Annotated in this window: 66 protein-coding genes and 7 pseudogenes (1 of these 73 cut by a window edge); 29 read left to right on the top strand and 44 right to left on the bottom strand. The window is 70.2% G+C overall.

The genetic code is table 11. The annotated features are described in order from the left end of the window. Positions 1 to 109 precede the first annotated feature (109 nt). Positions 110 to 3370 carry an AfsR/SARP family transcriptional regulator gene (locus ACZ5DS_RS02745; protein ID WP_468233217.1) on the top strand — a complete coding sequence of 1087 codons (3261 nt, stop codon included), beginning with the start codon at positions 110 to 112 and terminating at the stop codon, positions 3368 to 3370. A gap of 13 nt (positions 3371 to 3383) precedes the next feature. Here the strand turns inward: ACZ5DS_RS02745 and ACZ5DS_RS02740 are convergent, their stop codons facing one another. From ACZ5DS_RS02740 to panB, 3 genes are all read right to left on the bottom strand, one after another. After that, complete coding sequence (locus tag ACZ5DS_RS02740) at positions 3384 to 4211, bottom strand: ABC transporter permease (protein ID WP_468233216.1); 828 nt, start codon at positions 4209 to 4211, stop codon at positions 3384 to 3386. Then, positions 4208 to 5233: an ATP-binding cassette domain-containing protein gene (locus tag ACZ5DS_RS02735; RefSeq protein WP_468233214.1), complete on the bottom strand. Its 1026-nt coding sequence runs from the start codon at positions 5231 to 5233 to the stop codon at positions 4208 to 4210. The genes ACZ5DS_RS02740 and ACZ5DS_RS02735 overlap by 4 nt, the downstream gene beginning before the upstream one ends. 209 nt (positions 5234 to 5442) lie before the next feature. After that, positions 5443 to 6309: a 3-methyl-2-oxobutanoate hydroxymethyltransferase gene (panB, locus tag ACZ5DS_RS02730; RefSeq protein WP_450687033.1), complete on the bottom strand. Its 867-nt coding sequence runs from the start codon at positions 6307 to 6309 to the stop codon at positions 5443 to 5445. 216 nt (positions 6310 to 6525) lie between these two features. Between panB and ACZ5DS_RS02725 the strand changes: the two genes are divergently transcribed. The 5 genes and pseudogenes from ACZ5DS_RS02725 to ACZ5DS_RS02705 form a co-directional block, all read left to right on the top strand. Beyond that, complete coding sequence (locus tag ACZ5DS_RS02725; protein ID WP_468233211.1) at positions 6526 to 8112, top strand: MFS transporter; 1587 nt, start codon at positions 6526 to 6528, stop codon at positions 8110 to 8112. Positions 8113 to 8189: 77 nt separating this feature from the next. Continuing rightward, positions 8190 to 8819, top strand: a complete 630-nt coding sequence (locus ACZ5DS_RS02720) for a TetR/AcrR family transcriptional regulator (RefSeq protein WP_468233210.1) — start codon at positions 8190 to 8192, stop codon at positions 8817 to 8819. Between the two features lie 269 nt (positions 8820 to 9088). After that, positions 9089 to 10057, top strand: a complete 969-nt coding sequence (locus ACZ5DS_RS02715) for an endonuclease/exonuclease/phosphatase family protein (RefSeq protein WP_468233867.1) — start codon at positions 9089 to 9091, stop codon at positions 10055 to 10057. 118 nt (positions 10058 to 10175) lie between these two features. Then, positions 10176 to 11399, top strand: a complete 1224-nt coding sequence (locus ACZ5DS_RS02710) for an MFS transporter (RefSeq protein ID WP_468233209.1) — start codon at positions 10176 to 10178, stop codon at positions 11397 to 11399. A gap of 330 nt (positions 11400 to 11729) precedes the next feature. Continuing rightward, positions 11730 to 11951, top strand: a pseudogene (locus tag ACZ5DS_RS02705) (formylglycine-generating enzyme family protein); the annotation flags it as partial. Positions 11952 to 12103: 152 nt separating this feature from the next. Here ACZ5DS_RS02705 and ACZ5DS_RS02700 read toward each other — a convergent pair. The 4 genes from ACZ5DS_RS02700 to ACZ5DS_RS02685 all read right to left on the bottom strand — a co-directional run bounded on the left by ACZ5DS_RS02700 (position 12104) and on the right by ACZ5DS_RS02685 (position 18564). Next, positions 12104 to 12742, bottom strand: a complete 639-nt coding sequence (locus ACZ5DS_RS02700) for a hypothetical protein (RefSeq protein WP_468233207.1) — start codon at positions 12740 to 12742, stop codon at positions 12104 to 12106. Between the two features lie 14 nt (positions 12743 to 12756). Next, positions 12757 to 17595, bottom strand: coding sequence for a ricin-type beta-trefoil lectin domain protein (locus tag ACZ5DS_RS02695; RefSeq protein ID WP_468233205.1), 4839 nt, complete (start codon positions 17593 to 17595; stop codon positions 12757 to 12759). A 376-nt stretch (positions 17596 to 17971) separates the two neighbouring features. Continuing rightward, positions 17972 to 18343, bottom strand: a complete 372-nt coding sequence (locus tag ACZ5DS_RS02690; protein ID WP_468233204.1) for an ATP-binding protein — start codon at positions 18341 to 18343, stop codon at positions 17972 to 17974. Then, positions 18340 to 18564, bottom strand: a complete 225-nt coding sequence (locus ACZ5DS_RS02685; protein WP_468233203.1) for a hypothetical protein — start codon at positions 18562 to 18564, stop codon at positions 18340 to 18342. Before ACZ5DS_RS02685 ends, ACZ5DS_RS02690 begins: the two co-directional genes overlap by 4 nt. Positions 18565 to 18679: 115 nt before the next feature. Between ACZ5DS_RS02685 and ACZ5DS_RS02680 the strand changes: the two genes are divergently transcribed. Both ACZ5DS_RS02680 and ACZ5DS_RS02675 read left to right on the top strand, forming a co-directional pair. After that, the gene (locus tag ACZ5DS_RS02680) at positions 18680 to 19543 is read left to right on the top strand and encodes a helix-turn-helix domain-containing protein (RefSeq protein WP_468233202.1); all 864 of its coding nucleotides are present in this window, start codon (positions 18680 to 18682) and stop codon (positions 19541 to 19543) included. Then, complete coding sequence (locus tag ACZ5DS_RS02675) at positions 19515 to 19793, top strand: DUF397 domain-containing protein (protein WP_468233201.1); 279 nt, start codon at positions 19515 to 19517, stop codon at positions 19791 to 19793. Before ACZ5DS_RS02680 ends, ACZ5DS_RS02675 begins: the two co-directional genes overlap by 29 nt. Before the next feature lie 39 nt (positions 19794 to 19832). Here the strand turns inward: ACZ5DS_RS02675 and nadE are convergent. From nadE to ACZ5DS_RS02660, 3 genes and pseudogenes are all read right to left on the bottom strand, one after another. Continuing rightward, positions 19833 to 20171 (bottom strand): annotated as a pseudogene (gene nadE / locus ACZ5DS_RS02670) (NAD(+) synthase); the annotation flags it as partial. A gap of 1681 nt (positions 20172 to 21852) precedes the next feature. Continuing rightward, a complete protein-coding gene (locus ACZ5DS_RS02665; RefSeq protein WP_468233200.1) occupies positions 21853 to 22209 on the bottom strand; it encodes an ATP-binding protein in 357 nt (118 codons plus the stop codon). Beyond that, positions 22206 to 22430, bottom strand: a complete 225-nt coding sequence (locus ACZ5DS_RS02660; protein ID WP_468233198.1) for a hypothetical protein — start codon at positions 22428 to 22430, stop codon at positions 22206 to 22208. The genes ACZ5DS_RS02665 and ACZ5DS_RS02660 overlap by 4 nt, the downstream gene beginning before the upstream one ends. A 112-nt stretch (positions 22431 to 22542) precedes the next feature. On the opposite strand from ACZ5DS_RS02660, the gene ACZ5DS_RS02655 reads away from it, so the two are divergent. Together ACZ5DS_RS02655 and ACZ5DS_RS02650 are read left to right on the top strand one after the other, a co-directional pair. Then, positions 22543 to 23406, top strand: a complete 864-nt coding sequence (locus ACZ5DS_RS02655) for a helix-turn-helix domain-containing protein (protein ID WP_468233197.1) — start codon at positions 22543 to 22545, stop codon at positions 23404 to 23406. Further along, a complete protein-coding gene (locus ACZ5DS_RS02650) occupies positions 23378 to 23656 on the top strand; it encodes a DUF397 domain-containing protein (RefSeq protein WP_468233195.1) in 279 nt (92 codons plus the stop codon). Before ACZ5DS_RS02655 ends, ACZ5DS_RS02650 begins: the two co-directional genes overlap by 29 nt. A gap of 26 nt (positions 23657 to 23682) precedes the next feature. Here ACZ5DS_RS02650 and ACZ5DS_RS02645 read toward each other — a convergent pair whose 3' ends face one another. The 4 genes from ACZ5DS_RS02645 to ACZ5DS_RS02630 all read right to left on the bottom strand — a co-directional run bounded on the left by ACZ5DS_RS02645 (position 23683) and on the right by ACZ5DS_RS02630 (position 29290). Then, positions 23683 to 25731 (bottom strand): NAD(+) synthase, encoded by a 2049-nt coding sequence (locus ACZ5DS_RS02645; RefSeq protein ID WP_468233193.1) that lies wholly within the window; start codon positions 25729 to 25731, stop codon positions 23683 to 23685. A gap of 89 nt (positions 25732 to 25820) precedes the next feature. After that, positions 25821 to 27764 (bottom strand): S53 family peptidase, encoded by a 1944-nt coding sequence (locus ACZ5DS_RS02640; protein WP_468233192.1) that lies wholly within the window; start codon positions 27762 to 27764, stop codon positions 25821 to 25823. A gap of 210 nt (positions 27765 to 27974) precedes the next feature. Next, positions 27975 to 28604, bottom strand: coding sequence for a DUF305 domain-containing protein (locus ACZ5DS_RS02635; RefSeq protein ID WP_468233191.1), 630 nt, complete (start codon positions 28602 to 28604; stop codon positions 27975 to 27977). After that, positions 28601 to 29290: a DUF3105 domain-containing protein gene (locus ACZ5DS_RS02630; RefSeq protein ID WP_468233189.1), complete on the bottom strand. Its 690-nt coding sequence runs from the start codon at positions 29288 to 29290 to the stop codon at positions 28601 to 28603. Before ACZ5DS_RS02630 ends, ACZ5DS_RS02635 begins: the two co-directional genes overlap by 4 nt. A gap of 298 nt (positions 29291 to 29588) precedes the next feature. On the opposite strand from ACZ5DS_RS02630, the gene ACZ5DS_RS02625 reads away from it, so the two are divergent. Further along, positions 29589 to 30629: an FAD-dependent monooxygenase gene (locus ACZ5DS_RS02625; protein ID WP_468233187.1), complete on the top strand. Its 1041-nt coding sequence runs from the start codon at positions 29589 to 29591 to the stop codon at positions 30627 to 30629. A gap of 59 nt (positions 30630 to 30688) precedes the next feature. Here ACZ5DS_RS02625 and ACZ5DS_RS02620 read toward each other — a convergent pair. Next, a pseudogene (locus ACZ5DS_RS02620) lies at positions 30689 to 31066 on the bottom strand (ferredoxin reductase domain-containing protein); the annotation flags it as partial. 254 nt (positions 31067 to 31320) lie between these two features. Between ACZ5DS_RS02620 and glnA the strand changes: the two are divergent. The 3 genes from glnA to ACZ5DS_RS02605 all read left to right on the top strand — a co-directional run bounded on the left by glnA (position 31321) and on the right by ACZ5DS_RS02605 (position 34445). After that, entirely contained in the window at positions 31321 to 32682 is a 1362-nt protein-coding gene (glnA, locus tag ACZ5DS_RS02615) for a type I glutamate--ammonia ligase (protein ID WP_468233186.1), read from the top strand. Between the two features lie 182 nt (positions 32683 to 32864). Then, entirely contained in the window at positions 32865 to 33098 is a 234-nt protein-coding gene (locus ACZ5DS_RS02610; protein ID WP_468233184.1) for a hypothetical protein, read from the top strand. A gap of 426 nt (positions 33099 to 33524) precedes the next feature. Further along, complete coding sequence (locus tag ACZ5DS_RS02605) at positions 33525 to 34445, top strand: right-handed parallel beta-helix repeat-containing protein (protein ID WP_468233183.1); 921 nt, start codon at positions 33525 to 33527, stop codon at positions 34443 to 34445. Positions 34446 to 34463: 18 nt separating this feature from the next. Here the strand turns inward: ACZ5DS_RS02605 and ACZ5DS_RS02600 are convergent, their stop codons facing one another. The 6 genes and pseudogenes from ACZ5DS_RS02600 to ACZ5DS_RS02575 all read right to left on the bottom strand — a co-directional run. Further along, complete coding sequence (locus ACZ5DS_RS02600) at positions 34464 to 34883, bottom strand: VOC family protein (RefSeq protein ID WP_468233181.1); 420 nt, start codon at positions 34881 to 34883, stop codon at positions 34464 to 34466. Between the two features lie 19 nt (positions 34884 to 34902). Next, positions 34903 to 35922 (bottom strand): TolB family protein, encoded by a 1020-nt coding sequence (locus ACZ5DS_RS02595; protein WP_468233179.1) that lies wholly within the window; start codon positions 35920 to 35922, stop codon positions 34903 to 34905. After that, positions 35919 to 37187 carry an MFS transporter gene (locus ACZ5DS_RS02590; RefSeq protein WP_468233178.1) on the bottom strand — a complete coding sequence of 423 codons (1269 nt, stop codon included), beginning with the start codon at positions 37185 to 37187 and terminating at the stop codon, positions 35919 to 35921. The genes ACZ5DS_RS02595 and ACZ5DS_RS02590 overlap by 4 nt, the downstream gene beginning before the upstream one ends. A gap of 1 nt (position 37188) precedes the next feature. Continuing rightward, positions 37189 to 38076 carry an alkaline phosphatase family protein gene (locus ACZ5DS_RS02585; RefSeq protein ID WP_468233177.1) on the bottom strand — a complete coding sequence of 296 codons (888 nt, stop codon included), beginning with the start codon at positions 38074 to 38076 and terminating at the stop codon, positions 37189 to 37191. A gap of 107 nt (positions 38077 to 38183) precedes the next feature. Further along, a complete protein-coding gene (locus ACZ5DS_RS02580) occupies positions 38184 to 38624 on the bottom strand; it encodes a VOC family protein (protein ID WP_468233175.1) in 441 nt (146 codons plus the stop codon). Positions 38625 to 38639: 15 nt separating this feature from the next. After that, positions 38640 to 38732, bottom strand: a pseudogene (locus ACZ5DS_RS02575) (pyridoxamine 5'-phosphate oxidase family protein); the annotation flags it as partial. A 473-nt stretch (positions 38733 to 39205) separates the two neighbouring features. On the opposite strand from ACZ5DS_RS02575, the gene ACZ5DS_RS02570 reads away from it, so the two are divergent. Continuing rightward, entirely contained in the window at positions 39206 to 42214 is a 3009-nt protein-coding gene (locus ACZ5DS_RS02570) for a bifunctional [glutamine synthetase] adenylyltransferase/[glutamine synthetase]-adenylyl-L-tyrosine phosphorylase (protein ID WP_468233174.1), read from the top strand. Here the strand turns inward: ACZ5DS_RS02570 and ACZ5DS_RS02565 are convergent. Beyond that, positions 42196 to 43089: a phosphatase PAP2 family protein gene (locus tag ACZ5DS_RS02565; protein WP_468233172.1), complete on the bottom strand. Its 894-nt coding sequence runs from the start codon at positions 43087 to 43089 to the stop codon at positions 42196 to 42198. The two genes, ACZ5DS_RS02570 and ACZ5DS_RS02565, sit on opposite strands and share 19 nt — an antisense overlap. Before the next feature lie 68 nt (positions 43090 to 43157). Beyond that, positions 43158 to 44192 (bottom strand): LacI family DNA-binding transcriptional regulator, encoded by a 1035-nt coding sequence (locus ACZ5DS_RS02560; protein ID WP_468233171.1) that lies wholly within the window; start codon positions 44190 to 44192, stop codon positions 43158 to 43160. A gap of 380 nt (positions 44193 to 44572) precedes the next feature. Here ACZ5DS_RS02560 and ACZ5DS_RS02555 point away from each other — a divergent pair, with 380 nt between their 5' ends. From ACZ5DS_RS02555 to ACZ5DS_RS02535, 5 genes are all read left to right on the top strand, one after another. Then, on the top strand, positions 44573 to 45844 hold the full coding sequence (locus tag ACZ5DS_RS02555; protein WP_468233169.1) for an extracellular solute-binding protein: 1272 nt from the start codon (positions 44573 to 44575) through the stop codon (positions 45842 to 45844). Positions 45845 to 45939: 95 nt separating this feature from the next. Then, positions 45940 to 46944: a carbohydrate ABC transporter permease gene (locus ACZ5DS_RS02550; RefSeq protein ID WP_468233168.1), complete on the top strand. Its 1005-nt coding sequence runs from the start codon at positions 45940 to 45942 to the stop codon at positions 46942 to 46944. 19 nt (positions 46945 to 46963) lie between these two features. Next, on the top strand, positions 46964 to 47869 hold the full coding sequence (locus ACZ5DS_RS02545) for a sugar ABC transporter permease (protein WP_468233166.1): 906 nt from the start codon (positions 46964 to 46966) through the stop codon (positions 47867 to 47869). A gap of 151 nt (positions 47870 to 48020) precedes the next feature. Further along, positions 48021 to 49706, top strand: a complete 1686-nt coding sequence (locus ACZ5DS_RS02540; protein WP_468233165.1) for a glycoside hydrolase family 13 protein — start codon at positions 48021 to 48023, stop codon at positions 49704 to 49706. Positions 49707 to 49840: 134 nt separating this feature from the next. After that, a complete protein-coding gene (locus ACZ5DS_RS02535) occupies positions 49841 to 51217 on the top strand; it encodes an alpha-amylase (RefSeq protein WP_468233163.1) in 1377 nt (458 codons plus the stop codon). A gap of 10 nt (positions 51218 to 51227) precedes the next feature. Here the strand turns inward: ACZ5DS_RS02535 and ACZ5DS_RS02530 are convergent, their stop codons facing one another. Then, positions 51228 to 51410 (bottom strand): carbohydrate-binding module family 20 domain-containing protein, encoded by a 183-nt coding sequence (locus ACZ5DS_RS02530; RefSeq protein WP_468233161.1) that lies wholly within the window; start codon positions 51408 to 51410, stop codon positions 51228 to 51230. 84 nt (positions 51411 to 51494) lie between these two features. Between ACZ5DS_RS02530 and pulA the strand changes: the two genes are divergently transcribed. Next, a complete protein-coding gene (pulA, locus tag ACZ5DS_RS02525) occupies positions 51495 to 56861 on the top strand; it encodes a pullulanase-type alpha-1,6-glucosidase (RefSeq protein ID WP_468233160.1) in 5367 nt (1788 codons plus the stop codon). A 32-nt stretch (positions 56862 to 56893) separates the two neighbouring features. Further along, positions 56894 to 57256, top strand: a complete 363-nt coding sequence (locus ACZ5DS_RS02520) for a 5-carboxymethyl-2-hydroxymuconate Delta-isomerase (protein WP_468233158.1) — start codon at positions 56894 to 56896, stop codon at positions 57254 to 57256. Between the two features lie 3 nt (positions 57257 to 57259). Here ACZ5DS_RS02520 and ACZ5DS_RS02515 read toward each other — a convergent pair whose 3' ends face one another. The 4 genes from ACZ5DS_RS02515 to ACZ5DS_RS02500 all read right to left on the bottom strand — a co-directional run bounded on the left by ACZ5DS_RS02515 (position 57260) and on the right by ACZ5DS_RS02500 (position 61984). Beyond that, the gene (locus ACZ5DS_RS02515; protein ID WP_468233157.1) at positions 57260 to 57949 is read right to left on the bottom strand and encodes a TetR/AcrR family transcriptional regulator; all 690 of its coding nucleotides are present in this window, start codon (positions 57947 to 57949) and stop codon (positions 57260 to 57262) included. A 68-nt stretch (positions 57950 to 58017) separates the two neighbouring features. Then, the gene (locus ACZ5DS_RS02510; protein WP_468233155.1) at positions 58018 to 59067 is read right to left on the bottom strand and encodes a PDR/VanB family oxidoreductase; all 1050 of its coding nucleotides are present in this window, start codon (positions 59065 to 59067) and stop codon (positions 58018 to 58020) included. Continuing rightward, a complete protein-coding gene (locus ACZ5DS_RS02505; protein WP_468233153.1) occupies positions 59067 to 59981 on the bottom strand; it encodes a metal-dependent hydrolase in 915 nt (304 codons plus the stop codon). Before ACZ5DS_RS02505 ends, ACZ5DS_RS02510 begins: the two co-directional genes overlap by 1 nt. Positions 59982 to 60061: 80 nt before the next feature. Continuing rightward, positions 60062 to 61984 (bottom strand): hypothetical protein, encoded by a 1923-nt coding sequence (locus ACZ5DS_RS02500; protein ID WP_468233152.1) that lies wholly within the window; start codon positions 61982 to 61984, stop codon positions 60062 to 60064. A gap of 167 nt (positions 61985 to 62151) precedes the next feature. Between ACZ5DS_RS02500 and ACZ5DS_RS02495 the strand changes: the two genes are divergently transcribed. Then, positions 62152 to 62544: a hypothetical protein gene (locus ACZ5DS_RS02495; RefSeq protein WP_468233151.1), complete on the top strand. Its 393-nt coding sequence runs from the start codon at positions 62152 to 62154 to the stop codon at positions 62542 to 62544. Between the two features lie 68 nt (positions 62545 to 62612). Here the strand turns inward: ACZ5DS_RS02495 and ACZ5DS_RS02490 are convergent, their stop codons facing one another. The 4 genes and pseudogenes from ACZ5DS_RS02490 to ACZ5DS_RS02475 form a co-directional block, all read right to left on the bottom strand. Then, complete coding sequence (locus ACZ5DS_RS02490) at positions 62613 to 64157, bottom strand: DUF1996 domain-containing protein (RefSeq protein ID WP_468233150.1); 1545 nt, start codon at positions 64155 to 64157, stop codon at positions 62613 to 62615. 175 nt (positions 64158 to 64332) lie between these two features. Further along, positions 64333 to 64986 carry a response regulator transcription factor gene (locus ACZ5DS_RS02485; protein ID WP_468233149.1) on the bottom strand — a complete coding sequence of 218 codons (654 nt, stop codon included), beginning with the start codon at positions 64984 to 64986 and terminating at the stop codon, positions 64333 to 64335. Beyond that, positions 64971 to 66242 carry a sensor histidine kinase gene (locus ACZ5DS_RS02480; protein WP_468233148.1) on the bottom strand — a complete coding sequence of 424 codons (1272 nt, stop codon included), beginning with the start codon at positions 66240 to 66242 and terminating at the stop codon, positions 64971 to 64973. Before ACZ5DS_RS02480 ends, ACZ5DS_RS02485 begins: the two co-directional genes overlap by 16 nt. Then, positions 66239 to 66616 (bottom strand): annotated as a pseudogene (locus ACZ5DS_RS02475) (IS200/IS605 family accessory protein TnpB-related protein); the annotation flags it as partial. The gene ACZ5DS_RS02480 and the pseudogene ACZ5DS_RS02475, both read right to left, overlap by 4 nt. Before the next feature lie 137 nt (positions 66617 to 66753). On the opposite strand from ACZ5DS_RS02475, the gene ACZ5DS_RS02470 reads away from it, so the two are divergent. Continuing rightward, positions 66754 to 67218 (top strand): hypothetical protein, encoded by a 465-nt coding sequence (locus tag ACZ5DS_RS02470; protein WP_468233147.1) that lies wholly within the window; start codon positions 66754 to 66756, stop codon positions 67216 to 67218. Between the two features lie 163 nt (positions 67219 to 67381). Then, positions 67382 to 68284, top strand: a complete 903-nt coding sequence (locus ACZ5DS_RS02465; protein ID WP_468233146.1) for an aminoglycoside phosphotransferase family protein — start codon at positions 67382 to 67384, stop codon at positions 68282 to 68284. Positions 68285 to 68338: 54 nt separating this feature from the next. On the opposite strand, the gene ACZ5DS_RS02460 is transcribed toward ACZ5DS_RS02465, so the two are convergent. The 4 genes from ACZ5DS_RS02460 to ACZ5DS_RS02445 form a co-directional block, all read right to left on the bottom strand. Further along, complete coding sequence (locus tag ACZ5DS_RS02460; protein ID WP_468233144.1) at positions 68339 to 69397, bottom strand: NAD-dependent epimerase/dehydratase family protein; 1059 nt, start codon at positions 69395 to 69397, stop codon at positions 68339 to 68341. A gap of 66 nt (positions 69398 to 69463) precedes the next feature. Beyond that, a complete protein-coding gene (locus ACZ5DS_RS02455) occupies positions 69464 to 70009 on the bottom strand; it encodes a winged helix-turn-helix domain-containing protein (RefSeq protein ID WP_468233142.1) in 546 nt (181 codons plus the stop codon). A gap of 351 nt (positions 70010 to 70360) precedes the next feature. After that, the gene (gene glnII / locus ACZ5DS_RS02450; RefSeq protein ID WP_468233140.1) at positions 70361 to 71392 is read right to left on the bottom strand and encodes a glutamine synthetase; all 1032 of its coding nucleotides are present in this window, start codon (positions 71390 to 71392) and stop codon (positions 70361 to 70363) included. A 157-nt stretch (positions 71393 to 71549) separates the two neighbouring features. After that, positions 71550 to 72014, bottom strand: coding sequence for a MarR family winged helix-turn-helix transcriptional regulator (locus tag ACZ5DS_RS02445; RefSeq protein WP_468233866.1), 465 nt, complete (start codon positions 72012 to 72014; stop codon positions 71550 to 71552). 81 nt (positions 72015 to 72095) lie between these two features. Here ACZ5DS_RS02445 and ACZ5DS_RS02440 point away from each other — a divergent pair, with 81 nt between their 5' ends. Then, a complete protein-coding gene (locus ACZ5DS_RS02440) occupies positions 72096 to 72956 on the top strand; it encodes an alpha/beta fold hydrolase (protein ID WP_468233139.1) in 861 nt (286 codons plus the stop codon). A gap of 3 nt (positions 72957 to 72959) precedes the next feature. Here ACZ5DS_RS02440 and ACZ5DS_RS02435 read toward each other — a convergent pair whose 3' ends face one another. The 3 genes from ACZ5DS_RS02435 to ACZ5DS_RS02425 all read right to left on the bottom strand — a co-directional run bounded on the left by ACZ5DS_RS02435 (position 72960) and on the right by ACZ5DS_RS02425 (position 74873). Then, a complete protein-coding gene (locus ACZ5DS_RS02435; protein ID WP_468233138.1) occupies positions 72960 to 73691 on the bottom strand; it encodes a hypothetical protein in 732 nt (243 codons plus the stop codon). Between the two features lie 120 nt (positions 73692 to 73811). Further along, positions 73812 to 74180, bottom strand: coding sequence for an arsenate reductase family protein (locus tag ACZ5DS_RS02430; protein WP_468233136.1), 369 nt, complete (start codon positions 74178 to 74180; stop codon positions 73812 to 73814). A 36-nt stretch (positions 74181 to 74216) separates the two neighbouring features. Next, positions 74217 to 74873 carry a maleylpyruvate isomerase N-terminal domain-containing protein gene (locus ACZ5DS_RS02425; protein WP_468233134.1) on the bottom strand — a complete coding sequence of 219 codons (657 nt, stop codon included), beginning with the start codon at positions 74871 to 74873 and terminating at the stop codon, positions 74217 to 74219. Positions 74874 to 75124: 251 nt separating this feature from the next. On the opposite strand from ACZ5DS_RS02425, the gene ACZ5DS_RS02420 reads away from it, so the two are divergent. Then, positions 75125 to 75439, top strand: a complete 315-nt coding sequence (locus ACZ5DS_RS02420; RefSeq protein WP_468233132.1) for a hypothetical protein — start codon at positions 75125 to 75127, stop codon at positions 75437 to 75439. Positions 75440 to 75481: 42 nt separating this feature from the next. On the opposite strand, the gene ACZ5DS_RS02415 is transcribed toward ACZ5DS_RS02420, so the two are convergent. Further along, positions 75482 to 76666 (bottom strand): winged helix DNA-binding domain-containing protein, encoded by a 1185-nt coding sequence (locus ACZ5DS_RS02415; protein WP_468233131.1) that lies wholly within the window; start codon positions 76664 to 76666, stop codon positions 75482 to 75484. A 170-nt stretch (positions 76667 to 76836) separates the two neighbouring features. Here ACZ5DS_RS02415 and ACZ5DS_RS02410 point away from each other — a divergent pair, with 170 nt between their 5' ends. Then, positions 76837 to 78204, top strand: a complete 1368-nt coding sequence (locus ACZ5DS_RS02410; RefSeq protein WP_468233129.1) for a DUF2252 domain-containing protein — start codon at positions 76837 to 76839, stop codon at positions 78202 to 78204. 8 nt (positions 78205 to 78212) lie between these two features. Here ACZ5DS_RS02410 and ACZ5DS_RS02405 read toward each other — a convergent pair. Together ACZ5DS_RS02405 and ACZ5DS_RS02400 are read right to left on the bottom strand one after the other, a co-directional pair. Beyond that, a pseudogene (locus ACZ5DS_RS02405) lies at positions 78213 to 78548 on the bottom strand (aminoglycoside phosphotransferase); the annotation flags it as partial. A 5-nt stretch (positions 78549 to 78553) separates the two neighbouring features. Continuing rightward, positions 78554 to 80251, bottom strand: coding sequence for an early set domain-containing protein (locus ACZ5DS_RS02400; RefSeq protein WP_468233127.1), 1698 nt, complete (start codon positions 80249 to 80251; stop codon positions 78554 to 78556). A 265-nt stretch (positions 80252 to 80516) separates the two neighbouring features. Here ACZ5DS_RS02400 and ACZ5DS_RS02395 point away from each other — a divergent pair. Beyond that, positions 80517 to 80788 (top strand): annotated as a pseudogene (locus tag ACZ5DS_RS02395) (hypothetical protein). Positions 80789 to 80804: 16 nt separating this feature from the next. On the opposite strand, the gene pspAB reads toward ACZ5DS_RS02395, so the two are convergent. Both pspAB and htpX read right to left on the bottom strand, forming a co-directional pair. Then, a complete protein-coding gene (gene pspAB, locus ACZ5DS_RS02390; RefSeq protein ID WP_468233126.1) occupies positions 80805 to 81389 on the bottom strand; it encodes a PspA-associated protein PspAB in 585 nt (194 codons plus the stop codon). Between the two features lie 2 nt (positions 81390 to 81391). Next, positions 81392 to 81941, bottom strand: partial view of a zinc metalloprotease HtpX gene (gene htpX, locus ACZ5DS_RS02385; RefSeq protein WP_468233124.1) — the 3' portion only. The gene runs 371 nt beyond the window's last position; the window shows 550 of its 921 coding nt (coding positions 372-921); the start codon falls outside the window, past its right edge; the stop codon is at positions 81392 to 81394.

Raw genomic sequence — 81941 nt, 5'->3', positions numbered from 1 at the left:
CGCCTTTCCCTCTGCCGCCCTCCCCACCAGGACACCCCCCCCCCCCCCCCCGCTCCCCCCCCCCCCCCCCCCCCGAACCCGGTGACCCGTACCGACCGCTCCGGAGACAATGGACCCCGTGCGTTACCGCCTCCTAGGCCCCACCCAGGCACTCCGCCCCGACGGCACGCCCGTCCCGGTCGGCGGAGCGCGGCTCCGTGCCCTGCTGAGCGTGCTCGCACTGCGGGCCGGCCGGACCGTGCCCACCGACCTGCTGGTGGACGAGGTGTGGGGTGCGGACCCGCCCGCCGACGCCACGGGCGCGCTGCAGGCGCTGGTCGGCCGGCTCCGCAGGGCGCTCGGCGCCGACGCGGTCGCCTCCGCCGAGGGCGGCTACCGGCTCGCCGCCGCCCCCGACGACATCGACCTCACCCGCTTCGACCGGCTGACCGGCGAGGGCCTCGCCGCCCTGGCCGACGGCGACCCGGCCAAGGCCGCCGTCGTCCTGGACGACGCGCTCGCCCTGTGGCGCGGCCCCGCCCTCGCCGACCTGCCCGACCACACCGCCGAGGCCGCCCGCTGGGAGACCCGCCGCCTGGACGCGCTGCGCGCCCGGCACACCGCCGCCCTCGCCCTCGGCCACGCCGAGCAGTCCCTGCCCGAGCTGGCCGCCCTGTGCGACAGCCACCCCCTCGACGAGCCGCTCCAGGCGCTGCGCCTGCGGGCCCTGCGCGACGCGGGCCGCCCGGCCCAGGCGCTGGCCGCCTACGAGGACGTACGACAGCTCCTCGCCGACCGGCTCGGCTCCGACCCGGGCCCCGACCTGCGCGCCCTGCACACCGAGCTGCTCACCGAGGCCCCGCCCGAGCCGCGGCCCGCACCGCCCGCCGCCCTCGGCAACCTGCGCGCCCGGCTCACCTCCTTCGTCGGCCGTGAGCCCGACATCGAGGCCATCGGCGCCGACCTCACGGCGGCCCGGCTGGTCACCCTGCTCGGGCCCGGCGGAGCCGGCAAGACCCGGCTGTCGCAGGAAGCCGCCGAGGCGGTACGGCACACCGCCCGGGACGGGGTGTGGCTGGCCGAGCTGGCACCCGTGGACGACCCGGACGCCGTACCGCAGGCCGTGCTGACCGCGATCGGCGCCCGCGAGACCGTGCTGCACGGCGCCGGCGCCGAGACCATGCGCGCGATCACCGACGCGCACGACCCCGTCGAACAGCTCGTGGAGCACTGCGCCCGCCGCCGGATGCTGCTGATCCTCGACAACTGCGAGCACGTCATCGAGGCCGCCGCCCAGCTGGCCGAACGGCTGCTGGCCCGCTGCCCGGAACTCACCGTCCTCGCCACCAGCCGCGAACCGCTCGGCGTGCCGGGAGAGTTGGTGCGCCCCGTGGAGCCGCTGCCCGAGCCGGTCGCGCTGCGGCTGCTCGCCGACCGGGGCGCGGCCGCCCGCCCCGGATTCCGTACCGAGGGCGACCCCGAGGCGTGTGCCGAGATCTGCCGGCGGCTCGACGGACTGCCGCTGGCGATCGAACTGGCCGCCGCCCGCCTGCGCATGCTGACGCCCCGCCAGATAGCCGACCGGCTGGACGACCGGTTCCGGCTGCTCACCAGCGGCAGCCGCACCGTGCTGCCCCGCCAGCAGACCCTGCGCGCCGTCGTGGACTGGTCCTGGGACCTGCTCGACGCGGACGAACGGGACGTCCTGTCCCGTCTGTCGGTCTTCGCCGGCGGCTGCGACCTGGCCGCCGCCGAAGCCGTGTGCGGCCCGGCCGCCCTGGACGCGCTCGGCTCCCTGGTCGACAAGTCCCTGGTGGTGGCCTCCCCGTCCACGGACGGCACGATGCGCTATCGGCTGCTGGAGACCGTCGCCGAGTACGCGGCCGAACGACTGGACGAGACCGGGCGCCGGACCGAGGCCGAGCGCGCCCACCTGACGTACTACCGCGAACTCGCCCGCACCACCGACCCGTTGCTGCGCGGCCCCGGACAACGCGCCGCCATCGACCGGCTCCAGCTGGAGTACGAGAACCTGCGCACCGCCCTGCGGCACGCCGTCGCCGTCGGAGACGAGCAGGAGGGGCTCGTCCTGGTGCTGTCCCTGGTCTGGTACTGGCAGATGCGCGACCTGCGCCTGGAGGCCCGCACCTGGTGCCAGGAGGTCATGGCCCTCGGCCCCGACCCCTTCACCGAGCCGGTCCGTCCCGCCCGCCCGGTCTGGCAGCGCTGCACCGACACCCCGCCCCCGCTCACCGGCGAACTCCTCGCCGAGGCCCGGCGCGGTGTCCACCTCGCCCATCTCGCCTGCATGGACACCGAGCTGGACGCGTGGCAGACCCCCGAGGCAAAGGCCAGGCTGCGCGTCATCACCCGGGTCTACGAGCCGGGCATGCCGCAGACCTGCCGGATCCCCGGCATGGTGTGGTACTTCGCCGAGATGCTGACCAACGGCGTGGAGCGGCTGCGCACGCTCATCGACTCCTCCATACGGACCTGCCGGGACACCCCCGGCTTCGAGTGGGAGCTGGCCGGCGCCCTGCAGATGCGCGCCAACCTCCTCGCCAACCGTGCCGACTGGGCGGGCGACGCCACCCGCGACGCCGAGGAGTCCCTGGCGATCTACCGCCGCCTCGGCGACGACTGGGGCGCCGCCGAGGCCCTCTCCGCCCGCGGCGAGGCCCATGAACGCACGGGTGCCTACCAGGAGGCCGCCGCCGACTACCGGGCGGCCGACGAGCGCGCCGAACGCCTCGGCGCCCGCGCCCAGATGGCCGTCCTGCGCGCCCGGCTCGGCAGCGTTCTCATCGAGGCGGGCGACACCGCGACCGGCGAGCGCCTGCTGCGGGACGTCATCGCCAGCCAGGACGGCTCCCACAACGAGGGCATGCCCGCAGCCCGGCTCTATCTCGCCGCCTGGCTCAGCCTGTCCGACCGCACCGCCGAGGCCCGCGACCAGCTCCGGCTGCTGCGCGAGGAGTTCAAGATCGCGCACTTCGTCGTCTTCGACGCCATGATCCTCGGCCAGGAGGCCTGGCTGGACGCCCTGGACCGCCGCTCGCAGGAAGCCCTGGACCGCGTCGGCAGGGCGCTCAGGCTCGCCGAGGACTCGCTGTCCAGAACGATCGTCCCGCAGCTGCCCTCCATCTGCCTCACCGTGGCGGCGACGGCGCTGGCCGGGCTCGACGGCGGCACCCGCGCCGCGGACGCCGCCCGCTGCCTCGGTGCCGCCCAGGCCCTGCTGCCGGACGGGCACGTCCACTCCCGTGTGGAGCGCAAGGTCCTCGCGCTCGCCGAGTCCCGGATCCGGGAGACGCTCGACGGTCCCGCGTACCGGACCGCGTACGCCGAGGGCGGTGGCCTCTCCCTCGCGGAGGCCACCGCCCTGGTCTGAGGCACGGCGAACGTCAGCTCTTCGTGCGGAACTTGTGGATCGAGACCGGTGCCATCACCGCGGTGAGGGCCGCCGACCAGATCAGGGTCACCCACAGGCTGTGTGCGACCGGTCCGCCGACCATCAGGCCGCGCGCGGTGTCCGCCAGGGCGGACAGCGGGTTGTAGTCGGTGAAGTTCTGCAGCCAGCCCGGCATCGAGGCGGTCGGCGCGAAGATCGACGAGCCGAACTGCAGCGGCATCAGCACCAAGAAGCCCATGGCCTGCACGGACTGCGCGCTCTTCATCACCACACCGAGGGTGAGGAACACCCACATCAGGGCCGAGCCGAACACCGCGGACAGGCCCACCGAGGCGAGCAGCCCCGCCCAGTTGGTGACGTCGAAGCCCACCAGCACGGCGACGATCATGAGCACGACCGTCGCGAACAGCATGCGCATCAGCTCGACCGCGATCTTGGCGAACAGCACCGAGCCGCGCCCGATCGGCAGGGACCGGAAGCGGTCCATGACACCGGAGTTGAAGTCCTGGTTGAAGCCGGTTCCCACGCCCTGGGCCATGTTCATGCCCATCATGGCCATCAGGCCGGGCACGACGTACTGCACGTACCGGTCCTGACCGCCGCCCAGGGACTGCCCGATGGAGCCGCCGAAGACGTACACGAACAGCAGGGTGAAGATGACCGGGAACAGGATGGCGTCGAACATCGACTCCGGGTCCTGCCGGATCCACAGCAGGTTGCGGCGGATGAGCGCGCCGGTGTGGCGCAGGTGGGCGCGCAGCGGGATGGGCGTGTCGCCCTTGGAAGCGGCGGCGGCTGGGGTGAGAGTGGCGGCGCTCATACGGCGACCTCCTCGCGGGTGTCGGCGGGCGTGGCGTCCTGCGGGGCACCGGCGCGGTGGCCGGTGAGGGACAGGAACACCTCGTCCAGGCTGGGCAGTTCGGTGGTGATGGAGGAGATCGTGATGCCGCGCGCGGTGACCGCGCCGACCACGGCGGTCAGCTGCTCGTCGCTGAGGATCGGCACCAGCAGCGCGCCGGTCTCCGGGTCCACGGTGGTGGTCGCGAGCCCGGTGATGCCCAGCTCGTCCAGCATGTCGGCGAGCGGCCGCAGCTGCAGCGGATCCACCGGCCGCACCCGCAGGGTGCGCCCGCCGACCTTGGCCTTCAGCTCCTCGATGCCGCCCTTGGCGATCACCTTGCCGCGGTCAACGACGGTCAGCTCGGAGGCGAGCTGCTCGGCCTCCTCCATGTACTGGGTGGTGAGCAGCACGGTGACCCCCTCCCCGACCATCGACTTGACCTCGTCCCACACCTCGTTGCGGGTCCGCGGGTCGAGTCCGGTGGTCGGCTCGTCGAGGTACAGGACCGCCGGCCGGCCGATCATCGAGGCGGCCAGGTCCAGCCGCCGGCGCATACCGCCGGAGTAGGTGCTCGCCGGGCGCCGGGCGGCCTCCGTCAGCGAGAACCGCTCCAGCAGCTCGTCGGCGCGGGCGCGGGCGTCCTTGCGGGAAAGGTCCAGCAGCCGCCCGATCATGTACAGGTTCTCCCAGCCGGGCAGCTTCTCGTCCACCGAGGCGTACTGCCCGGTCAGCCCGATCACCCGGCGCAGCTGCCGGGGCTGCCGTACGACGTCGTACCCGGCCACGGTGGCCTGTCCGGCGTCGGGGGCGATCAGAGTGGACAGGATCCGTACGAGGGTGGTCTTCCCGGCACCGTTGGGCCCGAGCACCCCCATGACGGTGCCCTCCCGTACATCCAGGTCGACCCCATCCAGCGCCTTGGTCTCGCCGTAGTGCTTGACCAGTCCCCGTACGGTCACGGCGGGGCGCCCGCCGGCGGGGTTGTCGTCGATTCGCGTCATGCCCATGAAGGTGCCAGGCCCCACCGACAAACCACCGACAGCCGACCGACAGCACCGACAAATCCCCGACGACCACCGCAATCATCAATTGAGCAACCACGACGGCGAGCGACCACCTCCGCGAGAGCGGCGCCGGTTTAGGCGCAAAAAGGGGGACAGCCCGCCGACGGGGGACGATCGGCGGGCTGTCCGTGGTGTTGCCGCAATGGCTAATGGACGGAGTGCTCCTCCAGCGGGAACGTTCCGCCGACGACGTCCTCCGCGAACTCCTTCACCGCGTTCCCCATGACCTCACGCAGGTTCGCGTACTTCTTGACGAACTTCGGCACGCGACCGGAGGTCAGCCCGAGCATGTCCGTCCAGACCAGCACCTGCGCATCCGTCTCGGGCCCGGCACCGATCCCGACCGTGGGAATGTGCAGCACGCGCGTCACCTCGGCCGCCAGTTCCGCCGGAACCAGCTCCAGCACGACCGCGAACGCGCCCGCGTCCTGGACCGCCTTCGCGTCGCGCAGCAGCTGCTGCGCCGCCTCCTCGCCCCGCCCCTGCACGCGATAGCCCATCGCGTTCACGGACTGCGGGGTCAGACCGATGTGTGCCATCACCGGGATGCCGGACTCCACCAGCAGCCGGATCTGCTCGTGCGAGCGCTCGCCGCCCTCCAGCTTGACCGCGCCGACCCCGGCCTCCTTCACCAGCCGGGTCGCCGAGCGCAGCGCCTGCACCGGGCCCTCCTGGTAGGAGCCGAAAGGGAGGTCGCCCACGATCAGGGAGCGCTGCGTGCCGCGGACCACGGCGGCCGAGAGCATGGTCATCTCGTCGAGCGTGACGGGGACGGTCGTCTCGTAGCCCAGGTGACAGTTGCCCGCCGAGTCGCCGACCAGGATCACCGGGATCCCGGCCTCGTCGAAGACGGACGCGGTCATCGCGTCGTAGGCGGTGAGCATGGGCCATTTCTCGCCCCGCTCCTTGGCGAGGGCGATGTCGCGGACGGTGATGCGGCGGGTGCCCTTCCCCCCGTACAGCGCCTTGCTGCCGTCGGAAGGCTTGTTCTGGGCAGCCGAAAGCTGCGTCATGGCAACGGCTCCTTCAGTCATCTCGAGGCGCCCTGACGGCGTCCCCGGATCGTCTCCATGGTGGCACCTCGTGCCGGCGAGGGCCAGGGGACCCCCGTGTGATCCCCTCGGCTCCCGAAGCCGGGCGCCGACTGTGTAAGGCCTTGGTAGTAAGGCCTTGGTAAAGGAATAAGATACGAGACCGTTCCGTATCGGAATGATCGTACGCTTGAACACATGACAAGTCCCGTCCCTGCCTCCCGGATACCGGAAACGGTGCACCGGCGCCGTTGGGCGATCCTCGGCGTGCTGATGCTGAGCCTGCTCATCGTGGTGCTCGACAACTCGATCCTGAACGTCGCCATCAAGACCATCTCCACCCCGGCGCCCACCGGCCTCGGCGCCACCCAGAGCGAGATCGAGTGGGCGATCAACGCCTACACCCTCGTCTTCGCCGGGCTGCTGTTCACCTCCGGCCTCGTCGGCGACCGCCTCGGCCGCAAGAAGGTCCTGCTCGGCGGTCTCCTGGTGTTCGGCATCGGCTCGGCCCTGGCCGCCGAGTCCGGCTCCCCGGACCAGCTGATCGCCTACCGCGCCCTGATGGCCCTCGGTGCCGCCTTCGTGATGCCCGCCACCCTCGCCGTGCTGATGAACGTCTTCGAGCGCGAGGAGCAGCCCAAGGCCATCGGCATCTGGGCCGGCGGCGTCGGCCTCGCCATCGCCATCGGCCCGATCACCGGCGGCGCGCTGCTCGACCACTTCTGGTGGGGCTCGGTCTTCCTCATCAACGTGCCGATCGTGATCATCGCGCTCGCCCTGATGGTGTGGCTCGTGCCGGACTCCCGCGACCCCAACCCCGGCCGCCTCGACCCGATCGGCGTGGTCCTGTCCGTCGTCGGCCTGGTCCTGCTGGTCTACGGCATCATCAAGGGCGGCGAACTGGCCGACTTCACCGACCCGAAGGTGCTGTCGACCATCGGCGCCGGTCTCGCCGTCCTCGCCGTCTTCGTCGTCTTCGAGAAGCGCAGCGACCACCCGTCGCTGGACGTGACCTACTTCAAGAACAAGGTCTTCTCGGCCGCCATGGCGGCCATCGCGCTGGTCTTCTTCGCGCTGATGGGCGTCACGTTCTTCTCCGTCTTCTACACCCAGAGCGTGCGCGGCTACTCCCCGCTGCAGTCCGGTCTGATGCTGCTGCCGCTGGCCGCCGCGCAGATGATCTTCGCGCCGCGTGCCCGGCTGGTGGTTCAGCGGTTCGGCAACAAGGCCACGACCACCGCGGGCCTGGTGCTCATCGCGGCCACGCTGGCCGCCTTCGCCACCTTCGAGGCCGACACGCCGATCTGGCTGCTGGAGATCGTCTTCTTCCTGATGGGCACCGGCATGGCGCACATCATGACGCCGACCTCCGTCGTCATCATGCAGGCCCTGCCCCGCGAGAAGGCCGGCTCCGCCTCCGCGCTCAGCAACACCTTCCGCCAGGTCGGCGGCGCCCTCGGCATCGCCGTCCTCGGCTCGGTGCTCTCCACCGCCTACCGCAACGGCATCGAGGGCAAGCTCGGACTGCTGCCGCCCGGCCTGCGCGGCACGGCCGGCGAGTCCATCGAGGCCACCCTCGGCGTCGCCGAGAAGCTCGGCCCGCAGGGCCGGGCCCTGGTCAGCCCCGCCAACGACGCCTTCCTGCACGCCATGCACGTCACCGCCCTGTGCGGTACCGGCGTCGCGCTCATCGGCGCCCTGGTGACGGTCCTGTTCCTGCCGGGCAAGCCGCCGGTCGGTCAGGAGGACAAGAAGGAACCCGAATTGGTCGCGGCGGCGGACTGACACTCGAGCGGGACTCCACGGGGGAGGGAGGCTGCTGCGGGACAATCCCCGCAGCACAGTGAAAGGACGGAAACGACGTGAGCCTTGCCGACAGCCGACCGCGAACGGACGGCCCCGCCCGGGGCCGGCCCCGCAGTGAGGCCGTGGAACGCGCCATCCTGGAAGGCGTGATGAAGCTCCTGGAGGAGGGCGTGCCCCTCGCCGAACTCTCCATCGAGCGCGTCGCGCGCACGGCCGGCGTCGGCAAGGCCACCATCTACCGCCGCTGGAGCGGCAAGGAGGAGCTCTTCGTCGACGTCATGCGCGCCGCGGAGCCCCCGGACCCCGATCTCCCCGGCACCTCCATGCGCGACGACCTCGTCGTCCTGCTCGAATCCCTGCGCCGGCGAGGCCTGCTCAGCCGCTCCTCGGTGATCATGCACAACGCGTACGCCCAGATGAAGAGCAGCCCCAAGATCTGGTCGGCGTACCACGCGAGCGTCATACAGCCCCGGCGCGAGCTGGGCCGCGAAGTGCTGCGCCGCGGACAGTTGAACGGCGAACTGCGGACCGACATCGACGTGGACCTGGCCAACGACATGTTCGTCGGCCCCATGCTCGTCCGCTCCGTCATGCGCCCCGACGCCGACCTGCCCGAAGGCCTGGCCGAGGAGATCGTCGACACGGTCCTGGCCGGGCTACGGCCCGTCAGCTCGACAGCCTCGTAGCGCTTATGTGCACGTTTCGTCACAGACCACGCGGGTTCCGGGGGTAACCGGAACTCCCGGCCCCGCCTCGTTCGTCCTCGTCTTCCGTACGGCCGTCATGGGACGGCGGGAACGGAGCCGATCATCCCCTAGGGTCGGATGAACACGGGGGAACGACGGTGTGCACGGCAGGCAGTGAGGCAGACGGTATGGCGCAGCAGGCGTACGTGACGGAGACGGACAACGGCGGCTCGGGGCCCGAGCGACCGGGATCCCGGCTTCGGCGCCTGATGCACCCCCTGCTCGGCGGCTGGCGCGGCGATCCACACATCTGGCGCCGGGGCATCGTCCTCGCCGTCCTCGGGCTGCTGCTCGCGCTGGTGATGCTGCTGCACTCGCACATTCCCAACCGGGTGGGCAACCTCGGCAGCCTCACGGAGACCTTCCTGCCCTGGCTGGGCCTGGCCATCCCGGTCCTGCTGGTCCTCGGCCTGCTCCGCAGGTCGGCGACCGCCCTGATCGCGATCCTCCTCCCGGCGATCGTCTGGCTGAACCTCTTCGGCGGACTGCTCACCGACAAGACCGCCGGCGGCGGGGACCTGATGGTGGCCACCCACAACGTGAACGCCGACAACCCCGACCCGGCCGCCACCGCCCGGGACGTCGCCTCCTCCGGCGCGGACGTGCTGGCCCTGGAGGAACTGCCCGCGTCCGCCGTCCCGGTGTACGAGAAGGCGCTCGCGTCGACGTACAAGTACCACGCGGTCGTCGGCACGGTCGGCCTGTGGAGCAGGTACCCGATGACCGGCGTGGAGGACGTCGACATCAAGCTCGGCTGGCAGCGCGCGATGCGCGCGACCGTGGCGACCCCCAAGGGCCCGCTCGCCGTCTACGTCGCCCATCTCCCCTCGGTGCGGGTGAAGATGGAGGCCGGGTTCACCGCCCGGCAGCGCGACAAGAGCGCCGACGCGCTCGGCGAGGCGATCGCCCACGAGACCCTGCAGCGGATCGTGCTGCTCGGCGATCTGAACGGCACGATGAACGACCGCTCGCTCAACGCCGTCACCTCGCAGCTGCGCTCCACGCAGGGCGCGGCCGGCAGCGGCTTCGGGTTCAGCTGGCCGGCGTCGTTCCCGATGGCGCGGATCGACCAGATCATGGTCAAGGGCGTCGAGCCGGAGAGCTCCTGGACCCTGCCGCGCACCAACAGCGACCACCTCCCGGTGGCTGCCCGTGTGAAGCTGGACACGTCCTCGTAACCGGCCGGAATACTGGGCCTGAGAGTTTGTTCCGTAGCTGAACATAAGCTGTACGGACTCCGCTCTCCTACTTCGAAGTCTTGCTTCGAACTCTTACTTCGAAAGGCACAGGCCCTTCATGCCCCTGGCCCTGCTCGCTCTGGCCGTCGGCGCTTTCGGTATCGGTACGACCGAGTTCGTGATGATGGGCCTGCTGCCCGACGTCGCGGACGACCTGCACATCTCGATCCCCACCGCCGGGCACCTGGTCTCGGCGTACGCGCTGGGCGTCGTCATCGGCGCCCCGCTGCTGGCCGCCGTGACCGCGCGGATGTCCCGCCGTACGGTCCTCATCGGCCTGATGGCCCTGTTCGTGGCGGGCAACGCGCTCTCCGCGCTCGCCCCCGGCTACGACTCGCTCCTGGCCGCCCGCTTCCTCAGCGGCCTGCCGCACGGCGCCTTCTTCGGCGTGGGCGCGGTGGTGGCCACGGCGATGGTCCCGCCGGAGCGCAAGGCGCGCTCCGTCTCCCTGATGTTCCTCGGCCTGACCGTCGCCAACGTCGCGGGCGTTCCCGTCGCCACGCTGATGGGTCAGCATCTGGGGTGGCGGGCGACGTTCCTCGGTGTGAGTGCGATCGGCGTAGCTGCGATAGCCGCGCTCGCGTTGCTGATCCCGCACGACCGGGTTGCGGCCCCTACGACGGGACTGCGCGGCGAACTGGCCGCGCTGAGGTCGGTGCCCGTATGGCTGGCTCTGGGTACGACGGTGGCGGGCTTCGGCGCGCTCTTCGCCGCGTACAGCTACGTCACCCCGATGCTGACGGACTCCGCCGGGTTCGCCGAGGGCAGCGTGACGGTGCTGCTGGCACTGTTCGGCGTGGGCGCGACGGCGGGCAACCTGCTGGGGGGCCGGCTGGCCGACCAGTCGATGCGGGGGACGCTGTTCGGCGGGCTGGCCTCGCTGGCGGGCGTACTGCTGCTGTTCCCTCTGCTGATGCGGGCCGAGTGGAGCGCGGCCCTCGCGGTGGCCCTACTCGGCATGGCGGCGTTCATCACCGGCTCCCCGCTCCAGCTGATGGTCATGGAGAAGGCCGCGGCCGCTCCCTCCCTCGCATCCTCGGCCAACCAGGCGGCCTTCAACCTGGCGAATGCCGGCGGCGCCTGGATCGGGGGACTCGCATTGGCGGCGGGCTTCGGGGTTACGTCGCCTGCGGTTGCCGGGGCGGGGCTGGCGGTGCTGGGGCTGGGTGTGGCTGGGGTGGCTTATCTGGTGGACCGGCGGCGGGAGAGCGTCCGGGGCGGGCGGGTCGGCCGGGTGGTTGCTGCCCATGTGCCTGAGCAGTCGGGGGCGTTGCGGGGTTGATTCTGTTTGCCTGCCTGCCCATTTGCCCACCCGCCCACCCGACTCGGTCGGCCGGTGGACGAGCGGTTCGGTCGGCGAAGAGGCCGCGATCAGGGCAAGGCATGGGGCTCGGGCAGGCATCCGGCCTCGCCCTGGCGCCAGGAGGAACCACATGCGCTACGACTGCTCGTCTCCATGAAGACCCGGCCCGGCTACCGGGACGACGTCGTCTGAGTTAACAAAGCAGGAACTGTCGGCCGTAGGCGGACTGGGTCTTTGAGTGAGGTCTGCTGTACGTCGGATCGTCCTCGTCCGACCACGTTCACGGCGGATTTCGTGAATGCGTGTTCCGACATGCTGGGCCATGCGTGGGGCTGGTGCTGGGACGGCTACGACCGCGAGGTGTACGGCACACATCGGGTGCTTCGTGGTGGTGGATGGGTCGACGAGCACTGGAGCTGCCGGGCATCAGCGAGGCGGCACAGCCCCCCGACCTTCCGGAATGACGAGGTGGGATTCCGCATCGCGCGCTCGGAGAATGGGAGGTGGATGTCGCGTACCTCGTCGACGTAGGGAGTCGCCTCCGGCCTGGGCCGGTGGGGGCTCCGGAGCATCGAGGAAACCGGTGAGATCGCAGTCCATTGTCAACGGAGTTTGAAAGGAGCGGGGGGTGGGGTGTGTCACGCCCACCCCCCTCTGAGATAGGGCGGAAAAAGGGCTTCCCGCTAACCGCCTTCGACCAGGTACCTCACATCGCTCACGACGAACTCACCGTAGTTGAATGCCGACCCGAGCCTGTTCAGCCTCGCGTACTGGTCCTCGGACAGCGACACGTGTCCCGGAGACCGCGACGCACTCCGTTCGACTAGGGCCCTCAGGAGGAGCCGGAATGCGAGATCGGGGGTGCAGGAGCGGGAGCATGCGCCGAGCGTCTCCGCCACCTCGGGAGCGAGGATGCTCCTGAACTCCTTCACCGAGGCCAGGACCTGGTCGGCCAGCTCTCTCCCCTCGTATGCGTCTGCGTCGGTGAGCGTCGGAGGGCCCGAGCGGTGGGAGAGCCACGCATCGCACACCTCGATCACCTGCCGCATCCACTCGGCGCCTTCAGTGACACGGCCGCGGCGGAAGAAGTACTCCCCTCCGTCGGCGCAGCCTTCCCACAGCACCTTGATCTGGTCCGAGCTGAGGTTGTCCAGGAGGAGCCGGGCGTCACGCCGCACCAGCAGCACCAACCCCGGCTCCAGCTCCTCCACGAACTGATTCGCCACTGCCTCAGTTTCGGTGGAGGCGTCCAGTGTCCAGTCCTGGTGGAAGAAACTCATGATCCACGGGATGCCGAACGTGAACTCCGTAGACCGATGCATCGGGCGTCTCCTCCTCAGACCGGATACCCGGTGTAGACGTAGTAGCCGAACCTATGCCCTGGGGCACGCTTAAGGATGATCACGTACTGGTTGCCCGCCTGCGTGATCGTCCTGCCGTCCGGGTGAGCGACAAAGCCGAGGGGATTCCTCGCCCCGAACGTCCCCCTCAGTGTCTTCTGCTGGTCGTTGCCGCGAAGCCACTTGGTGATTTCGCCCGCCTTGTTCGCCAAGGCGTAGTCGACGACCTGTTGAGCCGTTTGGAAGTCGACGAACACACTGTTCTTCTCACCCTTCCCCACAGCGAGCCTGAGCGCTTCCGACTGCGTCGGGTTCACGTGCTCATCGAGGATGTGAGCCTGTCCGGGGAACTTCTGCGCGTCGGCCACGAGGTCGTTGCAATTGTGGACCAGGACCGGGCTGCCGCCCGCCACCGCGTAGAAGGTGTGCAGGCCCGACACGGTCAGGTCGTACACCGCCTGGGGCGCGGAGTGGTCCCGCTCGCGCAGCCCGGCCACCGTGCGGAAGGTGCCGTCCGGGGTGTGCAGGGCGTCTCCGGGGACCAGGTCGGAGGCCAGGGTCCAGCCGCGGCCGGTGACGAAGAACCGGTGTCCGGGCGTGCTGGTGAGGCGTCCGCCGTCCGCCAGGGTGACGTCGACCAGGTCTACCGCGGTGTGGTAGAAGGTGCGCGTGACCGGCTCGCCCTGGGTGCGTCCGGTCGCCGGGTCGGCGGCCATCAGGCGGTCACCGGTTCGCACGTCGCTGATCGCCTTGCGGCTGCCGTCGGCCAGGACCACTTCGGTGGTGCCGGGGAAGCTGTTGACCGAGCACGCCGTCCGCAGCTCCTCGAATACCTCCACGGACCGCTCCATCTCGGCCATCGTCTGGGCGTCGACGTCCAGCGCCTTCAGCGCCTTCAGCGCGTCGCGGACCCCTTCACCGGACCGCATGGCGATGTCGAGGGCACGGATCGCCTCGGTGATCTTTGTGATCGCGCCGCCGATGGGCAGCCAGGTGGCGGCCCAAGCGCAGTCGCCGAAGCTTCCGCTGCCGTCACCGTTGAGCTTGTGGTAGCAGCCTGTGAAGTCGCCTTTGATCGACTTGGCGATCCCCTTCCACAGGTCCACGGTCACGTCCCACGCGGAGACCTTGATCTTCTTGGTCAGGTCCGGGACCGTCTGCGTCTTCAGGAAGACCGTGTCCTCGGCCGGGCAGCCGGCCTCGGTGGCGGGCACGTCCGGATTGGTGCACAGGTAGAAGCTGACCACCGCGTCAAAGTGCGCGATGAACACCAGCGTGTTGCAGTTGATGCCGTGGCACTCGTTGGGGAGGCGTTCCGGCTCGCCGCGCTGCTTGATCTCTTCGATGACGGAGAAGACCCCTCCGACACCGGTCGCCGCACCCGTCTGTACCTGCTTGTTGGCGTCCTCCCGCTCGGTGCGGTCGGCTGCATCCTGGGCTTCCTTGGCGTACTTGGCGGCGTCCTTGGCCGCCTGTTCGGCTTCGGTTGCGGCGGTGTCGGCGCGGTCGGCGGCGGCGCGGGCGTCCTTGGCGTCCTGTTCGGCCTGGGCGGCTGCGGAGCGGGCTGCTTCGGCGTCGAGTTCGGCGGCGTCGGCGGAGTCGCGGGCGTCCTTGGCGTAGCCCTCGGCGTTGCCGGCCGCCTTGTCGGCGGCTGCGGCGTCGTCGGCAGCCTGCTTGTCGTACTCGATGGTGCGGGCCAGTGATGCCGCGGCCGCGGATGCGGCCTTGGCCGCGTCTGCCGCGTAACCCAGGGCCTCCTTGGAGTAGGTGCGGGCGTCGGCGGCGTACTGGGCGGCGTTGGCCGCGTGCTGGTAGGCCTCCTTGGCGTCGCCCTTGGCCTGGTCGGCGAGGTTCTTGGCCGCCTGGGCCTCGGCGGCGGCGTTCTTGGCGTGCGCGTCGGCTACCGCCTGCTGCTGCTCGGCGATCGTCTTCGACGCCTGTCCGGTCAGCACGACCAGGCCGGCGGCCGAGTCGGTGTCGACATACGGTGAGCCGAGCTGGATCGCGTCGTTGGCCGGGTTGGCCACCTGCTCCGCCGCCTTGCCGGCGTCCACGGCCGCCTGCGCGGTGACATGGGCGTAGCCCGCGGCCTTCGCCGAGGCGGCGAGTGCCTTGGCGGCCTCCGCGTTGGCGGCGTTGGCCTGGGTCTTGGCGTCCTTGGCGTGTTGCTGAGCCTCGTCGGCCAGCTTGACGGCGGTCTTGGCCTCGGCTGATGCGTCCTGGGAGGCCTTGATGGCGTCGGCCACCGCGCTGGTCGCGGTCTTCACGGCCGCGTCCGCCTTCAGCTTGTCCGCCTGGGCGGCGTCCGCGTCGGAGCGTGCCCGCTTGGCGGCCGCCTCGGCGCGGGTGGCCGCGGCGTCGGCGTCGGCTGCCGCCTGGGTGGCGGCGTCGGCCTCGGAGCGTGCCTTCTTGGCGGCGGCTTCGGCGTCGCCAGCCGACTTGTCGGCGTCGTTCGCTGCGGCGCGGGCGGCGTCCGCCGCCGCACCGGAGTCCAGCTTGTCGGCGTAAGCGTCCTTGGCGTTGGCCTTCGCGCGGGCGGCATCCGCCTGCTGCTCTGCATCCCAGGCGTCGTTCCGCATGGCCTTGGCGTGGTCGCGTGCCTTGACCGCGTCGTCGCGCCGGTCTCCAGCGGTCTTTTCGGCGGCCTCCGCCTTGTCCTTGGCGTCCTTCGCCTTGGACGCCTGGGTCTCGGCGTTCTTCTTGTGTTCGGCGGCCTCGGCCCGCTTGGCGGCGGCGTTCTCCTTCTCGGCCTTGGCCGTCTTCTCCTCGGCCTCGGCGGCGAGCCGCTTGGCGTGCGCGTCGGCGGCGGCTGCCTTGGCGTCGCCCTCGGCCTTCAGCGCGTCGGCGAGCTTCGCCTCCGCGGTCTCCTTGTCCTTCTTGGCGTTGTCCCGGTGGATCTTCGCCGCGTCGGCGGCCGCCTTCGCCTGCCACTCGGCCGCCTTGGCGGCCTCTTTGCGGAACTCGGCCTTCGACTGGGCGGCTTGAGCCAGTGCACGCTGCGTGATGGTCTGGCTGTCGCCGGCGGAGGCGCGGGTGGCGGCCTCGGCGGTCTCGGCAGCCTTCACCATCGCCTGCAGTGCGGCAACCGAACCCTTGGCGACCTGGTCCTTCTGCTGACCGACCAGCAGACCACGCCCCCGCGGCGCGCCGTTAGTGTCGGCGATGCCATAGGCGGCCTGGATGGCTGCGTCCGACGTCACGGTGGCCTTCTGCGCCGTGGCGAGCTGTGCCTTGACGGCGGCGAGCTGCTTCTTCGCCTCCGACTGTGCACTGGTGACGTTCGCCTTGGCCTTGTCCACGTCGGCCTTCGACGGCGCGCTGCCGGTGTGGCCCTTGGGGACGATGCGGAGCTTCTGCGCGTTGGAGCCGTTGCACGTGTTCAGCTGGGCGTCTTTGCCGTTGTCGAACGTGGCCAGGTTCAGACACTTGTCCGTGGCGATGTTGCGCAGCTCGTCCGCGGCGCGGACGTTGAACGTCCACTGCTGTGCCTTGCTGCTGCCGCAGTCCCTGATCTGGATCTTCGTGCCGTTGGCATTGGCGCCGTTCAGTACCTCCAGGCACTTCTGCGCGTTGACGTTCAGGAGGGTGTAGTGGCCGTCGTAGATCCCCCACAGCTGCCACTTCTGGGCGCTGCTGCCGTTGCAGGTGTAGACCTGGACCGGGGTGCCGTTGGTCTTGCCGGCGCCCTGGACGTCGAGGCACTTGCCCTTGGCCGCCTCCACCTGGATCTCCAGCGGGGCGTCACCGATCCAGTTGATGCCGCCCTCGGTGTAGTGGTCCAGCCAGCGGGTGGAGTAGTCCGCGATCCACGACTGGCCGAGCAGCTTGCCCAGGGCGAAGGTGCCGTCCTGCAACGCCTTCGTGGCGGTGACGTTGGCGGCGAGGATCTGCTGTCGCTGCGTGGCCTGCGAAGCGATCTCCTGCTGCCATTCGGTGGACGCCTGGGCCACTTCCTTGCCGAGTACCCGGTCCGGGTCGATCGGGTCGTGCCACGCGCACGCGGCGAAGCGGGCCTTCAGGTCCTCGACCGCGACGCGGAACTCCGGGGTGTCCGGGGCCGGAGCGGTGCGGGGGAAGCCGCCTGAGGACAGGAAGATGCGGGCGTCATCGGCGAACACCCTAGGAACGAACAACTGGTTGGGTTCGATCTTCCCGGAGTTCTTCTTCCACAGCGCCCATGCCTGCTGCTCCTCCGGTGTCCCCCCAGAGGTGTACAGCTGGTCACCGATCGCGACCGCGGCAGCCTTCGTGCCGTCGTCAGCAGTGGGAGACGGCTCGTAGAAGGGCGAGAGCAAGTCGACTCGTTTGAGGTGTGACTGGTACAGCCACGGAAGCAGCCCGATCTGGTCGAAGATCTTGCTCGCTCCCTGCGGTGCACCAGGGTAGGGCTCCAGGCCGCTGACAGCACCGGACCACGCCTGCCACTGGTCACCGACCTTCTTGACCCACTGGTCGGTGCTCGCATCGTCCGCGTAGAACGCCTGGTGCAGGGGGGTGTTGTTGTCGTCGAGGTTGCGGTCGAGCTTCTGGTGGAGCTGATCGGGTGGCAGTCCGACAGCATTCTGGGCCAGGGCGAACAAGTTGGGTCCGCCCTTGCGCAAGGCATCAGCGGCCACGCACTGATCACCGCGCAGTTGTTCAGCCGCTTTGGTGTCGTAGCCGTCGTAGGAATCCCCTACGAGGCTTGCATCGTCCTGGTCCGAGAGGCCGGCGAGGTCGGGTCGCACAGCAAGGCCGACGACGACCGCGACTGCGGTCAGCAGAAGGATGATTCGGGCAAGTAGTCCTGAACGTCCTGGCGTTGGTATGAGCGATCTTCCTGGTCGGGAAGGCAACGGAGCATCACTTTCTTCAGAGTGTGTATGCGCCGGTTGATCGGCCGATGCAATGCTCCGCAGAGCAGTAAATGCAAGGACTCTCACGGAGACTCAGAAGCGCAGGTCCCTGGCCGGGTTCATGCACATGGATGGCCAGTGCGATGGCATGGCGATGCAACCCCTCCCCGTGAGCGACGGCGTTCCCCCGGTCGCTGACTGATGTGTGCGTACGGAGTGGTCAGGCTCCGCCGGTGCACGTCGACACTCTAGGCACACACAGGCGTACTCGTACAGGTGTTCACGTTCGTGTGAGAGCGTGATGGGGTTTGATCTGGAGCAGCCCTGGCACCGCCGTAGCCATCCTGCTGATCGCAAGCGTGAACTCGCCTCTCCTCTACGTGACCGACCGTTGCCCCGGTTCGGCCAGCTCGCACCAGACCGTCTTGCGGTCCGCTCCCTGATCCATTCCCCAACGCCGGGATAGCTGGTCGACCAGGGCCAGACCGCGGCCGGACTCGGCCGTGTCGGCGACGGGCAGAAGGACGGGCAGGGCGCGTGGATCGGGATCGGTGACCTCGATGCGGGTGTGGCCGCAGGTTGTGCCGGTGACGCGGACCGTCACCGGGGTGCCCTCGCCGAGGTGGTCGATGACGTTCGTCAGTAACTCCGTTGCGCACAGGCGGACTTCGAAGTCGTGAGCGCGGAGGTGGTGGCGGAGTTCTGGTACGGCCTTTGGCGTCGCGAGCAGGGTGAGTGCGAAGGTCATTGCCCGGGCGCCGCCTTCCGGAGGGCGGTCGCCAGGGCACGGGCTGTCGCGGTGTTGCAGTTCCCGAGCGCGACGAGGCCGGCGGGCGGTGCGTATCTGCCCGCGAAGCTCGGCAGGTCCACGCGGAGGGAGGGCAGCGTGATGTCGTGCAGGGCGAGGGCGGCGCGGAGGTCCTCCACGCAGAGGGTCGCGTCGTAGGCCGTGGGGGAGCGGTCGGGCATCGGTGGCGTCTTCCTCTTCCGGTGCGTTGTGTGACGAATGCCTCACAGCCTGTCGTCGCGCTCGCTACGGTGAAAGGCGTTTCGCGTTCGCGACCGGGGCAGCGGAAGGTGAGCGATGGCACGGCGCAAGGACATTGACGGCTCGATGAGCGTCCCGACCTTCTACGGCAAGGAGTTGCGGTGGAAGAGGGAGGCGGTGGGGCTGTCGTTGGAGGCGTTCCTTGAGGGCAGCTTCTACGGCAAGACGTACCTGAGCGACATCGAGCGCGGGGAGCGCAGGATGCCGATCGAACTGGCTCGGCATGCGGATCGGGTGCTCAACACCGACGGGTTCTTCGAGCGGCATTGCGAGGATGTGCGGAAGGCGCGGCGGGGACCGCATGCCGCGTACTTCGAGAAGGTCCTGGAGGCGGAGAAGTACGCGGAGTCCATTGAGGAGTGGTGCCCCATCACCTTTCCCGGGCTGCTCCAGACCGCCCCGTACGCTCGCGCGCTGGTCCGGTCGGCCCATCCGGCGGCCTCCGACGAGTGGGTCGAGGAGAAGGTGACGGCCCGACTCGCCCGCGCCCGCCTCTTCGAGGAGGATCACTCCACCCCGGAGTACTGGGCGATCCTGCACGAGTCGCTGATCGCGGATCCGATCCTTCCTCCGCTGGAGGTGGCCGAACAGTTGCACCGGGTCGTGGAGTTGGCCGAGCGGCGCCGGATCACTCCGCAGATCGTTCCGCGGACGTGCGGCCCGTATCCCCTGATGGCCGCCTCCATCAAAGTCATGACCTTCCCGGACGCGCCGTCGCTGCTCTACATCGAGGCGTCCTACAGCGGTGACACCATCGACGATCCGGCCCTCGTGAAGCAGTACCGCAAGGCATACGATCGGCTCAGGGCGGTCGCGCTGTCACCAGACACGTCCCTCGCCATGATCAAGGCAGCGGCAGAGGATTACCGAAATGGCAAGCAACCGGATCGACTTGAGTGACGCGCTCTGGTTCAAGAGCAGCTACAGCAACGGGGACGGCGGGGATTGCGTCGAAGTGGCCGGCGACTTCCCCGGCGCCGCCATCTGGCGCAAGTCGACCTACAGCAACGGTGACGGCGGCAACTGCGTCGAAGTCGCCGACAACATCCCCGGCCTCGTCCCCGTCCGCGACTCCAAGACCCCCCACGGCCCCGCCCTCATCCTCACCGCCGCCGCCTGGGCCCCCTTCGTCGCCTCACTCAAGGGCTGAACCGGGGCCCGGGGGCGGAGCCCCCGGTGCCTCAGCTGCTCACAAGTCGAAGCGGGCGAGGTCGCGCAGCCAGGTCCGTGCCGAGCTGTCGGACGGTGCGCGCCAGTCACCCCGCGGGGAGAGCGAACCGCCGGCCGAGACCTTCGGCCCGTTCGGCATGGCCGAGCGTTTGAACTGCGCGAACCCGAAGAAGCGGCGGCAGAAGACCTCCAGCCAGCGCCCGATCTCCGGCAGGTCGTACGCCACCCGCTTGGCCTCCGGGAAGTTCGGCGGCCAGGCGCCGCCCTCCGCGTCGTGCCAGGCGTGCCACGCCAGGAAGGCGATCTTCGACGGCCGGAAGCCGTAGCGCAGGACGTGGAAGAGCGTGAAGTCGTGTGCCTGAGCAGTCGGGGGCGTTGCGGGGTTGATTCTGTTTGCCTGCCTGCCCATTTGCCCACCCGCCCACCCGACTCGGTCGGCCGAGAGGCTCTGCGCTTTGCGGAGCCGGGACTGACCAGTTGCTGTCGGGCCGCCCGCTTCCTGGCCAGTGTCGTGCTTCCGCGAGCCGAGTAAAGGGCGCTCCCGTTCCGCTGCGCTCCACTCCCGCGTCGGCTCCGCCGATCGGCCTACGGCCGACCCTTGACTCGGCTCACTCCAGCACGGGGAGGAAGCGAGCGGGCGGCCGGGGGAAAGTGGCCGGCTTGAGTCCGTTGGGCCCTTGGGCGGACTGCGTTCTGGGGCGGGGTGGTGGGGCGCGGCTGCGGTTTGGGGGCACGCCGGGTGGGCTCGGCGGCTTGGGGCCGGTGGGGGGAGGAGGCGGGGCACACGGGCGGATGGAAGTGATGGAAGTGGTGGTTTCGGCCCATGGGTGAGGGGTCGGTTACGTTTCTGGCCTGCAGATTTCCCTCCGCGCCCTGGGACAGATGCACCACTTCCATCCAGCGTGGGATCAGTGAGGTCCGTGTGACTGGGGTCGGCCGTCCGTGTGCGTTTCCGCGTGGGTCATACCCGGGGGATGCAGTCGGGAGGGTCGTGGTGGGGACAGGGCTTCGGGGAGTCGTCCGGAGGGGGCAAGGGGCTGCAGGAGCAGACCTTGGGGCCCTGGTTGCCGCCCTCGCCGTGGCGGCCAGGGTGGTGATCGCCGCTGCCGCCGTGACCGTGGCCGTGATGACCGTCGTGGTGGGCTGCGATCGAGGTTGTGGTGCCGATGTGCGGCGTCGCCGAGGCGGCGAATGCGCTGGTGGGTAGAAGCACGCCTCCTGCAGCCAGAGCGGTTGAGGCCGCGAGCATCGCAAGATGCCGTGTCTGTGAGATGTGAGTCATGGGAATTCTCCTCCCGGTGAGAAGCAGTGAAGCGGTAGCCGTTCAGGGATTTCAGCGGGTTGCGGGCGGTCCTGGATGCGCCCGCAACCCGATCAGCGTCTCCGCGCCCGCCACCTCAGAAGCGAGAATTGAGGTGCTGATTGAAATGGTCGATCACCACGCTGCAATTACGCGGATTCGGATGGGGTCGGTCGCAGGGATCAGGCGGTCCACTGTCCGGGTCCCACGGATCAGGAAGTGGGATAGGACGAGGGTCAGGCCAAGAAGGAGGATCGGAGGGATCGTTCCCGGGACCTCCGCCGTCCCCACCGTCATCGGGTCCGATGGGGGGATCCCCCGGTCCTCCCCCACCCCCGAGGTGTCCTGGGCCAGACTCGCCGCCGCACCCGATGTTGACTGGTTGCGATCCAAATGAGCGGCAATAATCGTCGCCGGGGTCCTGGGCAGCTGACGCACTCCCGGAGACTGCCACGAACCCGAAGAAAGCCAGGCCCGCCATCAGTGCCACGCCTGTGGCCCTGTGTCGCCACTTCCGCCTTGCTGCTTTCTCTTCCGTCGATCGGTCTGTGACGTCCGGCGATATTGTGTCCCGCTTGCTGTTCGACATCGGAATGTTCCATCTCGTGAGGGTTTCCATCTGGCTCATCCAGTGGACGTCCAGGACACCTCCAGGTCACCTCACGAGAACTCGTCACTTGACATCCGGAAATGCTCGTGCTGCGCGGCAGCAACTCTCTCGGGCACCACCGGCGCCGCTTCAGCTTCTCAATTCGCACCAGACTGTCTTGCGGTCCGGGCCCTGTTCCACGCCCCACCGATCGGTCAGCGCGTCGACGAGAGCCATGCCCCGCCCTGACTCCTCCGTCGCTGCGGCAGACAGCAGGACGGGCGAGGTGCGCGGATGGGGGTCGGTCACCTCGATGCGCGTCTGGCCCTGCTCCGGCTTGCCGATGACCCGGACGGTCACGGGTGTGCCCTCGCCGACGTGGTCGATGACGTTCGTCAGCAACTCCGTTGCGCACAGACGGACGTCGAAGTCGTGGTCGCGGAGATGGTGGCGGAGTTCCGGTACTGCCTTCGGCGTGGCGAGCAGGCGGAGTTCGGGTGGCGTCATCGTTCGGCCGCCGTCTTCCGGAGCGCGGCGGCGAGGGCGCGTGCCGTACCCGTGTTGCAGTTCCCGAGCGCGACGAGGCCGGCGGGCGGTGTGTATGTGCTCGCGAAGCTCGGCAGGTCGACGCGGAGGGAGGGCAGCGTGATGTCGTGCAGGGCGAGGGCGGTGCGGAGTTCCTCGACGCAGAGGGTCACGTCGTAGGCCGTGGGGGAGCGGTCGGGCATGGGGGTCGGCAGCCTTCTGTGCGGTGTGTGATGAATGCCTCACAGACTGTCGTCGGGATCGGTACGGTGAAAGGCGTTTCGCGTTCGCGACCGGGGCAGCGGAAGGTGAGCGATGGCACGGCGCAAGGACATTGACGGCTCGATGAGCGTCCCGACCTTCTACGGCAAGGAGTTGCGGTGGAAGAGGGAGGCTGCGGGGATGTCGTTGGAGGCGTTCCTTGAGGGCAGCTTCTACGGCAAGACGTACCTCAGCGACATTGAGCACGGGGAGCGCCGGATGCCGCTCGATCTGGCTCGGCATGCGGATCGGGTGCTGGATACGGACGGGTTCTTCGAGCGGCGTTGCGAGGATGTGCGGAAGGCGCGCAGGGTCGGGCATGCCCAGTACTTCGAGCAGGTCCTGGAGGCGGAGAAGCACGCCAAGACCATCGAGGAGTGGTGCCCCAGCCTCTTCCCGGGATTGCTCCAAACCCCGGCCTACGCACGGGCGGTGGTCCTGGCGACTCACCCGCTGTCTCTCGACGACGAGGTGGGGGAGAAAGTTGGCGCCAGGATGGCGCGCGCCCAGCTCTTCGAGAGGGACCACCACACCCCGGAGTACTGGGCGATCCTGCACGAGTTGCTGATCACCGACCCGATCCTGCCGTCTCAGGATATGGCAGAACAGCTGGACCGGATCGTGGAGTTGGCCGAGCGCCGCCGGATCACTCCGCAGCTTGTCCTGCGGAAGTGCGGCACGCATCCCTTCATGACCGGCACAGCGAAAATCATGACTTTCCCTGATGCCCCGCCGCTGTTCTACACGGAGTCGCTGCACAGCGGTGACACCATCGACGATCCGGCCCTCGTGGAGGAGTACCGCAGGTCGTACGATCGGCTCAGGGCCGTCGCGCTGTCACCGGAGGCGTCCCTGGCCATGATCAAGGCAGCGGCAGAGGATTACCGAAATGGCAAGCAACCGGACCGACTTGAGTGACGCGCTCTGGCTCAAGAGCAGCTACAGCAACGGCAGCGGCGGAGATTGTGTGGAGGTAGCGAGCGACTTCCCCGGCGCCGCCCTCTGGCGCAAGTCGACCTACAGCAACGAAGACGGCGGCAACTGCGTCGAAGTCGCCGACAACATCCCTGGACTCGTCCCCGTCCGAGACTCCAAGGTCCCTCACGGTTCCGCCCTCATCCTCAGCGCCGCCGCCTGGGCCCCCTTCGTCGCCTCGCTCAAGAGGTGAACTAGGGGCCCAGGGGGCCGTCACCCTCACGCCTCCGGGATGTCGAACCGGGCCAGGTCCCGCAGCCAGGCCCGCGCCGAACTGTCCGACGGCGCCCGCCAGTCGCCCCGCGGCGACAGCGAACCCCCCGCCGAGACCTTCGGCCCGTTCGGCATGGCCGAGCGTTTGAACTGCGCGAACCCGAAGAAGCGGCGGCAGAAGACCTCCAGCCAGCGCCGGATCTCCGCCAGGTCGTACGCCACCCGCTTGGCCTCCGGGAAGTTCGGCGGCCAGGCGCCGCCCTCCGCGTCGTGCCAGGCGTGCCACGCCAGGAAGGCGATCTTCGACGGCCGGAAGCCGTAGCGCAGGACGTGGAAGAGCGTGAAGTCGTGCAGCGCGTACGGGCCGATCTTCGACTCCGTCGACTGCATCTCTTCGCCCGGCACCAGCTCCGGACTGATCTCCGTGTCGAGGATCGCGGCGAGCGTCTTGCCGGTCTCCTCGTCGAACTCGCCGCTGCTGATGACCCAGCGGATGAGGTGCTGGATCAGAGTCTTCGGCACCCCGCCGTTGACGTTGTAGTGGCTCATCTGGTCGCCCACGCCGTACGTGGACCAGCCGAGCGCCAGCTCCGACAGGTCACCGGTGCCGAGCACGATGCCGCCGCGCTGGTTGGCGAGGCGGAAGAGGTAGTCGGTGCGCAGGCCCGCCTGCACGTTCTCGAAGGTGACGTCGTACTCCGGCTCGCCGGAGGCGAACGGGTGGTTCATCTCCTGCAGCATCAGCCGTGCGGTCGGCGTGATGTCCAGCTCGGCCGCGGTGACGCCGAGCGAGTTCATCAGCTTGTGGGCGTTGTCCTTGGTGTGGTCGCTGGTGGCGAAGCCGGGCAGGGTCCAGGCCAGGATGTCGCTGCGCGGGCGGCCCGCGCGGTCCATCGCGCGGGCGGCGACGATCAGCGCGTGCGTGGAGTCCAGGCCGCCGGACACCCCGATGACCACCTTCGGGCCGCCGATCGCCGCGAGGCGCTGCTGGAGGCCCTCGACCTGGATGTTGTACGCCTCGTAGCAGTCCAGGGCGAGGCGGTCGGGGTCGGCCGGCACGAACGGGAAGCGCTCCAGGCGACGGCGCAACCCCAGGTCGGTGAGCGGCGGGTTGAGATCGAAGCCGACCGTGCGGAAGTCGCTGGTCCGCGCGCGGTGCGTACGGCGGTTGTCGTCGAACGTGCCCATCCGCTGCCGTTCCTGCCGCAGCAGGTCGAGGTCCACGTCGGCCACCGCGTACTCGTCGCCGAGCGGGAACCGTTCGGTCTCGGCCAGCAGCACGCCGTTCTCGTACACCATGGCCTGGCCGTCCCAGGACAGGTCGGTGGTCGACTCGCCGAGGCCGGCCGCCGCGTAGACGTACGCGGCGAGGCAGCGGGCGGACGCCGAGCGGCACAGCAGCTTGCGGTCCTCGGCCCGCCCGACCGTGATCGGGCTGCCGGAAAGGTTGACGAGGACGGTCGCACCGGCGAGGGCCGCCTCCGCGCTGGGCGGCACCGGTACCCACATGTCCTCGCAGATCTCCGCGTGGAGGACGAGACCGGGAAGGTCCTCGGCCGCGAACAGCAGGTCCACGCCGAAGGGGACTGCCTCGCCGTTGACGCGGATCGAGCCGCCGCGCTCGTCCGCGCCGTCGCCGATCTGCCGGCGCTCGTAGAACTCGCGGTAGTTCGGCGGGTATGACTTGGGGACCACACCGAGGATCCGGCCGCGGTGCACGATCACCGCGCAGTTGTAGACCCGGTTGCGGTGGCGCAGCGGGGCGCCGACGACCAGGACCGGCAGCAGCTCCGCCGACCCGGCCACCACCTCCTGGAGCGCCTCCTCGACCTGGTCGAGCAGCGCGTCCTGCAGCAGCAGGTCCTCGATCGAGTAGCCGCACAGCACCATCTCCGGGAAGACGGCGACGGCGACCCCCTCCCCGGCGCACCGGCGTGCGTGGCGCAGGACCGCTTCGGCGTTCGCGGGCGGATCCGCGATGACGGTGTGGCCCGTACATGCGGCGACGCGTGCGAAGCCATGCTGATAGATCGACCAGAAGTTCAACGGAGGCACCGGCCCAGTGTAATCGTCAGAGCGACGCGATGGGGGGCGTGGAGTGTTGAGTACCCCACGCCCCCTGCCGTGCCTACCGCGTCAGCGGATCAGTGACGACGGTACGACTGGACGTAGCCGTTCGCGGGCGAGCCCACGCCGGTGACGTCGTCGTAGCCCTTCACCGCGGACAGCGAGCTGTCCTTGCCGAGGCTGCGGACCGAGGTCGCGAGGCCGCCGGAGGCGTCGAGGCCGTTCACGAAGTCGATACGGGCCACCGCCAGGCCGGAGCCGGTCGGGTTGTCCGTGACGTCGTGGAAGACGCCCTTCTTGCCGTACTTGGCGTAGATCGCCGGGTTGGCGAAGCCGAGCGCCTTGCCGCCGTGCGCCTCCTGGGCCAGGGCCTGGACCGCGGCGATCACCGGGGCGGCCAGCGAGGTGCCGCCGATGCGGTACTCGCTGTACTGCTCGGTGCCGTCCGGGAAGGTCTGGGTCTGGCCGACCAGGAAGCCGGTGTTCGGGTCGGCGATGGCCGCGATGTCCGGGACGACGCGGTTGCCGGCGGCGTTGTTCGCCTTGGCGAGCGTGTCCGGGACGATGCCCTTCTGGTAGTACGGCTGCGCCACCGTCTTGCTGGTGCCGCCGCCCGCGCCCGAGGTGAACGTGCCGGGGAAGTTCGTCCAGCTCTTGCCGTCGGCCGACAGGGTCGCCTTCTCGGTGCCCCAGCCGGTCTCCCACTGGTACGTGTCGCCCTTGCCGACGGCCAGCGAGGTACCGCCGACCGCGGTCACCCACGCCGAGTTGGCCGGGGTGTCGACCTGCTTCGTGCCGGTGTTGGCGACCTCGTCGCCGTTGTCACCGGAGGAGAAGTAGAAGCCGATGCCCTGCACCGCGCCCAGCTGGAAGACCTGGTCGTAGGCGGCCGCGAGGTCCGGCGTCTGGTTGGCCTCGGTGTCGCCCCAGGAGTTGGAGACGATGTCGGCCAGGTGGTTGTCGACGATCTTGCTGAGCGAGTCGAGCAGGTCGTCGTCGTAGCAGGACGCGGCGCCCACGTAGGTGACGTCGGCGTCCGGCGCGACCGCGTGTACGGCCTCGACGTCGAGGGTCTCCTCGCCGTACCAGCCGGCCGCGCCGCACTCCTTGGTCTTGGTGTAGTTCTTCGGCAGCGCCTGGTGCAGCTGGCCGGTCTTCCAGGCCGCGTCACCGTTCTTCAGCGCGTACTTGCCCGCGTCGAAGGCGATGGTCGGCGAGGCGTACGCGTCGGTGATCGCGATGCGCACGTTCTTGCCGGTGTAGTCGCCCGCGCCGTAGGCGGCACGCAGCTGCTTGCCGGTGTAGCCCTTGATCGCGTACGGGATCTTCTGGCCGTACGCGTCGGGCAGCGTGGTCGCGATGTTCGAGCCGAAGTACGAGGAGAACGGCCCGGAGTTCTTGAACACGGCGTCCGGGGGCGGCAGCTGCTCGTCGTGGGTCGACTTGTGCGGCGCGTTGTCCAGGCCGGTGACGGTCAGGACGGCGCCCTTCAGACCGGCCGGCACCGAGGCGGTCTTCGCCGGGGCGCGGTAGGTCCTCGACCCCTTGGTGAAGTTGTGCAGCTGGGTGCCGAACGCCTTCTCGGCGGCGGCGACGTCACCGGAGACGGCGACGTAGTGCGAGGTGACCTCGGTGACCTGGAGCCCGGCCGACGTCAGCCAGGACTTGACCGCGGCCACCTGGGCCTTGGTGGCCCCGAAGCGGGCCTCGGTCTTCTTGGCGTTCAGGTACTTGCCGTACAGCGGCGAGCTGGGGTCGGACACGGCCTTGGCGTAGGCGGCGAGTCCGGCCCGGTCCCGGCCGGCCAGGTACACCCGGGCCTTGACCTGCGCGTTGTCGGCCGTGGCACCCTTGTCCGCCGTGGCCGTGGCCCAGGCGGGCTTGGTGCCCGCCAGCGCGTCACGGGCCGGGGTGTCCGCGGCGTGCGCCGCGGGTATGCCGAGCGCCAGAGCACCGGCGATCATGGGCAGTGTCGCTGCCATGCTCACACCGGCGCGCGCCTTGGCACGGTTGGATCTCATAGAACCCCCTGCGATGCGGTTCGCATGCATGTAGTGGTCGGTACGTCGTGGATCCCGGCGCGGGCCCGCGGCGGCGTAGGCCCGCGAATGGATCACACGATGGGGGCCACTCTTTCGATGAACCGTTCATGCCAGGGGAACGTGAAAGTCAAGAGAAGCTCAAGTAACCGTAAGGTGGGGCGATTTGTGCCTTTCATCCTTACAGCGGTGTTACGAACGGGGTTGCGCGCCCCGTTCCTTGAGCATGCCGGCCATCCGCTCGATCTCCGACTGCTGCGCGTCGACCATGCCCTGCGCGAGCCGCTTCTCCACCCCGACGGTGCACTTCGCCACACAGCCCTCGGCCATGTGGATACCGCCCTTGTGATGGTCCGTCATCAGCTGGAGATAGAGGATCTCCGCCTGCTTCCCGCTCAGCGACCGGAGCTTGTTCAGCTCGGTGTTCGTGGCCATGCCCGGCATCAGCGCGCCGTCCTTGCCGGAGGCCATGTCGCCCATGCCCATCCAGGTCATCGGCGACTCGGCCGACACCTTCGGCAGCTCCCACAGATCCAGCCAGCCCAGCAGCATCCCGCGCTGGTTGGCCTGCGTCTGCGCGATGTCGTAGGCGAGCAGCCGCACCTCTTCGTTCTTCGTACGGTCCCGCACGATGTACGACATCTCGACGGCCTGCTGGTGGTGGACGGCCATGTCCCGCGCGAACCCGGCGTCGGCCGACTCGGCCGCGGGCGTATTCGGGCCCGATCCGCCGTCCTCGGCGACCGCGTACGTGATCGCCCCGGCCGCGACGAGCACCGCCGCCGCGGCGCCCGCCACCCAGCCGATGTGCTGCCGCCTCACTTCATGACCCCGCCGGTGCAGGAGGCACCCGGCTCGGGCGTCTGCGGACCGTTCACATAGGCGGCGAAGAACTTGTCCACCTCGGGGTCGCTCGCGCTCTTCACCGTCACCTGGTGGCCCCAGGCCGACAGGATCAGCGGGGCGTCCTGGTTCTCGTACGGGCTCATCAGCGAGTACGGCGTCTTCTTCACCTTGGCCGTGAGCGCGTCCACGTCGGCCTTGCTCGCCTTGTCGGTGTACGTCACCCAGACCGCGCCGTGCTCCAGCGCGTGCACGGCGTTCTCGTCCTGCACCGGCTCGGTGTAGACGTCGCCGTTGCAGTTGAGCCACACCGGGTTGTGGTTGCCGCCGACCGGCGGGTGCATCGGGTACGACACCTTGGTCGTCACATGCGTCCGCGCCAGCTTGCCGGACCAGGTCTGCACCCCGTCCTTGCCGGTGGTGAAGTGCCCGGAGTCCCCGGAGGAGCCCTTGGCGTCGCTGCTCGCGGTCGAGTCGTTCTTGCCGGAGTTGTCCGACTGCGAGTGCACGAGCACCACACCGCCGACCACGAGGCCGACGACGACCACGGCACTCGCGGCGATGGTGAGCACCCGGTTGCGGCGCTCGCGGGCACGTTCGGCGCGCCGCATCTCCTCTATGCGCGCCTTGCGCGCCGCGTTGCTGCTGTTCTTGCCGGAACCCATGAGGCGTGTCCTTCTGGGGGAAAGAGACGGGGACGGTGAGGCTCGCTGATCGTAATCCGCGGGGTGCGCTCTTCCGCAGGGAGGGCACGACAAACGGAGAAGCTGAACCCGGAATGCGCATTACCTACCCTCGCGGTACCCGGCTGCCGCGCTCCACCGACCTGGCCCTGCGGATCCTCTGGGCGCTCGGCCGCGTGGCCGAAAGTTCGCTTGATCAACAACGTCGGCCTCATGAAAGCTGAGGCCTCCGCATGTCGACAAGTGGATCGACAAACGGATCGACAAACGGGGGAACGTGATGAAGATCCTGATCTCCGGCGCGAGCGTCGCCGGACCCGCCCTGGCCTGGTTCCTGCACCGCGACGGCCACGAGGTGACCGTCGTCGAGCGCGCCCCGGCCCTGCGCGACAGCGGCTACGCCGTCGACTTCCGGGGACCGGCCTTCGAGGTGCTCGAGGAGCTGGGCATCCTGGAGGAGGTCCGCGCGCACGCGACCGGGATGACCGGCACCGACCTGCTGGGCGCCGACGGCGACCGCGTCGGTGAGCTGCCGGCCGAGACCTTCGCCGGGGAGCTGGAGGTCCCCAAACGCGCGGTGACCCGCATTCTCCACGAGCACACGGCTCAGAGGGTGCGCTACGTCTTCGACGACTCGATCAACCGCCTCGAACAGGACGCGAACGGCGTCCGGGTCGGCTTCGAGCGGGCCGAGCCGGACACGTACGACCTGGTGGTCGGCGCCGACGGGATCTACTCCGTGGTGCGCCGCCTGGTCTTCGCCCCGCACTCCGAGGCGATCCGCCACCTCGGCCTCTCGGGCGCCGGCTTCAGCTCGCCCAACCATCTCGGCCTGGACCACCGGGGAGCGCTGTGGCAGTCCGACGGCCGGTCGGTCTACACGTTCAGCGCGGCCGACCCGGACCGGGCGGCCGTCAGCCTGTCCTTCGCCAGCGACTCCCCGGCACTGGACCTGCTGGACCGTGCGGAGCAGGAGCGCGTCATCCGTGACCGGATGGCCGGCGCCGGCTGGCTGGTGCCCCGCCTCCTGGAGGACATGTCCGCCGCGACCGACTTCTACTTCTCCTCGGCCTGCCAGGTGCACCTGGACCACTGGTCCGAGGGCCGCGTGGTCCTGGTGGGTGACGCAGGCTACTGCGCCGCACCGACCTCCGGCATGGGCACCTCCCAGGCCCTGATCGGCGCCCGGACCCTCGCCCGCCACCTCGCAGCCTGCGACGACCACGGCAAGGCCTTCGCCTCCTACGAGCAGGATCTGCGCCCGTACGTGACCAAGAACCAGGAGATCGGCCGCGAGGGGGCACGCCGCTTCGGCGCGTGACGGCCCTGTGCGGTTCTGGTTCTGTGCCGTTCTGGTTCTGTGCCGTTCCAGGCATGCGTGGCCGGCCACAGATCGGGCCCGAACACCTCGTAGTGGATGTCGGCCGAGGCCACGCCCTTGCCGATCAGCTGGGTCCGTACCGCGCGCATGAAGGGCAGCGGGCCGCACAGGTACGCGCGCGTGCCGGCCGCCACGGCGATGTCGGCCAGGTCGACCAGGCAGGCGCCCGGCCTGGCGTCACGCTCGTAGAAGAAGTGCGACGAGGTCGCCGTACGGCTCGGACAGCTCCAGGACGTCGCCCTCCCGCACGCGCGCGTGCGGGAGGTTTCGACACCTCGCCGTCGGGCGGTGCGCCGTCGTGCACGCGCTTTGACGCCGAACTGCCGGACCGCCTCGCCCGGAGCCCCGGAGAGGCTGTACTGCCGTATCCGCCGGGCCCGCTCCTGCTCTCCTCGCACGCAGGAAGCGGACCGGAAGCGGATCGCCCATTACGGATGTCGGTGCGAGCAGGCAAGATGGGCGACAGAGCAGTACACCTGCGGTACGAGAGGCGTTCAGGCCGAGGACGCTCGGGCGATCAAGGTCCGCAACGCGCACGAAACGGTGTTGTGGTGTGATGCTCGGGTGCCCGACCGTCTTCCGGTGGCACTCGGGATAGGCGGCCTGACCAGCAAGGATGGGGAAGCGGAAGATGGACAAGCAGCAGGAGTTCGTGCTCCGGACCTTGGAGGAGCGCGACATCCGGTTCGTACGCCTGTGGTTCACGGACGTGCTGGGCTTCCTCAAGTCCGTGGCCGTGGCCCCCGCCGAGCTGGAGCAGGCCTTCGACGAGGGCATCGGCTTCGACGGCTCCGCCATCGAGGGCTTCGCCCGGGTCTACGAGTCCGACATGATCGCCAAGCCGGACCCGTCCACCTTCCAGGTCCTGCCGTGGCGCGCGGAGACTCCCGGCACGGCCCGCATGTTCTGCGACATCCTCATGCCGGACGGCTCCCCGTCCTTCGCGGACCCGCGCTACGTGCTCAAGCGCGCCCTGGCCCGCACCTCCGACCTGGGCTTCACCTTCTACACCCACCCGGAGATCGAGTTCTTCCTGCTGAAGGACCGCCCGCTGGACGGCAGCCGTCCCACCCCGGCGGACAACTCCGGCTACTTCGACCACACCCCGACCAACGTCGGCATGGACTTCCGCCGCCAGGCGATCACCATGCTGGAGTCCATGGGCATCTCGGTCGAGTTCTCCCACCACGAGGGCGCCCCCGGCCAGCAGGAGATCGACCTCCGCTACGCCGACGCGCTCTCCACGGCGGACAACATCATGACGTTCCGCCTGGTCATGAAGCAGGTGGCGCTGGAGCAGGGCGTGCACGCGACCTTCATGCCGAAGCCTTTCTCCGAACACCCGGGCTCCGGCATGCACACGCACCTGTCCCTCTTCGAGGGCGACCGGAACGCGTTCTACGAGTCCGGCTCGGAGTACCAGCTCTCCAAGGTCGGCCGCTCCTTCATCGCGGGCCTGCTCAAGCACGCGGCGGAGATCTCCGCGGTCACCAACCAGTGGGTGAACTCCTACAAGCGCATCTGGGGCGGCTCCGAGCGCACCGCCGGCGCCGGCGGCGAGGCCCCCTCGTACATCTGCTGGGGTCACAACAACCGCTCGGCCCTGGTCCGCGTCCCGATGTACAAGCCCGGCAAGACCGGCTCCGCGCGCGTGGAGGTCCGCTCCCTCGACTCCGGCGCGAACCCGTACCTGGCCTACGCGCTGCTGTTGGCCGCCGGCCTCAAGGGCATCGAGGAGGGCTACGAGCTCCCGCCGGGCGCCGAGGACGACGTCTGGGCCCTCTCGAACGCCGAGCGCCGCGCGATGGGCATCGAGCCCCTGCCCCAGAACCTCGGCGAGGCCCTCACCCTGATGGAACGCAGCGACCTGGTCGCCGAAACCCTCGGCGAGCACGTCTTCGACTTCTTCCTGCGCAACAAGCGCCAGGAGTGGGAGGAGTACCGCAGCGAGGTCACGGCGTTCGAGCTGCGGAAGAACCTGCCGGTGCTGTAGGCGCAGGTCAGTGGGTGTCCCGCCGAAACGACGCGACGGGGCCGACGGTCGTGGACCGTCGGCCCCGTCGCGTCTCACCGCTCCTGGGCCGTGTCTTCCGGGCCCAGGGGGGTGCGGGGGTGCCTCACCCGCTCGGATGCGCTCGACGAGCGGCTGCGCGGGAGGGTGTGCATCGTGAGCTCATGATCACTACACCTCTCGCCAAGAAGGCCGTTTCCCGGATTCCGCGATCATTCGCGGTGAGTGCCGCCGTGGGCATCGCGTGTGCGGCGGGGATGGCAACTGCCACATCCGCCGCGGCCGCGACGCCCGCCACGCACGTCGCCACAAAGGCCGCCCCAGCCTACGGCCACGGCGGCGGGGACGAAAACGCGTGCGGCGACGGCATCCTCGACCTCCTCAACTTCTGCAACTGACGGACAACCGGCGGCAGTTCCTGCCCGCCCATCACACAACCGCACACGGAAGAAGTCCACCCATCCACCCCCTGGGCGGTCAGGAACAGAGGCAGGATCCCTCTCCCTGACCGCCCTGCCGACCGCAACCGAAGCGTGCGCCCACTGTTCCGGCCGGGCTGGTCAACGTCACTTCCTGCCGCGTCTCACTACGCCTGGGCTGCCGTCTGTGAGCCATGCCGGTCATTGTTTCCGACCGTCCGGGGGCATGCCGGCTCACCTCCGGCGCCCCGTCCGCCCCGGGAGGGCACCAGTTCTTCCGAGCGTGGGCGCTTGGGCCGCCTGCGGGAGAACGACAGCGGGGCAGGGCCGGCGGGCGTGTCCCCGCACATGGACGGGAGACGACGGATGCTCATGCGAGGAGCTCGGGCGGTGTGGCACCGGGGGATGCCGACGGCGGTGGTGGCGGCGATGGCGGGGGCGGCCGGCCTGGCCGGGGCGGCGCCGACCGCGGCCGCCCAGATCACCGTGGTGAACTGTCCTGCCGACGACCTGCAGGGTGCGATCGACAGCGCTCCGTCGGGAGCAACGCTGGTGGTGAGGGGAACCTGTGTCGGCAACTTCGTCATCAACAAGGACCTGACCTTGACAGGCCAGGGAAGCGCGGTCCTCGACGGCGCCGGAGCCGGATTCCGCACGGTGAGGGTTGCCAACAGTTCCCAGGTACGGATCGTCAGGCTCACCATCACCAACGGCGAGGCCGGCGGTGTCGAAAACGAAAGCGGAAGCACGCTGGTGCTGGACCACACCACGGTGAGCGGCAACCACATTCTCAGCTCCGCCGGCGTGGGCGCCGGCATCCAAAATGGCGGTGTGCTGCAGCTCCGCAATTCCACGGTGAGCAACAACAGCATGAGCGAGAACACCTCCGGCTTCGGCGGCGGCATCGACAACACCGGCACGGCGACGCTGGACCACTCCTCGGTGAGCGGCAACACCATCAGCAGCATCGGCGGCTTCGGCGGCGGCATCAGCAACCACAGCTTTGGCGTGCTCACGCTGACGGACTCCCCGGTGCAGGGCAACACGGCGACCCTAGGCGGCGGCATCTTCAACAACGGCACGCTGACAATGACCCGCACCACGGTGCAGCGCAACACGGCGTTCCAAGGCGGCGGTATCTACAACCAAGCCACAGCAACGCTGACCCGCTCCACGGTGCAGCGCAACACCGCGACCGGCGGCCCCGGCAGCGGCGGAGGTATCTACAACCTCTCTGGCACAGTGGCGCTGAACGGCAGCACGGTACGCAACAACGTCCCGGACAACTGCGGCGGGCCGGTCCCCGTCCAAGGCTGCACCGGCTGACCCGGGCCGGCGGGCCGGTCAGCGGATCGGCTCGCCGATGCCCATCAGGTTGCCCTCGCTGTCCCGGAACCAGGCGGCGCGCTCGCCCCGGGCGCCCTTGCTGGGGTAGTTCCCCTCGATCTCGGCGATGCCGTCCCGCGTGCGCATGCCGGGCAGGTCGACCTCCTCGAAGGCCACCCCGCGCCGCCGCAGCTCCGCCACGACCGCCTCGATGTCCTCGACCTCCCAGGCCATCTGCGTGAAGGTGCCCGGAGACGACCCCGTCGACCGGAACACGACGAAGTCCGTGCCCCCGCACCGGTACAGCAGCCCGCCGGGGCGTTCGTCGACCGGCTCCAGGCCGAGCACCTCGGCGTAGAAACGGCGCGCGCGGTCCAGGTCCTGGGCGGGCAGCCTGGTCGCGACCCGGCCTCGGGCCAGAAGGTTCCTGTCGTCCATGTCCCTACTGTGACCGCGTTCAGCGCAGATACGCGGGAGACACCGCCGCCGTACTGATCCGTCGCGCCCGCCCCGACCCGTCCGCCGGGACCTCGTACAGGTCCGCGCCGTAGTCGCCGGGCAGGGCGTACACAATCGTACGGGCGTCCTTCCACACCGCCTGGTCGTCCACGCTCCTCGGCTCGGCCAGCGGAGTCTCGCGCATCGTGCGCAGGTCGAGGACGTACAGATGCCAGGGGGCGTCCTTGGGCAGGCCCTTGACCCGCTTCTTGTAGGCGATGCGGGTGCCGTCGGGGGAGAGGGACGGGCATTCGACGTTCGGGTGCAGGGTGGTGACCGTGCGCGTGCGCAGGTCGCCCCGGACCAGATAGGTGCTCCTCTTGGTCCCCAGCGTCGCGTAGAACGTGCGGTCGTCCGAAGCGAACGTCACGCCCCAGAAGTTGGCGTCCGCCGCACGGTACGGATGACCGTCCTTGACGATCCGGAAGGCCTCCAGGGACGGGATCAGCTCACCCGTGCGGGTGTCCACGATCGCTGCACGCGTGGAGAAGTTCGTACCGGCGTACGAGTCACCGCCCACGAACGCCGTCCAGGCGGCGAAGTGCCCGGTGGGGGAGACCCGGGCACGGGAGGGGATGCCCGGGACGTCGTAGCGATCCCGAGTACGCAGGCGGGAGTCCAGGATCAGGGCGCGGTAGGTGTCCGAGACCGGGCCGTGCACCGCCTGCAGGCACACTCCGGTGCCCGAGGCGGCGTAGAACCGCAGGCACTTGACGCCCGAGGCGGTGCGCGGTCCGGACGGATCGTCCGCCGGGACCGTCGTCAGCTCATCCCGGTGCGGGCCCCACGCCATGTTGCGGAACACCATGCGGCCGTGCCCGGTCAGGGCCACCGTGCCCGCCGTGACCTTCGGGCCGCCCGCCTGCGTGTGGTCGCGGCGGTCCGCCCGCGCCGACGCGTGCAGGACGGACGCCACCCCGACCGCCGCCAGCGCGGTGACGGCCGAGAGCAGGATCAGGATGCGGGTGCGTACGGTCATGCGGTGACGGTGCCTTTCGGGCGGACGACGAGTGAGAAGACTGCACAGGCGACCAGCGCCCCCGCCGCCCCGGCCAGCGCCGCACGGTCGCCCCACACCGTCCAGGCCGCGCCGAACAGCAGCGAGCAGGCGAACCGGGCCAGCGCCTGCCCGGTCTGTACGACGGCCAGACCGGACGAGCGCAGCGCCTCCGGCACGCCCTCCGAGGCGGCTGCCATCAGCACCCCGTCGGTGGCCGCGTAGAAGCCGCCGTGCAGGGCCAGGACGAGGTACGGCAGAGCCGTGCCGTGCCAGGAGGTGAGCAGCAGCGCGTACGCGACGAGCAGGGCTCCGTGACCGGCCAGGAAGACGGTCCACCGGCCCACCCGGTCCGCGAGCCGGCCGAGCGGGATCGCCAGCAGCAGGAACGCGGCCGCCGTGCCGAGCGGCAGCAGCGCGAACCAGCGGTCGGGGACCCCCAGGCGCCGCTGCAGCAGCAGGTAGACGAAGGAGTCGCTGACCGTGGCCAGGCCCAGCAGCAGGGCACAGACGGTGATCCGGCGCAGGTCGCGGCGGCGGAGCAGTCCCACGGCGGCGCGCACGGTGGGACGAGCCTCCTCGGCCCCCTGCTGACGACCGCCCGGCACGAAGAGCACCAGCACCAGCACCCCGAGCACGGCCACGCAGAAGCTGACGGTGAACACCGCGTCGTATCCGTCCACCGTGGCCCGCAGGATCAGGAACGCCACCAGCGGCCCGAGCAGAGCACCCGCGGTGTCCATCGCCCGGTGCACTCCGAAGGCGCGCCCCCGGTTCTCCGGCGTGCTGGACAGCGAGATCAGCGCGTCACGCGGGGCCGTGCGCAGCCCCTTTCCCGTGCGGTCGGCGGCAAGGACCAGCCCGATGGGGGTGAGCGAGTGGGCGACCAGCAGCAACGGCTTGCACAGCGCCGAGATGCCGTAACCGAACCCGGCCACCCACTTGTGCCGTCCGCCGCCCCGGTCGGCGAGGTGCCCGCCGGCCAGGCGCACGAGCGCCGAGAAGCCGTTGTAGATCCCGTCGAGCAGTCCGAAGCCCAGCGGCGACAGGCCGAGCCCCGCCACCAGGTAGAGCGGGAGCACCGCGGTGACCATCTCGGACGACACGTCGGTGACCAGGCTGACGGTGCCGAGGGCGATCACCGTAGGGGCGACCACGGCGCGGCGCCGCCCGGCCGAAGACCGGGCGGCACCGTCCGCGGACGCCGGCGCACTCGGGGTGCTGGCGCGGCTGTCCGCTACGTACACGTCAGGGCGCCCAGACGCCGGTGATGTCCTGGGCGGAGGCCGCGTTGCCCGCGTGGGTCGTCAGGCCCTGCGTGTCCTCCAGCGTGCGCAGCAGGTCGTAGTGGTTGTACGTCGTGGAGGAGCTGGACCCGGCCGCGACCGGCTGCCCGTACAGCACCGTCGGGATGCGGTTGCCGCTGAGCCGGTTGTCCTCGTCGAAGGTGACGACGAGCAGGCTGTTGTGGGTCTTGGCCCAGGTGGCGTAGGCACCCAGGTTGTTCTTCAGCCAGGTGTCACCGGTCGACACCGAGCAGTCGTGCATGTCGCTGCACAGGTTGGGGACGACGAACGACATCTGAGGCAGCGTCGAGTAGTCGGTCGGGAACTGCGCGAACGTCTTGGCGCTCGACGTCGGCACGTTGCTGAAGGCGAACCACGGGTTGTGCTTGCGCGCGTACTTGCCGCTGCTGCACGTGGTCGAACCCTGGCTGGGAAGCGACTCGTTGTAGCTGGCCCAGGTGCGGCCCGCGGCAAGCTGCTCGGAGGCCAGGTTCGCGGCCGAGGAGAAGCCCGGGGTGTAGCAGCTGTCGTCCGTGATGCCCTGGGTGGAGCCGGAGAACAGCGCGAGGTAGTTGGGCTGGCTCGGGTGGGTGATGGCGTAGGACTGGGTGAGGTTGGCGCCGCCGGACTTGAGCGAGTTGATGTACGGGGCGCTGGAGGAGCCGATGACCTGGCTGTAGGCGTGGTTCTCGAAGACCACGACAACCACGTGGTCCGGGCTGGGGACGGCGCCCGCGGCGTGCGCGGTCTCACCACCGAGCCCGGTCCACACGCCGAACGCGGCCGCGGCGAAGGCCGCCGCGGACGCCACGACCGTGCGGGCACGGCGGTATACGGAACTGCCGGACACATCAACCTCCGGGGAGAGGGGCGGGGTTGGCGGTGCGGACAGAGCATGCGCACGCCGATATTCCCCCGTCCCACGTCACTCAACCCGGCGGATGAAGACCACGTGAACTACTCGTCCCGGTGGGCCAGTCCGGCGAGCACCTGATGCAGCGGTTCAGTGGCCCGCCGCTTGTACTCCTGGATGGCCCACCCGTTCCCGTCAGGGTCCTTGAAGTACATGAAGGTGGCCCCGTCCTGAGGCGCGAACTGCACCGGCTCGCTCACCTCGAGCCCTCGCGCGGTCAGTTCCTCGTACGCGGCCTTGGCATCCGTCACGCACAGCTGCATCCCGTGATACGTCCCCGGCCGAGGCGTCCCCGTAGGCACCTGCAACCCGTCGACAAGGGCGATGGAACACCCGGACCCGGGCGGTGTGAGCTGCACGATCCGCACGCCCTCCATCACCTCACCGTCGAGGTCCACGTGAAATCCCACCTTGTCCCGGTAGAACTCCTTGGCCCGGTCCACATCGGACACGGGCAGCAGGATCACTTCGAGCGTCATCTCCATGAACCGACTCCTTCGTCACCGCAACCGCCACCGCGTCCGGCTGAACGGCTCCCCCTTACCGAAGCCGAAAACGGTGTCCGGTGCCACCGAAAGCACGAAAGTCCGCCCGGCCCATGGCGAGGGTTTCGCCCCTCGAGGCCGCAGCCGCGCACGGCGGGAAGGGGACGTGTCGGGTGGTGTCCGCCCGCAGCGGCCGGCGCACACTCCGACCACCCCTCAGCAAACCGTCCGCCGGACCGAGGACGGACACCACCCGACGCGGCCCCGACTCACCCACCCCTCTGGGCGCAACCGAACCGACCACGCACCCGAGCAGGCCGCCGCAGGCACGGGCGCACCCCAGCACGCACCCGAGCAGGCCGCCGCAGGCACGGGCGCAGCCGACCACGCACCCGAGCAGGCCGCCGCAGGCACGGCCGCAGCCGACCACGCACCCGCACAGGCCGCCGCAGGCACAGGCGCACCCCACCACGCACCCGCACAGGCCGCCGCAGGCAACCGCACCCGAAGCCACCAGAGCCACAACCGCCCTCTCCGGTTAGGCTCAGCCCAGGACGACCGAGATCCAGGGGAGGCCGCGGATGACGCCGGGGCGCAGGAGCAGCACCTTCACGCGACTGCTGCGACACGGCTTCACGGACCCGTCCGCAGCCGAGCGGCTCCTCGACAGCGCAGAGCTGGCCCCGGTCCGGGACGACCCGGTCCTCCTGGAGGCCCTGGGCGCCACCGCCGACCCCGACCTCGCCCTGCACGGCCTGGTCCGCCTCCTGGAGGCCCAGCCCGCCCCCACGGCCCGCCGCGAGCTGCTGGACACCCTGACCGCGGCCAAGCCCCTGCGCGACCGCCTCCTCGGCGTCCTCGGCGCCTCCGCCGCCCTGGCCGACCACCTGACCCGCCACCCGAGCGACTGGCACGCCCTGGTCATGTACGAGCCCAGGGACCTGCACCCCGGCGTGGAGGAGTTCGAGCGCGGCCTGGCCGAGGCCACCGACCCCGTCTCCCTCCGCGTGGCCTACCGCCGCTGCCTGCTGTCGATCGCGGCCAGAGACGTGTGCGGAACAACGGACGTCGCGGAGACCGCGGCCGAACTGGCAGACCTGGCGACCGCCACCCTCCGCGCAGCGCTGGCCATAGCGCAGGCGGCCGCCCCCGCCGACACCGCAGCCTGCCGCCTCGCGGTGATCGCGATGGGCAAGTGCGGCGGCCACGAGCTGAACTACGTCTCGGACGTGGACGTGATCTTCGTAGCAGAGGCCGCCGAAGGCGCAGACGAGGGCAAGGCCCTGAAGTCCGCGACAAAGCTGGCCTCGCACATGATGCGGATCTGTTCGGAATCCACGATCGAGGGCTCGATCTGGCCGGTCGACGCCAACCTCCGCCCCGAGGGCCGCAACGGCCCCCTCGTCCGCACCCTCAGCAGCCACCTCGCCTACTACCAACGCTGGGCCAAGACCTGGGAGTTCCAGGCACTCGTCAAGGCCCGCCCGGTAGCCGGGGACATCCCCCTGGGACAGGCGTACGTCGACGCGCTCGAACCCCTCGTCTGGAAGGCGGCCGAACGCGAGAACTTCGTGGCCGACGTACAGAAAATGCGCCGCAGGGTCGTGGAGAACATCCCCGCAGCCCACATCGAACGCGAACTCAAACTGGGCCCGGGCGGCCTCAGGGACGTCGAATTCGCGGTCCAGCTCCTGCAGTTGGTGCACGGCCGCACCGATCTCTCCCTCCGCAGCGGCACCACCCTCGACGCCCTCCAGGCCCTCGCCGCAGGGGGCTACGTAGGCCGCGAGGACGCCGCCCGCCTCGACGAGGCGTACCGCTTCCTGCGCTCCATGGAGCACCGCATCCAGCTCTACCGGCTGCGCCGCACCCACCTCGTCCCCGAGGGCGAGGCCGACCTGCGCCGCCTGGGCCGCTCGCTGGGCCTGCGCACGGACCCGGTGGTCGAGCTGCTGCGCGAGTGGCGGCGGCACACGGGTGTCGTCAGCCGCCTGCACGAGAAGCTCTTCTACCGCCCGCTGCTCGCCGCAGTGGCCCAACTGGCCCCCGGCGAGGCCAGACTGAGCGCGGAGGCGGCCCGCGAACGCCTGGTCGCCCTCGGCTACGCCGACCCGGCCGCGGCCCTGCGCCACCTGGAGGCCCTCGCCTCCGGCGTGACCCGCAAGGCGGCCATCCAGCGCACCCTCCTGCCCGTCCTCCTCGGCTGGTTCGCCGACTCCGCGGACCCGGACGCGGGCCTGCTCAACTTCCGCAACGTCTCCGACGCCCTCGGCAAGACCCCCTGGTACCTCCGGCTGCTCAGGGACGAGGGCGCGGCGGCCGAGAACCTGGCCCGCGTCCTGTCGGCGGGCCGCCTCGCCCCCGACCTCCTCATGCGCAACCCGGAGGCGGTGGCCCTGCTCGGCGACGGCACCACCGGCACGGGCGGCGGCCTGGAGCCGCGCGACCGCGCCCAGCTGGAGCAGGAGGTCCTCGCCGCGGTGGGCCGCGCGGAGAACGCCGCGCAGGGTGTCACCGCGGCCCGCGGGGTCCGCCGCCGCGAGCTGTTCCGCACGGCGGCCGGGGACATCGTCTCCTCCTACGGCACCGAGACCAGCCCCGCCGAGCCCGACCAGGGCGCCCTGGTGAACCGGGTCGGTGCCGCGGTCTCCGACCTGACGGCGGCGACCCTCGCGGGCGCCCTGCGCGCGGTGGTCCGCGACGGCTGGGGCGACACCCTGCCGACCCGGTTCGCGATCATCGGGATGGGCCGCTTCGGCGGCCACGAGCTGGGCTACGGCTCCGACGCCGACGTGCTGTTCGTGCACGAGCCGCAGGACGGCGTGGCCGAGCAGGAGGCCGCGGAGGCCGCGAACAAGGTCGTCGAGCAGATGCGCCGCCTGCTGCAACTGCCGAGCGCCGACCCGCCGCTGCTCATCGACGCGGGCCTGCGCCCCGAGGGCAAGTCCGGGCCGCTGGTGCGCACCCTGAAGTCGTACGAGGCCTACTATCGCCGCTGGTCCCTGGTGTGGGAGTCACAGGCGCTGCTGCGGGCCGAGCCGGTCGCCGGGGACGAGGACCTGGGCCGCCGCTTCACCGAGCTGATCGACCCGCTGCGCTATCCGGAGCGTGGCCTGGGCGACGACGCCGTCCGTGAGATCCGCCGGCTGAAGGCGCGCATGGAGGCCGAGAGGCTGCCGCGCGGCGCCGACCCCAGGCTGCACACCAAGCTGGGCCCCGGCGGTCTGTCCGACGTCGAGTGGACCGTCCAGCTGATCCAGATGCGGCACGGCTGGCACGAGCGCAGCCTGCGCACCACCCGCACCCGCGAGGCCCTGGCCCACGCCCACGCGGCCGGCCTGATCGCCGCCGAGGACGCGGCCGTACTCGACGAGGCCTGGGTGCTGGCCACCCGGGTGCGCAACGCGGTCATGCTGGTCCGCGGCCGGGCGGGGGACACCTTCCCCACGGAGCCCCGCGAGCTGGCGGCGGTCGGCCGCTATCTGGGCTACGGCGCCGGGCACGCCGGGGACATGCTGGACGCCTACCGCCGTACGACCCGAAGGGCGCGCACGGTCGTACAGGACCTGTTCTACGCGGACGGGAGCTGAGCTTCCACGCGGTCGGGCGCCGCTCCGGCGCGCCGGCCCGGGCTCAGCACCAGCCGCGGCAGACCATACGGCAGGCTCCCGTACCAGAGCCGGGCCACTGCGAAACCGAAGGCCAGGCACAGGACGCCGCCCACCGCGTCCAGCCAGAAGTGGTTGGCCGTGGCAACGATCACCAGGAGGGTCGTCGCCGGGTAGAGCAGGCCCAGCACCCGCACCCACGGCACGGACGCCAGCGCGAAGATCGTCAGCCCGCACCACAGGGACCAGCCGATGTGCATCGAGGGCATCGCCGCGTACTGGTTCGACATGTGCTTCAGGTCGCCCGAGGCCATCGAACCCCAGGTGTGGTGCACCATGACCGTGTCCACGAAGTGCCCGCCGTTCATCAGCCGGGGCGGGGCGAGCGGGAACAGGTAGTAGCCGACCAGGGCCACGCCGGTGGTGGCGAACAGCACCATCCGGGTCGCCGCGTAGCGGCCGGGATGCCAGTGGTACAGCCACACCAGAACACCCAGCGTGATGACGAAGTGCAGGGTGGCGTAGTAGTAGTTCATGCCGATGATCAGCCAAGTCACCGAGTTCACGGCGTGGTTGACCGACCCTTCGAGCGCGATGTCCAGCTGGTGCTCGAGACGCCAGACCCAGTCGGCGTTGCGCAGCGCCTTCCCCTTCTGCTCGGGGACCGCGTTGCGGATCAGCGAGTAGGTCCAGTAACTCACCGCGATGAGCAGGATCTCGAACCACAGCCGGGGCCGACGCGGGCGGCGCAACCGGTGCGGGGAAACCCGCGAACCCTCTCTGTCCTCGCCCGTGACGGCCTGCGGAACGGCCACCTCCTCGCGACCTTCCGGTTCTGTCACGGTCGAGTCACTCATAGGCACAGAGTCTGCCAGAAAAGGCTTCCTCGCCAGATCATCCCAAGGTTGGGTCCACCCCGCACGTTCTACGACATACGGAGGACATTCGGTGCCGAAGCGGTCGAACCGCGCACCACCAGCTCCGGCATGAACACGAATTCGCTGTGCGGCGCCGGCGTCCCGCCGATCTCCTCCAGCAGCGTGCGCACCGCGGCCTGGCCCATCGCCGGGACCGGCTTGCGGACCGTGGTCAGCGGCGGGTCGGTGAAGGCGATCAGCGGGGAGTCGTCGAAGCCCACCACCGACACGTCCCGCGGCACCTCCAGACCCAGCTGCCGGGCCGCCCGTATCGCACCGAGCGCCATCATGTCGCTCGCGCACACCACGGCCGTGCACTTCCGCCCGATCAGCGAGGTCGCGGCCGCCTGGCCGCCCTCCAGGGTGTACAGCGAGTGCTGGATCAGCTCGGTCTCGACCGTCTCGGCGGCCAGTCCCAACTGGTCCTGCATGACGCGTACAAAACCCTCGATCTTGCGCTGCACGGGCACGAACCGCTTCGGGCCGAGCGCCAGCCCGATCCGGGTGTGGCCCAGCGACACCAGGTGGGTCACCGCGAGCGTCATCGCCGCCCGGTCGTCGGGGGAGATGAACGGCGCCTGCACCTTCGGCGAGAACCCGTCCACCAGGACGAACGGCACGCCCTGCGCCCGCAGCCGCTCGTAGCGCTGCATGTCGGCGGTGGTGTCGGCGTGCAGCCCGGAGACGTAGATGATCCCCGCCACCCCGCGGTCCACCAGCATCTCGGTCAGCTCGTCCTCCGTCGACCCGCCCGGGGTCTGGGTGGCGAGCACCGGGGTGTAGCCCTGCCGGGTCAGGGCCTGGCCGATGACCTGGGCGAGGGCCGGGAATATCGGGTTCTCCAGCTCCGGGGTGATCAGGCCCACCAGGCCCTCGCTGCGCTGTCGCAGCCGTACCGGACGCTCGTAGCCGAGCACGTCCAGCGCGGCGAGCACGGACTGGCGGGTGGTGGCGGCGACGCCCGGCTTCCCGTTGAGGACGCGGCTGACGGTCGCTTCGCTCACCCCCGCCTGCGCAGCGATGTCCGCAAGCCGTGTGGTCACGCCACTGGACTGTACCGGCCGCACCTCGCCTTGCACACCGACGGGACGCCGTGCGCGGGCGGCGGCACGGCCTGCCGTGGATTGCTGCGTCATCGCGCTCCCTCGAGTTCGTGGTGGCAAGAGCTTGCAGAGTCTTGCACAAGTGTCCCCTGCCCGCCCCATCGGCTTCAATGCCCGGTTGCGCGGCGGTCGAGAGCTGGTCACGAGGACGTAACCATCGTCGCTCCTTGCACTTTTTTTCTGCAAGGTCTTTCGCAACGCTTACATCGCTGTTACGTTCCAGTCGCCCGGCGGCCGCAACGGCGCAGTCGGCAAGACCGCGGGGACAGCGGACGGGACCGCTCCCTGCATCACACGGGCTTAACCCTCAAGGAGAACTCATGCGGCGTGGCATAGCGGCCTCCGCGCTGGTGGCGTCCCTCGCCCTGGCGGCGACGGCGTGCGGCGGTGGCGACAGCGACAGCAAGTCGGACGGCCCGGTCACCATCACCTGGTGGGACACCTCCAACGCCACGAACGAGGCGCCGACGTACCAGGCCCTGATCAAGCAGTTCGAGGCCGCCAACAAGGACATCAAGGTCAAGTACGTCAACGTCCCCTTCGACCAGGCGCAGAACAAGTTCGACACCGCCGCCGGCTCCAAGGGCGCCCCCGACGTGCTGCGCTCCGAGGTCGGCTGGACCCCGGCCTTCGCGAAGAAGAGCTACCTCCTGCCGCTGGACGGCACGGACGCCCTCGCCGACCAGGCCAAGTTCCAGCCGAACCTGATCAAGCAGGCCCAGTACGAGGGCAAGACCTACGGCGTGCCGTTCGTCACCGACACCCTCGCCCTGGTCTACAACAAGGCCCTGTTCAAGAAGGCCGGCATCACCGAGGCCCCCAAGACCTGGGACGAGCTGAAGTCCGACGCCGCCAAGATCAAGGACAAGGCCAAGGTCGACGGCTACTGGGGCTCCACCGCGGCCTACTACGCCCAGTCCTTCCTCTACGGCGAGGGCACCGACACCGTCGACGCAGGCGCCAAGAAGATCACGGTGAACTCGGCCGCCGCCAAGAAGGCCTACGGCACCTGGCTGAGCCTGTTCTCCGGCAAGGGCCTGCACAAGGCCGACACCACCGCCGACGCCTACGCCCACATCCAGGACGCGTTCGTCAACGGCAAGGTCGCCGCGATCGTCCAGGGCCCCTGGGAGATCACGAACTTCTACAAGGGCTCGGCCTTCAGCGACAAGTCCAACCTCGGTATCGCCGCCATCCCGGCCGGCTCCACCGGCAAGGCGGGCGCCCCGACCGGCGGCCACAACCTCTCGGTCTACGCCGGCTCCGACAAGGCCCACCAGGCCGCGGCGCTGAAGTTCGTGCAGTTCATGACCTCGGCGAAGTCCCAGGAGACCATCGCCCTGAAGAACTCCACGCTGCCCACCCGCTCCGACGCCTACACCGCGCAGGTCAAGGCCGACCCCGGCATCGCCGGCTACCAGGGCGTCCTCTCCGCCGCCCAGCCCCGCCCGGCCCTGCCCGAGTACAGCTCCCTGTGGGGCCCGCTGGACATCGAGCTGCCCAAGGTCGCCGGCGGCAAGGAGTCCCTGGACAAGGGTCTGAGCAACGCCGAGGTGGCCATCACCAAGCTGGTGCCCGACTTCAGCAAGTGAGCCCGCGTGGCCGTCGGATCCTCCTGAGGGGGAAGGATCCGACGGCCACCGGCCTGTGCCCAGGCCCGCCCCCTGATCTCCCGAAGGTGTCGAACATGACAGTCGCCATCGACCGCGCCACCGGCAGCCGCCGCGGTGACCGCGCGCCGCGGCCCGGCCTGGGCCAGCGCATAAAGAACGGACTCCAGAAGCACTGGTACGCCTACGCGATGATCGCGCCGGTCGTCATCGTGCTCGGCGTCATCGTGGGCTATCCGCTGCTGCGCGGTTTGTACCTGACCCTGACCGACGCCAACAGCCTCAACTCGGCGCGCACGATCGGCGTCAACCACATCGACGCCACGTACAAGTTCATCGGGATCGACAACTACAAGGACATCCTGTTCGGCCCGCTGGCCTACGACCGGTTCTGGTCCCACTTCCTGTGGACCGTCTTCTGGACGGTCGCCTGCGTGGCCCTGCACTACACCATCGGCCTGGGCCTCGCGCTCATGCTCAACCAGAAGCTGCGCGGCCGCACCTTCTACCGGGTGATGCTGGTCCTGCCCTGGGCCGTGCCGACCTTCGTCACCGTCTTCTCCTGGCGGATCATGCTCGCCGACTCCGGCGCGCTCAACCAGTTCCTCGGCTCGCTCCACCTGCCCCAGCCGCAGTGGCTGGAGGACACCTTCTGGCAGCGGTTCGCCGCGATCATGGTCAACACCTGGTGCGGTGTGCCGTTCATGATGCTCTCGCTGCTCGGCGGCCTGCAGTCCATCGACTCCTCGCTCTACGAGGCCGCCGAGATGGACGGTGCGAGCGCCTGGCAGCGCTTCAGGCACGTCACCCTGCCCGGTCTGCGCTCGGTCAGCTCCACCGTCGTCCTGCTCGGCATCATCTGGACCTTCAACCAGTTCGCCATCATCTTCCTGCTGTTCGGACCCACCGGCGCACCCGACGCCCAGATCCTCGTGACCTGGGCCTACTACCTGGGCTTCGGCCAGCAGCCGCGCGACTTCGCCCAGTCCGCCGCGTACGGCGTGCTGCTGCTGTCGATCCTCACCGTCTTCACGTCCTTCTACTTCCGCTGGCTGAAGCGCAATGACCAGCTCGCCGTCTGACGCCGCAGGAGCCGCCGCCATGAGCACCACGACCCTCGAGAAGACCGAGACCGGACCGGCCCCCGCCCCGCAGCCCCGGCGCCGCACCCGCCGCCGCGGCGAACGCGGCCCGCTCGGCGCCGCCCTCCTGCACGGCGGCCTCACCGTGGCGAGCCTCATCGCCCTGGCCCCGGTGGCCTGGCTGGTCTTCCTGTCCCTCGGCCCGGACAAGGACGACTACCTGCATCCGGGCAAGATCCTGGGCAAGCTCACCTTCTCCAACTACAGCTTCGTGCTGCAGCACACCGCGTTCTTCGACTGGTTCAAGTCGACGATGATCGTGGCCCTGGGCACCACCTTCGTCGGCGTCTTCGTCGCGGCCACCACCGGCTACGCCGTCTCGCGCATGCGCTTCCCCGGCTACAAGTCGCTGATGTGGGTGCTGCTGCTCACCCAGGCCTTCCCGATCGCCATCCTGATCGTGCCGATGTACGAGATCTTCAGCGAACTCGGCCTCATCGACACCTACTGGTCGCTGATCGTCATCAACTGCACCACGGCCGTGCCCTACAGCGCCTGGCTGCTCAAGGGGTACTTCGACACCATCCCCTTCGAGATCGATGAGGCCGGACGCGTCGACGGGCTCACCCCCTTCGGCACCTTCTTCCGGCTGATCCTGCCGCTGGCCCGCCCCGGGCTCGCCGTCGCCGCCTTCTACAACTTCATCACCGCCGTCGGCGAGGTCGCCTTCGCGACCACCTTCATGCTCGACGACTCGAAGTACACCTTCGCCGTCGGTCTGCAGACCTTCGTCAGCGAGCACGACGCGCAGTGGAACTACATGGCCGCCACCGCGGTACTGATCGCGATACCCGTGTCCGTGTTCTTCTACCTCGTGCAGAAGAACCTCGTCACCGGCCTCACCGCAGGCGGCACCAAGGGCTGAGTCCCTTGTCCGCACCGGGTTCCCGCGCGCCTGTCCGCGCGGGTAGGCGGCCGCGGTGTCCATCCGACCCCGCTGACACCGCGGCCGCCTCGCACACCCGCCGCCCGAAAAGACCCCAATGAACCGAACTCCGTTACGCATCAAGGACGCCATGAGCCAGCAGCACCCTGCAGCCCCGGCCGCCGACTCCGCCGTCGTCACCGTCGCCAAGCGCCGCGACTGGTGGCGGGACGCGGTCATCTACCAGGTCTATCCGCGCAGCTTCGCCGACAGCAACGGCGACGGCATGGGCGACCTGGAGGGCGTACGCTCCAGACTCCCGTACCTGCGCGACCTCGGCGTGGACGCCGTGTGGCTCAGCCCCTTCTACGCCTCCCCGCAGGCCGACGCCGGCTACGACGTCGCCGACTACCGCGCCGTCGACCCCATGTTCGGCAACCTGCTCGACGCCGACGCGCTGATCCGTGACGCCCATGAGCTGGGCCTGCGCATCATCGTCGACCTGGTCCCCAACCACTCCTCCGACCAGCACGAGTGGTTCAAGCGGGCGCTGGCCGAGGGCCCGGGCTCGCCTCTGCGCGAGCGTTACCACTTCCGCCCCGGCAAGGGCGAGAACGGCGAACTCCCCCCGAACGACTGGGAGTCGATCTTCGGCGGCCCCGCCTGGACCCGGGTCACCGAACCGGACGGCTCGGCCGGTGAGTGGTACCTCCACCTCTTCGCCCCCGAGCAGCCCGACTTCAACTGGGAACACCCCGCGGTCGGTGACGAGTTCCGCTCGATCCTGCGCTTCTGGCTCGACATGGGCGTCGACGGCTTCCGCATCGACGTCGCCCACGGTCTGGTGAAGGCCGACGGCCTCCCGGACCTCGGCTCCCACGATCAGCTCAAGCTGCTGGGCAACGATGTCATGCCGTTCTTCGACCAGGACGGCGTGCACGCCATCTACCGCCAGTGGCGCACGATCCTCGACGAATACGCGGGCGAGCGGATCTTCGTCGCCGAGGCCTGGACCCCGACCGTCGAGCGCACGGCGAACTACGTCCGCCCCGACGAACTCCACCAGGCCTTCAACTTCCAGTACCTGAGCACGGAGTGGGACGCGGGCGACCTGCGCACGGTCATCGACCGCACCCTGGAGGCGATGCGCCCGGTCGGCGCCCCCGCCACCTGGGTCCTGTCCAACCACGACGTCACCCGGCACGCCACCCGCTTCGCCAACCCGCCCGGCCTCGGCACCCAGATCCGCACGGCAGGCGACCGCGCACTCGGCCTGCGCCGAGCCCGCGCCGCCACCCTCCTCATGCTGGCGCTCCCCGGCTCGGCGTACATCTACCAGGGCGAGGAACTGGGCCTCCCGGACGTGGTGGACCTCCCCGACGAGGTGCGCCAGGACCCCGCGTACTTCCGGGGCGCCGGCCAGGACGGCTTCCGCGACGGCTGCCGGGTGCCGATCCCGTGGACCCGCGAGGGCTCCTCGTACGGCTTCGGCAGCGGCGGCAGCTGGCTGCCCCAGCCGTCGACCTGGGCCGAGCTGAGCGTCGAGGCGCAGACGGGCGTGCCGGGCTCGACGCTGGAGCTGTACCGCTCCGCGCTGAGCGTCCGCCGCTCGCAGCCGGACCTGGGCGCGGGCGACGCGGTCGAGTGGCTCCGTGCCCCCGAGGGCGTCCTGGCCTTCCGCCGGGGCGAGTTCGTGTGCGTCGCGAACACCACCGGCGAGTCCGTGACGACCCCGTCCTACGGCCGTGTCCTGCTCGCCAGCGGCGAGCTGACCGAGGCGGACGGCGAGACGAAGGTACCGGCCGACACGACGGTGTGGTGGTCGACCGTGGCCTGACGGCCCATCTGAAAGTTTTTGCATCAACTTCACAACGGCCCGCTGTCTTTCAGACGGCGGGCCTTTAACATCTGCGTCACCGCAAGTTTGCTGAAACATTGCAGCAAGCGCCTTCAAGGACGAAGGACCCCCACATGGCACGCAGAACCCTCCCCGCGGCACTCGCCCTCGCGGCCGCAGTCATGGTTGGCATGTACCCGACCGCCGCACAGGCCTCCCCGCCCGGCACCAAGGACGTCACCGCCGTCCTCTTCGAGTGGAACTACGCCTCGGTGGCCCGCGAGTGCACCAGCACCCTCGGCCCCGCCGGCTACGGATACGTCCAGGTCTCCCCGCCCGCCGAGCACATACAGGGCTCGCAGTGGTGGACGTCGTACCAGCCGGTGTCGTACAAGATCGCGGGCCGCCTCGGCGACCGCACGGCGTTCCAGAACATGGTGAACACCTGCCACTCCGCCGGCCTGAAGGTCGTGGTGGACGCCGTCGTCAACCACATGTCGGCGGGCTCCGGCACCGGCACGGGCGGCTCGTCGTACACGAAGTACAACTATCCCGGCCTGTACTCGGTATACGACTTCGACGACTGCACGGCCCAGGTGTCGAACTACTCCGACCGCTGGAACGTGCAGCACTGCGAACTGGTCGGCCTGGCCGACCTGGACACCGGCGAGGAGTACGTCCGCAAGACGATCGCGGGCTACATGAACGACCTGCTCACCCTCGGCGTGGACGGCTTCCGCATCGACGCGGCCAAGCACATCCCGGCGGAGGACCTGGCGAACATCAAGAGCCGCCTGACGAACCCTTCCGTCTACTGGAAGCAGGAGGTCATCTATGGCGCCGGGGAAGCCGTCCAGCCCACCGAGTACACGGGCAACGGCGACGTCCAGGAGTTCCGCTACGCCTACGACCTCAAGCGCGTCTTCAACAACGAGCGCCTCGCCTATCTGAACAACTACGGCGAGGGTTGGGGCTACATGAGCAGCTCGGTGGCCGGTGTCTTTGTCGACAACCACGACACCGAGCGCAACGGCTCCACCCTCAACTACAAGGACGGCGCGAACTACACCCTGGCCAACGTCTTCATGCTGGCCTATCCCTACGGCGCCCCGGACATCAACTCCGGCTACGAGTGGTCGGACGTGGACGCGGGCCCGCCCAACGGCGGCACGGTCAACGCCTGCTGGCAGGACGGCTGGAAGTGCCAGCACGCCTGGCCGGAGATCATCCGCATGGTCGCTTTCCGCAACGCGACGCGCGGCCAGGCGGTATCCAACTGGTGGGACAACGGCAACAACGCGATCGCCTTCGGCCGGGGGAGCAAGGGGTATGTGGCGATCAACCACGAGACCGGCAGCTTGACCCGCACCTACCAGACCTCGCTGCCCGCAGGCACGTACTGCAACGTGCAGAACAACACGACGGTGACGGTGAACTCCGCAGGGCAGTTCACCGCCACCTTGGGCTCGAACACGGCGCTCGCGATCTACGCCGGGAAGTCGAGCTGCTGAGCCGGGAGGGCTACTTCCAGCTGTTGCTCGTCGTGTAGCCGGACGAACTGCCCGTCGTGTACGAGCGGTTCGTCCCCGACTCCCACGTCACGTTCCCGGAGCCGTCCTTCTTCACGTACTTGTACTCGAAAGCGTGCGGCAGTTGAGAAGGGCCGTCAAGGTTGACGCTGAAACTTCTTGCTATGAGTTTCAAGACTCTTGCTGTAAACCTTTCGCCGGCGATACGGTCGCGCGGGGTCGGACCCAAGAGAGCCGCATTCGCTAGGAGTTACCGCCTGTGAAACCGAGAGCGAGACGGGCAGCGGCCGTCACCGCCGTAGCCCTCGCCGCCGCATTGATCCAGCCACTGGCCGCCCACGCCGCCACCCCGCCCGCGCCCCCCTCGGACGCGGCCCTCGCCGCCCAGCCCGCCCGGCACGACGACACGCGCGAGCAGTTCTACTTCGTCATGCCGGACCGTTTCGCCAACGGGGACAGGTCCAATGACCGGGGCGGCCTGACCGGTTCACGCCTCAGCACCGGCTACGACCCCACCGACAAGGGCTTCTACCAAGGCGGCGACCTCAAGGGCCTGACCAAGCGGCTCGACTACATCAAGGGGCTCGGCACCACCTCCATCTGGATGGCGCCGATCTTCAAGAACCGCCCGGTGCAGGGCACGGGCAGCAACGCCTCCGCCGGCTACCACGGCTACTGGATCACCGACTTCACCCAGGTCGACCCGCACTTCGGGACGAACAAGGACCTCCAGACCCTCATCTCCAAGGCGCACGCCAAGGGCATGAAGGTCTTCTTCGACGTCATCACCAACCACACCGCCGACGTCGTGGACTATGCGGAGAAGTCGTACGGCTATCTGTCCAAGGGCGCCTTTCCGTACCTGACCAAGGACGGGCGGCCGTTCGACGACGCCGACTACGCGGACGGCAGCCGGAAGTTTCCGGCCGTGGATGCCGGTTCCTTCCCGTACACCCCGAAGGTCACGAACAACAGCAAGGTCCCGGCCTGGCTCAACGACCCGACGATGTACCACAACCGGGGCGACTCGACGTACGCCGGTGAGTCGACCACGTACGGCGACTTCTCCGGGCTCGACGACCTGTGGACCGAGCGTCCCGAGGTCGTCCAGGGCATGGAGAAGATCTACGAGCGCTGGGTGCGGGACTTCGGCGTCGACGGGTTCCGGATCGACACCGTCAAGCACGTGAACATGGAGTTCTGGACCCAGTGGGCCACCGCGCTCGACAGGTACGCGGCCGCGCACGGGCGGAAGAACTTCTTCATGTTCGGCGAGGTCTACTCCGCCGACACCTCTATCACCTCTCCGTACGTCACCCAGGGCCGCCTGGACGCCACCCTCGACTTCCCCTTCCAGGACGCGGCCCGCGCCTACGCCTCCCAGGGCCGCAGCGCGCAGCGACTGGCGAGCGTCTTCGGTGACGACTACAAGTACACGTCCGGCAAGGCCAACGCGTACGAGCAGGTCACCTTCCTCGGCAACCACGACATGGGCCGTATCGGGTACTTCCTGAAGCAGGACAACCCGAAGGCCACGGACGCCGAGATCCTGAAGAAGGACAAGCTCGCCAACGAGCTGATGTTCCTCAGCCGGGGCAACCCGGTCGTCTACTACGGCGACGAGCAGGGCTTCACCGGCTCCGGCGGCGACAAGGACGCCCGCCAGACGATGTTCGCCTCCAAGGTCGCCGACTACCTGGACGACGACGAGATCGGCACCGACCGCACCCACACGAGCGACGCCTACGACACGAGCGCGCCGCTGTACAAGGACATCGCGGCCCTCGCGGGGCTCCGCAGGACCAACCCGGCCCTGACCGACGGCGTCCAGACCGAGCGGTACGCGGCCGACGGCGCCGGCATCTACGCCTTCACCCGTACGGGCGCGAAGACGGGCGCCGAGTACGTCGTCGCCTTCAACAACGCCGACAGCGAGAAGTCCGCGACCTTCGCCACCGGCTCGGCCGGCATGTCGTACCAGGGCATCTACGGGACCTCCGATGCGGTGAAGTCCGACGCCGACCGCAAGGTCACCCTCACCGTCCCGGCCGGTTCCGCCGTCGTACTCAAGGCCACCGGCACCCTCGCCGCGCCCGCCGCCAAGCCGACGATCACGCTGACGGCCCCGGCCGCCGGTGCCACCGGGACCGTCGACGTCACAGCCGACATCGACGGCGGTCAGCTCAACCGCGTGGTCTTCGCCGCCCAGGTCGGCAACGGAGCGTGGAAGACCCTCGGCTCCGCCGACCACGCCCCCTACAAGGTCAGCCAGTCCCTCGGCAAGGACGTACCCGCCGGGACCGCCCTGCGCTACAAGGCGGTCGTGATCGACTCGGCCGGGCACACCGCGAGCGCCCTGGCGAGCAGCACCACCGGCACCCGGCCCGCGCCCCAGGTCCCCACGGCCTCCTCCCGGGACTACGCGATCGTCCACTACAAGCGCACCGACGGCGACTACGCCAACTGGGGCCTGTACGCCTGGGGCGACCTCGCCGACGGCGAGGCCACGAACTGGCCCGCCAGCCACCCCTTCGTCGGCCGTGACGCCTACGGCGCCTTCGCCTACGTCAAGCTGAAGCCGGGCGCCTCGAACGTCGGCTTCCTGGTCATCGACAAGGACGGCAACAAGGACGTCTCCGCCGACCGGTCCATCGACGTCACCAAGACCGGTGAGGTCTGGGTCGAGCAGGGCAAGGCCGACGTCCTGACGAAAAAGCCGGACTATCCCGCCCAGGACAAGGCCAAGGCGGTCATCCACTACCACCGCGCCGACGGCAACTACGACGGCTGGGGACTGCACGTCTGGGCGGGTGCCGCGCACCCCACCGACTGGTCGAACCCGCTGCAGCCGGTGAAGACTGATGCCTATGGCGCGGTCTTCGAGGTGCCGCTCACCGAGGGTGCCACCAGCCTCAGCTACATCATCCACAAGGGCGACGACAAGGATCTCCCCGCCGACCAGTCCCTGGACCTCAAGTCCAACGGCTACGAGGTGTGGCTGTTGAACGGCCAGGAGAAGTACCTGCTGCCGCAGCCCGCGGGCAGCGCGGCCGCCCTCGACCTGACCACGTCCAAGGCGGTCTGGATCGACCGGAACACGGTCGCCTGGAACGGCGTCGACGGCGCCGCCTCCACCCAGCTGCTGTACTCCCACGACGGTTCCATCGCCGTCAAGGACGGGGCGCTGACCAGCGACGACGAGCGCTGGCTGCGGCTGACGAAGACCACGCTCACCGACGCCCAGAAGGCGAAGTTCCCGCACCTGAAGGACTACACCGCCTGGTCGATCGACCCGCGCGACCGGGACCGGGTGCGCGTGGCGCTCGGCGGACAGCTCGTGGCCTCGCAGCGCGCGGCGAACGGTGCCGTGCTGGCCGCGACCGGTGTGCAGATCGCCGGTGTGCTGGACGACCTGTACTCCGGCGCGACGAAGGCCGCGCTCGGACCGGTGTTCCACGACGGCAGGCCGACCCTGTCCGTGTGGGCGCCGACGGCCCAGTCCGTCCACCTCGACCTCGACGGCACGGCCGTGAAGATGCACCGCAACGCCACCACCGGCGTCTGGTCCGTCACCGGCCCCGCCTCCTGGAAGGGCAAGCCCTACCGGTACGTCGTGAAGGTCTGGGCGCCCAGCGTCCGCAAGGTGGTCACCAACAAGGTCACCGACCCGTACTCGGTCGCGCTCACCGCGAACTCCGAGCGCAGCCTCGTCGTCGACCTGAACGACACGTCCCTCGCGCCCAGCGGCTGGGCGGGCCTGCGCAAGCCCAGGGCCGTACCGCTGAAGGACGCGCAGATCCAGGAGCTGCACATCCGGGACTTCTCCATCGGGGACCGCACCTCGAAGCACCCGGGCACCTACCTGGCCTTCGCGGACAAGGGCAGCGACGGCTCGCAGCACCTGCGTGAGCTGGCGAAGGCGGGCACCTCGTACGTCCACCTCCTCCCCGCCTTCGACATCGCCACGATCCCCGAGAAGAGGGCCGACCAGGCCACCACCGACTGCGACCTGGCCTCGTACGCGGCCGACTCCGACAGGCAGCAGGAGTGCGTGGCGAAGATCGCCGCGAAGGACGCCTACAACTGGGGCTACGACCCGTACCACTACACGGTCCCCGAGGGCTCGTACGCCACCGACCCCGACGGCACGGCCCGTACGGTCCAGTTCCGCACGATGGTCCAGGCGCTCAACGAGGACGGCCTGAGGGTCGTCATGGACGTCGTCTACAACCACACGGCGGCCGGCGGCCAGGCCGACACCTCCGTTCTCGACAAGGTCGTGCCGGGCTACTACCAGCGGCTCCTCGCCGACGGATCGGTCGCGAACAGCACCTGCTGTGCGAACACCGCGCCCGAGAACGCGATGATGGGCAAGCTGGTCGTGGACTCGATCGTCACCTGGGCCAAGCAGTACAAGGTCGACGGCTTCCGCTTCGACCTCATGGGCCACCACCCGAAGGCCAACATCCTCGCGGTCAGGCGGGCGCTCGATTCACTGACCATGGAGAAGGACGGCGTCGACGGGAAGAAGATCATCCTCTACGGCGAGGGCTGGAACTTCGGCGAGGTCGCGAACGACGCCCGGTTCGTGCAGGCCACGCAGGCGAACATGGCCGGCACCGGCATCGCCACCTTCTCCGACCGCGCCCGTGACGCCGTGCGCGGCGGCGGCCCCTTCGACTCGGACCCCGGCATCCAGGGCTTCGCGTCCGGGCTGTACACCGACCCGAACGCGTCGACGGCCAACGGGACTCCGGCCGAGCAGAAGGCCCGGCTCCTGCACTACCAGGACCTGATCAAGGTCGGTCTGACCGGGAACCTGAAGTCCTTCCACTTCACCGACACCGACGGCAAGGAGGTAAAGGGCTCCGAGGTCGACTACAACGGCTCGCCCGCCGGTTACGCGGACGCACCCGGCGACGCGCTCGCCTACGTGGACGCGCACGACAACGAGTCGCTGTTCGACGCCCTGACCTACAAGCTGCCCGCCTCCACGAGCGCCGCGGACCGGGCCCGGATGCAGGTCCTGGCCATGGCCACGTCAGCCCTCTCGCAGGGCCCGTCCCTCTCCCAGGCGGGCACCGACCTGCTGCGCTCGAAGTCGCTGGACCGCAACTCCTTCGACAGCGGCGACTGGTTCAACGCCATCCACTGGGACTGCGCCGACGGCAACGGCTTCGGGCGGGGGCTGCCCATGGCGGCCGACAACCAGTCCAAGTGGAACTACGCCAAGCCGCTGCTCGGCACGGTCAAGGTGGGCTGCCCGCAGATCACCGGTGCCTCGGCCGCCTACCAGGACCTGCTGCGGATCCGTACGACGGAGAAGGCGTTCTCCCTCGGGACGGCCACGCAGGTGCAGGAGCGGCTCTCCTTCCCGCTGTCCGGCAAGGACGAGACGCCCGGGGTGATCACCATGCAGCTCGGTGACCTGGTCGTGGTCTTCAACGCCACCCCGCAGCAGCAGGAGCAGCGGATCGGTGCCCTCGCCGGGACGGCCTACCGGCTGCACCCGGCGCAGGCAGCCGGTGCGGACGCGGTGGTGAAGACCTCCTCCTATGCGGCCGACTCGGGCACGTTCACCGTGCCCGCGCGGACCGTGGCGGTGTTCACCCGGGCGGCGAAGTAGGGTCGGACCCGCGTCGTAGAACAGGAGTGCCCATGCCGCAGATCACCGTCGACTACTCGAACACGATGGAGGCCGCCTTCGACCGCGCGGGTTTCGCGCGGGCGCTGCACGAGGCGGTCGTGAAGATCGCGGCGGCCAAGCCGGAGGCCTGCAAGACGCAGTTCCGGCCCAGCGCCTTCACGGCGTTCGGGTACGAGGACCCGGCGGATCACGGGCACGCGGTCGTGCACGTGACCATCGGGCTCCTCGCCGGCCGCAGCGACGAGACCAAGGCGAGGCTCACGGAGGCCGTGCTGGAGCTGCTGCGCACGTGCGTGGCGGACAAGCGCTTCGAGCTCCACGCCTCCGCCGAGATCCGCGACCTGGATCCGTCCTACCGGAAGTTCGACCGCTAGGACCTAGGGAGCAAGGCTGAGCAGCCGGCCGACGAGCTCTGCGAAGGGCCCGTCGGCCGGCTCGTCCTTGACCATGGTGCGCAGCAGGGCGGCCATGTCCGCGTCGTAGGCCGCGCTGACGGCGGCCAGGGCGGCGAAGTCGTGCACGAGCTGGAGCTCCAGCTCGCCGCGCGGGATGCGCCGGCCGTCCAGCCAGATCAGGGCCGTCGACTCGGCGAGCGAGATCCAGGAGCGGACGACCAGTTCCATGCGCGCGGAGGCCTCGGTGACGCCCAGGTGCGACAGGATCTGTTCGTAGGCGGCCTGCCGTACGGAGTCGATGAGCGCGTTGGTCGTCGACGAGCCGACGGCCGGGCCGCCGCGCATCAGCGCCGAGAAACCGGGGCCGTGCTCGTCGACGAAGTCGAAGAAGCGGCGCATCACGCGCAGCAGCCTCGCCCCCAGCGGACCCTCGTGCGGCTCCGCGAACCGGCCCGCGAGATCCTCCGAGGCACGCTTCAACGCGGCCTCGTACAGGCTGAGTTTGCCGGGGAAGTAGTGGTAGACGAGCGGGCGTGAGATGCCCGCCGTCGACGCTATCTCGTCGATGGAGACCTCGTCGGGCGAGCGGCGGCTGAACAGGTCGAGCGCGACACCGATCAGCTGCTGCCGCCGCTCCTCGACGCCCATCCTGCGGCGAACCCCGGTACTCATGCGAACACCATACCGATCGGATCCGGCCCGGAACGGGCCGGACCGGCACCGGCGTTCACATGATTCCGTCACAAGTCCAGCACGAGACGCTCACTTCTGGCCCGTGACACACAGATCAGCATCGAGTCGGCACGCTCCGCATCCGTCAGCAGCTCGTCCCGGTGGTCCACCTCGCCCTCCAGCACCCGCTGTTGACACGTTCCGCAGAAGCCCTGCCGGCAGGAGTAGGCGGTGTCCGGCAGTTCACGGCGCACGGCGGCCAGCACGGTGGAGTCGGCCGGGACCGTCAACGTCCGCCCGCTGCGGCGGAGTTCGACCTCGAACTCCGCGTTCCCGTCGGCCGACAGACGCGGCGCGAACCGCTCCAGGTGCAGCACGGCACTCTCGGGCAGCCGGGCCTCCACCGCCGCCATGAGGCCTTCCGGACCGCAGCAGTACACGGCCGCCCCCTCCGCGACGTCCGCGAAGAGCGCCTCCAGGTCCGGCCGTCCGTCCTCGTCCTCGGCGACGAGGGTCAGCCGGTCCCCGGCGAGCCCCCGCACCTCCTCCAGGAACGGCATGGAGGCCCGCGTGCGCCCGCCGTACAGCAGCCGCCAGTCGGTGCCGTCCGGCAGGGCCCGCAGCATCGGCAGGATCGGCGTGATGCCGATTCCTCCGGCGACGAAGACGTACGAGGGCGCCGTCACGAGCGGGAAGCGGTTCCGGGGGCCGCGCACCTCCAGCTCCATGCCCTCGGCGAGCTGCTCGTGCACCTCGCGCGAGCCGCCCCGGCCGTCCTCGACCAGCCGGGTGGCCACCGTGTACGAGGAGGTGTCCGCCGGGTCCCCGCACAGCGAGTACTGCCGCACCAGCCCCGAGGGCAGCACCAGGTCCAGGTGCGCACCGGGCTCCCACGGCGGCAACCCGCTTCCCTCCAGGCGCAGTTGTACGACTCCCTCGGCGACCGTCTCGTGCCCGGTGAGCAGCAGCCGCAGCGCCCGTGAGCGCGGGCGGCCCGAGACGGGCGGGTCCAGGGTGGGCATGGGCCACAGCGGCGAGGCCTGGATGCGGCGGCGCAGGGCCCGCCGGGTGAGCAGGGCGGCGCCCGCGACGAGCACGACGGTGCGCACCTTCGGCATCAGACGGCCCCCTTCGCGGAGCGCTCCGCCTGCTCCGCGGCGAGCGCGGCGGGGGAGGCCGCCAGATAGGCGACGGCCTGGGCGGTGGAGCCCTCATGAGAGGGGTGGTAGGCACGGCTCAGGTAGCGCGGGATGGACTTGAGCATCGCGCCGGTCGTGGGCAGGGTGCCGCGCCGGCCGCTCAGATAGAACTCCTTGACGGAGGCCTTGCCGTCCACGAGGGTCGGGTCGTTCTCCATGAAGAATCGGGACCCGCGCTGCCACAGGAACACCAGCGCGCTGAAGGCCGTCGCCCAGGTGCGCACCCGGCGCCGGTAGCTGCCGTCGACATGCAGGAACAGGTCGAAGGCGACGGAGCGGTGCTCGACCTCCTCGGCGCCGTGCCAGCGCAGCAGGTCCAGCATGGTCGGGTCGGCGCCGCGCCGGTCCAGCTCGGTGGCGTTGAGCACCCAGTCGCCGAGGAAGGCGGTGTAGTGCTCGATCGCCGCGATCAGCGCGACCCGCTCCAGCAGCCACCAGCGGCGCGCCCTGCCCGGGGGCAGGGTGCGATCGCCGAGCAGCTTCTCGAAGAACCAGTCGACCTGCGCGGTGTACGGCGTCGGGTCGAGCCCCAGCTCCCTCAGGTGCGGCAGAACCTCGTCGTGGGCCTGGGAGTGCATCGCCTCCTGCCCGATGAAGCCGATGACGTCCTCGCGGAGCCGGTCGTCCCGGATGAGCGGCAGCACCTGCTTGTACACGTGCACGAACCACCGCTCCCCGGCGGGCAGCAGCAGGTGCAGCACGTTGATGGTGTGCGTGGTGAACGGGTCGCCGGGGACCCAGTGCAGCGGCGTGTCCTCCCAGGAGAAGGACACGTTGCGGGCCTTGAGCGGTATGCGCTCGGACTCCACCGGCCGGGCCTGCGTGTTAGACATGGCGTCAATGTACTGACGGGTAAGTCGTCTGAGAACCCCCGTGCAGCACCTTGTTGACGCCGATGTCAGCTAGTCGTCGATCAGTGGAGCCCGCTGATCTGCCGCCCGTCCTTCAGCTTCCCCTGCAGATCGGCCTGTGCCCCCTGCTTGGCCCGGGTCGCAAGCAGCGGCCCCTGCCCCGACGCGGTGACGCCTCCGCTGGTCCGGATCGACGCGGTGTCCGGGCCGCCCGCGGCCAGCAGGTACCAGGTCCCGGCCCGGGACTTCCACAGCACCCCGGCCAGGACCTGCGGGTCGCGCGGACCGCAGGCCGGCACATCGGTGCCCCTGGCCACGACCGCCCCGACCGCACCGCCCGGCGTCCGGAACTGGGCCAGCGCGGCCGTGCCGTCGCCGTGCCAGGTCTCCGCCCTGGTGCACACCCACTGACCCTCACCGCTCGCGTCCGGCAGCGGCTGGTTGGCGAACCCCCAGGCGTTGACGCTGCGCACACCTGCCGAGCGCTCCGCGGCCAGCGAGCAGGCGAACGGTGCCCAGGCACGCAGCCCGTCCGCGCCGACCGCCTCACCAGGGGCGCCGGGGCGTCCGGCGGTGAGGTGGGCCGGGACCAGCTCACCGAGGTCCGTGGCGAGCCGGGTGCCGGAGGCATCGGTCAGCTGGAGCACGTTCCACGAGGTGCAGCTGCCGGTCTGCAGGGCGGGGCTGGTCAGCGGTGCGGTGATGCCGTCGGTCACGGTGAGGGGCGCCGCGGCGGCGTCCGGCTTCATCAGGTCCCGCGCGGCGGCCTTCGTCACCCACGGGGCGGTCAGATAGCGGACGTTGCTGTCGGAGCGGCCGAGCACCAGCGCGCTCGCCTCCGCGCCGGTCGCGCCGTCGACGCGCGCGAAGTCCAGGGCGGCGCCCGCGGTGCCCTCCTTGGGCTCGGCGTAGCGGGCGATGCGCAGGCCGTCGTAGAGGATCACCACGCGCGCGTTGTCGACCTCGCCCGCGTACAGCAGCTGGGGCGGGCCGGCCGGGCCACCGGTCTGCGTGCCGGGGGTGGCCGAGACCCGGACCGTCTCCCCGGGGCGGGCCCAGACGGCGAGGGCGCGGCGCAGCAGAGCCTTGTCGTGGGTGAGCGGGCCGCGCGCGGGCCACACGGAGAAGTCGGTGCGGGCGGCGGACTGCCATGCCGTCGGGGCCGCCCGGGTCAGCCGGCCCGGGTCGAGAGCGGCCTCGGCGGCCGCGTTCTGCGCGTACAGGGGCGCGGCCGCGCCGTCCGGGCCCCAGCCGCCGCCCGGCAGGGCCACCAGCGCCCCGCACACCGCGAGCGCGGCCGCCGCGGCGAGCGCCGCCTTGGCGTGCTGGCGGCGGCGCATCAGATCCGTGGGCCGAGCCTGCAGCGAGCAGGGGTCGAACTCGGGGGCGGAGAGCAGCGTGTCCTGCGCGGGCACCCCGTTGGCCTCCGCCAGCGCGGACCCGGCGTCCTCGGCCCCGGCGGACTCCAGGACGCCGTGGACGTCCTCGTCGGGCAGTTGCTCCAGGCCGCGCAGCACGTACGCGGCGCGGGCCGGGCCGGACAGGGCGGACAGCCGCTGGTCCAGGGCGAGTTCGTCGGCGCCGCCGGAGCGCGGGAACAGGCGCAGGCCCCACACCTGGGGGAGCAGCGGCGGCAGCTGTGCGAGCCTCGACAGGCCCTTGCGGGGAGCGGCCGCCTCCAGCGCCGTGCGCAGGACCTGGAGGCGGACGTAGGCGTACCCGGGGTCGTCCTCCCGGCCCGAGGCCTGGGCCGGGATCACGGACGCCGGCTTGCGGCCCCGGGGCAGGGCGCGCTGGGTCAGGGCGTGTGCCGTCAGCACCCGGCGGCTGCGGCCGAGGCCCGGTGGCAGTACGAGGTAGGCGAGCCGGACCAGCCGGGGGTAGTGCTCGACGAGCGCGGCCTCGGCCTGCGCGAGGCTGACCACCGGGCCGGCGGCTCCGGAGGAGGAGGGTGCTTGAAGCTGGGCTACATCCTGTGACTGCACGTCCGGGAAAACGAGCGAACCGTTGGTTGGTCACCGGCGTGTCCGCCTCCGCCTCCGGCGCGTCGCACACCTGTGCCCGAGAGGGCGGCGGATTTGAGCGGACCGCGTCCCGGAGCCGTATCCGAGAGGACTGGGGCATGCTTGGCCCATCGGGACCGGAGGAACGGATGAGGTTGACGCGACTGATGATCGGCGCCGCGGCGGCACTGACGCTGGCGGGCTGTGGTGCGAGCGGCGGCACGAAGGCGGTGCCGCCGGCCGCCACGGGCAGCCTGGAGAGCCTGGCCGCCGAGGTGAAGTGCAAGCCGAACATGCAGACCGACGCCGACGAGATCCGCCAGGCCCTGTGCCGCAACGGCGACGGGAAGTTCGTCCTCGCCACCTTCGCCACCGACCGCGGCCAGCGCGAGTGGATCAACGACGCCAAGGACTACGGCGGTTACTACCTCGTCGGCCGCAAGTGGGTCGCCGTCGGCGACGACGGCGTCGTCAAGGCGCTGCGCGGCACGCTCGGCGGCGACGTCGAAGTGGGTGCGAACCACCACGCCCACAGCGGCTGACCTGTTCGGAGCAGAAGAAAAGCGGGCGGTGGGAGATTCCCACCGCCCGCTTTCCTAGGGGGTGTTCACTACGCGCACCGCTGGCCGCTGTTGATGCAGTTCGCGATCTTGTTCGCCAGGCCGCCGGTCGTGACGCTGATGAAGTCGTCGTGGTCGGTGGCCGCCTTGTGGAGCTGCTCCGGGAAGCCGTCCACCGCGTAGGCGTTCTTCACCTGGCCGTTCTGGATGGTCGGCGGGGTGATGTCGTACACCAGGCGCATCTTCAGCTGCGGGATCGCCTTGAAGCCGTTCCCGCAGACACCGCTCGCCGGGTCGGCGAAGGCCACGTGCGTGCGGTGGTTGGCGCTGTCGATGTTCTGGCCGTCCCAGCAGCTCTGGAAGGCGAACGTACGCACCACCTTGCTGCCCTGCGGGCAGATCGGGTACTGCGTCGTCAGCTGCACCTTGTTCTCGAAGCCGGTGCAGCTCCAGTGGGCGTTGGCGTTGGCCAGACCGTTGGTGGTGGTCTTGGCGTCACCGGTGATGATCCGCAGGAACTGCGGCATCGCGACGACCTTGCTCGCAGGGCTGCCGACGTACTTGATCTGCGCCGAGACCGGCGTCAGGATCTTGCCGACGTTGCCCTCCTTGCCACCGCCGTCGTTGTTCTGGTCGAAGTCCTGCGAGCCGTCCTGGATACGGACCACCGGCCAGTAGTACGACGACAGGTCGTTCTTGTTCTGGCAGCTGGTGCCGCCCTGCAGGAACGTCTGGTTGCTGGAGAACGCGTTGACCTTCTGGTTGCCGACGTAGTCGTGCAGGTGGTGCGCGCCGTTGGCCACGCCGGGCGCCACGATCACGTTGTCGGTGTTGTGGTTCTTGTTCGCGTTCACACCGCAGCGCGTGGTGAACGTACCGGTCGAGGCGTTGCCGGTCCTGGCCGGCTTGCCCTGGACGTTCGGCGCGACCTTCGTGATGTCCACGAAGTCGGCCGCGACCGGGCCGTTGCCGGCCTGCCCGCCGATGTTCTGCTGCTGCCCGGCGCCGCCCTGCTGCTGCCCGCCGTTCTGCTGCTGGCCACCCGTGTTCTGCTGCTGACCACCGGTGTTCTGCTGCTGGCCGCCGTTCTGCTGCTGCCCGCCGGCCGTGGTCTGGTTGGCGGTCTGCGTCGTACAGGCGGCGAGCTGGCTCAGCCAGTTGTTGACGGAACCGCCGACCCGCTGGATGTCGATCCTGATCCGGTCGATCGTCGCGGCCCGCTTCTCCTTGAGGGGACCGACGATCGCGTTCTGCACGAAGCTCGGATCGTTCGTCTGCGACTGCCGGGTGGAGGCGAGCCGGTTGTAGGCCTCGGTGATCTGCCGGTCGAGGTTCGCCAGCTCCGTCGCCACGCCCTGGCGGGCTGCGTTCGGCACGTTCGTCAGCTTCTGGCCGACGTCCGGGCAGGAGATCGTCGCGACCTGCGCCGTCGAGGCCTTGGTCTGGTTGCCTCCCCACGCTTGGTTGTTCGACTCGTGCGCCGAGGCGTAGAAGTTCGCCCAGATCAGCCCGCCCCCACCGAGCGCTAGGGCCGCCGATGCGGCAATGGCCTTGGTGGCCAGCGGCGTACGGCGTTTTCGTGTGTTGCGTCCCATGGAACTCCTCTGACTTCCTTGCGGGGCAGCATCGAGGCGCCCGACAGGAGTGAAGCGGCGCCCTTCCATACGGACGCCGCCCCAGAGGTGTTCAGCCGCCTCACAAATTAATCAGAGGAATACGCCGCCCACAGGCCTCAAATGCCCGCTGAGCAGCGGAAGTTGACCGGGAGGTTCAGCGGTCGCGGTCGAGATAGGCGAGCACCGCCAGAACGCGACGATTGTCGTCGTCCGACACCTCGAGGCCCAGTTTGGTGAAGATGTTGGAGGTGTGCTTGCCGATGGCCCGTTCCGTCACCACCAGCTGCGCGGCGATCGCCGCGTTCGACCGGCCCTGCGCCATCAGCTCCAGCACCTCCCGCTCCCGCGGGGTGAGGTTGCCGAGCGGCCGGTCGTCGGCCGCCCGCCGCGACAGCAGCTGCTGGATCACCTGCGGGTCCATCGCCGTACCGCCCGCGGCGACCCGTCGTACCGCGTCCACGAACTGATCGGCGTCGAAGACCCGGTCCTTGAGCAGATAGCCCACCCCGCCGCTGCCGTCGGCGAGCAGCTCGCGCGCGTACAGCTGCTCCACGTGCTGGGAGAGGACCAGCACCGGCAGCCCGGGCCGCTCCCGCCGGGCCCGCAGCGCGCACTGCAGGCCCTCGTCGGTGTGCGTGGGCGGCAGGCGTACGTCGACCACGGCGACGTCGGGCTGCAACTCGGCGAGTGCGCGGGTGAGTTCGGGCCCCGACTCGACGGCGGCCGCGATCTCGAAGCCGTAGGCCTCCAGCAGCCGGACCAGTCCGTCGCGCAGCAGGAAGAGGTCTTCGGCTAGGACAACGCGCACGGGATCTCCATCGTCACCAGGGTGGGACCGCCCGCGGGACTGCTGACGGCCAGGACGCCGTCGAATGTACCCAGTCGGCGCTCGACGCCGGCGAGCCCCGAGCCCGCGCCGATCGCGGCGCCGCCCCCGCCGTTGTCGGTGACCGTGATCCGCAGCGTGCCGTCGGCGTGGTGCAGGTCCACCCAGACCCGGTCGGCGCCGGAGTGCTTGACGGCGTTGGTGAGCACCTCGCTGACCGCGAAGTAGGCGGCGGACTCGACGGGCGCGTCCGCGCGGCCGGGCAGCTCCACGTTCACCTCGCTGGGCAGCGGCAGCCGCAGCGCCAGCGCCCGTACGGCGTCCCCGAGCCCGCGTTCGGCCAGCACCGGCGGGTGGATGCCGCGGACCAGGTCGCGCAGTTCCTCCAGGGCTTCCACGGAGTTCCGGCGGGCCTGGGAGAGGAGCTTCTTCGCCTGCGCCGGGTCCTTGTCCAGCAGCATCTCGATCGTGCCGAGGTCCATGCCCATCGCGACCAGCCGGGCCTGCGCCCCGTCGTGCAGGTCCCGCTCGATGCGGCGCAGTTCGGCGGCCGAGGTGTCCACGGCGTCGCGCCGGGTCTCGGTCAGCACCCGTACCCGTTCGGCGAGTTCGCCCTGCTCGGTGGCGAGGACGGCCCGGGTGAGCCGGAAGTGGACCGTCAGCAGGCGCGGGGTGAGGCGGTAGGCGGCGACCAGGAGGACCGCGGCGGTGGCGGCGGCGCCGAGCGCGGTCGGCTGGTTGCTGACCGGCACGAAGCCGTACCAGTAGGTCTGGCCGTCCGCGAGCACCCGCCACAGCCCGGCCGCCACCGCGAACCCCTCGAAGGGGTAGAAGAACAGCACGGCCGGCAGCAGGGCCGTGACGAACCCGGCCGTCATGTCCACCGGCAGCCACAGCAGGTCCCGGTGGACCTGCGGGTCCCGCAGCAGGGCGAAGGTGCGCGTCCAGGGGTTGGCGCCCTCGGGGATCGGCCGGTAGGCCGACGGGATCCGTACCCCGCACCACTCGGCCGCCAGTTCCCGGCGCTTGTCCGCCAGCGCCCGCACCGCGGTCAGGATCGCCGGGGTCGTGACGAGGCCGACGCCGATCGGGATGAGCGCGAGGGAGACGAGGGTCAGGACGAGGAACAGCACGGAAAGGGGCAGTACGGACACCGCCAGCGTGAGTCCCTGTACGGCGGCCAGCACGACCTCTCGGGCTCGCGCACGGGCCCGGCCGTTCTTCGTTTCGGTGTTCATGCGGAAAGTCTCGCCGACTCGTTGGTCCCGGTCACTGGGGTCAAGCCCACGTCTGGGGGGTGTGGCTGGCACCACCGTTTCCAAAGACTGACGGGGTTGCGAGTAGTGCTGGTGAGGGGTTGCTGCCAGTGCTGGGCGCCCCACTTCGAGGTGTAGGCCGGGTCCACCGCGACGACCGCAACACCCTGCTCGGCGGCCATCGCTGTCAACCGGGACTTCAGCCGTGTCGTGGGGAAGCGGGAGATGAGGCGGCGGAAGCGTTTGTTGCGGCCGTACTTCTCGCGTGTCCTGCTGTCGGTGCAGTCGAGGTCCTCGATCGCGATCGCCGCGGCCCCGCACCGTCGGGTGTGGTGCAGCAGCGTGGTCAGGGCATGTCCGTGACGGCGAGTTGGGGCTGTTGCTGCAGCTCGTCAGGGTGGTCTTGCGCGACGGCCCGTCCACGGGGACGGTGGACGGGCCGCAAGGTGTTTCGCGTTTGGGGAGCAACAAGAGCACACGGGGGCGATGCACTGTGCAGTGGACAGACAAGGTAGAAGCGCTCGCTGCAGCCGTCGGAAGCGCGGCCGCACTCGTCGGTCTCGCCGCAGTCATCGTGCAACTGCGGCACCTCGCAGAAGGACTCCGGTCATCCGCCCGTCGCGCCACCTATGACATCGGTGTCCAGATCAAGCTGACCCTCATCGAACACCCTCACCTGCGACCTTTCTTCTTCGACAACACCCCAGCTCTTCCTGATCACCCAGACGCCAGCAGAATCGCCTCACTCGCCGAGCTCTACTGCATCTACTTCCAGGAGATTGCGGAACAGTCCCACAACGTGAGCCCCAAGAACCGCATTGCCTGGGAGTCGCTTGTGCGATCCATGTACCAATCGAGTCCTCCCATTCGCAGTCAATTCGAGCGCCAGCTCTCCTGGTACTCGGCGGAACTCCGGGAAGTCGTCGAGCTTCTTCAGCGTGAGCTGGATACTCCCTGAAAACCCTGTGCAGTAGGACGCGATCAGGTCGCTGATCCCGGGTCGGCGATGCGGGCTTCGAGGTCGGCGACGCGACGGTCCTGGAAGCGAAGGTTGGAGCGGGCGGCCTTGAGCCCTTCCTCGGTGTTCAGGGCGCGTTCGCGCAGCAGTACTGTGGCTTCGCGTGACCGACGCTGAGATTGAGATCACCGCAGACTTGGTCCACGACCTTCTGCAGGAGCAGCATCCGGACCTTGCAGGGCTGGCCATCCGCGAAGTAGTCGGCGGATGGGACAACCAACAGTGGCGCCTCGGGGACAAGTTGGCCGTGCGTATGCCGCGTACAGAACGTGCCCCGGATCTCCAGCGTAAGGAGCGCCGATGGCTGCCCGTCCTGGCCCCCCGCCTGCCGCTCCCGGTCCCGAACCCTGTGCGGATCGGTGAACCGTCCGCGCGCTTCCCGAAGCCCTGGACCATCATGACGTGGGTTTCCGGCGAGCCACTGGACTACACCTCGATCAGCCGCGGCAACCATGCGGCCGACACTCTTGCGGGCTTCCTCAGGGCGCTCCATGTGGAGGCGCCCGTCGATGCGCCGACCAGTTCGGACCGCGGCGCTCACCCCAAGAAGTACACGGACGGCTTCGACCACTTCCTTCAAGCCGTTGCACCCGGCAGCATCGCCGACGAAGTCCGGTCCGTCTGGGACGATGCCGTAGCGGCACCCGAGTGGGAGGGCCCGCCGGTATGGGTGCACGGTGACCTTCATCCCGCGAATGTCGTCGTTTCGGATGGGACGCTCTCGGGTGTGATCGACTTCGGTGACATGTTCGCCGGCGATCCGGCGTGGGACCTCGCGGCCGCATGGGTGGTCCTTCCCGCAGACGCCGCCTCACGCTTCTTCGACGTGTACGCGCTTGCGGACGAGGCGACGATCCGGCGCGCCCGCGGGCTGGCTGCTCTGAAAAGCCTGTTCCTCATGCTTATGGGCCAGAACGGAGACCGGGGTCTTCCTGGCGGCAAGCCGACATGGGGACCCGCAGGCCGGGCAGCGCTCGATCGTGTTCTGAGAGGCGGTGTGATGTAGACACGGAGCGACCAGCCTCAGGGGTGCACCCGACACGGCGCCGGCAGGCGGTACTCACTCATGCTCGCTGCAACACACTTGAGTTCGATCGAGTGGCGGCAGCTCCGAACCCCCGCCCCCGGCCAACACCTTCGCCTCCGCCTCCGGGGCCAGGCCCTTGGCCGTCCGGTCCGGGCGCTGCGGCGCGGTGCCGCCGATCTCCGTCAGCCACCGCCAGGTGTCCGCGACGGTCTCGCCGGCCGACCGGCACACCAGTCCCGTGGCCAGGGCACGGGACACGTCCGCGCGGTGCACCGCGTCGTACATCTCGCCGTCCGGCGGCACCCACACCGGCAGCTCGGTCCATGGCTCGATCCCGGCGTCCAGGATCACCTCCGGGTCGGTCCAGCGCAGTTCGGCCCCCGCGCCGGTGACGTCGACGCACGCCCGCAGCAGCTCACCCATCGTGGTGTGGCCCGGCGGGCTCACCAGGTTGTACGGCCCGCTCAGCTTCTGTTCCACCGCCCCGGTGAGCCAGTCGGCGAGGTCGCGCACGTCGATGTACTGCACCGGCAGATCGTGCGGCCCGGGTGCCAGGACCGGGCCGCCGCGGGCGATCCGGGTCAGCCACCAGGGGAGCCTGCCGACGTTCTCGTACGGGCCGAGGATCAGCCCGGCCCGCACCAGCAGCGAGCACTCCGTGCCGAAGGCCTCGACGGCGGCCAGCTCACCGCCCCGTTTGTCGCGCGCGTAGTCGGTCGCCTCCGCGTCGGCGGCGGCGCCCTCGACCAGCGGAGTGTCCTCGCCGGCTCCCGGGGGCCAGGGCCAGGAGTACACCGACCGGCTGGAGACGTACACGTACCGTCCGGCACGGCCCCGCAGCAGCCGTGCCGCCTCGTGTACGGCGCGCGGCGCGGCCGACCAGGTGTCGACCACGGCGTCCCAGGTGTTGTCGTCCGCGGCGAGGGCGGCCAGGCCGTCGGCGGCAGTGCGGTCGCCGTGCAGCGACCGCACCCCCTCGGGAGGCCGGTGTCGTCCCCGGTGGAAGACGGTCACCTCCCAGCCGCGCCCGAGCGCGGCCTCCACGACGGCCCGCCCCACGAACTCCGTACCGCCCAGCACGAGAAGTCTCATACCGGGGAGCGTGCCCGGTACGGGCCCGGGAGGGAAGGGCTGTCTGCCGTCGGCAGACAGCCCGGGTCAACGCCCCGTCGGCGGTGTGTACTTGTAGCCGACCCGGCGCACGGTCTGGATCGTCCCGCGGTGCTCGACGCCCAGCTTGCGCCGCAGCCGGGCGATGTGGACGTCGACGGTGCGGCCGTCACCGACGTGGCCGTACCCCCACACCGTGGTGACCAGCTGGTCGCGGGTGTGCACCCGGTGCGGGTGGGCCACCAGATGGGCGAGCAGCTCGAACTCCAGGTAGGTGAGGTCGAGTTCGCGGCCGTCGACCGAGGCGGTGCGCTGCACGGTGTCGATGCGGACGAGGGGGTCGCCGGTGTCGCCGGGGCGGTCGGCCGGCACGGCGTGCGGGCGGTCGGCCGGGATGAGGACGAGGTATCCGACCATCGGCGGCTGCCCCGGCAGCCTGGGCAGGGTGTGCTGGGGCGCGGGCAGCCAGGTGGCGCCCGGCGGCAGGAACTCCGCGACGTCGATCACCTCGTCGGGGTCGACGGCGCGCAGTCGGTGCCGGGCAGGGGAGGTGACAGGGACGGAGGACAGAGAACGAGTGGTCGTGGTCGCCATGAGAGGTCAGCTCTTTCGCGCGAGAGGGTCGTCTGGGGACGTACGTCGTGCGCGCTGGCCGAAGGCCGGGGTGTACGGCTTTAGAGGGCCCGCGCGTTCATCGCGCGACAACACACCCGGTCGAAGTCGTGGTGCTGACGGGAAGGCCAGAAGGGCTCCAGGTCATGGCGACCCGTAGCGCGGTACTTCCGGAGGCTGGCCATGGACCCATTGAAGCAGATGAGACACCTGGGCAGGAGTCTCCTCTCACTGCTCGGACGGCTTGTCCGAATCGGCGTCCCACAGTGTGGACAACGCGAAGGGGCGCCCACCTTGGAGGTGGACGCCCCTTCGGGAGCCGTCGGGCGTGGATCAGACCTGGCCGGCCTTCTCCAGGGCGGAGCAGCAGGTGTCCACCAGCAGGCGGGTCACCACGTACGGGTCGACGTTGGCGTTCGGGCGGCGGTCCTCGATGTAGCCCTTGCCGTCCTTCTCGACCTGCCACGGGATACGGACCGAGGCACCGCGGTCGGAGACGCCGTAGGAGTACTTGTCCCAGGGGGCGGTCTCGTGCAGGCCCGTCAGGCGGTCGTCGATGCCGGCGCCGTAGTTCTTGACGTGGTCCAGCGGCTTGGAGCCCTCACCGAGGGACTCGCAGGCGGTGATGATCGCGTCGTAGCCCTCGCGCATCGCCTTGGTGGAGAAGTTGGTGTGCGCGCCCGCGCCGTTCCAGTCGCCCTTGACCGGCTTCGGGTCCAGGGTCGCGGAGATGCCGAAGTCCTCGGCGGTGCGGTACAGCAGCCAGCGGGCCACCCACAGCTGGTCGGAGACCTCCAGCGGGGCGAGCGGGCCGACCTGGAACTCCCACTGGCCCGGCATGACCTCGGCGTTGATGCCGGAGATGCCGAGGCCCGCCTTCAGGCAGTTCTCCAGGTGGGCCTCGACGATCTCGCGGCCGAAGATCTCGTCGGCGCCGACACCGCAGTAGTAGCCGCCCTGCGGGGCCGGGAAGCCGCCCTCGGGGAAGCCCAGCGGGCGGGCGCCGTCGAAGAAGGTGTACTCCTGCTCGATGCCGAAGATGGGCTCCTGCGCGGCGAACTGCTCGGCGACCTCGGCGAGCGCGGCACGCGTGTTGGACGAGTGCGGGGTCATGTCGATGTCGAGGACCTCGCACAGCACCAGGATGTCGTCGCCGCCGCGGATCGGGTCCGGGCAGGTGAAGACCGGCTTGAGCACGCGGTCCGAGGAGTGGCCCTCGGCCTGGTTGGTGGAGGAGCCGTCGAAGCCCCAGATCGGCAGCGCGTCGAGACCGGCCGGAGCACCCGTGATGATCTTCGTCTTGGAACGAAGCTTGGCCGTCGGCTGGGTGCCGTCGATCCAGATGTACTCAGCCTTGAAGGTCACGGGGCCACATCCTTCGGGGGTGGGTCGGGCGCACTCGGTGCGGGTGCTGCGGCGCTGCGGCACCGGGGCGCCGCGTCGATCTGCCGCGCAGCCTGTCAACAGGCGATTTCCCGTCCATTGCTCGTGTGTGAACCCCGTGTTACCTGGTGATTCTGTGTCACGGCGCACATTGTGAGGTGCCGTCGGGCGGGGTATGGGAGCCCTCCGCCGCGGCTTGCCGAACCCCGTCGAGGAAGCCCCGGATGGCTGCCCGCTGTTGGTCGTCGTAGCCGCGCAGCAGCTCCACCGACCGCTCGATCAGCGGCCCGAAGAAGGACCAGCCGAGTGCCACGGCGCCGTCGGTCACCTCCACGACGACCTTGCGCCGGTCGGCCTCCCCGCGCACCCGCCGCACATGGCCTGCCCGCTCCAGCCGGTCGAGCAACGCCGTCGTCCCCGCCGAGTTGAGCCCGAGCGCGGCCCCGAGCCGCCCGGCGGTCGTCTCCTCGCCCGCCCGCCGCGCGTCCATCAGCGCGATCAGGGCGCGTACGTCCGTGGGGTGCATGCCGTTCCGGTCCGCGAACCGGGCGCTGTGCAGGCCGAGTTCGACGGCGACGGCACGCAGCAGGTGGACGATCTCCATTTCGGGCTGCACGCGAGGCCTCCGAGGTTATTATCTCGCCGAGCGAATATCTTGCTGGACGAGATAATAGGGGGCGGTCTCATGGCCGGATACGACGGTGAGGTCTTCCGGGTTGCGTACGACAAGGTCCTGGCGAAATGGCCTGCCGGGCGGGAGGCGCTGACGGTCGCCACGCCCTTCGGCGCCACCCGGGTCAACGCCTGCGGCCCGCGGGACGCGCCCCCGCTGCTCCTGCTGCCGGGCGGCGGCGGAGAGACCTCGGTGTCCTGGTACGGCCGGCTCACGGAGTTGGCCCGGATCCGCCGCATCTACGCCCCCGACCTGATCGGCGCCCCCGGCCTGAGCGCCCCGGCCGCCGACCGCCACCCCCGTACGGTCGCCGACCTGGCCGCCTGGCTGGACGCCCTCCTGGACGGCCTCGGCGTGGCCGATGCCGACCTGGGCGGACACTCCTACGGCGCCTGGATCGCCCTGCACTACGCCCTGTGCACACCCGCCCGGGTACGCCGCCTGTTCCTCCTGGATCCGACCCAGTGCTTCGCCGGATACAAGGCGGCGTACCTGCTCCATGCCCTGCCGATGCTGCTGCGGCCCTCGCCCCGCCGGGTCCGCGCCTTCCTGGAGTGGGAGACCGGGGGAGCGGCCTCCTTGGATCCCGACTGGCTCGCCCTCCAGGAGGCGGCCGCGGGCTTTCCGTCCGTGAAGCCGGTGACGGGCCCGCGCCCGGCGCCGGACGCGCTGCGCGCCCTGGACGTGCCGGTCCTGCTGCTCGTGGCCGCGAACAGCAGAACCCATGACCCCACCGAGGTGGCGGGCCGGGCGGCGGCCGTGCTGCCGCACGTGGAGACCGGCGTACTGCCGGAGGTCTCGCACCACGCGCTGCCGCAGGCGGCACCCGCCGCGCTGACCCGCCGCCTCACCGACTTCCTGTCGGGCGGCTGAGCCTCACCCCACCTTCTCGATCACCGCGCGGCGGATGAGGAACTTGCCCGGCTCCCGGACCTGTTCGAAGGCCGCGTTGTTGAGCAGGACGCAGCTGCCGGAGACCGAGGTGACCTTCACCGTCGTGGACTTGTTGTTGTCCAGGTTGGTGACCTTCAGGGTCGTCCCCGCCGGGAACTGGCTACTGGACGCGGCCGGGGCGCCGCCCTCGCCGGAGAGCGTGACCGTCGAGCCCTTGCACACCTGCTGGCCGGAGGCCGCGGCAGCGCCGCCGCCGTTGTTCCCCGCGGCGCCGGTCTGTGCGGGCTGCGCGCCCTGCTGAGCGTTGCCCTGCTGGCCGGCCTGCTGACCGTTGCCCTGCTGACCAGTGCCCTGCTGGGCGTTGCCGTTCTGCGCCGCCTGGGAGCCCTGAGCCGACTCCCCAACCGTGCAGCCGGCCGCCTTCTGCTGGACCTCGATCTGCTGGATGACCGCCTCGCGGTTGGCGATCCGGGCCGCCGACTGCGCGTCCGGTTTCGCCTTCTGGTCCGCGATGAACTTGTCGTTGTTGCCGTGGGCCGTGGCCAGCCCCTGGCACACGGTCGAGTTCCCGGCGGACAGCGTCTTGGCGTTCTGCGGGCTCTGCGCGGCGTTCGAGGTGGTCGCCAGCGCGAAGGCTCCGCCGCCCGCCACCGCCGCGGCGCTGACGAGCAGCGCGAGCTTCTTCTTCGTGCCGAGAGTTCTCCTGCGCGACATGCGCGCCTCCTGAAGAGGTAGGGGAGCGTACGTCGCTATGTACGAGATGCCGAACGAGGTTACTCAGCGGTTGCCGGAGTTCGCCGAAGTAACCTGTGTCACAGCGGAGTTGAGCCCCGCTCAGCTCTTCCTTCGGGAGAGCGCCTCCTGCACGGCCTCCTCGGTGCGGCCCACCAGGGCGGTTCCGTCGTCGGCGGTGATGATCGGGCGCTGGATGAGCTTGGGGTGCTCGGCGAGGGCCGTGATCCACCGGTCCCGCGCGGTCGCGTCCCGCGCCCACTCCTTGAGCCCCAGCTCCTTGGCGGCGGCCTCCTGGGTGCGGGTGATGTCCCACGGTTCGAGGCCGAGCCGGTCGAGTACGGCCCTGATCTCGTCCTCGCTCGGCACGTCCTCCAGATAGCGGCGGACGGTGTAGTCGGCCCCCTCGGCATCGAGGAGGCTGAGCGCGCTGCGGCACTTCGAGCAGGCCGGGTTGATCCAGATCTCCATGCGGCCCACGGTACGCGAAACCAGCCTTCCCCCTGCTCAGCCGAGGATGAGCGGCAGCCGCGCGGCGAAGCCGCCCAGCGCGGCCCGCTCCGCGTCGGTCGGCGTGCGCCGTCCGGTGCCGACCAGCAGCGCGTCCCGGTCGGAGAAGGAAGCGGGGAACGGGGCCCCGGCGATCTTCTCCAGCTGCGCGCGTGCCGCCGCGAGGGTCTCGGCGGGCGGCTCGGTGGCCGACGGCAGGTGCGCGACCAGGTCCAGGTGGTGCAGGGTCCATTCGAGGACGTACGCGGACAGGTAGTCGCCGATGGTCAGCACCTTGTCCTGGGTGCTGACGCGGCCCGCGGGATCGGCGAGTTCGGCGGCGCGGCCCGCGGCGGAACCGACGTCCTCCAGGTGGAACTTGAGCCACCGGGGCTCGCCGTAGGCCGCGGCCAGCCGGGGGATCAGGGCGTCGAGCGGGTTTTCGCCGGTCGGGGGTGCGTCGAGGAGATCCCAGTAGGTGACCGCGTCCGCGGTCGGCTCGGTCCCGGCGGGCGTGACCAGGGTGATCAGGACGTCCTGGGCGTCGATGACCAGGTGGCACACCAGGTCCCGCACGAGCCATCCCCTGCAGCCGGACGGCCGCTCGAAGTCCTCGTCCGGGAGGTCGGCCACCGCCGTGCGCAACGCCGTCCACGAGCGTGAGAAGAGATCCACTCCGGCACGGTAACGACGGACCGCAAGGGCCGACAAGCGCATTACCCCGAAGCGGTTCTGTTCGAATTTCTGTCGCCCCATGCGCACCTCGCGGACCTGTCGTGACGCGGCGCCAATTCCCTTGTTCACCTGGCTGTTTGCTCACCTCGGCACACTCCTCGTTGTCAGTGGTCGGCAGTAGACTGGAGGCAGTGTTCGAGGGCATCGCCGGGGCGTTCCGGTGGGTGCCCGACCGCGACAGGAGGATGCCTGTGCCCGCTGCCGCCCTGAAGTCCAAGCCGTTGCCGACCCAGTCCACCGCCAAGCGTGCCGTCCGGCTCGACTCGCCCTACGCGCCGACGGACAAGCGACCGCTGCCGGCCGGACGGCCGCGCGAGTGGTACGTCATGCACAACCGGCGTCTGAAGGCCATGCGCCTCGCCATAGCCCTGCTCGACCTGGGGATCTACCTGCCGAACCAGGCCCACAACGACACGATCCGCAGCACGGCGGAGAAGATCGGCGTACACCCGCCGTCGGACACCACCTGCCACATGGTGCGGGCGTTCATGCGCTACAGCCGGTGAACCGGTTCCGGGTGCCCTGCGCCGGTGCGGGGCACCCGGTCCTCACGCCGACAACTCCCGCTCCCACGGCGTCCGGAAGCGCGGCGTCACCTTCGTCGCCCCCACCCACCCGCGCAGCCGCTCCGCCTCCGCGGCCACCGCCGCCTCGGCCTCCCGGCGGACGCCCGGCTCGGGGATCCGCCAGACGATCTCCCCGTCCGGCCGCTGGGCCCAGCCGCCCACCACCCGGCCGTTCCACCACACCGTCGGACCCACGTTGCCGCTGCGGTCGAAAAGGTGCGGGCGCAGGTCGGGAGCCAGATACCAGTCGCGCTCCTGCCAGGCCATGGCCGTCGGGTCGAGGCCGGGGAGCAGGGCCGCCCAGGGCTCGCCCGGGGCCGGAACCGGGTCCGTGTCGCCCTCGACGACGTACCCCGTGCCCTCCTCCAGCAAGACCTCCTGTGCGCCGATCGCGGACAGGGCGCGGCGCACCTCGGTGACTCTCCAGCCCGTCCACCACTTCAGGTCCGCCTCCGATGCCGGGCCGCAGGCTCGCAGCCAGCGCTCCAGCAGATCCGCCTGGGCCCGGGCCGCGTCCAGCTCGGGATGCTCCGGCGCCGGAGCCCAACGGAACTGACTGGACGTCCAGGAGCCGAGCGGGCGGCCGCGGACCACCTTGCCCTCGACGCCCAGCACGCGCAGCAGGCGGGAGGAGACCGTGTGGACGCCCTCGTAGCTCTTCCCCGCCGCGTACACGAACTGCTCGCGCAGGCGCGGCTCGTCCGCCGTCAGCTCCGCCGCCGTGGCCTGTCCGCGGCGCGTCAGCGCGGCCAGCGCGGACGCCTCGACCTCCGCCAGCCAGGCCGCGTCCGGGGCGCCCGCCCTGGCCATGTCCTTGAGCAGGGAGGCACGTTCGCGGGCGGCCACGGTCAGGCCCGTCGAGGCGTGGACGACGGCCGTCAGATCGGTCGGGAACACGAACACCGTGTGCCGCATGCCGTGCATCCGGACCAGCGTGCGGTCCTCGTACAGCGCCCGCTCCGTCTCGGGCACCGCCTTCGCCGGGTCGGTGAGCCGGGCCGCCACCGCCAGGTACACCGTCGCCGGGTCCGTGCCGTGCAGGGCCACCAGCGAGGCCGCGACCTCCTCGGGGGTCGCCGCCCGTGCCGTACCCGCGAGGCGGTGCCGCAGGGCCAGCCGGGCCCGCCGCTCCGCCACGTCGATGTGCCGCCGCCGTCCGTCACCCATGCCCGGCCTCCCGGTCGTCCACCATGCCTGCCTGCATGGTCGCAAACGCCACTGACAACCGGCCCCTTCACCCGTTCGCCGGACTCGGCATGCGCCCACCCCCACCTGGGCTTTTCACTGCGATCAGGAGGTGACGGGAACCACGAGAACCCGCAGGAAGAGGCTGCCCCATGAGCACCCCCGAGGACCGCGTCGCGCGCTCGGGCCCCGAGGACCGCGCCCGGCACGGCAAGGAGGCCCGCAAGCGCGTCCCCCGGTCCACACACGCCTGCTGGCTGCCGTCGGCCGACCGGGCAGACCCTGTCGCCACCCTGGAGCGGCAGGGCCGGGACCGGCTGACCGAGCTGCTGCCGATCCGGTACGGGAGGATGGCCGCCTCGCCGCTGGCCTTCCTGCGCGGCGCCGCCGCCGTGATGGCCGCCGACCTCGCCGTCCAGCCGCACACCGGGCTCACCGTGCAGCTGTGCGGCGACGCCCACCTGCTCAACTTCGGGCTCTACGCCTCCCCGGAACGTGCCCTGCTCTTCGACCTCAACGACTTCGACGAGACCTTTCCCGGGCCCTTCGAGTGGGACGTCAAACGGCTCGCGGCCAGTGTGGCCGTCGCCGCCCTGGAGAACGGCCACAGCACCGCCCGCGCGTGGGCCGCCGCCCACGCGGCCGGCACCGGGTACCGCACCGCCATACGCCGGATGGCCGGACTCGGCGAGCTGGCCGTCTGGTACGAGCAGACCGACGCCGACAGCCTGCTGCCCCTGGTCCGCTCCGCCCGCCGCAGGCGCCGCCTGGAGTCCAGCCTCACCCGGGCCCGCCGCCGTACCAGCCTCCAGGCCCTCGGCAAACTGACGGAGGTGATCGACGGGCGGCGCCGGATCGTCCACGACCCGCCGCTCCTCGAACCCGCCGGCGCCCCGGACATGGCCTCCCTGCGCAAGATCTTCAGCGACTACCGCTCCACCCTGTCCGAGGAGCGCCGCCACCTCCTCGACCGCTACCGCTTCGCCGACGCCGCCCGCAAGGTCGTTGGCGTCGGCAGCGTCGGCATGCGCTGCTTCATCGTCCTGCTCGCCGGACGCGACGCCGACGACCCGCTGTTCCTGCAGATCAAGGAGGCGCGGAACTCGGTGCTGGAGGACCACCTGCCGGTCGGGCCGTACGTCCATCCCGGGCACCGGGTGGTCGCCGGGCAGCGGCTGCTGCAGTCCGCCACCGACATCTTCCTCGGCTGGATGAACGGACCGCAGGGCCGCGCCTTCTACTGGCGCCAGCTGCGCGACATGAAGGGTTCCGCCGAGGTCGCCGGCATGGACCCGGCGGGGCTGCTCGCCTACGCCCGCCTCTGCGGCACCACCCTGGCCCGCGCCCACGCCCGCTCCGGCGACCGCATCGCCATCGCCGCCTACCTGGGCACCGCCGACACCTTCGAGCGGGCCGTCGCCGACTTCGCCCTGGCCTACGCCGACCAGGTCGCCGCCGACCACGCCACCCTCGGCGCGGCCATCGCGGCGGGGGTGGTGCCGGCCGAGCCGGGGGTGTGACCGGCCGCTCAGCCGTACCGCTCCAACAGCCCGCGCACATACGCCTCCAGCCGCCCGCCCAGCACCTCCGGCGTCAGATCCGTGCGCCCCAGCTCACGCCACGGTCCGGCCAGCTTCTCCGCGTCGGGGGAGTAGGCCAGGGCGTCCAGCAGCCGCCAGTACAGGTGGTCCGGCCCGTCCGCGAGCCCGGCGCCGCCCTGCTCCTCGTACCGGTCCCGGAAGGCCAGCCCCTGCTCGGGACCGTGCAGCAGGGCCAGGGCCGTCGAGCTGGGGGCACCTCCCACGCCCTTAAGGCAGTGGGGGAGGGCGACGTCGAGGTCGGCGGGGCCCCACGAGGTCTCCACCGTTCCTAGGGGACTTGGCCGGTGTTGGCCAACTCGCCATGAACCGGACGTGTGGTCCGGTGGCCCTCCGAACGGTCTTGAGGGCCGGGGAACAGCGCGAGCTGGTCACTGTGGCACGGTCGGGTCTTGCCGCCCTGGGTGGGCGTGCCCGCTGTCCTGGGTGGGCTCGCGGTCCCGCACACCCTCGGCAGGGACACGGCCTGGCCGGTAGCTCTCCCCGCGCTCATCCTCCGGTGAGCGGGGGTCACACCTGGCCGACGCCGAATCCCAAATCCGAGGGCGCGCCTGCCGATGGCCACCCCGGCTGCATGGTGCCGGGTGACCTTGGTCTTCTTCGATTGCTCCTGCAAGGGTGTGGTCCAGTGCTGCCCGCCCCAGCGGCTGGTGTAGGCCGGGTCGACCGCGACCACCACAAGGCCGGCGTGATACGCCATGCCGCGCAGCCGTTCGCGGAAGCGGGCGGTGGGGATCCCCGCCACCGTGCGGCGGAAGCGTTTGCCGCGCCTGCCGCGGCCCATGGTCTCCCGTCCGGTGGCGCGGGCCTCGGCAAAGCCAAGATCCTCGATCGCGATCCCGGCACAGCCGTGCTCGCGGGCGAGGGCGGTCAGGTCGCTGATCGCGCCGCGCAGTCGGCCGTCCCGGGTGGCGGTCGGGCCGGTCAACTCCAGCGGGACCGTGAGGGGTTCGCCGATGGGGTTGCCGTGCACATCGAGGATGTAGGCGGCGAGGTGGTCGGCGTTCAGGTCGACCCCCAGCAACCGCGCGCCGGAGGCCTTGAGCTCGTCCGGGGTGGGCAACACCATCTTGTCGGCCGACCAGGACGCGTCCAGATACCACCTGCCACTGCCCGGGTCGCAGACGATGTCATAGCGCACCGCCCGGTGAGCGCTGACCCGGTCGAGCCACTCGCCGTGCCGGTGCTGGAAGGCCACGGTGCAGGCCAGCTTGTAGCGGCCCCGGGGGGCGTTGGCCAGGTGCCGCAGCGGCTCCGGCAGCACGATGGTCACCGAGCCGTCGGACGAGTCGACGGTGATCGTGTAGTTGCCGTGCTGGGCGCCGGACTCGCCGTCGGCGGTCAGGAACAGCCGCTCGGCCTCCCAGCGGTGACGCCATTCCGTCTCGGTCAGGCGGGCGTCGGCAAGGTGGTGCCGCAGCCTGGCCAGGCTGCGTCCGCCGACCGTGATGGACGGGCGCCCGGCGGCGATCCGTGCCTCCACCACGGCGAGCCGCGCCTGGAGCACGTGCAGGCGGCGCTGCTTCTGGGCCCGTTCGTTCTGGTCGGCGTAGCCGCGCACACCGCTCTTTGAGCGCTTGCCGCATGGGGCGGCCAAGCGGCGGCTGATGGTGCGGATCGCCCGGTGCAGCCCGGCCCGCTCGCCGTACAGGCAGCGCATCGACAGCTGGTACTGATCCTCGCTGGCACGGGTCATCGCTCCGGCCCAGCGGGAGGAAGACACGATGGTGAGCTTCTTCTTCCGTTCCGCCCACCGCGTGTCCTTGGCCGCGACCTGGCCGATCCTGACGCGCTCTGCCAAGTCGGCCCGCTGACAATGCCCGAGGTGCTCGCCCACCAGGCGCAGCACCTTCTCATCGGACGCCTCCAGGCGCAGCCGGTCCCGGATTCGTGCGCCCGACGGCGGAGGCACAGTGAACGGAGGCGCCAGCACTCGCAGTTCCCGCTTCTTCCCTCGTCTGCGCGCCACCAGCCATCCCCCTTCCCCGGTCACCTAGAACTCGGCGGTCAGCACCGATCATGTGTTCCAAACACCCGCGCGATCACGGGAACCGGCCCCGTTCACCCGTACGGACGACGCATCGGCCAACTGCGGCCAAGAACCTGGCCAACAGTTGCTCACCGCAGCGCCACACGGAAAACGGGATGCACGCGTGGTGACGGCGTCCCTACGCTGAACAAACGTCGCGAAGCCGACACGTCCCCCATCCGCACTCACCCTACGGAGGTCCGTCATGAGTGGCATCGTCATCACCGGGACCGTCGTCCTGGTGATTCTCGGATTCGCAAACCACACCTGGTGGCTCGCCGCCGCCGCACTGCTCTATCTGTACGTGAAGTACGGCCGGGGCTCGCCCGGCGCCCCCCGCCGGCCGGCCCGGGCGCGCTGCCCGACTCCTACCGGGCGTACCGCGAGCGCCGGGACCGCCAGGCCAAGTGGGAGCGCCGCTACCGTCGTGAGCGCCCCTACGAGGCCCGGCGCCAGGAGCGCGAGAAGAGCAGGTGAGCAGGGGAGCCCCCGGTCACAGGCCGGGGGCACCCCACACCGGGAACCAGCGGCTCAGGTCCTGCTCGATCCTGAGGTCACTCGCGAGCTGCGCCTTCACCTGCAACTCCAGCGCGCTGTCCCGGCGTTCGGCGGTGCCGGGCAGGGGCGCGAAGGGATAGAAGGTGCCGCGCTTGTAGAGGTAGACGAGGGCCAGCCGCCGTCCCCGCTCGTCCTCGAACGCGGCGAGGGAGCACAGCAGCTGCGGACCGAAGCCGTTGACCTCCATCGAGCTGTTCACCGCGTGCAGGTCGTTGACCAGCTGGGGCAGCTGGTCGGGGGACCGCCGGGAGACCAGCCAGGAGTAGCCGTAGCCGTCCTGGGTCAGTTCCACCGGGGGACCGGTGCGGTCGGCATCCGCGTCGAGCAGGGCCTGGACCTCCCGGTGGGTCTGCTCGAAGGCCGCGCCCTCGACCGTGGCGAAGCACACCGCGCCGACCCCGGTCGGCGTGAACCCGGCCGCCGCCTGGAGGGTCACCGCCGCCGAGGGCAGCGCGAACAGCTGGTCCAGATCGGGCGCGACGGGCTTCGTACGACCGAGCAGGATGTCCAGCAGGCCCATGCTCAGCCCGCCTTCCCGGGAGCCGCCGCCTCACCCAGCTCCGCGGAGATCCGGCCGAGCTGCTCCAGCCGCTGCTCCAGGGGCGGGTGGGTGGAGAAGTACCGCTCGATGCCGGGCTCCTTGCCGGTCGCCGGCGTGAAGTAGAAGGCGTTGAAGGCCTGGGCCGTGCGCAGGTCCTTGGTCGGGATCCGGGCGATGTCCCCGGAGACCTTGGTGAGCGCGGACGCCAGCGCCGAGGGCCGGCCGGTCAGATGCGCGGCCGCCCGATCGGCCGCCAGCTCACGGTACCGGGACAGGGCCCGGATCAGCAGGAAGCTGATCGCGTACACGGCCGCCGAGACCCCCATCACCGCGGCGAACACGACGGCGGTGTTCTGGTCCCTGCGGCCCCCGCCGAAGAGCTGCGAGTAGAAGGCGAACCGCACGATCAGCCCGGCGATCACGCCGAGGAACGACGCGATCGTGATCACCGCGACATCCTTGTGCGCCACGTGCGACAGCTCGTGCGCGAGCACACCCTCCAGCTCGGCGGGCTCCAGCCGCCGCAGCAGC

This window comes from Streptomyces sp. NPDC031100 (assembly GCF_055570785.1).
This window is presented reverse-complemented; position numbering and strand designations above follow the sequence as displayed.

Excerpts from the sequence above, each read along its gene's own strand:
- ACZ5DS_RS02745 (WP_468233217.1), top strand. The coding sequence starts at position 110 with ATGGACCCCGTGCGTTACCGCCTCCTAGGCCCCACCCAGGCACTCCGC.
- ACZ5DS_RS02740 (WP_468233216.1), bottom strand. The coding sequence starts at position 4,211 with ATGAGCGCCGCCACTCTCACCCCAGCCGCCGCCGCTTCCAAGGGCGAC.
- ACZ5DS_RS02735 (WP_468233214.1), bottom strand. The coding sequence starts at position 5,233 with ATGACGCGAATCGACGACAACCCCGCCGGCGGGCGCCCCGCCGTGACC.
- panB (WP_450687033.1), bottom strand. The coding sequence starts at position 6,309 with ATGACGCAGCTTTCGGCTGCCCAGAACAAGCCTTCCGACGGCAGCAAG.
- ACZ5DS_RS02725 (WP_468233211.1), top strand. The coding sequence starts at position 6,526 with ATGACAAGTCCCGTCCCTGCCTCCCGGATACCGGAAACGGTGCACCGG.
- ACZ5DS_RS02715 (WP_468233867.1), top strand. The coding sequence starts at position 9,089 with ATGCACCCCCTGCTCGGCGGCTGGCGCGGCGATCCACACATCTGGCGC.
- ACZ5DS_RS02710 (WP_468233209.1), top strand. The coding sequence starts at position 10,176 with ATGCCCCTGGCCCTGCTCGCTCTGGCCGTCGGCGCTTTCGGTATCGGT.
- ACZ5DS_RS02700 (WP_468233207.1), bottom strand. The coding sequence starts at position 12,742 with ATGCATCGGTCTACGGAGTTCACGTTCGGCATCCCGTGGATCATGAGT.
- ACZ5DS_RS02690 (WP_468233204.1), bottom strand. The coding sequence starts at position 18,343 with ATGACCTTCGCACTCACCCTGCTCGCGACGCCAAAGGCCGTACCAGAA.
- ACZ5DS_RS02685 (WP_468233203.1), bottom strand. The coding sequence starts at position 18,564 with ATGCCCGACCGCTCCCCCACGGCCTACGACGCGACCCTCTGCGTGGAG.
- ACZ5DS_RS02680 (WP_468233202.1), top strand. The coding sequence starts at position 18,680 with ATGGCACGGCGCAAGGACATTGACGGCTCGATGAGCGTCCCGACCTTC.
- ACZ5DS_RS02675 (WP_468233201.1), top strand. The coding sequence starts at position 19,515 with ATGGCAAGCAACCGGATCGACTTGAGTGACGCGCTCTGGTTCAAGAGC.
- ACZ5DS_RS02665 (WP_468233200.1), bottom strand. The coding sequence starts at position 22,209 with ATGACGCCACCCGAACTCCGCCTGCTCGCCACGCCGAAGGCAGTACCG.
- ACZ5DS_RS02660 (WP_468233198.1), bottom strand. The coding sequence starts at position 22,430 with ATGCCCGACCGCTCCCCCACGGCCTACGACGTGACCCTCTGCGTCGAG.
- ACZ5DS_RS02655 (WP_468233197.1), top strand. The coding sequence starts at position 22,543 with ATGGCACGGCGCAAGGACATTGACGGCTCGATGAGCGTCCCGACCTTC.
- ACZ5DS_RS02650 (WP_468233195.1), top strand. The coding sequence starts at position 23,378 with ATGGCAAGCAACCGGACCGACTTGAGTGACGCGCTCTGGCTCAAGAGC.
- ACZ5DS_RS02640 (WP_468233192.1), bottom strand. The coding sequence starts at position 27,764 with ATGAGATCCAACCGTGCCAAGGCGCGCGCCGGTGTGAGCATGGCAGCG.
- ACZ5DS_RS02630 (WP_468233189.1), bottom strand. The coding sequence starts at position 29,290 with ATGGGTTCCGGCAAGAACAGCAGCAACGCGGCGCGCAAGGCGCGCATA.
- ACZ5DS_RS02625 (WP_468233187.1), top strand. The coding sequence starts at position 29,589 with ATGAAGATCCTGATCTCCGGCGCGAGCGTCGCCGGACCCGCCCTGGCC.
- glnA (WP_468233186.1), top strand. The coding sequence starts at position 31,321 with ATGGACAAGCAGCAGGAGTTCGTGCTCCGGACCTTGGAGGAGCGCGAC.
- ACZ5DS_RS02610 (WP_468233184.1), top strand. The coding sequence starts at position 32,865 with ATGATCACTACACCTCTCGCCAAGAAGGCCGTTTCCCGGATTCCGCGA.
- ACZ5DS_RS02605 (WP_468233183.1), top strand. The coding sequence starts at position 33,525 with ATGCCGACGGCGGTGGTGGCGGCGATGGCGGGGGCGGCCGGCCTGGCC.
- ACZ5DS_RS02600 (WP_468233181.1), bottom strand. The coding sequence starts at position 34,883 with ATGGACGACAGGAACCTTCTGGCCCGAGGCCGGGTCGCGACCAGGCTG.
- ACZ5DS_RS02595 (WP_468233179.1), bottom strand. The coding sequence starts at position 35,922 with ATGACCGTACGCACCCGCATCCTGATCCTGCTCTCGGCCGTCACCGCG.
- ACZ5DS_RS02580 (WP_468233175.1), bottom strand. The coding sequence starts at position 38,624 with ATGGAGATGACGCTCGAAGTGATCCTGCTGCCCGTGTCCGATGTGGAC.
- ACZ5DS_RS02570 (WP_468233174.1), top strand. The coding sequence starts at position 39,206 with ATGACGCCGGGGCGCAGGAGCAGCACCTTCACGCGACTGCTGCGACAC.
- ACZ5DS_RS02565 (WP_468233172.1), bottom strand. The coding sequence starts at position 43,089 with ATGAGTGACTCGACCGTGACAGAACCGGAAGGTCGCGAGGAGGTGGCC.
- ACZ5DS_RS02555 (WP_468233169.1), top strand. The coding sequence starts at position 44,573 with ATGCGGCGTGGCATAGCGGCCTCCGCGCTGGTGGCGTCCCTCGCCCTG.
- ACZ5DS_RS02550 (WP_468233168.1), top strand. The coding sequence starts at position 45,940 with ATGACAGTCGCCATCGACCGCGCCACCGGCAGCCGCCGCGGTGACCGC.
- ACZ5DS_RS02545 (WP_468233166.1), top strand. The coding sequence starts at position 46,964 with ATGAGCACCACGACCCTCGAGAAGACCGAGACCGGACCGGCCCCCGCC.
- ACZ5DS_RS02540 (WP_468233165.1), top strand. The coding sequence starts at position 48,021 with ATGAGCCAGCAGCACCCTGCAGCCCCGGCCGCCGACTCCGCCGTCGTC.
- ACZ5DS_RS02535 (WP_468233163.1), top strand. The coding sequence starts at position 49,841 with ATGGCACGCAGAACCCTCCCCGCGGCACTCGCCCTCGCGGCCGCAGTC.
- ACZ5DS_RS02520 (WP_468233158.1), top strand. The coding sequence starts at position 56,894 with ATGCCGCAGATCACCGTCGACTACTCGAACACGATGGAGGCCGCCTTC.
- ACZ5DS_RS02515 (WP_468233157.1), bottom strand. The coding sequence starts at position 57,949 with ATGAGTACCGGGGTTCGCCGCAGGATGGGCGTCGAGGAGCGGCGGCAG.
- ACZ5DS_RS02510 (WP_468233155.1), bottom strand. The coding sequence starts at position 59,067 with ATGCCGAAGGTGCGCACCGTCGTGCTCGTCGCGGGCGCCGCCCTGCTC.
- ACZ5DS_RS02505 (WP_468233153.1), bottom strand. The coding sequence starts at position 59,981 with ATGTCTAACACGCAGGCCCGGCCGGTGGAGTCCGAGCGCATACCGCTC.
- ACZ5DS_RS02495 (WP_468233151.1), top strand. The coding sequence starts at position 62,152 with ATGAGGTTGACGCGACTGATGATCGGCGCCGCGGCGGCACTGACGCTG.
- ACZ5DS_RS02490 (WP_468233150.1), bottom strand. The coding sequence starts at position 64,157 with ATGGGACGCAACACACGAAAACGCCGTACGCCGCTGGCCACCAAGGCC.
- ACZ5DS_RS02480 (WP_468233148.1), bottom strand. The coding sequence starts at position 66,242 with ATGAACACCGAAACGAAGAACGGCCGGGCCCGTGCGCGAGCCCGAGAG.
- ACZ5DS_RS02460 (WP_468233144.1), bottom strand. The coding sequence starts at position 69,397 with ATGAGACTTCTCGTGCTGGGCGGTACGGAGTTCGTGGGGCGGGCCGTC.
- ACZ5DS_RS02455 (WP_468233142.1), bottom strand. The coding sequence starts at position 70,009 with ATGGCGACCACGACCACTCGTTCTCTGTCCTCCGTCCCTGTCACCTCC.
- ACZ5DS_RS02445 (WP_468233866.1), bottom strand. The coding sequence starts at position 72,014 with ATGGAGATCGTCCACCTGCTGCGTGCCGTCGCCGTCGAACTCGGCCTG.
- ACZ5DS_RS02440 (WP_468233139.1), top strand. The coding sequence starts at position 72,096 with ATGGCCGGATACGACGGTGAGGTCTTCCGGGTTGCGTACGACAAGGTC.
- ACZ5DS_RS02435 (WP_468233138.1), bottom strand. The coding sequence starts at position 73,691 with ATGTCGCGCAGGAGAACTCTCGGCACGAAGAAGAAGCTCGCGCTGCTC.
- ACZ5DS_RS02430 (WP_468233136.1), bottom strand. The coding sequence starts at position 74,180 with ATGGAGATCTGGATCAACCCGGCCTGCTCGAAGTGCCGCAGCGCGCTC.
- ACZ5DS_RS02415 (WP_468233131.1), bottom strand. The coding sequence starts at position 76,666 with ATGGGTGACGGACGGCGGCGGCACATCGACGTGGCGGAGCGGCGGGCC.
- ACZ5DS_RS02410 (WP_468233129.1), top strand. The coding sequence starts at position 76,837 with ATGAGCACCCCCGAGGACCGCGTCGCGCGCTCGGGCCCCGAGGACCGC.
- pspAB (WP_468233126.1), bottom strand. The coding sequence starts at position 81,389 with ATGGGCCTGCTGGACATCCTGCTCGGTCGTACGAAGCCCGTCGCGCCC.